103 protein-coding genes (1 of these 103 running past the window's edge) are annotated in these 115,343 nt (G+C 37.0%); 54 read left to right on the forward strand and 49 right to left on the reverse strand.

Going from position 1 to position 115,343, the window contains the following annotated elements; translation table 11 throughout:
- Together AC3WV0_RS00005 and AC3WV0_RS00010 are read left to right on the forward strand one after the other, a co-directional pair.
- A partial coding sequence (locus AC3WV0_RS00005; RefSeq protein WP_488842827.1) for a transposase occupies positions 1-783 on the forward strand: 783 nt, incomplete at its 5' end.
- A gap of 263 nt (positions 784-1,046) precedes the next feature.
- Complete coding sequence (locus AC3WV0_RS00010) at positions 1,047-1,595, forward strand: type 1 glutamine amidotransferase domain-containing protein (protein WP_488842829.1); 549 nt, start codon at positions 1,047-1,049, stop codon at positions 1,593-1,595.
- 359 nt (positions 1,596-1,954) lie between these two features.
- On the opposite strand, the gene tpiA is transcribed toward AC3WV0_RS00010, so the two are convergent.
- The 4 genes from tpiA to AC3WV0_RS00030 all read right to left on the reverse strand — a co-directional run bounded on the left by tpiA (position 1,955) and on the right by AC3WV0_RS00030 (position 4,850).
- Positions 1,955-2,713 carry a triose-phosphate isomerase gene (tpiA, locus tag AC3WV0_RS00015; RefSeq protein WP_488842831.1) on the reverse strand — a complete coding sequence of 253 codons (759 nt, stop codon included), beginning with the start codon at positions 2,711-2,713 and terminating at the stop codon, positions 1,955-1,957.
- A 62-nt stretch (positions 2,714-2,775) separates the two neighbouring features.
- Positions 2,776-3,126, reverse strand: a complete 351-nt coding sequence (locus AC3WV0_RS00020; RefSeq protein ID WP_312902438.1) for a tellurite resistance TerB family protein — start codon at positions 3,124-3,126, stop codon at positions 2,776-2,778.
- A 46-nt stretch (positions 3,127-3,172) separates the two neighbouring features.
- Positions 3,173-4,282 (reverse strand): BT_3928 family protein, encoded by a 1,110-nt coding sequence (locus AC3WV0_RS00025; protein ID WP_488842833.1) that lies wholly within the window; start codon positions 4,280-4,282, stop codon positions 3,173-3,175.
- A gap of 4 nt (positions 4,283-4,286) precedes the next feature.
- Complete coding sequence (locus tag AC3WV0_RS00030) at positions 4,287-4,850, reverse strand: DUF1599 domain-containing protein (protein ID WP_488842835.1); 564 nt, start codon at positions 4,848-4,850, stop codon at positions 4,287-4,289.
- Between the two features lie 307 nt (positions 4,851-5,157).
- On the opposite strand from AC3WV0_RS00030, the gene folP reads away from it, so the two are divergent.
- Positions 5,158-5,931, forward strand: coding sequence for a dihydropteroate synthase (folP, locus tag AC3WV0_RS00035; RefSeq protein ID WP_488844680.1), 774 nt, complete (start codon positions 5,158-5,160; stop codon positions 5,929-5,931).
- 138 nt (positions 5,932-6,069) lie between these two features.
- Here the strand turns inward: folP and AC3WV0_RS00040 are convergent, their stop codons facing one another.
- The 3 genes from AC3WV0_RS00040 to AC3WV0_RS00050 form a co-directional block, all read right to left on the reverse strand.
- The gene (locus AC3WV0_RS00040) at positions 6,070-6,306 is read right to left on the reverse strand and encodes a hypothetical protein (protein ID WP_488842837.1); all 237 of its coding nucleotides are present in this window, start codon (positions 6,304-6,306) and stop codon (positions 6,070-6,072) included.
- 265 nt (positions 6,307-6,571) lie between these two features.
- Positions 6,572-8,833, reverse strand: coding sequence for a hypothetical protein (locus tag AC3WV0_RS00045; RefSeq protein WP_488842839.1), 2,262 nt, complete (start codon positions 8,831-8,833; stop codon positions 6,572-6,574).
- Between the two features lie 162 nt (positions 8,834-8,995).
- Positions 8,996-11,452, reverse strand: coding sequence for a DUF5686 family protein (locus AC3WV0_RS00050; protein ID WP_488842841.1), 2,457 nt, complete (start codon positions 11,450-11,452; stop codon positions 8,996-8,998).
- A 276-nt stretch (positions 11,453-11,728) separates the two neighbouring features.
- Between AC3WV0_RS00050 and AC3WV0_RS00055 the strand changes: the two genes are divergently transcribed.
- The 3 genes from AC3WV0_RS00055 (at position 11,729) to AC3WV0_RS00065 (ending at position 14,781) form a co-directional block, all read left to right on the forward strand.
- Positions 11,729-12,325: a hypothetical protein gene (locus AC3WV0_RS00055; protein ID WP_488842843.1), complete on the forward strand. Its 597-nt coding sequence runs from the start codon at positions 11,729-11,731 to the stop codon at positions 12,323-12,325.
- Between the two features lie 119 nt (positions 12,326-12,444).
- Complete coding sequence (locus AC3WV0_RS00060) at positions 12,445-13,422, forward strand: hypothetical protein (RefSeq protein WP_488842845.1); 978 nt, start codon at positions 12,445-12,447, stop codon at positions 13,420-13,422.
- Between the two features lie 699 nt (positions 13,423-14,121).
- Positions 14,122-14,781, forward strand: a complete 660-nt coding sequence (locus AC3WV0_RS00065) for a hypothetical protein (protein ID WP_488842847.1) — start codon at positions 14,122-14,124, stop codon at positions 14,779-14,781.
- Positions 14,782-15,025: 244 nt separating this feature from the next.
- Here the strand turns inward: AC3WV0_RS00065 and alaS are convergent, their stop codons facing one another.
- Positions 15,026-17,629: an alanine--tRNA ligase gene (alaS, locus tag AC3WV0_RS00070; RefSeq protein ID WP_488842849.1), complete on the reverse strand. Its 2,604-nt coding sequence runs from the start codon at positions 17,627-17,629 to the stop codon at positions 15,026-15,028.
- A 569-nt stretch (positions 17,630-18,198) separates the two neighbouring features.
- On the opposite strand from alaS, the gene msrB reads away from it, so the two are divergent.
- Positions 18,199-19,302, forward strand: a complete 1,104-nt coding sequence (gene msrB, locus AC3WV0_RS00075; RefSeq protein WP_488842851.1) for a peptide-methionine (R)-S-oxide reductase MsrB — start codon at positions 18,199-18,201, stop codon at positions 19,300-19,302.
- A gap of 325 nt (positions 19,303-19,627) precedes the next feature.
- Here msrB and AC3WV0_RS00080 read toward each other — a convergent pair whose 3' ends face one another.
- From AC3WV0_RS00080 to AC3WV0_RS00090, 3 genes are all read right to left on the reverse strand, one after another.
- A complete protein-coding gene (locus AC3WV0_RS00080) occupies positions 19,628-20,275 on the reverse strand; it encodes a hypothetical protein (protein ID WP_488842853.1) in 648 nt (215 codons plus the stop codon).
- Positions 20,276-20,398: 123 nt separating this feature from the next.
- Positions 20,399-21,244 carry an ABC transporter permease gene (locus tag AC3WV0_RS00085; protein ID WP_488842855.1) on the reverse strand — a complete coding sequence of 282 codons (846 nt, stop codon included), beginning with the start codon at positions 21,242-21,244 and terminating at the stop codon, positions 20,399-20,401.
- Positions 21,245-21,246: 2 nt separating this feature from the next.
- Positions 21,247-22,149, reverse strand: a complete 903-nt coding sequence (locus AC3WV0_RS00090) for an ABC transporter ATP-binding protein (RefSeq protein ID WP_488842857.1) — start codon at positions 22,147-22,149, stop codon at positions 21,247-21,249.
- Positions 22,150-22,267: 118 nt separating this feature from the next.
- Here AC3WV0_RS00090 and AC3WV0_RS00095 point away from each other — a divergent pair, with 118 nt between their 5' ends.
- The 3 genes from AC3WV0_RS00095 to AC3WV0_RS00105 all read left to right on the forward strand — a co-directional run bounded on the left by AC3WV0_RS00095 (position 22,268) and on the right by AC3WV0_RS00105 (position 25,581).
- The gene (locus AC3WV0_RS00095; protein ID WP_488842859.1) at positions 22,268-23,638 is read left to right on the forward strand and encodes an AAA family ATPase; all 1,371 of its coding nucleotides are present in this window, start codon (positions 22,268-22,270) and stop codon (positions 23,636-23,638) included.
- 40 nt (positions 23,639-23,678) lie between these two features.
- Positions 23,679-24,791: a peptide chain release factor 2 gene (gene prfB / locus AC3WV0_RS00100; RefSeq protein WP_488842861.1), complete on the forward strand. Its 1,113-nt coding sequence runs from the start codon at positions 23,679-23,681 to the stop codon at positions 24,789-24,791.
- 85 nt (positions 24,792-24,876) lie between these two features.
- Positions 24,877-25,581, forward strand: a complete 705-nt coding sequence (locus AC3WV0_RS00105; RefSeq protein ID WP_488842863.1) for a DedA family protein — start codon at positions 24,877-24,879, stop codon at positions 25,579-25,581.
- A gap of 165 nt (positions 25,582-25,746) precedes the next feature.
- Here AC3WV0_RS00105 and AC3WV0_RS00110 read toward each other — a convergent pair whose 3' ends face one another.
- Positions 25,747-26,619 (reverse strand): alpha/beta hydrolase, encoded by an 873-nt coding sequence (locus AC3WV0_RS00110; protein ID WP_488842865.1) that lies wholly within the window; start codon positions 26,617-26,619, stop codon positions 25,747-25,749.
- 746 nt (positions 26,620-27,365) lie between these two features.
- Between AC3WV0_RS00110 and AC3WV0_RS00115 the strand changes: the two genes are divergently transcribed.
- Positions 27,366-28,253: a DUF808 domain-containing protein gene (locus AC3WV0_RS00115; protein ID WP_488842867.1), complete on the forward strand. Its 888-nt coding sequence runs from the start codon at positions 27,366-27,368 to the stop codon at positions 28,251-28,253.
- Between the two features lie 224 nt (positions 28,254-28,477).
- Positions 28,478-28,780 carry a type II toxin-antitoxin system RelE/ParE family toxin gene (locus AC3WV0_RS00120; protein ID WP_089999332.1) on the forward strand — a complete coding sequence of 101 codons (303 nt, stop codon included), beginning with the start codon at positions 28,478-28,480 and terminating at the stop codon, positions 28,778-28,780.
- Here the strand turns inward: AC3WV0_RS00120 and AC3WV0_RS00125 are convergent.
- From AC3WV0_RS00125 to proS, 6 genes are all read right to left on the reverse strand, one after another.
- Positions 28,760-29,056 carry a hypothetical protein gene (locus tag AC3WV0_RS00125; protein ID WP_488842869.1) on the reverse strand — a complete coding sequence of 99 codons (297 nt, stop codon included), beginning with the start codon at positions 29,054-29,056 and terminating at the stop codon, positions 28,760-28,762. The two genes, AC3WV0_RS00120 and AC3WV0_RS00125, sit on opposite strands and share 21 nt — an antisense overlap.
- Before the next feature lie 247 nt (positions 29,057-29,303).
- On the reverse strand, positions 29,304-30,419 hold the full coding sequence (dnaJ, locus tag AC3WV0_RS00130; RefSeq protein ID WP_488842870.1) for a molecular chaperone DnaJ: 1,116 nt from the start codon (positions 30,417-30,419) through the stop codon (positions 29,304-29,306).
- A 75-nt stretch (positions 30,420-30,494) separates the two neighbouring features.
- Positions 30,495-31,031 (reverse strand): nucleotide exchange factor GrpE, encoded by a 537-nt coding sequence (locus AC3WV0_RS00135; protein WP_488842871.1) that lies wholly within the window; start codon positions 31,029-31,031, stop codon positions 30,495-30,497.
- 427 nt (positions 31,032-31,458) lie between these two features.
- The gene (locus AC3WV0_RS00140) at positions 31,459-32,799 is read right to left on the reverse strand and encodes an Nramp family divalent metal transporter (protein WP_488842873.1); all 1,341 of its coding nucleotides are present in this window, start codon (positions 32,797-32,799) and stop codon (positions 31,459-31,461) included.
- 108 nt (positions 32,800-32,907) lie between these two features.
- Positions 32,908-34,209, reverse strand: coding sequence for an OmpA family protein (locus AC3WV0_RS00145; protein ID WP_488842874.1), 1,302 nt, complete (start codon positions 34,207-34,209; stop codon positions 32,908-32,910).
- Between the two features lie 126 nt (positions 34,210-34,335).
- Positions 34,336-35,811, reverse strand: coding sequence for a proline--tRNA ligase (gene proS / locus AC3WV0_RS00150; RefSeq protein WP_488842876.1), 1,476 nt, complete (start codon positions 35,809-35,811; stop codon positions 34,336-34,338).
- A gap of 181 nt (positions 35,812-35,992) precedes the next feature.
- Between proS and AC3WV0_RS00155 the strand changes: the two genes are divergently transcribed.
- Positions 35,993-37,027 carry a prolyl-tRNA synthetase gene (locus tag AC3WV0_RS00155; RefSeq protein ID WP_488842877.1) on the forward strand — a complete coding sequence of 345 codons (1,035 nt, stop codon included), beginning with the start codon at positions 35,993-35,995 and terminating at the stop codon, positions 37,025-37,027.
- 53 nt (positions 37,028-37,080) lie between these two features.
- Positions 37,081-38,460: an OmpP1/FadL family transporter gene (locus tag AC3WV0_RS00160; protein ID WP_488842879.1), complete on the forward strand. Its 1,380-nt coding sequence runs from the start codon at positions 37,081-37,083 to the stop codon at positions 38,458-38,460.
- A gap of 73 nt (positions 38,461-38,533) precedes the next feature.
- On the opposite strand, the gene AC3WV0_RS00165 is transcribed toward AC3WV0_RS00160, so the two are convergent.
- Together AC3WV0_RS00165 and AC3WV0_RS00170 are read right to left on the reverse strand one after the other, a co-directional pair.
- Entirely contained in the window at positions 38,534-39,265 is a 732-nt protein-coding gene (locus tag AC3WV0_RS00165) for a ZIP family metal transporter (protein ID WP_488842881.1), read from the reverse strand.
- Positions 39,259-39,987, reverse strand: coding sequence for a class I SAM-dependent DNA methyltransferase (locus AC3WV0_RS00170; RefSeq protein ID WP_488842883.1), 729 nt, complete (start codon positions 39,985-39,987; stop codon positions 39,259-39,261). Before AC3WV0_RS00170 ends, AC3WV0_RS00165 begins: the two co-directional genes overlap by 7 nt.
- A 134-nt stretch (positions 39,988-40,121) precedes the next feature.
- On the opposite strand from AC3WV0_RS00170, the gene AC3WV0_RS00175 reads away from it, so the two are divergent.
- Entirely contained in the window at positions 40,122-41,282 is a 1,161-nt protein-coding gene (locus AC3WV0_RS00175) for a THUMP domain-containing class I SAM-dependent RNA methyltransferase (protein ID WP_488842885.1), read from the forward strand.
- Positions 41,283-41,599: 317 nt separating this feature from the next.
- On the opposite strand, the gene rsmA is transcribed toward AC3WV0_RS00175, so the two are convergent.
- On the reverse strand, positions 41,600-42,370 hold the full coding sequence (gene rsmA / locus AC3WV0_RS00180; protein WP_488842886.1) for a 16S rRNA (adenine(1518)-N(6)/adenine(1519)-N(6))-dimethyltransferase RsmA: 771 nt from the start codon (positions 42,368-42,370) through the stop codon (positions 41,600-41,602).
- Between the two features lie 92 nt (positions 42,371-42,462).
- Between rsmA and AC3WV0_RS00185 the strand changes: the two genes are divergently transcribed.
- The 6 genes from AC3WV0_RS00185 to rluF all read left to right on the forward strand — a co-directional run bounded on the left by AC3WV0_RS00185 (position 42,463) and on the right by rluF (position 46,579).
- Positions 42,463-43,362, forward strand: a complete 900-nt coding sequence (locus AC3WV0_RS00185; RefSeq protein ID WP_488842888.1) for a cell division protein FtsX — start codon at positions 42,463-42,465, stop codon at positions 43,360-43,362.
- Position 43,363: 1 nt separating this feature from the next.
- A complete protein-coding gene (locus tag AC3WV0_RS00190) occupies positions 43,364-43,663 on the forward strand; it encodes a DUF3098 domain-containing protein (RefSeq protein ID WP_488842889.1) in 300 nt (99 codons plus the stop codon).
- Between the two features lie 75 nt (positions 43,664-43,738).
- Entirely contained in the window at positions 43,739-44,557 is an 819-nt protein-coding gene (locus tag AC3WV0_RS00195) for an undecaprenyl-diphosphate phosphatase (protein WP_488842891.1), read from the forward strand.
- 32 nt (positions 44,558-44,589) lie between these two features.
- Positions 44,590-45,285, forward strand: coding sequence for a tRNA pseudouridine(55) synthase TruB (gene truB / locus AC3WV0_RS00200; protein ID WP_488842893.1), 696 nt, complete (start codon positions 44,590-44,592; stop codon positions 45,283-45,285).
- Complete coding sequence (locus tag AC3WV0_RS00205; protein WP_488842895.1) at positions 45,285-45,857, forward strand: hypothetical protein; 573 nt, start codon at positions 45,285-45,287, stop codon at positions 45,855-45,857. The genes truB and AC3WV0_RS00205 overlap by 1 nt, the downstream gene beginning before the upstream one ends.
- Positions 45,857-46,579 (forward strand): 23S rRNA pseudouridine(2604) synthase RluF, encoded by a 723-nt coding sequence (gene rluF, locus AC3WV0_RS00210; RefSeq protein ID WP_488842897.1) that lies wholly within the window; start codon positions 45,857-45,859, stop codon positions 46,577-46,579. The genes AC3WV0_RS00205 and rluF overlap by 1 nt, the downstream gene beginning before the upstream one ends.
- A gap of 43 nt (positions 46,580-46,622) precedes the next feature.
- On the opposite strand, the gene AC3WV0_RS00215 is transcribed toward rluF, so the two are convergent.
- Both AC3WV0_RS00215 and AC3WV0_RS00220 read right to left on the reverse strand, forming a co-directional pair.
- Entirely contained in the window at positions 46,623-47,924 is a 1,302-nt protein-coding gene (locus tag AC3WV0_RS00215; RefSeq protein WP_488842899.1) for a helix-hairpin-helix domain-containing protein, read from the reverse strand.
- A gap of 128 nt (positions 47,925-48,052) precedes the next feature.
- A complete protein-coding gene (locus tag AC3WV0_RS00220; protein ID WP_029294276.1) occupies positions 48,053-48,397 on the reverse strand; it encodes a MerR family transcriptional regulator in 345 nt (114 codons plus the stop codon).
- A 160-nt stretch (positions 48,398-48,557) separates the two neighbouring features.
- Here AC3WV0_RS00220 and AC3WV0_RS00225 point away from each other — a divergent pair, with 160 nt between their 5' ends.
- Positions 48,558-49,439: an AraC family transcriptional regulator gene (locus AC3WV0_RS00225; RefSeq protein ID WP_488842901.1), complete on the forward strand. Its 882-nt coding sequence runs from the start codon at positions 48,558-48,560 to the stop codon at positions 49,437-49,439.
- Positions 49,440-49,443: 4 nt separating this feature from the next.
- Here AC3WV0_RS00225 and ccoG read toward each other — a convergent pair whose 3' ends face one another.
- Complete coding sequence (gene ccoG / locus AC3WV0_RS00230; RefSeq protein ID WP_488842903.1) at positions 49,444-50,886, reverse strand: cytochrome c oxidase accessory protein CcoG; 1,443 nt, start codon at positions 50,884-50,886, stop codon at positions 49,444-49,446.
- 209 nt (positions 50,887-51,095) lie between these two features.
- Here ccoG and AC3WV0_RS00235 point away from each other — a divergent pair, with 209 nt between their 5' ends.
- Positions 51,096-51,989 (forward strand): SMP-30/gluconolactonase/LRE family protein, encoded by an 894-nt coding sequence (locus AC3WV0_RS00235; protein ID WP_488842905.1) that lies wholly within the window; start codon positions 51,096-51,098, stop codon positions 51,987-51,989.
- A 67-nt stretch (positions 51,990-52,056) separates the two neighbouring features.
- On the opposite strand, the gene AC3WV0_RS00240 is transcribed toward AC3WV0_RS00235, so the two are convergent.
- The 3 genes from AC3WV0_RS00240 to AC3WV0_RS00250 form a co-directional block, all read right to left on the reverse strand.
- The gene (locus tag AC3WV0_RS00240; RefSeq protein ID WP_488842907.1) at positions 52,057-53,364 is read right to left on the reverse strand and encodes a DEAD/DEAH box helicase; all 1,308 of its coding nucleotides are present in this window, start codon (positions 53,362-53,364) and stop codon (positions 52,057-52,059) included.
- Positions 53,365-53,937: 573 nt separating this feature from the next.
- A complete protein-coding gene (locus AC3WV0_RS00245) occupies positions 53,938-55,047 on the reverse strand; it encodes an acyltransferase family protein (protein WP_488842908.1) in 1,110 nt (369 codons plus the stop codon).
- Positions 55,048-57,234: an alpha-N-acetylglucosaminidase gene (locus tag AC3WV0_RS00250; protein WP_488842910.1), complete on the reverse strand. Its 2,187-nt coding sequence runs from the start codon at positions 57,232-57,234 to the stop codon at positions 55,048-55,050.
- 349 nt (positions 57,235-57,583) lie between these two features.
- On the opposite strand from AC3WV0_RS00250, the gene rpsA reads away from it, so the two are divergent.
- The 6 genes from rpsA (at position 57,584) to AC3WV0_RS00280 (ending at position 65,349) form a co-directional block, all read left to right on the forward strand.
- Positions 57,584-59,380 carry a 30S ribosomal protein S1 gene (gene rpsA / locus AC3WV0_RS00255; RefSeq protein ID WP_488842912.1) on the forward strand — a complete coding sequence of 599 codons (1,797 nt, stop codon included), beginning with the start codon at positions 57,584-57,586 and terminating at the stop codon, positions 59,378-59,380.
- Between the two features lie 281 nt (positions 59,381-59,661).
- The gene (locus tag AC3WV0_RS00260) at positions 59,662-60,213 is read left to right on the forward strand and encodes a hypothetical protein (protein ID WP_488842914.1); all 552 of its coding nucleotides are present in this window, start codon (positions 59,662-59,664) and stop codon (positions 60,211-60,213) included.
- Entirely contained in the window at positions 60,201-60,362 is a 162-nt protein-coding gene (locus AC3WV0_RS00265) for a T9SS type A sorting domain-containing protein (protein WP_488842916.1), read from the forward strand. The genes AC3WV0_RS00260 and AC3WV0_RS00265 overlap by 13 nt, the downstream gene beginning before the upstream one ends.
- Positions 60,363-60,559: 197 nt before the next feature.
- A complete protein-coding gene (locus AC3WV0_RS00270; RefSeq protein WP_488842918.1) occupies positions 60,560-63,172 on the forward strand; it encodes a T9SS-dependent M36 family metallopeptidase in 2,613 nt (870 codons plus the stop codon).
- Between the two features lie 124 nt (positions 63,173-63,296).
- On the forward strand, positions 63,297-64,268 hold the full coding sequence (locus tag AC3WV0_RS00275) for an EamA family transporter (RefSeq protein ID WP_488842920.1): 972 nt from the start codon (positions 63,297-63,299) through the stop codon (positions 64,266-64,268).
- Between the two features lie 88 nt (positions 64,269-64,356).
- Positions 64,357-65,349, forward strand: a complete 993-nt coding sequence (locus AC3WV0_RS00280; protein ID WP_488842921.1) for an alpha/beta fold hydrolase — start codon at positions 64,357-64,359, stop codon at positions 65,347-65,349.
- Positions 65,350-65,409: 60 nt separating this feature from the next.
- Here the strand turns inward: AC3WV0_RS00280 and AC3WV0_RS00285 are convergent, their stop codons facing one another.
- A complete protein-coding gene (locus AC3WV0_RS00285; protein ID WP_089999302.1) occupies positions 65,410-66,372 on the reverse strand; it encodes a Gfo/Idh/MocA family protein in 963 nt (320 codons plus the stop codon).
- A 133-nt stretch (positions 66,373-66,505) separates the two neighbouring features.
- Here AC3WV0_RS00285 and AC3WV0_RS00290 point away from each other — a divergent pair, with 133 nt between their 5' ends.
- The 4 genes from AC3WV0_RS00290 to hutU all read left to right on the forward strand — a co-directional run bounded on the left by AC3WV0_RS00290 (position 66,506) and on the right by hutU (position 70,740).
- Complete coding sequence (locus AC3WV0_RS00290; RefSeq protein WP_488842923.1) at positions 66,506-67,159, forward strand: protein-L-isoaspartate(D-aspartate) O-methyltransferase; 654 nt, start codon at positions 66,506-66,508, stop codon at positions 67,157-67,159.
- A 114-nt stretch (positions 67,160-67,273) separates the two neighbouring features.
- On the forward strand, positions 67,274-68,257 hold the full coding sequence (locus AC3WV0_RS00295; protein WP_488842925.1) for a 2-hydroxyacid dehydrogenase: 984 nt from the start codon (positions 67,274-67,276) through the stop codon (positions 68,255-68,257).
- Between the two features lie 51 nt (positions 68,258-68,308).
- On the forward strand, positions 68,309-68,599 hold the full coding sequence (locus AC3WV0_RS00300) for a hypothetical protein (RefSeq protein ID WP_488842927.1): 291 nt from the start codon (positions 68,309-68,311) through the stop codon (positions 68,597-68,599).
- A 155-nt stretch (positions 68,600-68,754) separates the two neighbouring features.
- Positions 68,755-70,740: a urocanate hydratase gene (hutU, locus tag AC3WV0_RS00305; RefSeq protein WP_488842928.1), complete on the forward strand. Its 1,986-nt coding sequence runs from the start codon at positions 68,755-68,757 to the stop codon at positions 70,738-70,740.
- 111 nt (positions 70,741-70,851) lie between these two features.
- Here the strand turns inward: hutU and AC3WV0_RS00310 are convergent, their stop codons facing one another.
- From AC3WV0_RS00310 to AC3WV0_RS00320, 3 genes are all read right to left on the reverse strand, one after another.
- On the reverse strand, positions 70,852-71,274 hold the full coding sequence (locus tag AC3WV0_RS00310) for an endonuclease domain-containing protein (RefSeq protein ID WP_488842930.1): 423 nt from the start codon (positions 71,272-71,274) through the stop codon (positions 70,852-70,854).
- Positions 71,275-71,523: 249 nt separating this feature from the next.
- Positions 71,524-72,159, reverse strand: coding sequence for a hypothetical protein (locus tag AC3WV0_RS00315; protein ID WP_488842932.1), 636 nt, complete (start codon positions 72,157-72,159; stop codon positions 71,524-71,526).
- 261 nt (positions 72,160-72,420) lie between these two features.
- Positions 72,421-73,734 carry a hypothetical protein gene (locus AC3WV0_RS00320; protein WP_488842934.1) on the reverse strand — a complete coding sequence of 438 codons (1,314 nt, stop codon included), beginning with the start codon at positions 73,732-73,734 and terminating at the stop codon, positions 72,421-72,423.
- A 277-nt stretch (positions 73,735-74,011) separates the two neighbouring features.
- Between AC3WV0_RS00320 and AC3WV0_RS00325 the strand changes: the two genes are divergently transcribed.
- Positions 74,012-74,629, forward strand: coding sequence for a hypothetical protein (locus AC3WV0_RS00325; RefSeq protein WP_488842935.1), 618 nt, complete (start codon positions 74,012-74,014; stop codon positions 74,627-74,629).
- Between the two features lie 994 nt (positions 74,630-75,623).
- Here AC3WV0_RS00325 and AC3WV0_RS00330 read toward each other — a convergent pair.
- From AC3WV0_RS00330 to AC3WV0_RS00340, 3 genes are all read right to left on the reverse strand, one after another.
- Entirely contained in the window at positions 75,624-76,358 is a 735-nt protein-coding gene (locus AC3WV0_RS00330; protein WP_488842937.1) for a DNA-binding domain-containing protein, read from the reverse strand.
- A 27-nt stretch (positions 76,359-76,385) separates the two neighbouring features.
- Positions 76,386-77,813 (reverse strand): hypothetical protein, encoded by a 1,428-nt coding sequence (locus AC3WV0_RS00335; RefSeq protein WP_488842939.1) that lies wholly within the window; start codon positions 77,811-77,813, stop codon positions 76,386-76,388.
- Between the two features lie 291 nt (positions 77,814-78,104).
- Positions 78,105-78,779, reverse strand: a complete 675-nt coding sequence (locus AC3WV0_RS00340; protein ID WP_488842941.1) for a hypothetical protein — start codon at positions 78,777-78,779, stop codon at positions 78,105-78,107.
- A 724-nt stretch (positions 78,780-79,503) separates the two neighbouring features.
- On the opposite strand from AC3WV0_RS00340, the gene AC3WV0_RS00345 reads away from it, so the two are divergent.
- Complete coding sequence (locus AC3WV0_RS00345; RefSeq protein WP_488842942.1) at positions 79,504-81,132, forward strand: NADP-dependent glyceraldehyde-3-phosphate dehydrogenase; 1,629 nt, start codon at positions 79,504-79,506, stop codon at positions 81,130-81,132.
- A gap of 306 nt (positions 81,133-81,438) precedes the next feature.
- On the opposite strand, the gene AC3WV0_RS00350 is transcribed toward AC3WV0_RS00345, so the two are convergent.
- Positions 81,439-82,269 carry an alpha/beta fold hydrolase gene (locus tag AC3WV0_RS00350; RefSeq protein ID WP_488842944.1) on the reverse strand — a complete coding sequence of 277 codons (831 nt, stop codon included), beginning with the start codon at positions 82,267-82,269 and terminating at the stop codon, positions 81,439-81,441.
- A gap of 285 nt (positions 82,270-82,554) precedes the next feature.
- Here AC3WV0_RS00350 and AC3WV0_RS00355 point away from each other — a divergent pair, with 285 nt between their 5' ends.
- Both AC3WV0_RS00355 and AC3WV0_RS00360 read left to right on the forward strand, forming a co-directional pair.
- Positions 82,555-83,055 (forward strand): RNA polymerase sigma factor, encoded by a 501-nt coding sequence (locus AC3WV0_RS00355; protein WP_090002073.1) that lies wholly within the window; start codon positions 82,555-82,557, stop codon positions 83,053-83,055.
- Between the two features lie 17 nt (positions 83,056-83,072).
- Entirely contained in the window at positions 83,073-83,666 is a 594-nt protein-coding gene (locus AC3WV0_RS00360; RefSeq protein WP_488842946.1) for a hypothetical protein, read from the forward strand.
- Between the two features lie 66 nt (positions 83,667-83,732).
- Here AC3WV0_RS00360 and AC3WV0_RS00365 read toward each other — a convergent pair whose 3' ends face one another.
- The gene (locus tag AC3WV0_RS00365) at positions 83,733-85,286 is read right to left on the reverse strand and encodes a S41 family peptidase (protein WP_488842948.1); all 1,554 of its coding nucleotides are present in this window, start codon (positions 85,284-85,286) and stop codon (positions 83,733-83,735) included.
- Positions 85,287-85,423: 137 nt separating this feature from the next.
- On the opposite strand from AC3WV0_RS00365, the gene AC3WV0_RS00370 reads away from it, so the two are divergent.
- Positions 85,424-86,524: an MBL fold metallo-hydrolase gene (locus tag AC3WV0_RS00370; protein ID WP_488842950.1), complete on the forward strand. Its 1,101-nt coding sequence runs from the start codon at positions 85,424-85,426 to the stop codon at positions 86,522-86,524.
- Here the strand turns inward: AC3WV0_RS00370 and AC3WV0_RS00375 are convergent, their stop codons facing one another.
- Positions 86,525-86,812: a GNAT family N-acetyltransferase gene (locus AC3WV0_RS00375; protein ID WP_488842952.1), complete on the reverse strand. Its 288-nt coding sequence runs from the start codon at positions 86,810-86,812 to the stop codon at positions 86,525-86,527.
- Between the two features lie 233 nt (positions 86,813-87,045).
- The gene (locus AC3WV0_RS00380) at positions 87,046-88,329 is read right to left on the reverse strand and encodes an alpha/beta fold hydrolase (protein ID WP_488842954.1); all 1,284 of its coding nucleotides are present in this window, start codon (positions 88,327-88,329) and stop codon (positions 87,046-87,048) included.
- Positions 88,330-88,496: 167 nt separating this feature from the next.
- Between AC3WV0_RS00380 and AC3WV0_RS00385 the strand changes: the two genes are divergently transcribed.
- The 3 genes from AC3WV0_RS00385 (at position 88,497) to AC3WV0_RS00395 (ending at position 91,735) form a co-directional block, all read left to right on the forward strand.
- Positions 88,497-89,390 carry a helix-turn-helix domain-containing protein gene (locus AC3WV0_RS00385; protein ID WP_488842955.1) on the forward strand — a complete coding sequence of 298 codons (894 nt, stop codon included), beginning with the start codon at positions 88,497-88,499 and terminating at the stop codon, positions 89,388-89,390.
- 86 nt (positions 89,391-89,476) lie between these two features.
- Positions 89,477-90,478 carry an aldo/keto reductase gene (locus AC3WV0_RS00390; RefSeq protein ID WP_488842957.1) on the forward strand — a complete coding sequence of 334 codons (1,002 nt, stop codon included), beginning with the start codon at positions 89,477-89,479 and terminating at the stop codon, positions 90,476-90,478.
- Positions 90,479-90,544: 66 nt separating this feature from the next.
- Positions 90,545-91,735 carry an MFS transporter gene (locus AC3WV0_RS00395; protein ID WP_488842959.1) on the forward strand — a complete coding sequence of 397 codons (1,191 nt, stop codon included), beginning with the start codon at positions 90,545-90,547 and terminating at the stop codon, positions 91,733-91,735.
- A gap of 195 nt (positions 91,736-91,930) precedes the next feature.
- Here AC3WV0_RS00395 and AC3WV0_RS00400 read toward each other — a convergent pair whose 3' ends face one another.
- From AC3WV0_RS00400 to AC3WV0_RS00410, 3 genes are all read right to left on the reverse strand, one after another.
- Positions 91,931-94,150: an NADP-dependent isocitrate dehydrogenase gene (locus tag AC3WV0_RS00400; protein WP_488842960.1), complete on the reverse strand. Its 2,220-nt coding sequence runs from the start codon at positions 94,148-94,150 to the stop codon at positions 91,931-91,933.
- A 95-nt stretch (positions 94,151-94,245) separates the two neighbouring features.
- Complete coding sequence (locus AC3WV0_RS00405; protein ID WP_488842962.1) at positions 94,246-95,349, reverse strand: DUF8740 domain-containing protein; 1,104 nt, start codon at positions 95,347-95,349, stop codon at positions 94,246-94,248.
- A 12-nt stretch (positions 95,350-95,361) separates the two neighbouring features.
- A complete protein-coding gene (locus AC3WV0_RS00410) occupies positions 95,362-95,814 on the reverse strand; it encodes a T9SS type A sorting domain-containing protein (protein WP_488842964.1) in 453 nt (150 codons plus the stop codon).
- A gap of 145 nt (positions 95,815-95,959) precedes the next feature.
- Between AC3WV0_RS00410 and tpx the strand changes: the two genes are divergently transcribed.
- Together tpx and AC3WV0_RS00420 are read left to right on the forward strand one after the other, a co-directional pair.
- Positions 95,960-96,463: a thiol peroxidase gene (gene tpx / locus AC3WV0_RS00415; protein ID WP_488842966.1), complete on the forward strand. Its 504-nt coding sequence runs from the start codon at positions 95,960-95,962 to the stop codon at positions 96,461-96,463.
- Positions 96,464-96,632: 169 nt separating this feature from the next.
- Positions 96,633-97,844, forward strand: a complete 1,212-nt coding sequence (locus AC3WV0_RS00420; RefSeq protein WP_488842968.1) for a DUF763 domain-containing protein — start codon at positions 96,633-96,635, stop codon at positions 97,842-97,844.
- 86 nt (positions 97,845-97,930) lie between these two features.
- On the opposite strand, the gene AC3WV0_RS00425 is transcribed toward AC3WV0_RS00420, so the two are convergent.
- The 6 genes from AC3WV0_RS00425 to AC3WV0_RS00450 all read right to left on the reverse strand — a co-directional run bounded on the left by AC3WV0_RS00425 (position 97,931) and on the right by AC3WV0_RS00450 (position 102,099).
- Positions 97,931-98,770, reverse strand: a complete 840-nt coding sequence (locus AC3WV0_RS00425; RefSeq protein ID WP_488842970.1) for an SDR family oxidoreductase — start codon at positions 98,768-98,770, stop codon at positions 97,931-97,933.
- Positions 98,771-98,872: 102 nt separating this feature from the next.
- Entirely contained in the window at positions 98,873-99,643 is a 771-nt protein-coding gene (locus tag AC3WV0_RS00430; RefSeq protein ID WP_488842972.1) for a tetratricopeptide repeat protein, read from the reverse strand.
- A gap of 134 nt (positions 99,644-99,777) precedes the next feature.
- Positions 99,778-100,515: an SDR family oxidoreductase gene (locus AC3WV0_RS00435; RefSeq protein ID WP_488842974.1), complete on the reverse strand. Its 738-nt coding sequence runs from the start codon at positions 100,513-100,515 to the stop codon at positions 99,778-99,780.
- Between the two features lie 163 nt (positions 100,516-100,678).
- Positions 100,679-101,248 (reverse strand): Crp/Fnr family transcriptional regulator, encoded by a 570-nt coding sequence (locus AC3WV0_RS00440; protein WP_488842976.1) that lies wholly within the window; start codon positions 101,246-101,248, stop codon positions 100,679-100,681.
- A gap of 104 nt (positions 101,249-101,352) precedes the next feature.
- The gene (locus AC3WV0_RS00445; RefSeq protein WP_488842978.1) at positions 101,353-101,661 is read right to left on the reverse strand and encodes a hypothetical protein; all 309 of its coding nucleotides are present in this window, start codon (positions 101,659-101,661) and stop codon (positions 101,353-101,355) included.
- A 9-nt stretch (positions 101,662-101,670) separates the two neighbouring features.
- Positions 101,671-102,099, reverse strand: coding sequence for a DUF4268 domain-containing protein (locus AC3WV0_RS00450; protein WP_488842980.1), 429 nt, complete (start codon positions 102,097-102,099; stop codon positions 101,671-101,673).
- A 222-nt stretch (positions 102,100-102,321) separates the two neighbouring features.
- Between AC3WV0_RS00450 and AC3WV0_RS00455 the strand changes: the two genes are divergently transcribed.
- The 6 genes from AC3WV0_RS00455 (at position 102,322) to AC3WV0_RS00480 (ending at position 107,086) form a co-directional block, all read left to right on the forward strand.
- Positions 102,322-102,729, forward strand: a complete 408-nt coding sequence (locus tag AC3WV0_RS00455) for an RrF2 family transcriptional regulator (protein WP_488844682.1) — start codon at positions 102,322-102,324, stop codon at positions 102,727-102,729.
- 88 nt (positions 102,730-102,817) lie between these two features.
- Positions 102,818-103,510 (forward strand): phosphoadenylyl-sulfate reductase, encoded by a 693-nt coding sequence (locus AC3WV0_RS00460; RefSeq protein WP_488842982.1) that lies wholly within the window; start codon positions 102,818-102,820, stop codon positions 103,508-103,510.
- A 22-nt stretch (positions 103,511-103,532) separates the two neighbouring features.
- Positions 103,533-104,441, forward strand: coding sequence for a sulfate adenylyltransferase subunit CysD (gene cysD / locus AC3WV0_RS00465; protein WP_488842984.1), 909 nt, complete (start codon positions 103,533-103,535; stop codon positions 104,439-104,441).
- A 108-nt stretch (positions 104,442-104,549) separates the two neighbouring features.
- The gene (locus tag AC3WV0_RS00470) at positions 104,550-105,791 is read left to right on the forward strand and encodes a sulfate adenylyltransferase subunit 1 (protein WP_488842986.1); all 1,242 of its coding nucleotides are present in this window, start codon (positions 104,550-104,552) and stop codon (positions 105,789-105,791) included.
- Between the two features lie 30 nt (positions 105,792-105,821).
- Complete coding sequence (locus AC3WV0_RS00475; RefSeq protein WP_488842988.1) at positions 105,822-106,706, forward strand: sulfite exporter TauE/SafE family protein; 885 nt, start codon at positions 105,822-105,824, stop codon at positions 106,704-106,706.
- An 89-nt stretch (positions 106,707-106,795) separates the two neighbouring features.
- Positions 106,796-107,086, forward strand: coding sequence for a putative quinol monooxygenase (locus AC3WV0_RS00480; RefSeq protein ID WP_312901245.1), 291 nt, complete (start codon positions 106,796-106,798; stop codon positions 107,084-107,086).
- 148 nt (positions 107,087-107,234) lie between these two features.
- Here the strand turns inward: AC3WV0_RS00480 and AC3WV0_RS00485 are convergent, their stop codons facing one another.
- The gene (locus AC3WV0_RS00485) at positions 107,235-108,542 is read right to left on the reverse strand and encodes a T9SS type A sorting domain-containing protein (RefSeq protein WP_488842990.1); all 1,308 of its coding nucleotides are present in this window, start codon (positions 108,540-108,542) and stop codon (positions 107,235-107,237) included.
- Positions 108,543-108,754: 212 nt separating this feature from the next.
- Positions 108,755-109,561, reverse strand: a complete 807-nt coding sequence (locus AC3WV0_RS00490; RefSeq protein WP_488842992.1) for a choice-of-anchor J domain-containing protein — start codon at positions 109,559-109,561, stop codon at positions 108,755-108,757.
- A 94-nt stretch (positions 109,562-109,655) separates the two neighbouring features.
- Between AC3WV0_RS00490 and AC3WV0_RS00495 the strand changes: the two genes are divergently transcribed.
- The 5 genes in view from AC3WV0_RS00495 to AC3WV0_RS00515 are tightly spaced (at most 26 nt apart) and all read left to right on the forward strand, a layout consistent with a single transcriptional unit that may run on beyond the window.
- A complete protein-coding gene (locus tag AC3WV0_RS00495) occupies positions 109,656-111,776 on the forward strand; it encodes a TonB-dependent receptor plug domain-containing protein (RefSeq protein ID WP_488842994.1) in 2,121 nt (706 codons plus the stop codon).
- Positions 111,777-111,786: 10 nt separating this feature from the next.
- Positions 111,787-112,893 (forward strand): HmuY family protein, encoded by a 1,107-nt coding sequence (locus tag AC3WV0_RS00500; protein WP_488842996.1) that lies wholly within the window; start codon positions 111,787-111,789, stop codon positions 112,891-112,893.
- Between the two features lie 26 nt (positions 112,894-112,919).
- A complete protein-coding gene (locus AC3WV0_RS00505) occupies positions 112,920-113,798 on the forward strand; it encodes a heme/hemin ABC transporter substrate-binding protein (protein ID WP_312901251.1) in 879 nt (292 codons plus the stop codon).
- The gene (locus AC3WV0_RS00510; protein WP_488842998.1) at positions 113,782-114,825 is read left to right on the forward strand and encodes a FecCD family ABC transporter permease; all 1,044 of its coding nucleotides are present in this window, start codon (positions 113,782-113,784) and stop codon (positions 114,823-114,825) included. Before AC3WV0_RS00505 ends, AC3WV0_RS00510 begins: the two co-directional genes overlap by 17 nt.
- A protein-coding gene (locus AC3WV0_RS00515; protein ID WP_488843000.1) for a heme ABC transporter ATP-binding protein crosses the window boundary here: on the forward strand, positions 114,822-115,343 show its 5' portion. Its footprint extends 249 nt past the window's final position; 522 of the gene's 771 nt are visible here — the first part of the coding sequence; its start codon is at positions 114,822-114,824; the stop codon falls past the right edge of the window. Before AC3WV0_RS00510 ends, AC3WV0_RS00515 begins: the two co-directional genes overlap by 4 nt.

The raw sequence follows: 115,343 nt of genomic DNA on the forward strand, positions 1-115,343 counted from the left end.
GAACGTTTACAGGCTCTTGAGCTGTTGGATCATTGTTGCCATAATGATCTGCTGTTGTATGACCGTGGTTTTGCTTCATTCGATTTCTTTCATCAGCATCACAAAAGAAATCTTAACTACCTTATGCACGTAAGGGTAGGTTTAAACCAAACCATAAAAGATTTTGTCAAAAGCGGAAAATCCTGTATGATAACAGACCTTAAACCTTCTCCTACCGTAGATCTGTCAGGAAAAGATTATAGCAAAGACTATACTCTTAAGGTAAGATTACTGCGTGTCGTATTGGATAATGGCACCATCGAAGTTCTTGCAACCTCTCTTTTAGATGAGACCTGCTATCCTTCAGAGATTTTCAAAGCCCTGTATTTTGAACGCTGGGGCGTAGAAACCTATTTTGACGAAATCAAAAACAAACTTCACTTGGAGGAATTCTCCGGTTACTCAAACAACAGCATCCTACAGGATTTTTATTCTACTCTGCTTGTGAGCAATATACAGACCCTTATTGTCAGAGAACTAGAACAGGAGCTTACTGAGGCTGATACAAAAAAGAAGTACCGGTATAAAGTCAACACTTCTCTTTCTTACAGCTTGATGAAAAGCAGAATTTTGAATCTGCTCTTTAGCAATGTGAAAAAAGAGGATATGGTGGCAGAGCTTAAAGTTCTTTTTGCTTCTCATATGATTCCCATCAGGCCCAAAAGATCCTTTAAAAGAAATATTTTAAAATATAGAGTCAGAGCGAAACCAAAGGTGACTAAAAACTATAAAAAAAATCTTTAAGACCTTAACTTAATGACATTGGGCTAAAGCCCGACGCTATTTATATTCTAATGCCTATTACTCTGTTAAAATTTACTGTTACTTTAAGGGGATAGCACTTAGCCTCCTAAGCGTTACCCACTTAGCTACCTAAGTGGCATCACCTTAGCTTCGTTAGTGCCTTCAGCTTAGAGCGGTATATTTTAACAATTTTTATTACTTGAAGAATCCACAACGGCATCATTTTTACACTTAATAGGGCATAACACTTAAATCATAAAATTATGTCAAAGAAAATCGCAATTTTAGCAACACATGGTTTTGAAGAAAGCGAATTGAAATCTCCAAAAGAACATTTGGAACAGCAGGGCTGGACGGCACATATCATCAGTCCGGAATCAGGATCCATAAAGGCGTGGGCAGAAAAGGACTGGGGACAGGAATATCCGGTTGATAAAACATTAGACGAAGCCAATGCTTCTGATTATGATGCTCTGGTTTTGCCGGGAGGTGTGATCAATCCTGATCAACTGAGAACAAATGAAAGTGCTTTGTCTTTCGTTAGAGATTTCTTTGAGCAGCAGAAGCCTGTGGCAGCCATTTGTCATGGTCCGCAGATCCTGATCAATGCTGAGGTCGTAGAAGGTAGAAATATGACTTCGGTTAATTCCATCAGTAAAGATCTTAAAAATGCTGGAGCCCAGTGGGAAGACAGCGAAGTAGTTGTAGATAACGGACTTGTTACAAGCCGCACGCCGAAAGATCTTCCTGCATTCAACGCTAAAATGGTGGAGGAAATTAAGGAAGGAAAACATGAGGAACAGACTTTGTAAACTCAATTGAGTAAAGTATATCTCGAAAATTATCGGCGGCATCAAAGATGCCGCCGATAATTTTTATTCTTCTATTATTATCTTTTTCTTCCTAAAGAAAATAGTATATATCAAAAGTGTTTGTAGCAAAACATTTCCTGTAAATATAAGCAACGACAGATACATTGGAATCGGTGCATAAAAAGGCAAAAGTCTGTTAAAGAAAACTGCCGGAGAGCTCACAAAATACTTTATGAAGACAAAAGGATATTGTAGGAATTCCGGTTGTATGCCGATTAAAAACTGATCATACACAAAAATATATACAATATCAAATAGAAGAATTCCGAAAAATAAAAGAACGAGCTTTTTCACTTATTTTAATTAAAAGCCTCAATAATTTTAGAAAAGTCTTCCAGTTTCAAAGCTGCTCCGCCAATCAATCCTCCGTCGATATCCGGCTGTGAGAAAATTTCTTTCGCATTATCAGGTTTCACAGAGCCTCCGTAAAGAATAGAAACTTCATTTGCAACCTCCTGTCCGTACTTTGCCGCAATAATGCTTCTGATGTGGGCGTGGATTTCCTGTGCCTGCTCAGGAGTTGCCGTTTCACCCGTTCCGATAGCCCAAACCGGCTCGTAAGCGATTACAACTTTCTTGATTTCTTCTGCAGAAAGTGTGAAAAGGGCAACTTCAGTCTGGTTTTTTACCACTTCAAAATGCTGTCCTGCCTTTCTCTGCTCCAATGTTTCACCATTACAGTAAACAGGAATTAAGCCTTTATCTAAAGCCAGTTTTACTTTTTTATTGCAGTGAGAATCTGTTTCACCGTGGTATTGTCTTCTTTCAGAATGCCCGATCAGAGAACCTGCAGCATCGATAGACTCCAGCATATCAGCCGAAATTTCGCCTGTATATGCACCGCTTTCATGTTCGCTCATATCCTGCGCAAAGACCCCGATTTCGTCTTTTTCAAAGATGTCTTTAGCCATCATTAAATACAAAGACGGCGGTGCGATCCACACTTCACAGTTGGTTGTATTGTTATTTTTATAGCTTAGTAACTGAACCATCAGCTGTTGTGCGTCAATTACGTTTTTGTTCATTTTCCAGTTTCCTGCAACTATTTTTCTTCTCATAGTTTCTTATTTATTTTTAGAAGTTGAGGTTAGAATCAGATAAAGCTAATTCTGATTTTCAATTAATTAATATTCCAGATTTTTTTCAAAAGGGTATAGTAAGAATGCTCTTCATCGGTTACCTTATTGTCAGCTTTGATTAAAGTTTTGGCAAATTGGATAAAGTTCTGACGCTCTTCTTCCGTAGAATCATCATAAAAGCAGTTAGCATGAAACTCAAAGTGTCCTTTCCATTCTTCGGGCTTCAGCAGAGCGATGGTTTCAAGCTCATTATCAAGATCCATTTTGAAAGGAAATTCATCTGCCAGATATTGCTGAACCAGCATTCCTTCTTCCGGGGCAAATTCTCCGTCTATCGACGATAATATCATTAATAAATGGTATCCCGCGATCGGTTTATTTGATTTCTGCATGAGTAAATATATAATTAAAGTTTAGTGTTAAATTTTAGCTGAAGAATTATTTAATGTATTCTTTTGCCGGCTGTTTATCTATGATTTTGCCGTTTTGCAAAACAAGAACAAATGGATTGCTTCTTGCGATGGTTTTTATGGCAGTGCCATCCATCATCATGTTTTTAATAGTTTTAAAAGTATTCGGATCCGTGGAAACGCCATACACAACATTGGCTTTTTGTGATTTTACTTTGGATTCCACCTGTTTCAGCAATTCAGGGGAAACTTCTTTCGGATGATAAGAGAATACAAGGATGGCTTTTGGCGCATTGATCACTTCTTCAGTCATATCCATTCCGGTAGGATCTTCAATTTTAAATTTTACAATTTCAGATTTATAGCCTTCTTTTACCAAAACCGATTCATTTTTTCCCTCTTCAATTTTCCATGGTGATCCTTCAGCCCAATATTTTGTTTCTTTAATATAATCATCCTGATTTACTTTCAGTATTTCTCCTGTCTTCTGATTTTTAAGGGAATAGAACGTTTTATATTCGGATGGATTTTTATTGATCTTTTCTTTTTCAGCTTTTAAGTCGGTTCCGATTTTATAATCACGGAAGTCAATAACCGGCTCATACAAAATTCCGTAAGTTCCAATACCGATCATTACGACAGAAAATACAGCCAAAAGAATATATCTTACATTGTTGGATTCTTTTTTTTCACCGTAGCTGTATTCGTTTTTTTTCTTAAAATCTTTTCTGTAAAGAATGAAGAGAACAATTAAAGCAAACAGAAGTATAATATCTTTAATAAAGCTTTGCCACGGAGTAAACTTAATCGCATCCCCAAAGCAACCGCAATCCGTCACTACGTTAAAATACGCAGAATAGAAAGTCAGAAATCCAAAGAAAACACAAAGTGCGATCAGAGCAGACAAAGTAAATTTAAGCTTGAGTTTTAGCAAAAGCATAAATCCGAGCAAAAGTTCCAGAATCACAACAATTACCGAAAACAACAGGGCAAATTTTTCAAAAAAAGGCATATTGAATACCGCAGGAGAGAAGTATTCTTCCATTTTAAAGGAAAAACCGACCAGATCCACTGCTTTTACAAATCCCGAAAGGATAAAAATAACCGCAACAATAAAACGTAATAAACCTTTGATCATATAATTAGTTTTTGGATTCAACTTTGTTTTCCTGTTCAGAGAATTTGATGAGACAGAAAACGGAATAATTCAGCATATCAAAATAATTGGCATCGAGACCTTCAGAGACAACGGTTACTCCCTGATTGTCTTCTATTTGTTTTGTTCTCAACACTTTTTGATAAATCAGATCGGTGATCGACGAAATTCTCATGTCTCTCCAGGCTTCGCCGTAATCATGGTTTTTTCGTTCCATCAATTGTCTGGCTGCGGTAGCATATTGATCATAAAGTTTGAGGATCTCTTCATTATTTTCATTAAAATCATTTGAAAAGCCCTTTTCAAGCTGAATAAGACCAATAATCGAATAATTGATAATGGCGACAAATTCATCCTCCTCACTTTCATCCACCATTTTCTTATCGGTCATCTGCAGGGTACGGATTCTGTTGATTTTAATATAAATCTGATCGGTAATAGAGCTAGGTCTCAAAACCCTCCATGCCGGTCCGTAATCCTGTAGTTTTTTGCTGAAAAGTTCACGGCATTGACTGATAATTTTCTCAAACTGTACTGATGTTTCTGACATAAATTCTCTTAATCTTTCAAATATACGAATTTTTGTGTGTTGCAGGGTTTTGGAACTGGAGAGTTTGAGAGTATAAAGGATAGGTGAGTGTATGAGTTTAGGAGTCGATGTTTTGAATTATAGAATTTTTAAGCAAGAAGGATCTTTTTGTTTTATTTTTGTACCATAAATTTCAGCTTATATCGTCATGTTTCATCATCATTTATCCGGCTTGCAGGTTTCTTCACTTTCGGACACTTTAAACCTCCAAACTTTTAACTCAATCAACTGCAACGGAAGACTGGTGGATCTGTCGGTGCCGAAGATTATGGGAATTCTCAACCTTACACCGGATTCATTTTCTGACGGTGGAAAATTCAATACTGAGAAATCAGCATTAGAACAAACCCATAAAATGCTGACGGAAGGAGCGGAAATTATAGATATCGGTCCGCAATCGACCCGTCCGCATGCTGAATTTCTGAGTGCCGGAGAGGAAATAAAAAGAATCGGAAACATGATCTCTTTAATTAAAAAAGAGTTTCCTGAAGCACTAATTTCCCTGGATACGTTCTACGCTGAAACGGTAAGATTTGGCTTTAATGAAGGAATTGATATCATTAACGATATTTCCGGAGGACATTATGATGATAAAATGTTTGATACCGCTGCTGAAACAAAGCTTCCTTATATTCTGATGCATGTAAATCCTTCGTACGAAACCATGCACGATAAAATAAAATTCGCTGATATTGTTCTTTCGGTTAACCAATATTTTTCTGAAAAAACCAACGAATTATTAGGTAAAGGCGTTAAAGATATTATTCTTGATCCTGGTTTCGGTTTTGGAAAAACGGTGGAAGATCAGATGAAGATGATAGATGAAATAAAATATTTTGGATTTGGTAAATTTCCTTTATTGATCGGAATTTCAAGGAAATCTTTTATTTATAAACCATTAGGAAAATCTGCTCTCGACATCAATGAAGAAACCCAGAAGTTGCATCTGAAAGTCCTACAGCAGGGCGCAAAAATTCTACGCGTTCATGATGTGGCAGAGGCAAAGAAAACAGTTGATCTGTTTATGAGTAAGAGGGTTTGAGAGTGGGAGTGTTTTAGTGTAGAAGCGTTAATCTATTATTTTTAAAAAAAATTATTATAGATACCAAAACTCTCTGACTCTTTTCGTATAAGCTAAATTCTATCACACTAAAACCCTCAAACTCTAAAACTCACACCCTCAATTAAGATTCGCAAGCTTGTCCGCAAACTGCTTCGAAAATTCTTTACGGTCTTCTTCCAGCTTTTCCTGGTTATTCGGAAGAATATAGTTGAAAAGTATTTTGTCTTCGTTATCCAGGAAAATAATTTCCTTTTCATTTCCATCAATCATCTGGGCGAAAATTTCCCACATCGAAGTGTCTTTTAATTTTAATAATTCGAAAAATTGCTCTGCTTTTATTTCGATTTTTTGCATATAGTTTGTATTGTTTTTGATTAAAATATTAATTCTGTTTAAAATTATAATTTATATTTTAACATTAAGGAATTAAGGTCTTTTAGCTTTAAACTTAATAATCAATGTATTGATTCCTTAATTAAAATAAAGTTTAACTCACTGAAATTGACTACGTCGAATCTAAAGATTTCTTAATGTTGAATTAAGTATAAACTAAGTTTATTTAATTCAGAAAATTAAGGAAAACTATAAAAAATTTATTTAGTAAAATTTAAACAGGCTCTTAAAATTCCAAAAGTTTTAATTTAAACTGAACGGCAAAGTTCTGCTTAAAATTCCGGGTGGTATAATAGCCCACTCTGTAAAACAGCCCAAGATTAAAATAAGTGGAAAGGAAATTGTTCCATTCCAGGCCGACTTCCTGATAAAGATGATCCAGCGGTCTAAACTTAAACTGATGATATTCCGGATGCGCCATATTTCCGATAGTTCCCCTCAACACAAAATCAAAACTTGAGATATTTTGCCCAAAACTTTTAAAATACAACGGCAGTTTATGCGTAAAATAATATGCCACAAACCGGTCATTGTAATATTTCCCGCCTTCCAGTGTGGCAAATCCGAGAAATGAAGTCAGGTTAAAATTAAAATCCCTTCTCGGGGAGGCCAGTCCGTTCATGGTAAAGTTTTTCCAGATTGGGGCGTCTCCAAAGACCATTCCTCCATAAAGACGGAAGCCGGTAGTTCCCAGCATGGTTTTAAAATTATGGACAATGAGCGCATCAAATCTCGTATAATTGAAATCTCCGCCAATCAGTTTATAGCTTTGTTCGTAATTAAAATACAATTCAGGATATTTCTGATCGATCAGGGATTTTCCCTGAGGCGTCATGATGTTGGTGGAATTTGGAGAGTATTTTAACGTAAATAAGGTATTGAAATTGCCAAAAGAAGAACCTCTTCCACGGAAAGAATAATCAAACATCGCTTCTTCAAGGTTTTTTCTGGCTGCAAATACCAACGTCAATCCGTTAGTTACGTCATTTAAATACGAAATGGAGCCACCTCTGTAACGGTAATAACGGTCGTTGTTTAAATTATTCCCATAGTTGGCCATTCTCATCTTAAAATTCCAGAGTCTTCTGTAAAATTCACCGGAAGCGGTCACATCATCATAATAATCAATCCTGAAATAGGAATCTTTTTCCAAGGTCGTTTTAATGTCGAGTCCGATCCTGTATTTCCATTTGTCATCTTTAAAACCATAGGCAAAAGTGTAATCAGGAGAAAAATACGGATTGAAGCTTTCATTCAGTTTAGCTTTCAAACCAACCCTGAAGCCTTCATATAAATTATAATTAACAATTTCATCCACGGCAAAATCCACAACGCCTACTTTTATCTGTCCGTTTAATAACAATCCTCCCAATACTCTTGCTTTCCGGTCAATATTGTATATTTTTCCAAGACTGTCGATGGTTTTATAGGTGTTCCTTTCCCTGTCTGTTAAAGGATCTGTTCTGTATTGATCCAATGTTCTTCCGTCAATATTTTTTACGGAAAAAGTATATCCTTTAAATTTATTTTTCTCATTTTCTGCAGGCGACTGATAGTCAAAATACCGTGAAGTCAGAAAGGCATAAGTTCCGAAACTCTGCTTTTTATTTTTCCCATGTTTTTCGTCAGGATCTTCTTTATTATCTTCTTCCATCACCATATTACTCATCTTGAGCTTTACGGTTTCATGGGCGAGGAACCATTTATTATTGAAATAAATCCATGTGCTGGTAATAATGCCGTCGTTTTTATTTTTGCTGAAATTTTCGATCTTCTTGATACCGTACGTATCAGTGTCAATATAAATCGCACCGTTATATTTTCTCTTTTTATCCGGATTTTTGTAGTTGACTTCCCTGAACCGGATGACAAAATTTTTCCTTCCGTCTAGGTCAATAGTGTCGGTCAAAAAGAATCTGTACAAGCCTCTGTTCTCCTGTTTCAACTGAGCAGGAAGCTGGTCGCGGTTACTTTGCTGAAGAGCGATCAGTTCATAGATCGGCTGCTTTAGTCCGGAAATTCTGTTATCGAGAATGTTGATTTTTTCACCGTATTTTTTCGAGTATAAAAATTCCTGAGCCCTTTCCCATAAGAATAATTTACTTTTTGAAAATATCTTTCTGGCAGATACATTGTTCAGAGAATCTTTCTCTCTCTTTTTTCTGAATAAATCGGCATTTTCGAAGAACTGCCGGTATTGCGAAATGCTGTCTTCATCAATATCCAGGGAGATTTTTTCGTATGATTTATAAGAATAGGAATCTAGTGTTTTCGGAGAATTTTCTCTGAACTGCTGATTGACCTTTTTCAGAATTTCCAGCGCTCGGGGATCGCTTTTGTCTTCAATGACTACAGCTTCAATAGAAGTGACTTTTGATTGTGAGAAACCAAAAATACCCATACAGAAACATATAATCAATACAACCCCTTTCATAGAAAACAGGTCAAAATTAATAATATTTATTCTCCTGTAAAAGTTTTTATCCATTGATATTCACTGCCTATTTCATAAGAGTTATCAATCACAAAAAAATCCCGGGATTTCCGGGATCTGGTATTTCATTTTTTTAAATAAACTTGTTTAAACTAATTTCAGAATTAACCGCAAAAGTTAAACAGACTTAATATTAAATTCTTAATGTTACGCAATTTAGTTTAAAAGATTAAACTTGATCTTGATCCCCATATTTTCTTTGAACTCTGAAGTCTGATAATAGCCCAGTCTGTAGGAAAAGCCTACACCTAATCGGGTTCCTAAAAATCTGTTCCACATTAGTCCGGCTTCCTGGTAATAGTGATCCAGTGGGCGGAATTGAAACTGGTGATCTCCTGCATTTTTAAAATCACCGATGGCCGACTGATATTCCAATTCGATATCTGAATATCTTTTCCCCAATGTTTTAAATCGCAAAGGCAGACTTTGTGAAATTTTAAACCCGGCAAATTTATCTGCAAAGAAAGTTCCCGAAGGCATCGTGGCAAATCCGAAATTAGAGGGGGTACTGATGTTGGAATACCAGTGATCGATATTCGCGTCATTCTGTCCGGCGATTTCAAAGTTTTTCCAGATAGGAGCCGTTCCCGAAGAAATTCCACCGAAAAGTTTGATGTTGGTATATCCCAGTTTTGATCTGAACTGATGAATCATCAATGCGTCAAGTCTGTTGTAATCCAAATCTCCGCCTAAGGTTTTAAAGCCTTTTTCATAATTTAAAAATACCTGTGGATAGCCTTTTTCATACGTATATTTTCCCGAAGGCGTCATGATATTCTTGTCATTTGGGGCAAATTTTAAAGATAGAATAGCGTTTGTATTGTCAAAACTGTTTCCCATATTTTTATACTGGTAATCAAAAAGAGCATTCTGTTTCTCTTTGTTCACGGCAATTTTCATGCTTAATGAGTTGGAAATATCATACAGGAAAGAAGCTCCGTACCGCTGATTTCTGTAGAATGTCGAATTATGAAGGTCAAGGTTCATATCCGATATTTTCATCATCATATCCCACATATGGTTGCTGAATCTTCCGGCGGCAAACACATCATCCACATATTCAACACGGAAGATGGAAGTCCTTTTGTCGGACAGCTTTACATCCAGTCCAAGCCCGTATTTCCAGCGGTGATCTTTAAATCCGTATCCGAAATATCCGTCAGGAGAAAACGTTTTACTGAACTTTTCATTGAGCTTTATCCCTGCTCCAAGACGGAATCCCTGGTATTTATCATAGCTGATGAATTTGGTAAGGTCAAAATCGATCATTTTATAGCGAAGATTTCCTCTTAAAAGCTGCGTCAGCGTATTGAGTTTTTTTTCAAAATCATGCTTCTGGACAAAGCTGTCGATCTTGGTATAAGTATTACTTTCCCTGGTGGTCAAACTATCAGTCCTGTATTGCTGCAGCAGACTTCCGTCGGAGTTTTTCATTTCAAGGGAATAGCCTTTGAAGTCAGAAGCTTTTTGTGGCTGATCAATTTCAAAATCAAAGAATCTGTTTTTGACGTACAGGTAATTTCCAAATTTCTTCTGATTGTATTTTGTTTTTTCACCTGCTTTTAGGCTGTCTTTCTTCGAAGTGTCGAAGCTCGTATTTCCCATTTTGAGTTTAATATCTTCATAATCCAGGAACCATTTGTTGTTAATAGGCTTCCAGACCGAAACAATATTACCTTCATTCCTTTTTTTGCTGGTGCTTTCAAATTTTTTCAGGGCATAGCTGTCGGCGTCTACATAGATTTTCCCGTTGAATTTCCGTGGGTTCTGCTTCTTTTTGTCGGTGATCTCTTTAAATTTGATGACGTATGTTTTTCTTCCGTCAAGCTGGATGGTGTCGGTAAGGTAATAATTAAACAGTTTTCTGTTTTCCGGTCTCAGCTGTCTCGGAGTTCTGTCAAGATTAGAAATGTTAATCGCCAGCGCTTCATAGATTGGATTTTTAAAACCTGACATTCGGTTATCAATAATGTTGGTTTTTTCACCAAACTTTTTAGAATATTTGTATTCAGAGGCTTTTTCCCAAAGGAACATCTGGCCTTCCGATGAAGCTTCCACAAAATCTTCTGCGATAAGGGAATCCTTTTTATCACTTTCTTTTTGCTTAAAATCTTTATGATCGACCTTTGAAAGAGAATCTTTTCTTACGGTTAAAAAGTTTTTATAAATATCGATGGAATCCTTGTCGAGGTCGATGGAAAATTTAGAATACGACTTGAAATTATAGGAATCTAAGGATTTAGGAGAATTTTCTTTGGCCCTTTTATTAAGTTCATCAAGAATTTTCAGTGCTCTCGGATCACTTTTGTCATTGATCACTACACGGTCAATATTTCCTCTCTTTTCAGACAAAGGTTGCATGGCGACCTCCATATTTTTCTTTACATCGGCCGTCACATCTTCAAAATTGCTGGCCAGGATTTCAACTTTTTTACATTTCGTTTTAAATGACAACGCTCCATTGAGATCCGTTTTTCCCAACAGGGCATCATCACAATATACGGCTGCATTATAGATCGGTTGCTTGTCGGCTTTATTGAAAACCTTCAACTGAGTCTGTCCGAAAACCAGTGCTGTAAAGAATAAAAACAGCGGCGATAAAAATTTTGTCATTAGTCTTTTTTAATAGTTAGACAAAACTATTGATAAGAAAGTTACAATACCACAGCAGAAAATATAATGTTTTGTTAAAAATTAAATCATCTTATCCCATTTACGGCCTCTGTCCGTTCGAGTAAAAATTATGGAAGATAATTTTGTATCGAGAACATAAGAACTTTAGCTTTTTCATTTAGGGCTGAAATAAGTTGCTTTTATTAAGATATTTAAATAATTTTAGAAGAAATTATTTAATATAAATTTCTAATTTCACGAAAAAATTTATTTCAAATGACCAAAAAAGAACTTTTAACGTGGACTCTTATAACTACATTAATAATGATGTTTCCAATATCATTTTTTCTTTACAATTTTTATGACAGTGAGCTTTCCGATGATATAGGAAAATGGGGAGCTTTCGGAGATTATTTTGGTGGTTTATTAAATTGTATATTCTCTTTACTTAGTGTAATTGTAACTATTTATATTGCATTAAAAATATCGAATATTGAAAAAAATAGAAACAGAGACAATTTGAAATTTGAAAAAGAGAAGCTGCTTCGTGAGTTTAGAGAATCAGAATATAAAAGAATCAATTTTGAACTTCAAAAAGTTTGGTCATGTGTGACTGATTCTGACCGTGAAGATGCAATTAAAACAATTAGTAATATAAATTGGCAATATAGATATTTCATGACTTCGAATTATCATTTATTTCCATTTCTCGCAGATATTGAAATTACAAATCTTCACAAAACTCTTCAGGAAATTGCAAACCTATTTTGGGAACAAAAAAGTCCTGAAGAAAAGGATGAAATTATTAGAAAATTTACAAAGGATTTTGATGCTTTGAATATGAAATTTCAAAAATTCTTATTAAAAAATTGACTATAACAAATCTAATATTAAAAAGTATGTCATCAAAAGTTGAATATAAAAGAACAATATGCTTCTGTAATAAACGAATCAAAAAAAGATTCAAATGTGATTGGTTTCAATTTTATCCATTGGAAGATTATATAAATTTTGAACTCAATACAAATCATTTCCCATTTGTTTTAGAATATAAGATTTTTACTGATGATATTACTCAAATATCTTATGAAGCTATTTTAGAGGAAGGTGAAGAGGAAATTAAACAAGCTGATAGAGAATTTTTCTCAAAGATTAATCATGATTTTAATACTATGACTTACATTCTGCGTCTACTATCTGTAGTTACAAATTATCGCTTTTTTATCTACAATGTAAATGATCAAGGATGGTTTATTAATTTAGATGGGAAGAAGAATGAAGATATTTTCTGCAAATATGGAGCTAAGATTTACATAGATCAAAAATTGAAAGATTTCGGTTTTATAAATAAATTTACTGATGTGGATTTTCAAGATGTCGAAATTGTTCAACATTCAGTATATTATCAAATTCCAGATATTGATAATGAATTAGAGGATGAGTTAAAGATGAGTGAACATACATTACTCTTTTTTGAATCACTTAATAACCTTTCAGAAGTTCAAAAAAAGTATTTTGATTCTTCAGTTGTACTAATAAATAATGGAATCAAGATTCGCAATGAAATGAATAGTTTATCATTTTTAGCGTTTATCTCAAGTATAGAAACCATGACATCTCTAGTAATAAAACTAAATAAAGAAGAAGTTGAACTCGAATGTCATTCTTGCAAATCAATAAAAAATTCTAAATATAACTGCAAAAGTTGTGGCAAGCCTATTTGGGGGGTAGGTCAACAAATAAAATTGTATTTAGAAAAATACTTATCTGCAGATGAAAAACTTAAAACTTCGATTAATAAGTTATACAATTACCGATCAAAAATTGCTCATGCTGGAGGCCTATTAACAGGTGATATTAATTTCGAATGGAATGATCCAAAAAAAAGAGAACAGCATTTTCATACTCTAATTGCTGCAATGCAATATAGCAAAATGAGCATAGTTAATTATGTTCTAATGAACAAGTAGTTTTAATTATAATTATGTTAATAAAGCATTTAAAATGCTAAGAAATTATTTTGATTAATTTAAAAACTATTGAATTTCGACCGCGTTAATGTGGACATCTTTACTTCTTTTAAGACAATATATAAACAACTCGCCTCCCGCGAGGTTTTCTCATTAAAAAAAACAGACTCCCAATCCCATCCTATTCAAAAATATTTTTATATTTGTTGTAAGAACAACGAAAAACAAAATGATGATCTATAAAAATAATCCCGCAGTTCATGCGCGGTCTTCCGATAATATCGATTTCCATAAAAGTCTCAATTGTAACCCATAACATACTGAACTCAAAAGCTGATAAAGTAGTACATTAAATAGATCAAGGAGTTTGAAGACAGCTTCAACCGTTTAGAAACGACATTCAAGCACTCCGTAGAGATCACCAACCACTTTGTTAGGGCGTTCAAGTGTTTTGTAAGGGCAATCAACCGCTCCGTGGATCCTTTCAGGCAGTCAGAAGAGAGAATCAACCAGTCAGAAGAGGCGATCAACCAGACAGAAGAGGCGATCAAGTACAATTTGTTATTTTTCAATGCTTTACAGCCTCTTTAGAAAAATGAATGTATTCAACAATCCATATATATTAGACTTCAATTATATTTTTAATCAAAAAAATCCAATACAATTATGAAAAAAAATCAGGTAAAACGTGACTTCACTATGTCCGATGCTGTACTGAAACAAAAAGCAGATGAATTGATCGCTTTAATCGACAGAGACATCGCCGAATTTACAGACCGAGGCTACAACGCCGCCAAAAAGGCCGAACTGACGGCCGCAAGAAACACGGTAGACAATTTCCCAAAAGATGAACAGCTGGAAGCCATCAAAATGAATCTCACCGAACAAAAAGATGCCGCCAGAAGCGCTCTTGAAAAAACGATGCGCAGTATTTTTAATATGGCTGAAAATGTTTTCGGACTCTACAGTGCCAAATACAAGGAGTTCGGCAACGCGGGGATCAGTCAGCAAAGCGATGCAGAGGTTGTGCGGGTCGCAAAAATCATGAGCCTTACGGCAGATAAATACCTTACTGAACTTTCGGACGAAGGTCTTACCGCAGAGAAAATCGCAACGCTTATCACCCAACGCAATGCTCTGGATGTCGCTATAGACGCACAAGCCCAAGGTGTTTCCGATCGGGATGTCGCCGCAGAAGGTAGGATAGAAGCGCTCAATAAACTTTATCAACTGCTCACAAAATACACCGGCATCGGTAAAGATATTTTCTATGAAACCAACGAAGCCAAATACAACGATTACATTATTTATGATACGCCAAGCGGATTGCCGGAAGTTCCACCGGTAGATCCGGTGTAAATGATGTAGTAATCGTTTTATAATTGTAAAAGTATTTGTTCAATAGGGTCGGGCTTTTAGCCCGACTACAAAAAAATGCAATATTGGCTTTAGCCAAAATGATTTTAAGTTTGGCTAAAGCCAATTACATTATTTAATCTGGTAAATGGGCTGAAGCCCATTTCTATTGATAACAAAAGTTCAGTAAAAATAAAAGCAACTGCCACGACGGCAGTTGCTTTTTTACCTTATATTTTATTACAGTTTAGAGATTCAACGCTTTCTGATAAGCATTTTCCAATCCATCAAGATTTTTTCCTCCTGCTGTGGCAAAGCCCGGATTTCCGCCGCCGCCGCCCTGGATTTCTTTTGCCAAATCTTTAATCAATGCTCCTGCCTGATAAATTCCCGCTAAATCATCAGAAACGCCAACAGTAATCATTGGTTTTCCGTCTGCATCGGACAGAATAACCGTAATGGAAGTCGGGATTTCTTTCTTTAACTGGAAAACAATATCTTTTACCGAACCTGCATCCAGAGAAGTTCTTTTTACCAGAACTAATTTATCGCCTTTTTGCTCGTAAGCTCCTTTCCAGTTACTGATTTCTCCTTTTGCCTTTTCTTTTTTCAAAGCATCAACTTCAGACTTTAAGACAGCATTTTCGTCGATTAATTTCTCTATAGAGCGTACGACATCTTTCGACTTTAAAAGTTGAGAAAGCTCGGCAATCTGCTTTTCAAGATTTTTGAAATATTCTTCAGCTTTATCTCCCGAAATGGCTTCAATTCTCCTGATTCCCGCTGCGGCAGAACTCTCGGAAACGATCTTGAAATGACCGATTTCACTTGTGTTTTTCACATGGGTTCCTCCACAAAGTTCCATAGAAGTTCCAAACTGGATCATCCTTACGCTATCCCCATACTTTTCGCCGAATAAAGCCATTGCCCCTCTGTCCAGCGCTTCCTGAATCGGAATATTTCTGAATTCCTGTAAGGCAATGCTTTCCTTGATCTTGGCATTTACTTTATCTTCCACCAGGGTCAATTCTTCCTCGGTCATTTTATTGAAATGAGAGAAATCAAAACGAAGATAGTCAGGACCAACAAATGAGCCTTTCTGTTCTACGTGAGTTCCTAAAACTTCTCTTAATGCTTCATGCAATAAATGGGTTACTGAGTGATTAGCCTGTGAATTTCTTCTTTCTGCAATATTCACTTTTGCATAAAAAACCGCACCTGCATCTTTCGGAAGACCGTTGATTAAAGAAATGATCAAGCCGTTTTCTTTTTTTGTCTCGAGAACTTCGAAGCTTTCCACTGCGTTTTCAAGGATTCCTTTATCTCCCACCTGGCCACCGCCTTCAGGATAGAAAGGAGATTCGCTTAACACCACCTGGTAAAATTCGCCGTCTTTATTTTCTACTTTTCGGTATCTCGTAATGTAGGTTTCAGATTCAAACTTATCATAACCTACAAAGTTTTCAGGCTTTTCTTCTAAAGTTACCCAGTCATATACCTTTTGTGCTGAATCTGCTTTTGAACGCTGTTTCTGTTCATTTAATGCCTGCTCAAATCCTTTTTCATCGATCGTTAACCCTTTTTCTTCGGCAATAATTCTCGTTAAATCATCCGGGAAACCGTACGTGTCATATAATTCAAAAACTTCTTCAGTCGGCAATACTTTAGCATTGCTGGCAATCGTTTGCTGAATGAGTTTTTCAACTCTGATAAGCCCGTTTTCTATGGTTCTTAAGAATGATTCTTCTTCACTTTTAATTACTTCTGAAACAAGTTTTCCTTGTTTTTCAAGCTCAGGGAAGAATGCTCCCATCTGCTCCTGCAAAACTGCAACTAATTTATAAAGGAAAGGTTCTTTCATCCCTAAGAATCGGTAAGAATAGGAAATTCCTCTTCTTAAAATTCTTCTGATCACATAACCCGCACCTCCGTTGGAAGGCAGCTGTCCGTCAGCAATTGCAAAAGAAACCGCCCTGATATGGTCTACCACCACACGGATGGCAATATCTTTTTCGTCTTCTAAAATTCCGGTGTATTTTTTTCCTGAAAGTTCTTCCACTTTAGCAATTAATGGAGTAAATACATCCGTGTCATAGTTGGATGATTTTCCCTGAAGGGCCATACAAAGACGCTCAAAGCCCATTCCGGTATCCACGTGCTGGGCAGGAAGTTTTTCTAAGGTTCTGTCGGCTTTTCTGTTGAATTCCATGAAAACCAGGTTCCATACTTCCACCACCTGAGGATGATCGTTGTTTACCAATTCAAGTCCTGAAACTTTAGCTTTTTCTTCTGGTGTTCTCAAGTCTACATGGATCTCTGAACACGGTCCGCACGGTCCGCTTTCACCCATCTCCCAGAAGTTGTCTTTTTTGTTTCCGTTGATGATTCTGTCTTCGGAAATATGAGATTTCCAGAAATCATAGGCATCCTGATCTCTTTCAAGATTTTCGGAAGCATCTCCTTCAAAAATCGTTACATATAAGTTTTCTTTAGGAATTCCATAGACTTCCGTCAGCAATTCCCAGGCAAAAGCAATAGCATCTTTTTTAAAATAATCCCCAAAAGACCAGTTTCCCAACATTTCAAACATGGTGTGGTGATAGGTATCGCGGCCTACATCATCGAGGTCATTATGTTTTCCGGATACTCTCAGACACTTTTGCGTATCGGCAATTCTCGGAGCGGTAGGTGTTTTATAGCCAAGGAAAAAATCCTTAAACTGGGTCATTCCTGAATTGGAAAACATTAAGGTGGGATCATCTTTCAGTACGATAGGTGCTGAAGGAACGATGAGGTGCCCTTTGCTTTTGAAATAATCTAAAAATTTTTGACGGATCTCTTGTGATGTCATAATTTATATTGCTTTGCTTTTTACAATTTTGATAAGATGCAAATTTAGTTTTTTTAAGCGATTTTTTTTCTAAAATATGATACAAATCTCTATAAACGCTAAGCTCACAAAAGTTTATTTTAAATACAGATGTGTTTTCGCTCGCAAGGGCGTTCTACTCAGCAAATTTTTGAAACCATGCTTTATAATTTAAAATTACTTTAGCTAAAGCGTCAGTTATGCGCAGTTCATTTATATTACTTTTTAATTTCATACTCATCTGCTGAGTGAAACGTACTTGCGACGAAAAATCCAATTTTACTATTAATAAATTCTTTGCGTATTCTTGCGTTACATCAAATTAATTTGTTAATTCTGTTCGATGATGAATAAGCATGATAAAAATATTTGATTTGCGAAATCCGTTTCCCGATTTTTTTCGTATATCATTATGTAGAAAATCAGATTCGATATCCAATGATTGTTATAGACATTATCACTGATTTACTATTAAAATTAGTCCGAAATTTGTAATTAAGAAGTGGCGGATTTTGAAAGGCAAAATATTTGAAATGAATAAAAAGTTAACAATGAAAAACATATTAATATTTCTCGGAATGATTCTGGGAATAGCAGTATTTGCAACAAGCTGCGGAGATTCAAAAAAGATGAAATCCGCCGAATCAAAAAAAGAAAATGAGACCATTATGGACAATAAAAATGTAAAAGAAGTTTATTTTGCAGGAGGATGTTTTTGGGGAACTGAGCATTTCTTTCAACAAATACGAGGTGTCATAGGAACGGAAGTAGGATATGCCAACGGAAATAAGCAAAATCCTACCTATGAAGAAGTAGTCAGCCACACAACCGGCTTTGCCGAAACGGTGAAAGTAAAATACGATCCTGAAGAAGTTGATCTTAAACTGCTTATCGATCTTTATTTCAAAACGATTGATCCTACGAGTTTAAACAAACAGGGAAATGACAGAGGAGATCAGTACAGAACCGGAATTTATTCAACCGATAAAGAAACCGAAGCTATTGTAAAAGCGGAAGTGGCGAGACTTGCTAAGAATTACAGTAAGCCTGTATTAGTAGAGACGATTCCGCTGAAAAACTTTTATAAAGCAGAAGATTATCACCAGGATTATCTTGACAAAAACCCGGGAGGATATTGTCACATTGAACCGGGATTATTTGAAATGGCGAGAAATGCCAATCCTCCAAAGAAAAAAGAAACAAAATATCAGAAGCAGGATAAAAAAGTTCTTAAGGAAAAACTGACTGCCGAACAATATAATGTAACGCAGGAAAACGGTACGGAAAGAGCGTTTCAGAATGAATACTGGGATGAGACCCGTGAAGGGATTTATGTAGACATTACCACTGGAGAACCATTGTTTATCTCTACCGATAAGTTTGAATCAGGTTGTGGCTGGCCGAGCTTCTCAAAACCAATTACAAAAAAGCTAATTGAAGAAAAGTTGGATCGCTCACACGGAATGACCAGGGTAGAGGTAAGAAGTAAAACCGGAGATGCCCATTTGGGACACGTTTTCAATGACGGCCCTGCGGATAAAGGAGGACTTCGCTACTGTATCAACAGTGCTTCCCTCAAGTTTATTCCGAAAGCGGAAATGAAAGAAAAAGGCTACGGAGAGTATATTGCGCTCCTGGAGAAAGATAAAAAGTAGTATTTTAAGTGAAGTGATTGAGGAGGCTGCCGAAAGGCAGTCTTTTCTTTTATATCTGATTAACTCGTCAATGTCATTTTTGAACGGAATGGAACGAAGCGGAGCATAGTGAAGAATCTAATGGTCTCATATAGATGGATTAGATTTCTTAAATATCCCGCAGATTTCGCGGATTACGCAGATCATAGATTTTATATGCAGTGCAGTTAGAAATAAGCTTAGTCAAATCAACTTGTTGATTGTTCTTTGCTCCCTTTCATATGGATGTACTCTTCATAAAAGCTTTGCGATAAAATTGAATAGGTTTTTTTTAATGCAATTTCAATTATAAAGAATGAAGTTTCTGCATCTGAAACCTTTCTTTAATACTGAACATGGAAATATTTAAAAATACCAAAAAACCGAAAATAATATAATAAGTTTGGTTGGGAACATGATTGATGAAGGTTTCAGGTTTGATGAGATTTAATGCTAATTTTTCTTTATAATACTCGCTATCAACCACGCAAGTGCCGCCACTATTATGATTTCTCTTGGTGGCATTCGGATCTTTGTACATATGGACCGCAAAGAAATGATTCGTTTTCTCCACATCTACTCCGTAGGCTTCCTGTTTGGCCAGCTTCATGGCATCAATTAAGGCAATAAAATCCTGATAATTGTTTTTATCATCAATCACAAATTCAATTCCCGTTTCCTTTTCATTTCTTGCCTGAAGTTTTTTTAATTCCGAAACATAATATGCGCGATTTTGCAGAGCGGTATTAGGCCGTACAATGATTTTCTTATAATTCCAGTTTCTGTAATCCTCGAATGTTTCGAGGGAATCCGTTGCTCCAGCTCTTATTTTTGCGGGCAGTCCCAGATCCATCACCGTGTATGGCGCATGAGTTCTTTGGCTCCCGTAAAACCAAAACAAAACAGGGATCAGCAAAGCACTAATGAGTCCCGGAACGTAATATATTCTCTTCATGCCATTAATTTTTATTAAATATAAAATAAAACTTCAATAAAATAAAAAGTGATCCGAAAACGAATCACTTATTATGTAAAGAATTAAATCTTAAATTTTGAATTTCTGAATCTTGAATTAAAACTACCAGTCTCTTTTTCTTAAAATCCAGTAAGAGCCGAAAATAAAGATGGCACACCAAACCAGACAGGCAATCATACTTTCCGTAGGATAGTGGAATTCGTACTTTCCGCCAAAGATCTGTGCGGCTTTTAAACGCATCATCGGATTCGGAATAAGGCTCGACATACTTTCAAGCGGAAAAAGATGACTTATAAAAAAATCGTCTTTCATAATCTTTAATCTCTCCGCTTCCTGTGTTCCTCTTACTTTTGAGAAAACCTCTATTGTCGACAAAATACTTTCCGCGATCCATAAAACGAAGAATGCGAGAAATACAAAAATAGATTTTCTCAGCAAAACCGAAAGAAACATCAGAAAGCAGAAGAATGTAAACAGCTTGACAAAGTAATTGCCAATAAAGAAAACCTCTTCAAAAACTTTTCCTGAATCTGTAGTATCTGAATATTTATACCCCAGAAACATGGTGATCGCAAAAACAATAATTGTAGAAATAATGGTGAAAATACTGATCGTCAGTAATTTTGAAGAAATGAATTCTTTTCTGCTCAACCCGTCGATGGTATTTTGCTTAAACATCCGGTTGCTGAATTCCTGCGAAATGGAAAAAACAATGATCAGTCCGAGGAAAATTTTAAGCAAAGCCACAATATATGTTGTGAAATTCCAGATTCCGGGGAAATTATAAATGCCCTGTTCTTTCAGGTTAACGGTCCCTCCCAAAAGATCAAAATCCACCAATCCTATAAATAATAATGCAATAAGAATCGCAAAATAAAGGATCGTAAAAATCTTGAATGGCTTATAATTCAGATTTTTGTAATATTCTAGTTTAAATAGTTTTATCATGATTACTTCGTGTTTTTTACAAGTTCAAGGAATTGAGATTCAAGAGAAAGCTTTTTCTTCGTTAAATGAGAAAGGTAAATCCCCTGCTCGGCAAGCTTCTGGTTTAGTGCGGACGCTGAAATCGAGGCATCATCACGGATCTGCGCTTTCAGCATATCGCCGTCCTGATTGACAGCTGTGAACCACTGAAGGTCATTCAATACCTTTAAAAGCAATGTATTGTTGTCTGCTTTCAATTCAAAATAGCCGTTGTTGGCAGTCATTTCATCCACCCTTCCGCAATAAATTGAATTTCCTTCTTTAAGGACAATCACATGGCTGCAAATCTTTTCGATCTCATCCAAAAGATGGCTGGCAATAATAATAGTGATTCCCTGTTTGGCAATATTGCTGATGATCTCGCGAATCTGGATAATTCCTTCCGGATCAAGACCGTTTGTTGGTTCGTCCAAAATCAGAACCTCAGGATTATTCAGCATGGCAGATGCAATGGCAAGACGCTGTTTCATCCCTAAAGAATAGGTTTTGAACGCATCTTTTCTTCTTTCCAGAAGGCCAACGGTCTGAAGAACCTCATCAATTCTCCGGTAAGGAGTGCCTTTAATTTCTGCAACGATTTTAAGATTGGTTTCTGCGCTCAGATAAGGATAAAAATTAGGCTGCTCAATAATAGCGCCGATTCTCTTCAGCGTATCCGGATCGGTTCCTTTTTTGCCAAACCAATACCAGTCTCCGCTTGTAGGATTAATAGTAGAAAGCAGCATTCCGAAAGTCGTTGATTTTCCGCTTCCGTTGGGCCCCAGCAAACCATATACATTCCCTTTTTCGACATCAAAAGAAATATTGTTTACGACAATTCTCTTAAATTTTTTAGTAAGATTCTTTACGGATAAAATTTTTTCCATGTAATTTGTTTTACATAGTAGTAGTCTATGGTAATATTGAATTGTTACAGTTTTTATGTTAAATCAATTTAAAATTTAATTTTAAATACATTATTTTTGATTGTATTAATGGACAGTTATGAAATTAGTTGATTTGGCAAAAGAACTCAATGTTTCTGCGGAAGCATTAAAGCAGTTCATCCAGGATTTTGATCTTGATCTCGTTGATTGTATCAGCACCAATTTTGAAATAAAAAAAGACTTTGAAAAATTCGCCCGGGAAAATATTGAATTTTTAAGGCTTTATGAAAAAGATCTCGACAAAGCAAAAACCCTCGAGCAGATCGCAGAAAAAATAAATCAGCCCAAAGAAAAAATTGAGAAAGTGATTAAAGAATCAGATCCCAATATTTTTGATAATGGTTTCTTCAAATCCTCGATTTCCAGCTATGGAATAGATAACAGGCTGGGTGGCAATTATAAGTTTGTGTACGATTATTTCGGGCATAAAACAAGCCTGCAGAAAAGAGATTTTATCGGATACAGAGATCTGTTTTTTCATATTTCCGGTGTTCTGGAACCTTTCCTGAATCCTCAGCAGATCAAAGATTGGGGAATCAATAAACCTGCAGGAATCATATTATATGGTCCTCCCGGAAGCGGAAAGATTTTCTGGGCTAATAAAATTGCCGAAATTATCGGCTATCAGTTTAAGGAAGTTAAAAAACATTATCTCGGAACTTCTTTCGTAGACGGAAACCAAACCAACTTCAACGATTTTCTGGTAACGATGATGAAAGAAGATAAGGTGTTGCTTTTCATTGAAGATTTTGATAATATCATGATGGCAAGAAAAGCAGAAAATAACGTCGCTTCCTGTAATCTTGAAACACAGGAAATCATTCTTCATTACATTTCAAAGTTTGAGCAGGAAGAGCTTTTAATGGTGGGGTCTGCGAATTCCGTGGCAGAAATTGATGAAGAAATTCTGGCTCCCGGAAGATTTGATGTGATGATTCCCATTTTTCCTCCCAACCTTGCGGAAAGATCAGAAATCATTCTGTATGCCATGACCCGAAATCTCGAAAAAGATTCTCTTTTATTTAAAATTTTAAAAAACAACAAAGCCGATAAAATACCTTTCTGGCACAGTATTTCCGCCCAGATGAAAGTGTTCAGCAATACCATGCTGATTGATTTTACCCAAAGTCTTAAAAAAAGGATCAAAAATCTTTACCAGAAAACAAGAGACGAAAATCTTAAGATCGACCAGAATCTCTTAAAAGCAGCCTTACGAGACGCTGCAGGAAAACTGACGGAAGAGTATCTGGATCAGATCGCCAGATTTTTGAGTGACGTAATTATTAATAATTTCGACCAGTTTCAGAACAGGGTAAAAGATCTTAAAACCGAGCTGGATTCCTACAGGATCGTTGAAGAGCCAAGAAGAGTAATCGGTTTTTCTCACAATGAAGAGGAAGGTAAAACTGGACGTGAAGACAAGGGATAAAAGGAATAAAATTTCTTATTTTTGCAAGAAATAAAAAATCGTGATCAACAACGACCAGATAAAAGAAATTCAGTCAAGAATTGACGATCTCCATAAATATCTTCAGATCGATAAAAAGAAGATAGAAATAGCCAATGACGACGAAAAAACGGCAGCTCCTGAATTCTGGGACAATCCAAAAGAAGCAGAAGCATTCCTGAAGCAGCTCCGTTCCAAGAAAAAGTGGGTGGAAGCCTATGAAGAAATTCATACCCAATTTGAAGATCTGCAGGTTTTGGTAGATTTTGCCAAGGAAGATCCAGATTCTGAAAAAGAGCTTGATGAAACCTTCCCTCAATTGGTAGAAAAGATAGAAGACCTGGAATTTAAAAACATGCTTTCCAATGAGGGCGACGAACTTTCTGCGGTTTTGCAGATCACTGCCGGAGCCGGAGGAACCGAAAGCTGCGACTGGGCTTCCATGCTGATGAGAATGTACACCATGTGGGCCGAAAAGCAGGGCTATAAAATCCGCGAGCTGAATTTCCAGGAAGGCGATGTGGCCGGCGTAAAAACCGTAACACTGGAAATTGAAGGTGAATTTGCATTCGGATATCTTCGTGGCGAAAACGGAGTACACCGACTGGTAAGAATTTCACCTTTCGACTCGAATGCGAAACGCCATACGAGTTTCGTTTCGGTGTATGTTTATCCTTTGGTGGATGATACGATTGAAATCAACATCAATCCTGCTGATATTTCCTTCGAAACGATGAGGTCTTCCGGAGCAGGAGGGCAGAACGTAAACAAAGTGGAAACAGCCGTTCGTCTCCGTCACGCACCGACAGGAATTATTATTGAAAACTCAGAATCCCGTTCACAGCTTCAGAATAAAGAAAAAGCAATGCAATTGCTGCGTTCCAGATTGTATGAAATGGAATTGGAAGAAAGAATGAAAGCCCGAAATGAGATAGAAGCCAACAAAATGAAGATCGAGTGGGGAAGCCAGATCCGAAATTACGTGATGCATCCTTATAAACTGGTAAAAGATGTACGCTCAGGATACGAAACTTCCGATGTGGATTCTGTAATGAACGGAAATCTCACCCCATTCCTGAAAGCATTTCTCATGGCCGATGGAACCGCGGTTTCAGACGATGATATGGACTTATAGAAAGGATGTTTAAATTTCGTTAAAATCTGATAATAAATTTCGGAATGACGTTTATTAATCCTATTTTTGTTACTTATCAAAACGTATGGAAGATTTCAATAATTGGAAAGATTTATTAAATCCTGAGTTTTATATAAAGCTTGGTGGATTTTGGCTTATTTTGTTTATTATTTTTGCTGAAACAGGTCTTTTTGTAGGATTTTTTTTACCGGGAGACTCACTGCTTTTCGTTTCGGGAATTTATTCGATTGACATCATAAGAGAAACTTTCGGATCTACGGGAAGTGACTTCCTGGATACGTTTATTTTAGCTTCTTCTGTGGCATTTGCTGCGATTGTTGGAAATGAGGTAGGATATTATTTCGGAAGAAAAGCAGGTTCTACTTTATACAAAAAGCAGGATACCTGGCTGTTTAAAAAGAAATATCTGTATCAGGCTCACGATTTTTTTGAAAAGAACGGTGCGCTGGCGATCATTATGGCAAGATTCCTACCAGTCGTAAGAACATTTACGCCTATTGTTGCGGGGATTGTGAAAATGGATAAAAAAGATTTCTTAAGAGATAATATCATTGGCGCTGTATTGTGGTCTTTCCTGCTGATCTTTGCAGGACATTACCTTGATAAGCTTTTCATCGACCAGTTCGGAATTGACCTTAAAAAGAAACTGGAACTTATCATCATCGTAATCGTTTTAATAACAACCGTACCGGTAATCCTGAAGTTCTTATTTGGTAAAAAAGAAGACTTTTCAAAATATGAAAACCACAAATTCGACGACGAAGAATAAGAATTTAATTTAAATAATACCCAGCCTGCTTCATGAGCGGGCTTTTTTATGCATAAGATAAAATACAAGTAGAAGAAATTTAAACCAATGGAAACGTTGTTTTTATCAACCAATCATCATTAATCATCAATCATCACTCATCGATTATTCATTACTCATTACCCATTAATCATCATTTATCCACTCCAGAATATTCGGATAAATAATACTGTCTCTTTTTTTCTTATTAAAAAACCTTGCTGCATGTCCGGTATTTTTCATAAATACAAGCTTATGCGGAACATTCTGGGCTGTTAATGCTGAATCTAAAGCTAATCCCTGTTTCTGATTCACCAGAAAATCCTGATTTCCCTGGAATATCAGCGTGGGAACATGAGAAATATTCGAGATCGGACTTGCCTCTCTGAACTCTTCAGATAAATTTTTCCGGTGAAACTTAACTCCCACGACCTTTTGAATCGTCGGGGAAGAATATGTAGAATAGAATGACTGCAGGTACGCCGGGGAATAAAAGTCTGTAGGTGCACTCAAAGCAATAATCTTTCTGATCTGTTCAGGATTCTGATATCCATATAGCAAGGCAAGATGACCGCCGGAGCTTTCGCCCAAAAGAATATAATTGTTGGGCTGAAGCTCTGCTTTTTCCGCCAGTTCGTTGAATTTTTTAATGACCGCATCTATATCTTCCAGCTGTTCACGGTATGTGATCTTCTTTGATTTGGAAACTAAACGGTAATTCATATTAATGCTGGGAATATTGTGCTTAAAAAGCATTTTCTGAATCTGGATCATATGCTCTTTTCGGCCATATTTCCAGGCGCCACCATGAACGATCAATACGACTGGGGAATCTTGAGGATAATCGGACGGAAGAAAAACATCCATTTTTTGTCTTTTATCTTCGCCGTATTTCAGGTTATATATTTTCTGTTCGTTATTCGTTCCTACCCAGACTCTGAATTTTGTATTGCATGAATTTAATACAAAGCTGATCAGTCCCAGAACGAAAAAATGATGCTTAAGAATCAGCTTTTTCATGAAATAAATTTACGGATATTTAAATTAAACGAAAAACCGTCCAAAAACTTTAACAGAAACCTCAGTGGTGAATGTATATGTATGATTTTTTCAGTCTGTGATGACTCTTTTTGTATGAAATTTGAGTCTTTGACACTCAACATCCAGTAAAAAGACTGGTTTTTCACTCTTTGAGACTCATTATTGAATCTTTTTGCCTGGAAAGTGAGCCTTTTAGGTTCATCATCGAGTATAAAAGGGTGGTTTTTCATGCTTTTAGGCTGGTTCATCATGCTTTTTGCCTGGAATTTAAAAACTTTTAAGTTCACAACTCAAGATAAACGGTGGTATTTAATGATTTTAAACGTATCGAATAATTTTTTTATGTGAAAATTGAGTTCCTGTTGTTATTAGGGCAGCACTTTTACTGCTCTGAATAGGTAGAATGAAGAAACAAAAGTTTTTAAAAAATCTTTGATTTTTAATCTCATGTGCTCTAAAAGGCACAATATTATAACTGAAAAATCTAATGTGCCTCATGTGTTAGAGCTTTTGCCTCTTTTGTGGTTAAAATTCAACAGCATTGTAAGTGGCAAATGAGTTTTTAACCGGTAGCCATTCACCGATATGTTTACGCTGGATCAAATTAATAACAATTCGATCGGGATTTCATGTTAATTCTTTTAAAAACCTCGATGAAATCATAGAATGAATCAAATTAAAATAATTATTTTTGCTTAACAATTATTAAAAAAATATTAAAATTTATGGCATCTGGTTTTTTTGCTATTTTAGATGATATCGCAGCGCTGATGGATGATGTAGCAGTTACGAGTAAGATTGCAACGCAAAAAACAGCAGGAATTCTGGGAGATGATCTGGCTGTAAATGCCGAAAAGGCAACGGGTTTTCTTTCATCCCGCGAGCTTCCGGTATTGTGGGCAATTACAAAAGGCTCTTTTATTAATAAACTGATTATCCTGCCCATTGTCTTTTTACTGAACTGGCTGTATGCACCTGCAATCAATTATGTGCTGATTCTCGGTGGATTATATCTGTCATTCGAAGGAATGGAAAAGATTATTGAATATCTGTTTCACCGTGACAAAAAGGGACATGAAGTGGAGGAGGAAATTGAAGACACAAAAGGACAAAGTCCTGAAGAAATAGAAAAGGGCAAAGTAAAATCAGCCATTACCACCGATTTTATTTTATCGATTGAGATCGTAATCATCGCTTTGGGAACGGTACTTGAAGAAAGCCATCCTTTTATCACCCAGATTCTGGTAACGAGTTTAGTCGCATTTATCGCCACAGTAGGCGTCTACGGAATTGTTGCGCTGATCGTCAGAATGGATGATGCAGGTTTTAAGCTGATCAAAAAAAGCAATGATAAAGGGTTTTTTGGACAACTGGGACATTTACTGGTAAAAGCCTTACCTATTGTTATTAAAGCACTAGGTGTTATCGGTACTATCGCTTTAATTTTGGTCGCCGGAGGAATCTTTGCCCACAGAATAGATTATTTCCACCATCTTTTTCCTGAATGGCCAGCCATACTAAAGGAGGCAGTATTCGGAATTGCGGGCGGACTTCTTGCAGTAGGGCTTTTTACAGCAGGGAAAGGAATCTATTCATTAGCGGTAAAAAAATAAGCAGAAGAGAAATAATATTATATAATGAGTCCTGCCGTTTTAGATGGCAGGACTCATTATTTTTTTTAACTTTAAAAATTTGTATTAAAATTTTCAAATATAAAATGGGGACAGATGGTATAAAGTTTACATAAGCTTTAAGCAATATTTAAGCTTTTCCGACTCTGGTGAGCTTATCAAAAATTATATAATCTTTTCATATTTTTGGAAAAATATTGTAAGAAATGTATACCGTTGTTTGGACAGAAACTGCTGAAAAGTCATATGAAAATAATCTGCAATATCTTTCGGAGTATTGGTCAACAAGAGAAATTCGAAACTTTATGGATAAGGTTGATGAAGCAGTTATGAATATATCGCTTAATTCATTAATAGGTAGTGTTTCAGAAGAAAATTATAACTATAGAAAATATTTAGTCGTACCACAAATATATCTTTATTACCGTGTTACTTCTGACAGAATATATCTTGTATCCTTTTGGAACAACTTTCAGGATCCGGATAAGCTACAAAAACTTCTTACGTAATTCTTCACTAACCACCGAATGTTCTCTATAGTTGCCATTCTCAATATCTTTCTCAGATTGCTCTATTTCTAATAATAATGCTTCACGCGGTGACAATATTTTTGCCAAGGCCAACATTTCATCTGGCGTAAATGACTGAGCACTCAACTTCCGGTAAAAGGTAGCTGGTGCAAGTCCTATCTTTGAAATAATATGGCTTTTTTTGTAGGGGCTATTGTTTAATAGTCCTTCAATTTCGCCCATCACTTTCTTATAATTTAAAATTTCTTGTATCATTTTTGATATAATTCATTGTAATTATTGAGACAAATATAATGAAAAATGATGAGAAGAATTAGAAATTGAACCGATCAGTTTTTCTTTTAAAAAGCTATTTATCTCAACTTTCTCCTTCAACATTCTTTCATATAGTGCAGTTTCATGGTAAAGATCAATCATTTTTCAATCAGATTGGACGACAATAAAATAGTATGATTATTAAAATCGTAACAAAAAAGGATTCCGAAGAATCCTTTACGTATATTTAATTGAATAAATCTTTTACCTTATCAAAAAAAGTTTTTTCCTTTCCGGATGGTTCAGCGACCATTTCTCCGCTGCTCATCTGCTTCTCGAAGAAATCCTTCTGTTCTTTTGTCAGTTTTTGCGGTGTCCATACGTTGATATGAATGAACATATCACCCTTACCATAGCTGTCGATACTTGGAAGACCTTTCCCTGCAAGTCTCAGGATTTTCCCAGACTGCGTTCCCGGATCTACCGTGATCTTCACTTTACCACCAACGGTAGGAACTTCTTTTTTCGTTCCCAATGCCGCTTCAGCAAATGAAATATAAAGCTCCTGGTGAAGATTATCTCCTTCTCTTTTGATGGTTTTATCCACTTCCTCTTCAATGATAACCAAAAGGTCTCCCGGAATACCACCGAAAGGTGCATCATTCCCTTTTCCTCTTACATTAAGCTGGATGCCGTCTCTGGCTCCCGCAGGAATATTGATCGTTACTTCTTCTTCATCTTTTATCAGTCCCTGAGCATTGGCGCCTGCCGGAATTTTATCGGCAACTTTACCGATTCCCTGACAGGTTCCACAGGTAGTCTGCGTCTGCATTTGTCCGAACATGGTGTTCATCACTTTAAGCTGAACTCCGGATCCGCCACAGGTAGGACAGGTTTTAGAAGTAGCACCTTCCGCCATCTTCATTTTTTTGACTTTGATGGTTTTCTGCGTTCCGTTCACCATTTCGTCAAGATTCAGCTTGATTCTGATTCTTAAATTAGAACCTTTTACCTGCTGACGGCCACCGCCACCGCCGCCAAATCCTCCGAAACCGCCACCGAAAATATCACCAAACTGGCTGAAGATATCTTCCATATTCATGCCGCCGCCAAAACCGCCACCGAATCCGCCGTTGCCACCAACACCGGCATGACCAAACTGATCGTATCTTGCACGTTTTTGTTCGTCACTCAGCACTTCGTAAGCTTCAGCAGCTTCTTTGAATTTTTCTTCGGCGTTTTTATCTCCCGGATTTTTATCAGGGTGATATTTAATGGCCATTTTGCGGTATGCTTTCTTTATTTCGTCGGCTGATGCAGATTTGCTGATCTCAAGAACCTCGTAATAATCTCTTTTTGACATCTTTTATATAAGTAATTAGTCATCAGCAATGGGTAATAATCAACATTACTTATTACCCATTACTTATTGCTTATGTTAATTTCCTGTTACTACTTTTGCAAAACGGATCACTTTATCTCCAAGTGTGTATCCCGTTTCGATCACATCCACAATTTTTCCTTTAAGATCTTCCGATGGTGCAGGAATCTGGGTGATTGCCTCGTGGAAATCTACGTTGAAACTGTCTCCTGCATTCACTTCCATAGCCTTCAGGCCTTTTTCAGTCAGTTTGCTTTTGAATTTATTGTAGATCAGCTCAACACCCTGAAGATCTGAAGGATTACCATTCTTGGCAATTTCCTTTAATGCTCTTTCGAAGTCATCCAGTACACCCAGCATAGAAACCATCATATCCTGGTTGGCATATTGGAAAAACTCCATTTTTTCTTTGGATGTTCTCTTTTTATAGTTTTCAAATTCTGCGTACAATCTGATGTAACGGTCTTTCTCTTCTGCCAAAAGTTCCTCAGCAGTAGGTTTTGCTGTCACATTGTCTTCTGTTGCAGCTTCATTCTGAATATTTGTATCTTCCTGATTATTGATGCTTTCTTCGTTGATATCCTGATTTTCCATAATTCAATATTTATTTGGGTTATTATTCACAAACATTCTGCCAAAGGAAAAAGGGTGACATTTAGTCAGATTGACAAGTCGCTACATCAAATAATTCACTCATTAACAATTTACCATTCACCATTATTACTGACCATTCACTATTCACCATTAACCATTAACCATTAACCACTCACATAATGTATAGGAGCTTTATCGCGCTATCCACTCATACTCCTCGCGCAGCCGCATTCTCCAACGCATGCTGTGGGGTATCCGTTACTATCGCGGCTAGGATAGCAGGACAGCTTTGTGATCCTTCATTAAGGTGAAATCCCAGGCTTGCCAGGTATTCGATATGTAGTGATAAGATTCCTCTGGAGGGTGGCGAAAGTTCAAAGAATTTTTGACGGGGTGGTTTAGAGTTTAATCAAAAAAATGAATCCTATTAAACTCCCTCTCCGAAAAACGTCTGATACAGAAGATAAAGATTTAAAACAATAATAATAAATGAAATAATCCATACACAGACTTTTAAAAAAGGCTTATTGACAAATTCTCCCATTTTAGCCTTGTCACTCGTGAACATCACCAACGGAACAACCGCAAAGCTCAGCTGCATGGACAAGATTACCTGACTTAAAACCAATAGTTCAGTAGTCCCTTCTTCACCATACAGAATGGCTACAATCAAAGCGGGAATTACAGCGATCAGCCTTGTGATCAGGCGTCGCAGCCAGGGTTTTAATCTGATATTTAAAAAGCCTTCCATGACGATCTGCCCGGCAAGAGTGCCTGTTAGGGTAGAATTCTGTCCGGAAGCCAATAAAGCGACAGCAAAAACAATACTTGCCATGGAAGCTCCTAAAATCGGAGTGAGTAATTTATAAGCATCATGTATATCCGCCACATCATGATTCCCCGAAACATGGAAAGTGGCAGCTGCCAGAATAAGGATGGCTCCATTGATGAAAAAAGCCAGCATTAAAGAAAAAGTACTGTCCAGCGTTGCAAATTTTATGGCTTCTTTCTTTCCTTTGGTATTTCTAGGATAATCCCTGGTCTGGACAATACTGCTGTGTAAGTATAGATTATGCGGCATTACCGTTGCTCCTAAAATTCCTATCGCAATATACAGCATCGCCGGATTCTGAATGATTTCTGCTTTAGGAACAAGTCCTCCGAGAAGTTCGTTTATGGCAGGCTCGGAAATGACCAGTTCATAAATAAAGCACGCAAGAATAATGAAAATTAACCCTCCCACAATACTTTCGATCCATCGGAATCCTTTAGACTGAAGCAAAAGAATAATCAGTACATCCACTGTTGTTATAACGATTCCCCAGGTTAATGGAATATGAAATAGAAGATTCAGAGCAATGGCAGATCCTATAACTTCTGCAAGGTCACAGGCTGCGATGGCAATTTCACAGAATATCCACAGTATAAAATTGGTTGTCGGACTAAAATGATCCCTGCAAGCCTGGGCAAGGTCTCTTTCAGCAACAACTCCCAGTTTCACAGAAAGATGCTGCAAAACCATAGCAAAAATATTAGAGATGAGTATCACCGAAAGAAGCGTATATCCGAATTGTGCCCCTCCTGCAATATCGGTAGCCCAGTTTCCCGGATCCATATATCCTACGGCAACCATCAGTCCCGGACCTGCAAAAGCAAGGTACTTCCTCCAGAAACTACCATTCTGGGGAACTTTTACAGATGAATATACTTCCGATAAGGAATTGGATGTTTTATCTCTTCGCCAGGCGTTCTTTAAATTCAGATTCATAAATGTTAGAAATGACTAACAAATGTAATTAAATAAATGAAAAATTCAAAATCACAAATAAAGATCCCGAAAGAATATTCCGGGATCTTTATAATTATTTACTAAAGATTATTTTGAAAATCTTACTGCCATTTTACGGTCAACAGCTCTTTCTGCATCAGAAGCAGAAGCATCAACTGTTGCAAACTGACTTCCATAGCCATCAGCTCCTGTAATCTGGGACCCTACGCCCTGCTTATCCAGCCATGATCTGATGAAACTGGCTCTGTCAGCAGATAATTTCTGATTCTTAGCCTCGTCTCCGGTTTTATCTGTATACCCTCCGATTTTCACTTTGACATCAGGATAGGCTTTCAGAATTGCTACTAAATTTTGCAGCTGGCCTTCAGAACCTGCTTCAAGTTCAGTAGCGCTTCCCATTTTAAAATTAACGTGGTCAAAGTTGTACCATGTATCCTTTAAAGCATTATCATCTTTGGCATTTTTATAACCATCAGATTTAAGGAAAGTAATCATGCGGTCTTCCATACCTCCTTTATATCCTTTTAAGGCAGTTCCGTTCAGATCAATATCTTCATCTACCTGCATTGCTGACATTCCTGTCACCGTATCAGTAGTTGATGTAGTATTTACCGTATCGGTAACGACTTCACCTGAATCATTCATGGTGGTAGTAACGGTTGTTTCTTTTTGCTCGCATTGCCTCCAGATAAAATATGCAGCAGCAATCAGGAGCAGTAATGGCAGGAGCCATTTCCATATAGAGCCTTTATCTGACGTTGTGGGCCTGTTAGGAAAAGTTCCATCCATAGCAGTGCTTCTGGTAACTTCAACCTTCGGTTCTTCCTGAGCCGGCATTTTGATGGCATCTTTATCATTGTCGAATTTATATCTTGCATCCCAGTCTCCCATGCTTAAAGAAGCAAAAGAAAGACCCGCAGGTAAAAGGGAAGACACAATTCCTTGCTGATCATTAAGAAGATTTGAAATTCCTGCTTTATCAAGGTTGTTGTCGGCTGCATATCTACCGATTGAGCCTACCGTAGCACCTGTAACCAGGTTTAAAAGAGCGCTTGAAGAGTTATTGCTGATTCCGGCGTAAGTAGCAATAGAATTGACCAATCCACTGAGTTTGTCACCGAAAATTTGTGTTAGTACGCTGGCAATAGAAGAGTTGCCTGCAGAGTTACTCATAAGGTTTCCTAGTATTCCACTTGAAGAAGAATTCATGATAGCATCCAAAACAAGAGGATTGTCGGAATTATTGGCAAGCCCTCCTACCACAGCAGGTAGCAATCCGTCAATTGCTTTTGAAATACCGGATTCACTTTCTCCGTACTGTGAGGCTGCCTGTGATACCAACGCAGTACCCAATTGTCCTTTAATGAGATCAATAATGTTTAGAGACATAATAATTTATTTTGAGATTAATGTTCTCTTATGCAATCAAAAATTTGTCCAAACCCTTATATCTCAAAAAAAATCTGCAAAAATCATTACGATTTTGCAGATCTGATAATCTTTTCTATTATTAATTTAATATGCTTTTGCAAACAAAACTCTTCGTTGTGAAGGTTTTCCGGAAATAAGCGAAACACCTTCTTCAATATCATCATCTAATGGAATACATCTGATCGTTGCTTTGGTCTCTTCTTTTATTTGCTCTTCTTCTTCAGCGGTTCCGTCCCAGTGCGCATAAATAAATCCTCCTTTCTCTTCCAGTACTTTCTTAAATTCATCATAAGAATCAACTTTAGTGATATTATCTTTTCTGAAGTTGGCCGCTTTAGTATAAAGATCTTTTTGAATGGTTTTTAATAATTCTTCGATATAAGAATCCAAACCTTCAATAGAACGAACTTCTTTTGTCAGGTTATCTCTTCTTGCGATTTCCACCGATTTATTTTCCAGGTCTCTAGGTCCCATAGCAATTCTTACAGGAACTCCTTTCAATTCATATTCTGCAAATTTCCAGCCCGGCTTATTTTGGGTATCATTGTCAAATTTCACGGAAATTCCTTTCGCTCTCAGTTTAGCCTGGATATCCAAAGCCACTTCACTGATCTGCTCCAGCTGCTCTTCTCCTTTAAATATTGGAACAATAACCACCTGGATAGGGGCTAGTGTAGGAGGCAGAACCAATCCAAAATCATCGGAGTGGGTCATAATTAAAGCTCCCATCAAACGGGTTGAAGTTCCCCATGAAGTTGCCCACGCATGCTCAATTTTCCCTTCCTTATTGGTGAATTTTACATCAAAAGCTTTGGCAAAATTCTGTCCTAAAAAGTGAGATGTTCCTGCCTGAAGGGCTTTCCCATCCTGCATTAGTGCCTCGATACAATAGGTTTCATCGGCTCCCGCAAATCTTTCTGAAGGAGTTTTTAACCCTTGAATTACCGGCATTGCCATAAAGTTTTCTGCAAAATCCGCATATACTTTATTCATTTTTTCAGCCTCTTCAATGGCTTCATCTTTTGTGGCATGTGCCGTATGCCCTTCCTGCCAAAGGAATTCAGCAGTTCTCAGGAAAAGACGTGTTCTCATTTCCCAGCGTACAACATTTGCCCATTGGTTAATCAATATCGGTAAATCCCTGTAGGATTGAATCCAGTTTTTATAGGTATTCCAGATGATCGCTTCTGAAGTGGGACGTACGATCAGTTCTTCCTCAAGCTTGGCGTCAGGATCCACAATAAGTTTGGAAGGATTGTCCGGATCTGTCTTTAAACGGTAATGGGTAACAACAGCACATTCTTTAGCAAAACCTTCTGCATTTTTTTCTTCAGCCTCAAACAAGCTCTTGGGCACAAAAAGCGGGAAATATGCGTTTACGTGACCTGTTTCCTTGAATTTTTTATCCATTTCGTCACGCATTTTCTCCCAGATTGCATAGCCATATGGTTTGATCACCATGCATCCTCTTACTCCTGAGTTTTCAGCTAAGTCGGCTTTTACCACCAACTCGTTATACCATTTGCTGTAATCTTCGCTTCTTGAGGTTAATTTTGCCATTAATTTTTTTTTAATTTTTTTAACTTTTCGCTATTATTGTTATCTAAAAATAAAAATCTATTTTTGATAGATTTTTTGTACCACGGGTAATGGTACATTTTTGGTACATTTTGCAAATATAATTTAAATAAAAAATTTTTACGTTATCATGAAAAGAAATATACATAAAAATTTGCTTGGTATGTTAAAATCCAAAGGGATTCTGGCTGTGGCAGGCGGATTGTTACTTGTGTCCTGCGGCGCCCAAATGGGTGGATACAGCGAGACAGATGGCGTTTATTACGACCCTAATAAAGATACCCTTCCGGAAGGAGTGATTATCAATGACAGAGGGAACAGAGTAGGAGAAGATTACGACTATTATCAAGATGATTCTAATCTTATTCAGAATGCTGAAGCAAATTCGAGAGAGGGACGTTACAATGATTGGAATAATTATAACTGGAATAGCACTGCTACCGATTCCGATTGGGGAATGTATGCCGGAAGCCAGACCAATTACTACGATAATTCGTGGGGCTGGGGCTGGGGTTATCCATGGGGCTGGGGAGGCGGCTGGTATGGAGGATATAATCCATATTGGGGCTACGGCGGCGGCTGGGGCATCGGTCTTTCATGGGGAGGCTCATGGGGCTGGGGCGGCGGCTGGAATATGGGCTGGGGATACTCACCATACTGGGGCTATAACCCTTATTGGGGCTGGGGAGGATATTACGGATATCCTTACTGGGGCTACGGCGGATACTGGGGAGGAGGTTATTACGCTCCTTACAGAAGAAGCGGTGCAAATGGCAGAGGATTTAACAGCTATAACGGCAGTTTTGCCAATAAATATGGTGTAACTTCAAATTCAGGTGGTTTCAGAAGAAGCACTACAGATTCCGGAAGCTTCAGAAATAATGGCAATTCCGGAGGTTTCAGAAATTCTGGTAACAGTGGTGGCTTCAGACAGGGAAGTACCAACGGCGGTTTCAGAAATCAAAATGGTGTAAGACCACAAGGAGGTTTTCGTAATCAGAGTCAGCCAAGACCAAATTACAATTATCAGCAGCAATCTCAGCCACGAAATGATGGTGGTTTCAGAAATAATAACGGTGGCTTTAACAATTCCAACAGCGGAGGCGGCTTCAGATCAGGAGGCGGAGGCTTCGGTGGAGGCGGCGGCGGATTCAGATCCGGCGGCGGTGGAGGCGGTGGCTTCCGAGGTGGCAGATAATTTTAAATTAATAACTATTCAAAAAAATAATGTTAAAAAAATCTTTAGCAATAATGAGTATTTCTGCAGCATTTTTTGCGCAGGCTCAGGACGTTTCTGTAATAAGAAATACAGTGGATGTTTATTCAAATGCCCCTAATGTAGGTTCAGCTAAATTTAATGCGATGGCCGGATCAAACGGTGCTTTGGGAGGTGACGCAAATTCTTTGCTTACCAACCCTGCCGGTTTAGGGGTTGCCATTTCAGGGGAAGTTTCAGGAACGCTTTCTATCACAAGTAATAAAAATACATCTGCTTTTGCAGGATCTTCTTACGGATATAATATTAATAAAGGGGATCTTGGAAATATTGGAGCGGTAATGACGTTTCAGCTGATGACTGAAAGTGCTTGGAAATTTGTTAATATCGGTGTAAATTATTCAAATCAATCGATCGAAAATTATGTTGAAACTCCGGGTAATACCAATTTGATTTATGATTTTCCGGATGCTACCAGCTCTTCTTTCGCAAGACATGCATATGACCGATATGGGTATGTTTCGAAAACGAGTGTTGGGGTAGGAGCAAATTATAATAATAATTTTTATCTTGGAGCTGGGCTTAATTTCTTTAATTCATCTATTGATCAGTCTGATACGGCAATTTTCAACTCTTTGTCAAACGGAAGTTCGGAATATTTCAGTAAGCAAAATACTCCTTTTTCTGAAAGAGGAAACGGTTTCTCGGCTTCTTTAGGGGTGATCGGAAAATTAAGTCCAAACTTTAGAGTAGGTGCTGCATTAGAAACTCCGACTTTCTGGAACATTACCAGAGGTTACAGTTTCTATAACGATCCTATCTACGGTGATGATTATGCTTCTGAAGACCGAAAATTAACCTCTCCTCTAAAGGCAACGGTTAGTGCTGCATTTATTGCGAGTAAAAGCTTTGCTTTAAATGTTGACTATACATTGGGATTAACAAAACCAAAATATAAAGTATACGGAGGTGCAGAAACAGAACTGAATGATTTCTTTAAAGATAATTACAAAAATCTTTCAGAGTTAAAAATAGGAGCAGAATACCGTCTTAAACAGTTTAGACTAAGAGGAGGATATGCCTACGCTTCTAGTCCGTTTGATGCACTGACGATTGACAGATACACTGACAATGGTGGTGTAGCAGAAGGTCAATCTTACGGAAATCTGATTTTAAATGACAGAAATGCACTTTCCGTTGGTTTAGGATATGATTTCAAATCTTTTTATATTGACGCCTCATATCAGAATGTGACTTCTAAATATGCTAACCCGTTTTTATATGGTGTAGTTGACAACAATTATGAAGCAGGTTATTATTCTCCAACCCGTCTGATTTCAAGTGATGCTTACGCTGTATCAGATGTAAAAAATGTAAGAAACAATTTCTTTATCACATTTGGCTGGAAGTTTTAAATCATATAAAATATTCTATAAAAAAAATCTCCGAAGCAAATTCGGAGATTTTTATTTATAAGTATAACTTGTTTTAATGATGATGCTCCAGATGAGAATGATTATGGAATAAATGCATGATTAACGCCAGTGAAACACCCAGAATCACAAGTCCGATCTTTACCCAGTCAATATTGTGACTTTTATTGCTTTCAAATATAATCACAGAAGAGATATGCAAGAATATACCTCCTACAATAGCAAGGAAATAAGGCTGCAAATCAGGATTAAAATAATTCCCCAACAACATTCCCATTGGTGAAGCCAGAGCAAATAATGCAACAATCAGTAAAGATGGGTAAGATGGTGCACGCTTAGATTCATCTTTCCTGTTGAATAAAAAAGCCCCGAGAATAAATGAAATCGGCAGGTTATGAAAGACAATTCCCCAAAGATAAGGTGAAAGCTGATGTTCTTCATTTGCCAAAGGAATTCCTTCGATAAAAGCATGGATGAAAAGTCCCACCATTAAAGCTAAAGGAAGGATGTTATGATCGCTGTGATGATGGAAATGTCCATGTTCAAAGCCTTTGGTAAGCGCTTCCAGAACCATTTGTAAAAGAACTCCAATGATTACGAAGATCCCCAGACTTTTTCCCGGAGTAGTGGTATAGACTTGCGGGAAAACTTCGTTAAGACAGATGGTAATCAGAAATCCTGCGCTTAAAATCAGCAAATTTTTAGCCAGCTTTTCTTTTTTACCGAAATGCTTCCCGAGAAAAACTCCTGAAATAACACTTAAAATCAGTAAAACAACTGTTACCATTTTTTCTTAAATAAATTGATGCAACGGGGCGAGCTTTCTTTATCAAATTCATTCAGCTGATAGTCTCCCCAGATTTTAATTCTTTCAAATCCACATTCTTCGGCATATGAATTAATGGCTTGTAAAGTGTGAAGTTTTACTTTTTCAAAAAAATGGTATGGTTTACCATTGTCTTCGAATCTGATATCTTTGATGATATGTCTTCCCTCTATTTTTTTAGTAATTTTAAACTCAATATCTCCTCTGATTACCGTAGATTCAGGGATTATGTTTTTTCGTACAAATTCTTCATTCAGATAATCAAGAACAAAAAATCCTCGGGGTTTTAAAGCATTATAAACTGAATTAAAAACTTTCTTATCATCACTTTCCTGATCAAAATATCCGAAACTTGTAAAAAGATTGAAAACGGCATCCATAGGTTCAGCTTCAATCGGATTCCTCATATCATGGACTTTGAAAACTAATGTCTCATTCTCAAACTGTTTATCAAATTCTATACTTTGTCTGGAAAGATCAAGTCCCAAAACATTATATCCTAATTTATTAAGAAAAACAGAGTGTCTTCCTTTTCCACAGGCAAGGTCAATGATCTTAGAATTTGGCGCCAGCTGAAGATCTGCTGTAAGCTTTGTGATAAAATTTTCTGCTTCCGTATAATTTCTGTTGTTGTAAAGCAAATGATAATAAGGGGTATCAAACCAAGATTCAAACCATTCCATAATGCAAAAATAACTAAATTTGTGCGGTAAAAGGAAAAAGTATTTAATATTGAAAGATCGAAACATTCAATGAACCAATAATTGTAATACCTAATCTTTTAATTCTTAAATATTTAAACTTTTAATAATTACTTATGGATACAGAAAATATACAGATTCAGATAAAAACTTTCTTCGGCCTTGAACAGATTCTGGCAGAAGAGATCAAAAAATTGGGAGGGAGAAAAGTTGAAGTTAAAAACAGAGCAGTTAATTGCGAAGGCGATTTAGGTTTTTTATATAAAATCAATTATTCTGCGAGAACGGCCCTGAAAATCCTGGTACCTGTTCATGAATTTAAAGCTTTTAATCAGCATCAGTTTTATGACAGGCTTTTTAAATTCAACTGGGAAGAATTTATGGATGTTGAACAGTCATTTGCGATCGATGCGACGGTAAATTCAGAGACTTTTAAACATTCTCAATTTGTAACCCTGAAGATGAAAGACGCCATTGTTGATTATTTTCAGGAAAAATTCAAAAGACGTCCGAATGTTGAAACAAGAAATCCGGATATTAAATTCCACCTTCATATTGACCGTGAGCTCATCACGATTTCTCTTGATTCTTCCGGTGATGCCTTGTTTAAAAGAGGGTACAGAAGAGAACAGGGAGAAGCACCTATTAATGAAGTGCTGGCAAGCGGAATGCTTCAGCTGGCCGGCTGGGATGGAAAAGGCAATTTCCTGGATCCTATGTGTGGTTCCGGAACATTATTGATCGAAGCGGCCATGATTGCGATGGACCTTCCGGCACAGATTTTCAGAAAAAGATTTGCTTTCCAGAACTGGAAAAACTATGACGCCGATCTTTTTGCAAAAATAAAAGAATTCAGAATCAACAGGATTAAAGAGTTCACCGGTAAGATTGTTGGTTATGATATCGATGCCAGAATGCTTAACGCTGCGAGAATCAATATTGAAGCTGCAGAAATGGAAGATGTGATTGAAGTTAAAAAACAGAATTTCTTTGATTCCAAGAAAGAGCTTTTCCCGTTGTTAATGGTTTTCAATCCGCCTTATGACGAGAGAATTTCGATTAATGATGATGATTTTTACAAGAAAATCGGAGATACTTTCAAGACAAATTATCCTAATACGTTGGCATGGCTGATCTCATCGGATCTTGAAGCGGTAAAGAAAATAGGATTGCGTCCTTCCAGAAAAATCAAACTTTTCAACGGAAAGCTGGAAACACGATTCCTGCAGTACGAAATGTATGAAGGAACTAAAAAAGTTCATAAATTAGAAAATTAATTTACTTTTAAATTATAAAAACCTCCAGGAATATCGATTTCCCGGAGGTTTTTTTATAGAATAAATTAAACTTAAAGTCTTTTTAAATTTCACTAAATAAATTTTATAGTTTTTTCTTAATTTTCTAAATTAAATAAACTTTGTTTATTCTTTAATTTACATTAAGAAATCTTTAGATTCGACGTAGTCAATTTTAGTGAGTTAGACTTTATTCAAGTTAAGGAATCAATAAATTGATTTTTATTAATTTTTTTAAGCTAAGGTGCTTCTTAATTCCTTAATGTTAAAATACATTATAAATTTAAACAGGGCTTTTGTTATTGATTGTTTTTCCAGAGTTGTGTGAAAGTAATAAAATCTGCCACACTTAACTCTTCAGCTCTTTTATCCATAAATTCGTGGGTTTTTAAAGCTTCGGGAATATTGAGGACTTTCAGGGCATTGGAAAGTTTTTTTCTTCTCTGGTTAAATCCTGCTTTTACGATCTGTTTAAACAAAACTTCGTTTCCTGCCAGCCCTTCTTTCGGATTTCGTGTTATTCTGATGACGCCTGATTTTACTTTCGGTGGCGGATTGAATACATTTTCATGAACCGTAAACAGATAAGAGGTGTCATAGTAGGCCTGAATCAAAACAGAAAGGATTCCGTAATCCTTTGTTCGCGGAACGGCTGCTGTTCTTTCGGCAACTTCTTTCTGAAACATACCGACCATTTCAGGAATCAGCTCATAATGATCAATGATCTGAAACAAAATCTGTGAAGAAATATTGTAAGGAAAATTACCGATGATTGCAATCTGCTCTCCGTTTGTAAACTGAAAATCCTGTTTCAGGAAATCACCGACAAATGTTTCTTCGGTTACTTTTGAATAGTTATTTTTAAGATATTCTATGGATTCATTATCAATTTCCGCGAGGTAAATTTTCTGATCTTTTTCCAGCAGATATTTGGTGAGAACACCCATTCCAGGCCCTACTTCCATAACGTTTTTGTAGCCCTCAAAACTCAGCCCTTCCACGATTTTTCTTGCGATGTTTTCATCCGTCAGAAAGTGCTGACCAAGATGCTTTTTTGCTTTTACACTCAATGTTTTTTATGATTTTATTAACAGTGATTTTCTCTTTTTCGTTCCCAAATTTCGGAAGATTTTTTCTATTTTAGCCAAAAATTTTAATATTAATGGCTAAATCTGTAGATGAATTTAATAAGAAAAGGCTTAGGTCTAGCAATATTACAGTGGTGATAAGTATTGCCTTAGTGTTATTTTTGTTGGGATTAATGGGACTTATTTTAATCAATGCCCAGAAATATTCCGATTATATCAAAGAGCAGCTCGTAGTAAATGCTTATTTCGCTGAAAATTATAATGCTAAAGATTCTGCTAAAGTTGCAAAAATGGAGGCTGAAGTTTTTAAGGAAATTCAGACATTGGCTCCCGTGAAAAAGGCAACCTACATTAGCAGGGAAATGGCGTCTCAGGAAGCTAAGAAAAGCATGGGAATCGATACCGACGCTCTTTTCGAAGAAAATATCTTTCCTTCATCTATAGAAATTGCCCTAAAGCCGGAATATGTTGATCCTGCCAAAATTGATCAGGCATTAAAGGTCATCAAGGCTGTTCCGGGAATCGCTGAAGTGAAAAACGACAGCACTTTGATGGTAGATGTTTACAATAATCTTAGCAGAATTCTTAAATGGATTTTAGGGTTTTCCATACTGTTTTTAATATTGGCGGTCGTATTGATCAACAATTCGATCCGTCTGAAAATATTCTCTAAAAGATTTATCATTAAAACCATGCAGCTGGTAGGGGCAAAAAGAAGATTTATTCTTAAGCCTTTCATTATCGAAGCTGTAGTGTTGGGTGCGATAGGCTCTTTAATCGGGCTTTTGGCATTGTGCGGAATCTGGTACTACTTTACGAGTCAGATAGGCTCGGCCTTTGTACAGGACAACAACCAATATTTCTGGCTGGTATTACTGGTATTTGGAGTAGGGATTTTTATTACGGTCTTGAGTACGGTGGTAGCCACCTGGAGATTCTTAAGATCAAACGTAGACGATTTATATTATTCTTAAAATGAGCAAAAAAACAAATAAATTTTCCGCAGACAGCTTTGGAAAAGAAACCACTGAAGCACCTCAGGAAAATACATTCTATTTCGGAAAGCAGAACTTCAAGTGGATGCTTATCGGTCTTGCATTTATCGTAATAGGCTTTCTGCTGATGATGGGACACGATGCCAACACCGTAGACGGAAAATTTGATCCGAATTCATGGAATGAAGATATTTTTTCCATTCGCAGAATCAGAATTGCACCCTTATTCGTTGTAATCGGTTTTGTGATCGAAGTTTACGCGATTCTGAAAAGAAAATAAATATACTTTACGCATTAAAACTTTGTCAGGGTTCTGAACTTTGACAAAGTTTTTTTTGATAAATACAAAATTTTTATGGATTTAATCAAAGCAATAATCATTGCTATCATTGAGGGGTTAACAGAATATCTTCCAATTTCCTCAACCGCGCACATGGGATTTACAGCAAGCCTGATGGGGCTGCCGGAAGACGAATTTTTAAAAATGTTTCAGGTTTCCATTCAGTTTGGGGCAATTCTTTCTGTTGTCGTGGCATACTGGAAAAAATTTTTTGATCTCAAAAATTTGCAGTTTTATTTCAAACTTGCTTTCGCAGTAATTCCAGCTTTGGTATTAGGATATCTTTTTGATGATAAAATAGAAGCTGTGCTGGGCAATCAGATTGCTATATCATCGGTTTTGGTGCTGGGTGGTGTGATTTTATTATTTGCGGATGAATGGTTTAAAAATCCCAAAATAGACGACGAAAAAGGAATTACCATAAAAAAAGCGGTTACCATTGGCTTTTGGCAATGTCTGGCGATGATGCCCGGAACCAGCAGAAGTGCAGCATCCATTATTGGCGGAATGACTCAGGGATTAACGAGAAAAGCTGCGGCAGAGTTTTCTTTCTTTCTGGCAGTTCCCACGATGTTAGCCGTTACCGTTTATTCTATTTTTGTTAAAACATGGGGCAAAGAAACGGCAAATCCGCAAAAAGGCTATGAGATGATCATGTCTTCACAGGATCATATTACTATTTTTATTGTAGGGAATATAGTTGCTTTTATTGTTGCATTAATTGCCATTAAAGCTTTCATCGGAGTTTTAAATAGGTATGGTTTTAAACCTTGGGGCTGGTACCGTATTTTTGTGGGAATCGCTTTGCTGATTTATTTTTATTTCTTTAAATAAATCGATACTTATTACCATTACCTATATATAAAATGACTGCTGAAGACTTACAATCAGGACATATATTTTTACTTGACAAACCTTTGGATTGGACCTCTTTTCAGGCTGTCAATAAAATGAAATATAAGCTCAAAAAAGAGTTTAATCTGCCTAAAAAATTCAAAATCGGTCATGCGGGGACTTTGGATCCGAGAGCAACCGGACTTCTGATCGTCTGTTGTGGAAAATTCACGAAAAAAATTCCTGAAATTCAGGATGCACCGAAAGAATACTGGACAGAAATAAAAATTGGAGTTCAGACCGAATCTTACGATACAGAAAAACCTGAAATTCTTCATCAGGATATTTCGCACGTTACGGAAGATCAGATCAGAGATACTTTGTTAAAATTTATTGGTGAAATAGATCAGACGCCACCGGTATTTTCTGCCATAAAAATTGATGGAAAAAGAGCTTACGATCTGGCCAGGGCAGGAGAAGAAGTGGAAATGAAATCCAGGAAAACAACCATTTTTTATATAAATGATATTAACATTAATCTTCCGTTGGTAAGTTTTACGGTAGGATGTTCAAAAGGAACCTATATCCGAAGTCTCGCTCATGATATCGGCCAGGAACTTGGAGTTGGAGCGTATCTTACACAGTTGAGAAGAACCAAAATAGGGGATTACAAGATTGAGGATGCAACTTCTGATTTTCTGACAAATGATTTTAAATTTGGTGAATAATGAAGAAGAATTTACTGTTATCATGGGCTTTAGTTTCTTTTTCAATCGTTTCTGCTCAGGAAACTAAGATTTCCAAGACGATGGGATTTTATTTTAATCCGTCACTGAATCTTGGATTTAAATTAAATAAAGAAAAAGAAGTTCCTAACAATACGCAATACATTAATTCAGAGCCCCCAAGGAAATTCACATATGGAATTACGGCCATTGGCGGTTATAATTTTCTTCCTAATTTTGCTTTAGGAGCAGGATTCAGATATAGTTTTATTCAGGATAATTATCATCTGATCTACCTGATGGTACAGCCTAAATTTATTTTGGATCCGGGTGACCGACCTTTCTATATCGAATTAAATTATGGCAAACAGCTAAACAATGCTGTCGTTTCCGACGCTGAATTCTGGGGCGGAAGACTGGGAATACAGGTTTCTTATTCCAAAAGAATAAGCCAGGAAGGAGGGATCTTTCTGGAAAATCATAAACTGGGAAATTCCAATCCGTTTTTCGTTGGAGTGAGCTATGGAGTGACCATTTTCAGCAATAAAAATTATACAGGCTACGGAGAAGACTAATGGAAAAAACACGTATCAACAAATATCTGTCGGAAGTTGGCTACTGCTCAAGAAGAGCGGCAGATAAGCTTTTGGAGGAGGGTAGAATTAAGATCAACGGAAAAATTCCCGAAATGGGAACTAAAGTTTCCGATGAAGATGTGATTGAGGTCGACGGTAAACCCATCCGTGAGCCGGAAGAAGATCATGTTTATATCGCATTTAATAAGCCTGTTGGGATCGTTTGTACAACGGACACCAAAAGGGAAAAAAATAACATTATCGACTACATCAACCATCCAAAAAGGATTTTTCCGATCGGGCGTCTGGATAAGCCAAGTGAAGGACTGATTCTACTGACCAGTGATGGTGATATTGTGAATAAAATCTTACGGTCAAGGAATAATCATGGCAAAGAATATATTGTACGGGTTGATAAACCGATTACTCCAAAATTCCTCGATAAAATGCGAAACGGAGTGCCAATTTTAGATACGGTCACCAAGAAGTGTGAGGTAGAAAAAATTGACGAAATGAATTTCCGGATCGTTTTAACACAAGGGTTAAACCGCCAGATCCGCAGAATGTGTGAGTATCTTGGCTATGAAGTAAAAAAGCTCAAACGCATCAGGGTTCTGAATATTAAACTGGATCTGCCGATCGGAAAATGGAGAGATCTGACTAACGATGAGCTTTCTACCTTACAAAAGCTTGTAGAAGATTCCAGCAAAACTTTTGATTAATTTACAGTAATTGTTATCATCATTATTTCAATAGATTATTTTATTATTTAAGGTACAGTTTCATTCTCACTTCATACTCGGGCTTTGTTTTCAATAGTTTCCAGATTTTCTTCTCATCTTTTTCGGTAAGTCTGTAAAAGATAATTTTATCTGCAGAATATTTGAAGTACGGATGATTTTTCAGCCATTCTTCAGGAGCATCCAGTAAGGTGTACTTAGGAACATTTGAAGTGTTTAGTTGTGCTACGGAAAGCAGTTTTTTCGTTAATTCAGGATCAATATTATACGTGGTTAAAATCTGTTCTTTATTGACGAACCCTCCTAATTTTTTCCTGAAACCAAGCATAGAACCAGCCGCTTTTTCATCGAAACCAAATTCAAGAAGCTGTTTAAAAGTAATAGCATTTAAATCAATTTTTGAAAAATCTGTTTTCTCCTGTTGCTTAGTTTCGATTTTTGAGGTTCCGTTATTTGCCATGGTAGCCGTATTTAATCTGATAAAAGGTTTTATCTCATTAAATTTTTCAGTGGAAATCACAAAACATTTTTGAATGTCTTCCATGCTTTTAAAGCTTCCTCTTAAATTTCTATCGCGGTAATTAACAATCGTTTGTGCCTGTTTATCGGAAAAGCCAAGAGATTTCCAGTCTTCAAGGGTTAAAATGTTCGGATCAAAAGGATGGTATTGAATCTTATCTTTATCGGCACTTAATTTTTTAGCATATTTATTATAATTTGACGGCGTTTTCTCAGGTAAGATCAGATACGGATTGATCTTTTCAAAGTTTTCTTCACTGATAATAAAACATTCTTTGAATTTTTTTTTACTTACAAAACTTCCTCCCAGATAGCTTTTATATTTTATGATGGCTTCCGCCTGACGCTCAGAAAATCCCATTTTCATCCAGTCATTTGCTGTATAAAGATCAGGATTAAATTTACCTGAAACCGTAATTGATTTTTTCTCGAAATTTTTGAAATGAGTGAATTTCGTTTCATGACCACTTTCCGGTAAAAGAATATACGGCGCAAGTTCTGTAAACTTTTCACTGGAAATAGCAAAGCACTTTTTAAATTGTTCTTTGGATGAAAATTTTCCTCCAACTACTTTCTTGTAATTAAGAATCGTGGCAATCTGTCTTTCGGTAAAGCCTAAATTATGCCATTGCTTTTCATCCAGCTCATTGGGATCAAATTCTGCTAATTGTAATGCATCGGAATTGTTGGTGATAAAATACACATCAGAAAAATCTTCTTTTTCCTTGCTTCTGTATTTTTGAAAAGCAAATAAGATGATGAGGAGCATTCCAATGCCTGCCAGCCTTTGGTAATAACTTTTTTTCATTGCCGTAAACTTAATAATTCTTTTAGTTATTAGCAATAAGCAGGTTATAAATGGTGAATTTCAGTATATAACTTCAGATAAATGGTTGAAAAAATAAATTGAGGTAAAGAATAACCTTAAAATTTTCCTTACTCGCTGTCCTTTTCAACAAGAGAATCTTTAAGTTTCAATAATTCCGCTTTTACAAATTCAAGTCTGTCGATCAGCGTAATGGTTTCTGAGATTTTGCTGTTTGTCGTAAGCGCAATTTTGGCTCCGTCAAGGGTGTAACCTTTTTCTTTTACCAAATGATAGATAATCTGAAGGTTTTTGATGTCTTCCGGAGTGAAATATCGGTTGCCTTTTTTATTTTTTTTAGGCTTAATGATAGGGAATTCCTGTTCCCAATAGCGTATCAATGAAGTGTTTACATCAAATGCTTTCGCAACTTCTCCTATGGAATAATACAGCTTATCTGGTAAATTTATCTTCATTTTTGGAATCGTAATTTTCAAAGATAAAAATTTTTTAATTTTCTTCAGCAATACTGCGCCTTAAAAGTTGATCTTTACGTGATATTACGGTATAAAGTCATTTTCTGATCTGACGAAATGATTATTGTTTTTATTATTTTTGGACTAAATTAAAACCAGCGTGGAATCTATTTCAGTACTCAATATTAATTTGTTTCAGGGAGGCAGAAATACCTCTGATTTTTATTTTAGTACTTTGAAAAAGCACCTGATCGTCGGTCACCGGCATCTGGAAAAACCTCATCGTCACGATTTTTATGCTACCATTCTTTTTACACAGGGAAAAGGCGTGCACGAAATAGATTTTCAGAAATATGACGCTTCTCCGGGAAGTCTGTTTTTCATGTCTCCCGGACAGATCCACAGCTGGGAGCTTTCTTCCGATATCGATGGGTATATCTTCTTTTGCTCTCAGGATTTTTATGAAATGCATTATGTGAATCAGAAGCTCAGAAGTTTTCCTTTCTTCGGATCGGTGCATTTTCCCAGGAAACTTCAGCTTGAGGATAAGCATTTACAAGAATTTATTTCGATTATTCATCATCTCGAAAATGAATATCATTATCAAAACCTGATGAAAAATGGGTTGGTATTGTCATTGCTGTCGCAGGTTTTTATTTATTCTACAAGGTTGTTTTCAAAAGATTTTGACCATCTTTCCTCTTCAGCGGGGCTTTCTTACTTTAAGCATTATCAGGATTTTGAAGATTTGCTGGAAGAAAATTTTACCAAAGAAAAATCTGTTGCATTTTACGCATCCGCTATGAATATTTCCCCAAAGCATTTAAACAGGATCATTCAAACTGTTGTTCAGAAAACGGCGACGGATCTGATTACTGAAAGAGTAATCCTGGAAGCCAAAAGAATGCTGATCTACCTTGATGAAAGTCTTGTAGAAATCGCTTTCCGTCTTGGATATGAAGAATATTCTTATTTTGTGAGAGTTTTTAGAAAATCTTCCGGGATGACTCCGACTCAGTTTATTAAAATGTATAAATCATAAAGCATTACAATACCAGCTGGAAAGGCCCTTCAAAAATAGTATCGAAAGAATCGACAAGATTTCCTTTTTCATCAAAAACTCCGATCGTCATATTTTGTTTTGAAAATTTAATCTCTTTTTCAGGGAAAGAAATGTTGATATTTCCTTTTAAGATCTGATCTCCTTTTAATATAATCTTTTCATTACCAAAGTACTGTATCTCTGCATTTTCAGGATTTAACACTTTTATGGTTAATGTTTTCTTTTCGTTGGATTTATTTAAGAGGGTATAGATAAAAGTATTCGTTATTTTTCCGTTTTTAACGAAAAATGTTGATCCTGCTGGCTTAATGAATTTGGCTTCCATTGAACCTCTGTCATACATCAGAAATCCTAAAAATCCGATCAGTAAAACCAAAAAAACAGCCGTTGCTTTCATTCTGGAAGTGAATGTGAATTTTTCCTGATTTTCGATCTCAGCCTCTGTGGCATAGCGGATAAGACCTTTCGGAAGACCTACTTTCTCCATAACTTCATCACACGCATCAATACAGGCGGTACAATTGACACATTCCAGTTGCTGGCCGTTTCGTATATCGATTCCTGTAGGGCAGACGATTACGCATTGGTTACAGTCGATGCAGTCTCCTTTTGCGGCTGCTTTTCGGTCTTCGTTATTTTTCCATTTTGAACGGTTTTCACCTCTCTTGAAATCATAATATACGTTGATGGTGTTTTTGTCGATCAGTACGCCCTGCAGCCTTCCGTATGGGCAAACCAATGTGCAAACCTGCTCACGGAGCCATGTGAAAACAAAATAGAAAATCAAGGTAAAAGCAACCATTGCAATAAATTTGAAAGGATTTTCTGCGGGTCCCTGAGAAATGATCCTGAAAACTTCTTCATAGCCAACGATATACATAAACATAAAGTTGGTAATAACAACAGAAATTACTGCGAAAACAGACCATTTTAACAGCCTTTTTCTGATCTTTTCAGCATTCCATTCCTGGCGGTCAAGTTTTATCTGTTTGTTCCGGTCGCCTTCGATCCAAAATTCAATTTTTCTGAAAACGCTTTCCATAAAGATGGTTTGCGGACAAAGCCAGCCACAGAAAATCCTTCCGAAAACCACTGTAAATAACATGACAAAAATGACTGAAGTTACGGCCCCTAAAGCAAGAATAAAAAAATCCTGGAGATAAAATGGCTGCCCGAAGATGAAGAATTTCCGGTCAATCACATTCAACAACAAAAAAGGATTGTGATTAATTTTCACAAATGGCAAAACAAAGAAAAGGGCAAGCAGAAAAAAGCTTGCATACTTTCTGTAATTGGTAAATTTCCCTTTAGGCTTTCTCGGATATACCCATTTTCTCTTTCCGGTTTCATCCATCGTGCCTACTGAGTTTCTGAAATTTTCATCATTTTTTTCCAGTGCCTGAAAGCTGTTGGATTGTGTATTCATTGCTCTATTGTTAATTTAATCCCGAAGTCAAATACTTATTCGGGTTATGCAAAGCTCATTAATAATGCATTTCTTTCCTAATATGATCTGCTCTTTAAATAGGATTATTCGGACATTTTCAGAATAGTTGTTATTGTTCAGAAATGAGAAAATAATCTTTGAATCTGTGTCAACAAATCGTAAATTGTGCGCTTAAAATTTAATGTTGTATGAAAAATATCCTGCGGCTTGCTCCGGTTGGTTTGGTTTTAGTATTACTAAACTGCAAATCAGTAAATACTAATAATATGTTTTATGAAGACGTAAAACCGGAAAGAATTTCGGATCAGTTTAAATTTACGGAAGGTCCTTCTTCGGACAAGGAAGGAAATGTTTATTTTACAGATCAGCCCAATGATAAGATTTATTACTGGGACTGGCAAACAAATAAAATTGTAGAGTTTTTAGATGATACCGGCAGAGCCAACGGGACACATTTTGATAAAGATGATAATCTCATCACCTGCTCTGATAACAATGGCGAAATCTGGAAAATTTCTAAAGACAAAAAAGTTCAGGTTTTGCTGAAAGGTTTTGAAGGGAAAAGACTGAACGGTCCGAACGACATCTGGAATGATCAATTTGGCGGAATGTATTTTACAGATCCTTTATACGAAAGAGATTATTGGGTTGATTTTAAACAGGAACTTCCTCATAAAAGTCTTTATTACAGAAGCAAAGACGGGAATGTTACAAAAATTGAAACCTTTACACAGCCTAATGGAATTATTGGAAGTGAAAAGTTTAAAAAACTGTATGTTTCTGATATAGATGCCGGAAAAACATATGTTTATGATCTATTAGGAGAGGGGAAATTGTCTGAAAAGAAGCTGTTCTGCGAAATGGGTTCAGACGGAATGACAATAGATAATCATGGAAATGTGTATCTCACAGGAAACGGCGTGCATGTTTTCAATCATGAAGGAAAAAAAATCTACCATATCCCTATTGACGAGGATTGGACCGGGAATATCACATTCGGCGGAAAAGACAATAATGTATTGTTTATAACGGCCAGCAAATCTGTGTATACCTTACCGACAAAAGTAAAAGGGGTGAAATAGGAAAAAGCTGAGGCTAAGGTTAAAAGTAAAATTCAGATAACACTTTACCTTAGCCTCAATCTCAACCTCAATAAGCCACTTCCATTTTCACTTTTTTGCCTTTGAGCTTTTCATTGGCAAGCTTTCTTAAAACGGAATTTACTTTATTTCTTGAAACGGCAACATAAGAAGTCGAATCTTTTACTTCTATCAATCCTACATCTTCTTTCTGGAGTTCTCCTTTTTTTAGTAGGTAACCCACAATATCTACTTTGTTGACTTTGTCTTTTTTTCCGGCGCTGATGTAGATGGTCTGAAAAGGCGTTTTTTCAGGAACTTTATTAAATCCGGCAACGCTTTCTTCGGGAGTATTGTTTTTAATGAAAGGGAAATTTTCATCTTCTGTCATGATCAGATAAGCAAAACCTTTGGCATTCATCCTTGCGGTACGGCCGTTCCTGTGAATAAAGGCATCTTCCTTCGGAGGCAGCTGATAATGCACGATCGACTCAACTTCAGGGATATCTAAACCTCTTGCAGCCAGATCAGTCGTGATTAAAATTCTTGCAGAATCATTCCTGAATTTTAAAAGTGCGCGTTCTCTTTCATCCTGTTCCATACCGCCATGAAAGGTTTCCCTATCAATACCTTTTTGTCGGAGAAGCTCTGAAATACGGTCAACAGCTTCACGGTGATTGCAGAAAATCAGGGTTCTTTTATTTCCGATTTTACAGATTAAATTGAATAAAGTATCCAGTTTTTCTTCTGGTGTTGTCATCACCTTTTTAAATTGAATATCCGGTTTTGCATCACCCAGTTTTAGAAAATCAATAATCTTCTCATTTTTCAGTCCGGTAAAGGCTGGAATTTCGTCCATTGCTGTCGCCGATGTTAAAATCCTTTGTGAAAGTCCTTTCAAAGCATTAGCAATAAATTCCATATCTTCATGGAAACCCAGTTCCAGCGCTTTGTCAAACTCATCCAACACCAATGTCTGAATTGTTTTCGGATCAAAATTATTGTTTCTTAAATGGTATACAACCCTTCCCGGTGTTCCTATTAATACGGCAGGAGCTTCAATTAAATTATTAACTTCAATCTTTTTATCATGACCGCCATAGCACACAGAAACTTTAAAATCTGTTCCCATCGCCTTGAAAACCTGTTCGATCTGTAGCGCCAGTTCCCTTGCCGGAACCAGAATCAAAATCTGAATTCCTGATGTATTTTTCTTTAGATTTCGTAGAACGGGAAACAAAAAAGCCAATGTTTTTCCTGAGCCGGTAGGAGAGAGTAACACAACGTCCTGGTTATTTTCAGTAGCTTTATAGGTAGATTTCTGCATCTGATTCATCTCCTGAATCTGCAGTTTTTGGTAAATCGATTCTAATTCCATGCTGCAAAGGTAGTGAATTTGGTACTGCTTGCCGTTGAAGGGTTTGTTTTGAAATTTAAACATTAATAAGTTCAGCGTTAATTCTGTTTGGTACTTAACCTTAAATGTTTAGGTTCATTGATGATCCGTTTAAGTCCTTTTACGTTCTGATTAGGTGTTTTGGCTAAAATTTTAAGTCTGTTGGCTAAAGTTTTAGGTTTTTCGGTTAAAATTTTAGATGATCTGGCCAAAATTTTACGAAAAACCACATCAGACAGTTGTATTGACTGTCTGATTCTTTTAATATAATTCTAAAACTTATTTTATCTAATAATTTTTTAAACCTAAATTCCTTAATGTTAAAGATGTATTTAGAATTTAAACAGAAAACTTGTTTAAATTAATTTCAGAATTAACCGCAAAAAGTTACAAAAGATAATCACAATGAAATTTAAAGTTTTCAAAAGAATAAAAATCGAAGATTTTTTAAGCTATTGTAACATTTTTTCATTTGTAATTATCAACTTTAAATAAAAGTTGAGCTCGCCTTTTGCAACTTTTGCGGTTATATAAAAGTTTAAACAGCCATAGACTCTAAATTTTAATATAAATTCTTTTTTTGTCGAGCCAATATCCTACGGCCCAGCAAATCATCATCACAGAAAAAGCAAATAAAAATGCCCCGGAATAATCGCCGAATTTTGCAAAAATATGCTGATAAATCCATGAGTAACTGTTAATTTTACCAATCGGAATATGGTACATGATGATAGGAAGTATTTCTGAGAACAGATAGATGGCTAACGTATTTTTCCCGAAAACTTCAAAGAAATAAACACCATTTGATTTTTTAAGAAAATCAGAATAATAGATAACTATTCCCAGAATCATTAAGTCTAAACCAACAGTTAGCAGCACATAAGAGCTGGACCAAACCTTCTTATTGATCGGAAATCCATAATTCCACATAAATCCTGCTGCCAGAAGAACAAAACCTGTTAAGAACAATTTGAAAAGCATTTCATAATTAAATCCTTTTTCCCGAATATATTTCCCCGTAAAATATCCTGCAAAAACATTCACCAATGCAGGAAAGGTACTTAACAGACCTTCAGGATCAAATGCAAATCCTTCCCCTTTGTATAGATGATTTTCTCCGAAAATTCTTAAATCCAGATCAAGAACAGGATTTTGATGAATGTCATATGGACCATAGAATGCAAAGATTATCCAATAAATAATCAGAATTCCGGCACTAATATATAAGGAAATTTTTGGTTTAAAATAATATAACAAGAGGGAAGCGATTCCATAGCAAATAGCGATACGCTGCAAAACCCCGAAAATTCTTGTTTCAGAAAAGGGAAAAGGCAGTTTGTTGAAATCTGCATCCAATTTATAAAAAGGAAACCAATACATCAGAAACCCTAAAAGGAAAATAATGAGAGTTCTCTTAAAAATTTTGTACAGCACTTCACGCTGGGGCATCATTTTCCATTTATCCATCGCAAAACTCATTGAGTTTCCCACCGCAAAAAGGAATGACGGAAAAACCAGATCGGTGGGTGTGAATCCGTTCCAGTTAGCGTGCAGAAGCGGTGCGTAAGTGGTTGCCCAGTTTCCTGACGTATTGACGATAATCATAAAACATACGGTCATCCCACGGAAAATATCAAGTGAAAGAGAGCGTTTACTTTTTTCCATCTATTTGGTATTTAAAATTAAAGGTGCGTATTTCTGGTATAATAACCTGCTGATTTTTTTTGTATCACCATGAGGCTGGTCCGGATAAATATTTTGTTTTTCGCTCCATTCCCAGGAGAAATCATCTACTTTTTTCAGGATTTCTTTTTCATCGACAGGAATTCCCTGTTCAACACTTTTGATTGAAGCCTCAATAAAGATTCGCCATCTTTCACCGTAATAATCTTTCATAAGTCCGGCAATAGAACGGTTGCCGTAGTCATTCAATCCTTTCCCTTTTTCTCCCCAGACGGTAATGATTTTCCTTGCATCCTTTTCATAATAAGCTTTTTCGCCGGGAATATCTGTCATCGCCTTCGCGTCATTAATCCATTTTCCAACCAGAAAATTCTTGTTGGCAGATAACAACAGGTCTATATCATTAATAAGATCCAGCATTTTTTTTCCTGAATTTTTCATTCCGGCAATATCTTTCTGACGATATGCTTGTGTGAAAGTATCTCTCAGCACCGGAAAATAATTTCCCAGCACCTGTTTTCCCACGACTGCGAGATCATCCTTATAGTTGTCAGTATTTGATTTGCTGTCAATCAAAAGTTTCCAGGCTTGCAGAAGATCTTTATTGTTGTAATTGATAGTGAAGTTGGTCGTCCAGCTGCCCGCTTTTTCAAAAACCGGTTTGGAATTGGTGAGATCTGCATTTCCCAAATCTGCGGATTCGGTATAGATTTTTTCTGATAAAATCTTCCAGGCTTCGGATATTTTAGGATCTGTATTCCCTGATCTGGCCGAAGCGTAGCGGGAAATAAAATCTTCTTTTGACTTTGAATGGGTCCAGGCTTTATTTAAAACAAATTCATACATCATCGGATTATTGCCAAAGCCTTCCAGTGTAGCGCCTAGTCCCCAGAGATTTTTACCTCCATTTTGATAAGTGTTTTCAATTCTTGTATCAATTTCAGCCAGATTTCCTTTAATGGAAGTATTTCCGCCGAAATTTCCGAGATAACACCAGATGTAAGGCTGACCAAAAAAAGAATCAGTTGTTTTCCATATTTCAGTTTTATCACAATAATAATCCAGAAGAATCATTTTATCTTGCGGAACTGCCTGTAGAAATGCCTTTATTCTGTCGTTGGTCCATTTATCTTTCTGAAAATAAAATATCCATCCCATCTGCAGCCATTGTGCTTTTTCATCTACCTTAGCCATTGATTGGTAAATATGTCCGGATACGTTTGCCAGGTCTTTTGGCTCCCAGCTGGGTGGTGTCACTTCATTAAAAGGATCCGTTCCATAAATATGATCTGTTCCGAATAATTCAGTCTGTTCTTTAAGAAATTCTTCCTGAATTTTTTCAAAAAGCGGATCAAAGGAATCTAGAAAATAGCTTTCGTATTTCCGGTCAAAATCTCCCCATTCTCCCAGTGAAGTAATTTTTGCATTCGGAAATTTATCTTTGAGAATCTTTGGTACATGTCCTGCAAAAGCTGGCAAGACCGGTTTCATATTCAGTTCACGCTCTCTTTTTAGAATCTTTTGCTGCAGTTCGGCCTGTCCGTCAATCCATGACATCGGCAATGGCCCTTCCCAGTGATCAATATTGGCCATTCTGTGCCAGGGAAGATATGCCGGACCGGTGAAGTAATTTCTTATCTCAACCTCCGAAAATCCGAATTTTTTCCAGACATTCAGCCATATTTTTTCCTGTCCGGTAATGGCAAGAGGAAGATTGACACCATTTAATGCCATCCAGTCGATGAAGCGTTCCCAGTCTTTCCATTTCCACCAGGGCATTGTGTAACCGAATGTGCAGTAATTCAGAAAGAAACGGTTATTTACCCGGGATTCGTTTTTTACAGTCTCTGAGAGCTTAGGAAATGTTGCGGGAACTTCTATTCGGTTATCAGCGTACCAGGAAACGGAGGTTTTGCAATATGTTGTAAGGAAAAAATTTAATCCTACCGCCATAGAATTTGCGGAATTTGCCGTAATAATAAGGTGATCTTTTTTATATTCAAGCTGGTAGAAATCCTTTCCGGAACCTGTTTCTTGTCTGAATACTATTTTGTCTTTATAGGTCGGAGCTATTCGCAGAAGAAGTGCCTTGGCAGCTTCGGTGGCATCTTGTGCATAAAATAAATGAGTAATCAGAATTAGCAGTAAAAAAGCGAGCTTTTTCATCATTCAAAAATTTAAAAGCTAAAGTTAAAAAAAAATATTGTCTCATTTTGATATTTTAATGATTAGCTATTAAGTTATTACTCATCCATTGAAAGGCAGAGTGAAATTCTTGAATTGCGTAAGTCGAAATCTACTTAATTGTTGTTTTAATAAATCTGAAAATCAATCAATTAAACATAAAAAATCAAAATTGCAAATTCTTGTTTATCTCAAATAAAATTACTATCTTTGCACCCACTTTTGTGGTGAAAGGTTTGAAAAGTAAATAACTAAAAATTAATTACTTCCGTATTTTTCAATTCACATTTATTCAAACCGTTGAAAGAGAAGGAATACAAATTTTATTAGAATTATGTCAAAAGAGACAAATTCAGCAGAATTATTATTAAACCAAAACGTAGCACCTGAACAATTTGACTGGGATTCTTTCGAATCTGGTCTTGATGCTGATGCTAGAAAAGAGAAAAGCGATCTTGAGGAAATCTACAACGGATCTTTAAACAACCTTGACGATAATGACGTATTGGTTGGAAAAGTTGTAAGATTAACTGACAAAGAAGCTATCGTAGACATCAACTTCAAATCTGAGGGTGTTATTTCTCTTAACGAATTCCGTTACAACCAAGGCCTTAAAGTAGGTGATGAGGTAGAAGTAATGGTTGACAGAAGAGAAGACAAAACTGGTCAGTTACAGTTATCTCACAGAAAAGCTAGAACGCTTAAAGCTTGGGATAAAGTAAACGAACTTCACGAAACAGGTGAAATCGTAAACGGTTTTGTTAAGTCTAGAACTAAAGGAGGTATGATCGTTGACGTACACGGAATCGAAGCATTCTTACCTGGTTCTCAAATTGACGTTAAGCCAATCAAAGATTACGATCAGTTCGTAGGTAAAACTATGGAGTTCAAAGTTGTGAAAATCAACCCTGAGTTCAAAAACGTAGTAGTATCTCACAAAGCATTGATCGAAGCAGATATCGAAGGTCAGAAAAAAGAAATCATCGCTCAGCTTGAAAAAGGACAAGTTCTTGAAGGTACTGTTAAGAATATTACTTCTTACGGTGTATTCATTGACCTTGGAGGTGTTGATGGATTGATCCACATTACAGATCTTTCTTGGTCTAGAGTGAACCACCCATCTGAAATCCTTGAGGACGGACAAACTGTAAAAGTTGTAATCCTTGACTTTGATGATGAGAAAACAAGAATCCAATTGGGTATGAAGCAATTAGAAGCTCACCCTTGGGATGCTCTTTCTGCTGACTTAAAAGTTGGAGATAAAGTAAAAGGAAAAGTAGTTGTTCTTGCTGACTATGGTGCATTCGTAGAAATCGCTCCTGGTGTTGAAGGATTAATCCACGTTTCTGAAATGTCTTGGTCAACTCACTTGAGATCTGCTGGTGACTTCGTGAAAGTAGGTGATGAAGTTGAAGCTGAAGTATTAACTTTAGATAGAGAAGACAGAAAAATTTCTTTAGGTATCAAGCAGTTAAGCAAAGATCCATGGGAAAATATCGAAGCTAAATATCCTGTAGGATCTAAGCATGTAGGAACTGTAAGAAACTTCACTAACTTTGGTGTATTCGTAGAGTTGGAAGAAGGTATCGACGGATTAATCTACATTTCTGATCTTTCTTGGACTAAGAAAATCAAGCACCCATCTGAGTTCTGTGCAGTTGGTGATAAGTTAGATGTTGTAGTTCTTGAACTTGACATCCAGGCTAGAAGATTATCTTTAGGTCACAAGCAATTGACTGAGAACCCTTGGGATGCATTCGAAACTAAATATGCTGAAGGAACAATCCACGCTGGTAAAGCAGTAGAAGTTCACGATAAAGGTGCTTCTGTACAGTTCGAAGATGCTGAAGTTGAAGCTTTCTGCCCATCAAGATTATTAGAGAAGGAAGACGGATCTAAAATCAAGAAAGGTGAAGAAGCTGATTTCAAAGTAATTGAATTCAACAAAGAATTCAAAAGAGTAGTAGTTTCTCACACAGGAATCTTCAGAGACGAGGAGAAGAAAAATGTAAGAGAAAACTCTAATAACAGATCTAATAATACATCTTCTTCAAACAATGAAGAGAGATCTACTCTTGGAGATATCGATGCATTAGCAGAATTAAAAAGAAAAATGGAAGAAGGTAAATAATCTTTAACCCATTTTAAAATATGAGCCACTCAATTTGAGTGGCTTTTTTTATTATTAAATTTTTGAAAAAATATTAAATAACTCACTTATTAAAGAATAATTAATATCTTTAGCCGAACCTAAATAAACTTTTTTAACTATGAAAAAATATTCTTGCAACAGCTGCTGCGGCATCTATAGCAAGCGAAGGCGGATCTTATAACGGACCAGCAGAAACAAATGTTGATGATCCTGATTATGGAGTACCTTAGAGGTCTTATTATCAGAGAACCGATTTTGGAATGTCTTCTTATGAAGCGGATTACTGGTCACATTTAGTTTCTGAAATTTGCGATAACTCAGGATGGGCAAATGTTAATTTTAAATATGAGCCCAATGGATGCGGAACTTCAACGGTGCAGATAATTAATGAAAATTATACATTGCCGGCCGGCGGTACATTTTCTCAGTTTAAATTAGTAGCAAGAGATCTTGTAACAGGACAGGATTATTCGGTTACCTTCGCGCCGGTGATGACTTCTGCTACAAGTTTTAATTATCCGCTTCAGCCTTCGGATTTTACTTTTCCATTGGGAACCGTAGGGAAATTTGTATTTTTTCTTTCTATGCAGTATGAATATCAGGGCGGAACATATGATGTAATATCTTGGAACGGATACCCGTATTTTGATTATGATCTTTATCTTACTACGGCACCAAATTGCGGAGTGACAAGAATGCCTCCTTCTCCAATTGTTTTGAAAGAAAACGATCTTAAGATAACTCCTAATCCTACAAACGGAGTATTTAAGGTTATTCTGTATAAAGAGCAAATGGTTCAATGCAGATTGTAGATTTAAATGGAAATGTGGTTTATAATAAAGTATTCAGAAATTCAAAAGAATTAAATGTTGATACAAGCACTCAAAGACAAGGGGTTTATTTAATAAAGATAATTTCTGACAATAATAAAATAATGACTGAAAAGATTATTAAGAAATAAGAATTAACAGTCTTTCATTACACTGCCCCGGAAAGTTTGAACTTTTTGGGGCAGTTTGTTTATATATTCACTTTCAAATAAAATTTAATTTTAAAATTCTTTTTTAGTTAACAATATAATATTACTCGTAAAATAATTTTAATTATATCATTGTTTTTATGCTAATAATTTGTAGATTAGCGCCTTTATTGATTTATATGAAAAAAGTAGTTTTACCCCTTTTATTTTCCGTTTCTACAATATTACCTTCTGTTTTGTCAGCACAGGACAATGAAAGGTTGATCAAAGATTATATTTCTCAAAATACATTGAAGGAATATAAAAAATCAGATCTGATTGATTTTATTATTGATGTGAAAGACCATTCTGAAAGTATGAATGGAGATATTGTAAAGTTGCAGCAATTGTATAAAGGTATACCTATTAATAGATCTATAAGTACGGCCTTAATAAAGAATAATAAGGTAGCAGCTTACAATGACGGTTTTGAGAAGGATTACAAAAGTGTTGATGCAAATGTTCCTTCTATAACTAAGGAAGCAGCCTTCAAATTTGCTTCAGCAGGAACTAAATTAGACCCAGCAAGAGTTACAATCTTAAACTTTAATGATGCAGATATTAAAGAAGATTTTGCAAAGTATAGGTTAATATATACTAAAGAAAATGATAACTTGATTTTATGTTACGAATTTACTTTTCCTGAAAGAAAGACATCAAATTACTGGAATATTCTGGTGAATGCAAACACTGGTGAAATCATAGAGAAGAATAATTTAAATCTTAGCTGTAATTTCATCGATCATCCCTATCAGCACTCACATGAAAATAATATAGTTTCTTATCCTTTGAACAAAAAAGATTATCCGAATAATCCTAATTCAAGCTTATTACTTTCTCCTGATAATGCATCTTATAATGTATTTCCTTTTCCTATAGAAGCTCCTACTTTTGGATCGAGATCAGTGGTTACAAATCCTTGGAATCTTACGGCATCTCCGGAAGGATGGCATTCTGACGGAACTAATCATTATACAACTGCTGAAGGTAATAATGTTTTAGCTTACCAGGATTTATACGATGATGATTTATTTTCAGGAGTTACAGTAGATGGTGGGGCAACAAGAAATTTCAATTTTCCTTATACAGCAGGAGCACTTGCCTTAACAAATCAGGATGCCGCTATTACCAATCTATTCTATGCAAATAACATGGTACATGACATTTTTTACAAATTTGGTTTCACCCCGGCTGCAAGAAATTTTCAAAAAAACAATTTTAATCTTGGAGGAGCAGGAAACGATTATGTTCTGGCAGAGGCTCAGGATGGAGCGGGTACTCCGGTTGATACATCTGTTAATCCTCCTATATCTAATTATAATAATGCAAATTTTGCAACACCGCAAGATGGTGGAAATGGAAAAATGCAAATGTATGTATGGGTAAATGATTCTCAAAGATTATTTTATAATGCACCGGCTACAGCTGTTAGTAGAACTCCGGTTTCATACTTGGCACAATTTGGACAGCAGATTACCGGAGTTCCGGTAACAGGAAATGTGAAATTATCACCTGTATTAAATGCATGCACGGCTCTTCCGGCTGGTTCATTGACTGGATTTATTGGTTTGGCAGAAAGAGGAACATGTGACTTTTCAGTAAAAGTTGAGAATATGCAAAATGCTGGTGCTATAGGTGCTATTATTTATAATGCCATAAATTCTAACCCACCGGGGAATATGGGAGGTAATAACGCCAATGTCTTTATCATGTCTGAACTGATTGATAATGAAGAAGGAGAATATATAAAATCACAATTGGCAAATAACATTCCTGTAAATGTATCGATGAGCTACAGTACAAGACACGATGGAAGCTTTGATAATGGAATCATGATCCATGAATACGGTCATGGAATCTCTAATAGACTGACAGGCAATGGTTATACATGTCTGCAGACTTCCCAAAGCAGAGAGCAAATGGGAGAAGGATGGTCAGATTTCTTTGCTTTAATGCTTACCAATAAACCTGGTGATAATGCATCTGTACCAAGAGGAATGGCTACGTATGCTCTTGGTGAAGGAATAACTGGTGAAGGTCTCAGACCGGCTAAGTATTCTCCTGATTTCGCCATAAATGACTATACTTACGGAGATACCAATGGAATGGCATTCTCGAATGGAGCAACAGATGTTCACTCGGTTGGTTTTGTATGGGCTAGTATGTTATGGGATCTACACTGGCAGTATGTTGCTAAATATGGTTATTCATCTGATGTTACAGCCAATACCACTAACGGAAGCTCAAGAGTTCTTCAGCTGATTACAGACGCATTGAAACTTCAGCCTTGCAGCCCTACGTTTATTAATGGCAGAGATGCAATTTTATTGGCTGAAATGCAGACTACACAAGGTGCAGACAGATGTATGATCTGGAGAACTTTTGCAAAAAGAGGTTTAGGGATAAATGCTTCAGCAGGTTCAAAACTTAATATTAATGATCAGGTAGAGAGTTTTGATGTGCCTGCAGATTGTGTATTAGCTACTGATGAAGTACAAGCTGTTAAAAATACAATTTCAATTTATCCGAATCCTGCTAAAAATGAATTCTTCATCAATTTCCCAAGCAAAACCTTAGGAAAAGTGAGCGTTGAAATTTATGATATGTCCGGTAAATTGGTATCATCTGAAGATAAAGTTTCTCCGGATGCTAAAAAAGCTATTTCTACCGACAGATTAATCAACGGAACCTATCTGGTAAAAGTAAAAGGTATCGGTATTGATGCGACTTCAAAAGTGATCGTTAAAAAATAAAATACCAAAAATATTTAATCAGCCCGGCGCAAGCGAAGCTTGCGCCGGGCTTTTTATTCATCATCAGCATATAAAGATTAATTAATTTAATAACCGTAACTTTGCAGGCTTTAAAAAATGAATCATGCAGAAGAAAAATGTACTGAAAGGAGTACTGTTTGTAGGAATTGGCGCAAGTATATACGGAATGCTGGCAACCTTTGTAAAACTCGCCTATCAGGACGGTTATACAACCTCAGAAGTTACTACTTCACAATTCATCTTAGGCTTAATCGGTCTTTTGATACTTAATTTTATTCAAACCATTACTTCTAAAAAAACACTTTCGTCACCAGGTTATGGGGAAGTCAGAAATCTTTTGTTGGCAGGGACATCTTTAGGATGCACCAGTTTGTTTTATTATATTGCAGTTCAGTATATTAATGTGTCTATTGCTATTGTATTGCTGATGCAGTCCGTTTGGTTTAGTGTGGTTGTTGAAAGTTTCATAACTAAAAAGCTTCCGAATGTAAGAAAAATCATTTCAGTTCTGATCGTTTTATTAGGAACAGTCTTGGCTACAGATCTTATTAATGCAGATATCGAACTTGATATAAAAGGAATTTTCTGGGGATTGATGGCGGCCGGTTCTTATACACTGACGATGTTTTCATCAAATAAAATTGCCACTCATCTTCCGGTGCTCAGAAAAAGCATTATTATGCTTGCAGGCGGCTCGCTAGTGGTTTTTTTATTTTTAATTTTCGCTCAGATAGGACCATTATATTCGGAAAGCTTAAAAGCTTTTTACCTTAATTTTACGGAGAACACCCATCATATTCATGCGTTCAGGTATTCAATTTTATGGAAGTATGGTTTTGTGTTGGCGTTGTTTGGAACTATCATTCCGCCGATCTTATTTAATATAGGTTTTCCCAATGCGGGATTGGGTTTGGGAAGCATTGTATCATCACTTGAATTACCGGTTTCCGTGACCATGGCTTTTGTACTGTTAGGGGAAAAAGTGATTTTGATGCAATGGGTCGGAATTGCCTTGATTCTTTTCGCTATCGTTTTAATGAATCTTCCTTCAAAGAAAGAAGTTGCTGTGGTGTAATATTTGAACTTACATTACATCAAAATAAAACAATGGAACTGTTTCTTTTGAGACAGTTTTTTTAATTTTAATATCAAAATAAATCTTTATGAAGTATTTTAAAAATATTGTGAATGTAATACTATTGACAATATCCGGTATGCTTTTTTCTCAGGTTAAACCTCTTGATGCCGAACTAACCAATTATCAATATCCATTTGAAGTGCAATTTCTGAATTTTAAATCTCAGAATAATGATCTGAAAATGGCTTATATGGATGTAAAGCCTGAAAAACCGAATAGCAAGGTCATCATGCTGTTACATGGCAAAAATTTCAACGGAGCATATTGGGAAAGAACCGCAAAAGATCTTTCTGCAAAAGGTTTCAGAGTGATTATTCCTGATCAGATCGGATTCGGAAAATCATCAAAACCACAACATTACCAATTCTCCTTTTCGCAGTTGGCTGAAAATACTAAAGCAATTTTGGATAAACTGAATATTGACAAAACAATAGTTTTAGGACATTCAATGGGTGGAATGGTAGCGACCAGATTCACACTTTTATATCCGGAAAAAGTAGAGAAATTAATTCTGGAGAACCCCATCGGATTGGAGGATTATAAAATATTTGCAGCGTATCAGACCATTGATCAGGCTTATCAGTCGGAACTGAAGAATACAGCACAATCATATAAAAATTATCAGCTTAAATTTTATTACGATAATAAGTGGAAGCCTGAATATCAGCAATGGCTTGATTTAATAGCAGGATGGACACTTCATCCGGATTATCCAAAAGTGGCCTGGGATGCAGCCCTGACATCGGATATGATATACAATCAGCCAGTCTGTTATGAGTTCAAAAATATCAAAGTTCCCACGCTTTTGATTATCGGAACCAGAGACCGAACAGCTATAGGAAAAGACAGAGCTCCGAAAGAGCTTCAGCCTAAAATGGGGCAGTACCAGCTGTTAGGCAAGAAAACGCAGCAGGAAATTAAAGGTTCTCAATTAATTGAGATTGAGAACGTAGGCCATCTTCCGCATATTGAAGTTTATGATAAATTCTGGAATGCACTATATGATTTCATTAAATGATCAAAAAATTACCGGCTGCCAAGAATTGGCAGCCGGTAATTTTATTTTAATGTTTAAAAATCAGGAAATAAGCTCCATGATCCGTAAAGCAACCTTGAGGGCTTCCGTTCCGTCTTCGATGGAAACTTCAACGTTTTTATTTTCAGTAATAGAATTTGCAAAAGAATTCAGTTCGTCCAGAATTGCATTATTAGGTTGAATGTCAGGGTATTCAAACAAAATCTGATTCTTTTCGCCTTCCGCATTCTCAATAATCATATCAAACGGAGTCGGCGTTTCCGGAGCATCTTTCATTCGGATAACTTCAGCTTTTTTCTCCAGGAAATCAACAGAAATGTACGCATCCTTCTGGAAAAAACGGCTTTTTCTCATCGCTTTCATAGAGATTCTTGAAGTGGTAAGATTGGCCACACATCCGTTTTCAAATTCGATTCTTGCATTGGCAATATCCGGGGTTTTACTCACTACGCAGACACCGCTGGCATGGATGTTTTTCACTTTAGATTTCACAATACTCAGCAAAATATCAAGATCATGAATCATTAAATCCAGCACAACAGAAACATCTGTTCCCCGCGGATTAAATTCAGCAAGTCTGTGGATCTCAATGAACATGGGGTTCTTAATATATTCTTTCGTAGCGATAAAAGCGGGATTGTACCTTTCTACGTGTCCCACCTGTGCTTTAATTCCTTTTTCAAGGCATTGTCTGAGAATCTCTTCAGCCTGTTCAAGCGTTTGTGTTACTGGCTTTTCAATGAAAAAATGAAGCCCTTTATCTATCGCTTTTAAAGCATAATCGTAATGATAAACCGTCGGCGTTACAATATCGAGCATATCGATCTGTTCAAGCAATTCATCAAAATTTTCAAAATATTTGTATCCGAATTCCGCTTCCAGTTTCCTGCCGTTTTCAATGTCTTTATCGTGAAAACCAACAAATTCATATTGATCTGACTGATTAAGGAGTCTTAAGTGTATTTTCCCCAAATGTCCGGCGCCTACCAAACCTGCTTTTAACATAGCTGTATTAAATTTCGGTAAAGATAAGAATTTTAAAGAACGGTTGACAGATGATAGGTTTTAGGTTGATAAATACTGAATGTTTTTTTACTTTTGTAAAAAATTACTACCTGAAATTTTAAACTGAATTTAAATGGCGCAAGACTCGTTTGTACACAAAGGAAAAAGAAAGATTTTGGTTGATTATCTCAGGAACAGGATCGGAATATCAGATGAAAATGTACTTTCGGCAATGAATGAAGTTCCGAGACATCTTTTTATAGAAAGCATTTTTGAGGATTTTGCTTATGAAGATAGAGCTTTTCCTATTCTCGCTCATCAGACGATTTCCCATCCTTCCACAGTGGCAGAACAGTCTGAGCTGCTACAGATAAAAGAAGGCGAAAAAGTGCTGGAAATTGGTACCGGCTGTGGATATCAGACGGCCGTTTTACTTGCCATGAAAGCGTTGGTATATACGGTAGAGAGACAAAAAGATCTTTTCGATTTTTCTAAAAAGAAATTTCGTGAAATGGGGCTTTATCCGAAATTTCAGAGTTTTGGGGATGGTTTCGCAGGACTTCCTACCTTTGCGCCTTTTGATAAGATTATTGTGACTTGTGGTGCTTCGGTTTTGCCGACAGAATTACTAAAGCAGCTGAAAGTAGGCGGGAAAATGGTGATTCCTTTGGGTCCTACGGATGAACAGGTTTTATACAGATTCACAAAAGTATCTCCGACTGAATTTGAAAAGGAAGAATTCGGGGCCTATAAATTTGTGCCGATGCTTGGAAATACGAATTTATAACTCTTTTCGTTTTAGCATAGAAATAAAGTCTCATCATGCATTGGTGAGGCTTTTTCTTTGGTGGTTTGCTTTTTGATGAAATATAAGCATCCAAAAATTTCAAATAATTAAACAATGAAAGTATTTATCAATAAAAGAATTCCGGAAATAGGAATCAATATGCTGAAAGAATGCGGTCTGGAAGTTTTTATCCCGGATCATGATAATTTGTCTCGCGAAGAATGGATTAGCTACTGCAAAAGTCACGACATGATTTTGAGTGTAGGAACGGAGTTTAAATATGATAAAGATTTCTTTAATGAATGCCCGGATGTTAAAGCCATTGCTTTGTATTCCGTAGGCTTTGATCATGTGGATATTCAGGAAGCCAATAGTAGAAAAATTCCGGTGGGGAATACGCCGGATGTCCTCAGCAAAGCTACTTCGGATGTTGCTTTTCTGCTGATGCAGTCGGTTGCAAGAAGAGCCAGCTACAATTTTGAGAAAGTAAAATCGGGTAACTGGGGAGATTTTGATCCGCTTCATGCGTTAGGGCAGGAACTTTACGGAAAGACATTAGGAATTTTCGGGCTTGGAAGAATAGGTTTTGAAATGGCGAAGAAATCAAAGGCGGCTTTTGATATGGAGATTATCTATCACAATCGTCACCGAAACGAGGAAGCTGAAAAAGAGTTGGGAGCAAAATATGTTTCTTTTGACGAATTAATTTCAATGTCCGATGTTTTGAGTATTCATGCAAATTACAAGCCCGAACAGAAAGAATTTTTTAATGCTTCTGTTTTTGAAAAGATGAAAGAAAATGCAATATTTATCAATACGGCGAGGGGAGGTTTTCATAATCAGAAAGATCTGTACGATGCACTTGCTGAGCATAAGATCTGGGGTGCCGGACTGGATGTAACCAATCCTGAGCCGATTTATAAAGATGATCCTATCTTAGAACTCTCAAATGTCTGTGTTCTTCCGCATATCGGTTCGGCAACAGTAGAAGCCAGAAACGGAATGGCAAAAATCGCTGCGGAAAATCTTATTGCTTTCTCAAAAGGAGTGAGGATGCCGGCTTGCGCAAATCCTGAAGTATATTCTGACAATTCGTAAAAACTTGGAATTATTTTTGTTTACTGTAAATCAACACTAAATAATTATTATATGATACCCGAAAACAGCGAGCAGGAACAGGAAAGAAGACTGGAACAGAGAGATTATCAGCCCAGTGAAGATATATTTAGCCAGGAAGAGCATATTTCTTTGGACGGAGATGGGAAGCCAATTTTTAACGAGAATACCGACGATGATACCTTAGACAAGGGGCTCGATATTCCCGGAGTTGATAAAGAAGCAGGAACCGATGATATCGGAGAAGATGAAGAAAACAGCTATTGGGGACTAAGTGACAATGATGATGACCACGAAGAGCAGAACGACGACTTGATAAGATAGCCTTACCTTAACCGGTAAGGTTTTTTTTATTCTGAAAATTTACCGATCTGTGAATTTTCACACATTAGTTGCAGGAATTTTTGAATTTGAATATCTTTAAAACTTCGAATTTTCGATCAACTGTAAACATTAAACATAGAACTTTAAACTGTAATATGACTTTCCAGGAACAGATACAGCAGGGTATTCCCACCACGTTACCACAGCCGAAACCTTACGAGACCAATATCAATCACGCTCCGAAACGAAAAGAGATTTTAGGGGAAGAAGAGAAAAGGCTTGCCTTAAAGAATGCTTTGCGTTATTTCGAACCTCAGTTTCATGCAGAATTATTGCCTGAATTCAGAGAAGAGCTTGAAAAATACGGGAGAATCTATATGTACCGTTTTCGTCCGGATTACGAGATGAAGGCAAGACCCATCTCAGAATATCCCGGAAAATCGGAGCAGGCTAAAGCCATCATGCTGATGATCCAGAACAACCTCGATTATGCCGTAGCCCAGCATCCTCATGAGCTTATCACTTATGGAGGAAACGGCGCTGTTTTCAGTAACTGGGCACAGTACCTGCTGACAATGAAATATCTTTCCGAAATGACCGATGAACAGACACTGGTCATGTATTCGGGACATCCGATGGGATTATTCCCTTCGCATAAAGATGCACCGAGAGTAGTGGTAACCAACGGGATGATGATCCCCAACTATTCCAAGCCGGATGACTGGGAAAAATTTAATGCATTGGGCGTAACACAGTACGGACAGATGACCGCGGGAAGTTACATGTACATCGGTCCGCAGGGAATCGTTCACGGAACGACGATCACGGTGCTGAATGCTTTCAGAAAGATCAATAAAGAACCAAAAGGCGGATTGTTCGTGACTTCAGGATTAGGCGGAATGAGTGGTGCTCAGCCTAAAGCAGGAAATATCGCAGGTTGTGTGACGGTTTGTGCAGAAGTCAACCCAAAGATTACCAAGATCCGTCACGACCAGAAATGGGTAAATGAAATTCACGAAAGTCTTGATGAACTGGTAAAAAGAGTAAAGAAAGCACAGGAAAATAAAGAAACCGTTTCTTTAGCTTACCTGGGAAATATTGTTGAGGTTTGGGAAAAATTCGATCAGGAAAATTTAAGGATCGATATCGGTTCCGATCAGACTTCCCTTCATAATCCATGGGCGGGGGGCTATTATCCGGTCGGACAAAGCTTTGAGGAATCCAACCGTATGATGGCAGAAGCCCCTGAACAGTTTAAAGATAAAGTACAGGAAAGCTTGAGAAGACATGCCGAAGCAATCAATAAGCATACAGCCAAAGGAACCTACTTCTTTGATTACGGAAATGCTTTCTTATTGGAAGCCTCCAGAGCCGGAGCTGATGTCATGGCTGAAAACCCAACACTGGGAAGAGAATTTAAATTCCCTTCATACGTTCAGGATATCATGGGGCCGATGTGTTTCGATTATGGTTTCGGACCGTTCCGTTGGGTATGCACCAGCGGAAAACCGGAAGATCTGCAGAAAACCGATGATATTGCCTGTGCGGTATTGGAAGAGATTCAGCAGAATTCTCCTGAAGAGATTCAGCAGCAGATGAAAGATAACATCCAGTGGATCAAAGGGGCACAGGAAAATAAACTGGTAGTCGGTTCACAGGCGAGAATTTTATATGCTGACGCCGAAGGAAGGATGAAAATCGCTGAAGCATTCAACAAGGCCATCCGGAACGGGGAGATAGGACCTGTCGTGCTGGGACGTGATCATCACGATGTTTCGGGAACCGATTCGCCGTACCGCGAGACTTCCAATATCTATGACGGTTCAAGATTTACCGCAGACATGGCGATCCATAATGTGATCGGCGACAGTTTCCGTGGAGCAACCTGGGTCAGCATCCACAATGGTGGAGGTGTAGGCTGGGGCGAAGTGATCAACGGAGGTTTCGGAATGTTGTTGGATGGCAGCGATGATGCCGACCGAAGATTAAAAAGCATGCTCTTCTGGGATGTGAACAATGGAATTTCCCGACGCAGCTGGGCCAGAAATGAAGGCGCGGTTTTCGCCATCAAAAGAGCCATGGAAGCCGAACCAAAACTGAAAGTGACACTCCCTAATTTTGTGGATGAAAGTTTGTTTTAATAAAATTCCCCTCCTCTGGAGGGGTGGCAAAATTTGAAAAATTTTGACGGGGTGGTTATAAAGCATTATACAGGTTTTATCAGATCACCCCTTCCAAAAGGAAACTAATTACTATGAACTATAATGTTCAATAATAAAGTTCTCAAGATCATTCATTGCTACTGAGAGATTTTGCTTCACATCAAAATCGGTAATTCTAAAAATTTTCAGACCTAGACTTTCCAAAAACTTTGTCCTCTCCAAATCATAGTCCTGCTTAAAATCATGACTTATACCATCAATTTCAACCACCAGGCCTAATGTTTTTACATAAAAATCAACAATATAATTACCAATAATTCTTTGTCTGTCAAAATCAATATTGTGAAAGTTTTTGTTTCGGACCTGTTTCCAAAACAAGACTTCTGATAAAATACCTAATTTTCTCTTTTCTTTTATTAAGGGCTTAAGATGGGAATTGTAAGGTAGATTCTCGACAAAATTGCGGTAAATAATGACACCGTCTATTTGAGTGAGTATCTGTTTTTCCAACATTTGTGTTTAAATTTGAACTAATTTAAGTTTTTTTGGGAAAGTAGAAAAGTATAAGACCACCCCGTCAAAAATTCTTTGAATTTTTGCCACCCCTCCAAAGGAGGGGAATTCTCGCACTTGGTATGCTTATGCAGAATATCCCGACAATGCCAGTCAAGCATGGGCGTGCCGTTTTGCCGTCAAAAGAACCAAAACCTGCCATCGGGCAGGTTTTATTGTTTACGATCTCACAAATCCTTAATCATGGTTTTATTTAGGTCCGTTGAAAGTGATGCCCAAAGACACAACAGGTTTGGTCAGTTGCGTTCCATTGGTAATATCTCCATTTCCCAGTACAAACTGATAACCGACCCGTGAAGTAAGGTAGATTCCTACTTTTTCTTTGGTGATAGTTCCCAGTTTATAGGAAAGGTCGAGGCCGGGTTGTATATTGTAAAACAGGTTACGGCTTAATCTTCTCGGTACTTCCTGTTGATGAACAAACCATACGTCCTCAACTTGATTGTACGTAGTTTGGGTGTACGTCTCATCAGGATTCACCAGGCTCAAAAAATACATCCCTGTAGAAATATAAATGCCTAATGAGAATTTTTCCTTTTGTATAAGATCGTTTTGGGCAAGTAGGTTGAATGTCGTATGATAAGATCTCGTTCGATCAGCCAGATACCCGAAATTATCTGAATGATTCTGCTGGGTATAGGCCAGTGCGCCACCCAATGAAATACGGTCGTTCACATACAACCTGCCATTCATTTGGAAGGCAGGTGCGTATCCGTTTAACGCCGGTTGTAATTCTAATCCTGCATAAAATGCAATATGATCCCTTTGTGCAAAAAACAGATTGCAACTCACGAAGAACCCTAACATATAGATTGCTTTTTTCATACTCAATATTTACTGTTAAGTAGGTAATAACTCTTTCTATAGTAAGGACGGCTAAAACGGAAGATGGTTGCCTGTGGAATTTTTTTAAATAGTAAAACCTACTGCAAGGCAGTTTTCAAATTATTTATCTTATATACGTTTCTCAAGCTACTCGATCATTTCTTTTTGCTATAGTCTCAATTGATGCTGAACATTTTGTTTAGATCGAAATTAATTAAATGTACGGATGCTGAAGCTACTAATGGCTGGTTGGTCAGAGTGTTAAAATTTATATTCAGCACTATTAATAAAAGAATAATTAAACAAATATAAATAAATCAATATAGTAGTCAAAATTAAGTAAGTTATTAAAATACTATAGCTTTCAGTAACTATGAGTGCCAAAGTAGAGCTAATTAACATAATGACATTAAATAAATGTATTCTCTTGAAATGATTTGGAAGGACTGATTGCATTCCTCTAGAGTACTCATTAATGATATTAAAGTCATCTTGAATAAATAATATTGCAAAGTTAAGTAAGCTTAGATAGACAGCTTTAAATTCAATTATTACGAAATATTCTGCAATTGCAATATTTAATATATAAAATGCTACTTGAGAAAAGTACAAAGTTTCTCTATTTTCAATTTTAATTGATAAATGATAATTTTCTATATGTCTTATTGGAAAAAGAGCTAAGACTAAAAATAGTATTAATTTCCTTTCTAATGTTTCATTATAAATGTATTTAAAGAGATTATATAATATAGATATTGAAGCTAACCTAATTGGTAATAATCCTATAACATTCTCCTTATTAAACCATGCGGTTAAAGATGTAACACGGATATTATAAATAGCATTAAATATTGAAAAAAAACCAAAAAATACTCCTATGCAAATAATTATAGTAATAAAAAAATATGCAAAAAATGAAATTTCGATTGTACGATAATTAAAAAAATTGCTATTAATTTTTAAAAAAGCATTATTGAAAAGAAAAAATACCACAAGAGTTAGTATTAAAGAGAAATATACACCTGAATTATAGTTGTGATTTAGATTTTCAGAAAGGTAATACCAATCAAAAACTCGCAAGTTTCTATCTGAAAAGTTAGTATCTAATTTTATAAAAAGATAAAAAATTACCGCAAAAAGTAGATAAGTGTAACAAAAAGCAATAATTCTGTAAATAATGAATGATAAAAATGATACTAGTTGAATAACTCTACTTTTATTAAATTTATCAAATGAAAATTGATCTAAAATATTGATTGAGTTTGAAAGAATTATAAAAAAACTATAAATTATTACAGGAAGAAGATAAATATGGATTTTTTCAGTTTTAATTTTAAATATATTTTCTTTAAAATATTCATGATTTAATTCTGGAAAATTGAATAGCTTGCAAATGATAATATATATTAAGAATAAGAATGCTGTCAGCTTAACAATTTTGAATATCATTTTCAAACTGAATAAATGTCTAATTCGCTCCCCAAAACTCCCATAATTCATTAGGAAAGTTTCATTGTATATTTCAATTAATAAAATAATTGCACAAATAAAAAATAATAAATCTATACCGAACATTGATGGTTATTGTTTTTATAATATCACAACTAAAATCTAAATTTATTAATAGCTTTGATTTTCATTGTGATTATCAAATATAAAAAAAGCAACTTAATTATAATTATAAATAATCCTACAAATTTTAAATTTTAAGAACATCTCAGTCTAGATTATCGCACCCGCAGAACCTTACAAACAACCTTAACAAACCTCCTGCAATTGCAGGAAGTCTCCAGCAAGTTGTGGGGAACTTCATACAATTGTATTTTATTTCCCACAAAATGTTTTAAACTAAATGCAGAATTCCTATATGGAATACGATAAGGTGTACACAAGCATATCCAGCGGGAAAGGAACAATGTTGCCCAACACACTGCTGAGTTTTTATACTCGTACGGAAGAATTATTAGAAAATAAATTTCATCATTTCCAACCCTTACTGTCAAAACTGCATCTTTATAAGAAAAGAGATATTATGAAACTAATCATACCAACACCCTGTCATGAAAACTGGGATGCCATGTCGCCGGATGAGCAGGGAAGATTCTGTTCCGTATGCACCAAAACAGTGAGAGATTTTAGCGGTTCTTCGGATGAAGAAATTGTTGAGGCCTTTTCGGGAAATCCTGAGAATGTATGTGGGCATTTTAAAGCATCGCAGCTTAATCGTGATCTGAGCTTTTCTTACATTAATTCCCTGCTTACGAAGTTTGCTATTGGCTTTATCGTAACAGCGGGAGGGTTCGTTTCCGCTCAGGCACAGCAGTGTGAACCGAAGCCGGATACCCTCAAACAGCCCAGACTCAAAGGAAAAGTGGTTTCACCTGCCGTGCAGGACAGTGTAAGAAGGCAGAATATGGTTTTAGGAGGGATGCATGCACAAATGCTAAGGAGCAACCGCCTCTGTATGTAATGGATGGGAAAATAATCAGTGAAGAACAACTTAAAAAAATTGATTCACATCTAATAAAAAGTGTTCAGGTTCTTAAAGGAGAGGCTGCCACTGAAAAGTACGGCGATAAAGGGAAAAATGGCGTCATTGTGATGACGAGAAAGAGGAATCGATAATTTGATGAAGTATATTAGCGGCTATATGGTGAGAATACGGGGATCGAAACTGTTATATTTAGACTGTAAGTCTAGAGATCTAGTGTCGGGTTTTGGGTCCTGTATTCACATTATTCCACGGTTTTTGTCATCCCGGTAGGAATCTCGGCATCGTTGTAATATTGATGGAAAGATTTGTGCTTAGATCCTTTCCGGATGACTAGGGGTACGTGGTGGCTGCAGTTGAGTGGTGGCAGAGGTTCTCGAAGCCACCAGTCTTTCTAGTACATGCGGGCCTTCGACTCCGCTCAGGCGCCGCCATTCGACTACTTTTCGTCGTTCCGTAGAATATCCATACACCCTAATACGCTAGAACACTCATACTCTAAAACTCTCCAACCCCTCATACACTACCACACACTTTTGTCATTGACTACGTCGAATCTGTGATTTCCGTAGGAATCTCGGCATCGCTTTTAAAGTTAGCATGGAAAGATTCGTGCTTAGATCCTACGGGATGACAAGCTGGAATGATAAACGCTTAGACCCCACAACTCTCAAACCCTCCAACCCAATGGTGGCTAAGGTTCTCGAAGCCACCAGTCCTTACTCAAACACTCCCACTCAAAGTTTGCCGAGCGGAACCAAAGCCACAAAAAACTCCGGCCAGGAAATTCCCTAAGCCGGAGTACCATTATACTAAAAAAAATTACCCTGTTAAAAGGTTTCGGGTTTCGAGAGGTGTTCTTATCGACCGATGAGAACACCTTATCTCGCTCGAGATAACCCTCTTATCACGCCCGATGAGAGATGCTATCATCGGGCGACATGATCGTCTCTCGAAAAACAAGTGCTGTAAGCTATGCCACCGTCAGTATTTTATCGAGAGTAGCGGCTCTTGGATCTTTTAATAAAGCTCCACTACTATATTGAGTTACCACTTCAAGATTATAAGTTCCCGCTGCTAATGCAGGAATCACCACAATAAGTTCCGAAGGATTATTAGTAACGATATCACTTTGCTCTACTTTGGTTCTTCCTTGTGTAGCTGTGTCTACAAAATAGACTCCCACTGAAGAATCTTCGCCTGCAACTTTGATTTTACTTCCGACAATCTTCAGGTTTCTTCCCGGAGTCAGAAGGTCATTCACTGAACCACTCTTCACATCCGTTACCTGTAAGATCACTGCAGAAGATTCTGCTACACCCAAAATATTGACTTCAATATTCGGAATCTCTGCCCTAAGCTTTTCTCCCTGGTTGAACTGGAAAATAATGCTGTGCTTGTCTTTATTAAAGGTCTCTGAAGGACTGTCGAATACCCCACGAATGGTGGTGCTTGCAGTAAAGTAGCCGGTGTTTACCGAAAAGCCATCGCACAACTGATACGCCATTTCCTTAAGGAAGAGCTCGGTCGCATGTTCCATTGCCGAAGCGGAAACATCTGCACCACCACGGCTGGCGGCGGCTTCACAGATCTGTTTTACAGAAAGGGAACGTTCGCTTGCCGTACGGGCAATGAAATCATTGGGATTGTCTTTGGTTAAGGTGTTATCGTAGAGATACGCTTTGATTTTGTGTAAGATTGTTAACATTGTTGTTGATTTTTAAATGGTTGTTTATTATAATTTCTCAATAAAAAAAGTGATATTACTTGCTACGGTAGGGCTGGTCATATCACCATTACAAAGGATGTTAATACGATATATTTCTCCAGTAGCGTGAAGAGATACTAAAATTCTTCCCATATCTTTATTTGGAGGGTAAAAACTCAATCCCCATCCTGTCCAGTTATTAGCGTTTACTGTTACAGATGTGTTCTGAGTAGATGTACCAGCAGCACCTCCTCCTGTACGTTCCGCCCAAATACTCATCTGTGTGGTTATGGCAGGACTTAGCTGAACTGAATTAACAGTAAGTCCATAATTAGCAACAAGCCCCCCAAATCTTACTGACAGATTTCCAAAAGTCGTCTTAGTAGCATTCTGAACAGCAGCATCTGATGTAGTAGGAATTGGACTGATTACTTTTTTTAAGGATTGAATTGGATTTACACTTACATTTTCTCCAACAGTAGCATTACAGTTTTGCCCCAAAAAACTTAGCGGAACTGAAATGGTATTGGGAGAAGTAAAGTTGGGTGTTCCTGATATGGAATAGGATATTGAGCCATTCCCATAATTAAGTGTACCTGGATTTAATGTAAACGTCAGCCCGTTTTGGGAGAATGATGTAGAAGTATAGCTTCCTCCATTACCTCCGGTATAAGGAACGGTGAGTGTGCCATTATAAGCAGTGCCAGAAGTAAAGGTTGCCGGGAAAGTAGAGGAATCGGTACAATTAAGAGATACAATGGCAGGAGATATTGTAGGGTTATTATTCACAGATCTCCATTCTGTACCATTCCAGAATACGAAACCTTTGAAAGTTAAACCTGCCGCCCCTGTGTTATACGCCATTAATCCGGTAGCAGGAGAAGGTATCGTGGTTTGGTCGGTAGAACCTGTCAACGCTACTCTTGGAATTAACATTCCTTTGTTGGTAGAAGCCACTTCTAACGCCGCACTGGCATCTGGAGTAGAAGTTCCTATTCCGATCTGACCATTATCTTTGGCTACGAAGTCTGTCCCTGCTGCTCTGGCTGTACCGTCAGCTTTTGTTCCCAATTTTACAAGACTGTTGGTGGTATCGTTGATCCAGGCATCATTGGTAGTATCTCCTGCTGAGGTACCACTCATTTTCTGCCAATTGGTTCCATCAAAATAATAATATCCTGCAGTAGTAATATTAGCCGTTGCCCCGGTAGGATTAGTGTCGGCTGAAGAAGCATAAACAATAAGTCCTTTCTGTGCTGCTCCATAGACGGCGGCGGCTGTTGCGGTATGAATATTATCACCGGATAATTGCGGGATAATGAGTCCTTCGGGTTTGGTTCCGCTTGTTTTGGCGGTAATATCGAGGGTTGCTTTTGGGGAATTGTTGTTAATCCCCACTTGTGCGAACGCGGTCATGCTGAAGAGCACGGCGGCGGTTGTAAATAAATGTTTCATTGTTTGTATTTAGGTTGTTGTTATATTTTTTGTTTTAACACGAATGGCACTAATGGTTAGGCACTAATTTCACAAATGTTGTATGAAAATCTTTGCTGAGATCCCTACGGGATGACAAACGGAGTGGGAAGTGTCTTGTTGTATTAAAGCATTGTGTTATTTGTGCATAGCTATTTGTGCTTATTAGTGTTTAATTAGTTAAGTTAGATAGCTGTTCTTTAACACGAATGGCACTAATGGATTGAACACTAATTTCACAAATGTTGTGTGAAAATCTTTGCTTAGATCCTTTCAGGATGACAAACGGAGTGGGAAGTTTCCTGCTGCATTAAAAGCATTTGTGCTATTTGTGCGTAGATATTTGTGCACATTTGTGCTTAAATAATTCGTGTCGCTTGTGTTTGATAAAAAAGTAAGTATGGGAGGAGGTCGGCTGAAGTGATTGGTTATAATTTTTAAGATATTGAAATGGTTAATAAGAGGATATAAAAGCTTCTTTTTAGCATGGTTTTCGACCAGGAAAACTCTCAGAACGGAATCCATCATTTTCTGCTGTTGTTTTACCTGAGAGGAATTTCCTAGAATAGCTATTGATAGAGGGTTACTTGCGTTTCCAATATAATGCGAGCTCTTTGGAATTGTAAAGAAGGCTTGATTTATTTGGTTAATATCATTTTTGCTAATGGACGCCGATTTTAGCTTGAAGAAAACTTTGCGCTTATTTGCATTAAGCTGTTTTGATGATACTTGATTTTTTCCTGACAAAGATGTTGCATGGGAGATATCAACCGGTGATTCAACATACAAATAAGAATCTTCAGAGATAAAAAGTGTTGAATCGGAGTAGGAAAAAGGAGTCTGAGAACTGATGAAAACAACAATGACAAATACCTGCAGACACAGCATCCTTACGCTAAAACGCAGGAAATGAGGGAGCTGGGAAAGGGTCATCATTTGTAGTTTCATTTTGTGTAAAAAAGTAGTCCCACTTAGACTACGTTTAGCACCAATGATCTAAGAATCAATATGGTTCTCTTTTTTTAGGGTAAAAACGAAGGCAGTTTCTTTTCATCTTAAACGCCCAATTTTTAAATGAATCTACTGTTTCAAATTAATTAACATATTAAAAAACAAATAATTATTATTTGGCAGTAATGATAATTTGTTTACATTTGTCACAGAAAAAGTAGTCTAAGTGGGACTAGTTTTTTAAATTCAATAGGTAATATTTTTCTCTTTGCGGTTTTGCCGGATTTCCAGTTTATTCATCTTTATATCTTTAAAAATAATCTGTTACCGATGAAAACTTTTGCCGGTTCTCGGCTTTAATCTTTATGTTATCTTGTCCTTATGACATGATCATGAAAATGATATGAAAGATATTTGAGATTCTTCCTTCGTCAGAATGACAGGTCTAATTTAATATTAGGATTGCGCAAATACATAACATAATACTGTTGCTGAGTGATAGCTCATGCTGAGCCTGCCGAAGTAACTTTGCGAACGTAAAATATATATTACCATTTAACAAATTCTTTGCTGTGCTTTGCCATAAAAACAAAAACTATATATTAATTTTTATTCCAAATAGAACAAATCTATTACTCCGCTCTTTTTAAAATCAAATTTTAGGTCTACCTTTATTCTATTCAAATACTAACACTACAATATTAATACAATAAAAAGATCTATGGAATCAGTAAACAACCCATCATTTCACGAAATCTTCAAACCAGAAAATGAAATTCCCCAGGAATATAAAGTTCCCGAAATCCATCAGCGCGAATACCTTCTCAACGGCGAACTGGTCGTGTGGAGCGGTGAGGTTCAGGAGATTTACTCACCCGTATGCATTCCGACAGAAAACGGACTGCAACGTAAACTGCTGGGCAGCGTCCCGAATATCGGCCCAAAAGAAGCGATGGAAGTTCTCGATGCCTGTGTAAAAGCATATGACAACGGGCTGGGAGAGTGGCCTACCATGTCTGTGGAAGGAAGAATCAAATGTATGCAGAAATTTGTCTACCTGATGATTAAGGAGCGCGATGTGATTATCAGGCTGCTGATGTGGGAGATCGGAAAAACACTCGCTGATTCTACCAAAGAATTTGACAGAACCGTAGACTATATCAACCAGACGATTGATGCGCTGAAGGATCTCGACCGTGAGTCATCCCGTTTCCAGCAGGCGGAAGGTACCATTGCACAGATCAGAAGGGCACCATTGGGCGTAGTTCTCAGCATGGGCCCATTCAATTATCCTTTAAATGAAATATTTACCACGCTTATTCCGGCGCTCATTATGGGAAATACCATTCTTTTTAAACTTCCCAAACATGGTGTTCTTGCCCATTACCCATTGTTAAAAGCATTTAAAGAAGCCTTCCCGAAAGGAACAGTGAATACCTTATACGGTAAAGGATCCGAGATCATCACCCCAATCATGGAAAGCGGAAAGGTGAATGTGCTGGCATTTATCGGTTCCAGTAAAGTGGCCAACGGTTTGAAAAAGCTTCATCCTAAGGTTAATCGTTTACGTGCGATTTTAAGCCTTGATGCTAAAAATGCAGCGATTGTTACCAAAAATGCTAATCTCGATGTGGCGGTGAGCGAATGTATTTTAGGATCCCTGTCATTCAACGGTCAGCGTTGTACGGCACTGAAGCTGATCTTCGTTCAGAAAGAAGTGGCCGAAGAATTTACCCAAAAGCTGACGGCTGCCGTTGCTGCTATGAAACCCGGACTTCCGTGGGAAAAAGATGTGAAGATCACGCCGCTTCCGGAAGTCAACAAACCTCCTTACTTAAAGGAATGTTTAGAAGATGCTAAAGCAAAAGGCGCAACAGTGCTGAACGAAAACGGAGGATTTACCGAAGGATCTTTCTTCTTCCCGGCCGTTGTATATCCTGTGAATAGCGATATGAAGCTGTATCATGAAGAGCAGTTTGGTCCAGTGATTCCAGTAGTTCCGTTTGAAGATATTGAGGAACCGATCGAATATCAGGTAAATGCCGATCATGGGATGCAGGTGAGTATTTTCAGTGAAGATCCGCTGGAAGTTTCTAAGCTGATTGATCCTTTTGTGAATCTTGTGAGCCGTGTGAACATCAACTGCCAGGCACAGAGAGGTCCGGATGTATTTCCATTTACCGGAAGAAAAGACAGTGCGGAAGGTACGTTATCGGTTTTTGATGCGCTTCGTTCGTTCTCGATCCGCTCGCTCGTGGCTGCGAAGGTGACGGAATCCAATAAGGATCTTCTGAACACGATCGTAAGGGATCATGATTCTAATTTCCTGAGCACGGATTATATCTTTTAGATTATATTGGAATTCTGCTATTTAACCACAAAAGATTTAGAAAGTTAGTTCAACTTTTATTAAGTTTATGTCTACAAATGAAAAAGATCACACTAGCTTTAAAAAATCTCTGATTTTTATCTTTTGAGAACCATGATTATTCTAATCATTGCGTTAAGATTATCTTTTGTGGCTTTTGTGGTTTAATTTTGAATTTAGTTTAAACAGTTTTAAAATTCAATAGTTTAAATAATATAATAAATCCGCAGTACAAAGTTGTATTGCGGATTTTCATTGATGAAATCAAAACGTATATATTGAAGAAAGTTATTGCGATGTCAGGAACCTGCTGATGATACCGTTCAGTTCCTCAGCATGGGTCACATTCAGTCCATGAGGTGCTCCTTCAATGATCATAAAATCATTGTTTAAGATTCCCTGCGCTGCCTGCTTTCCGGCTGTGTCAATAGGTACAATATTATCGGAGTCTCCGTGTACGATCAGTGTTTTCACCGTTACATTCTTTAATTCCGGACGGAAATCGGTATTGGCCCAGCTTTCTGCACATTTTATCGTTGCGATAGGATTGGCAAATGAAGCAATGGCCCAGTCGTAATCCAATTGTTTCTGGCTCACAGTTTTTGAAAGGAGTCCGACATTATAAAAGTCTTTGTGGAAGGATTCAAGAAAAGTAATTCTGTCTGTTTTTAATGCCTGCATGATCTCATCAAGCTTTTCCTGGGGAACGCCATCCGGATTATCTTCTTTCTGCTTCACCAATGGAATAATGGATGAGATCAAAGCAACTTTATCTACATTCTGGGTTCCGTAATTGGTAAGATAGCGTACGACTTCACCGCCACCCATTGAGAACCCGAAAAGGATAACATTTTGAAGATTGAGTTGGGTAATAATTTCGTGAAGGTCTTTGGCAAGCCCGTCATAATCGTATCCGTCTGCTGAAGGAGATGATTTTCCGAAACCTTTTCTGTCATAAGTAATGACACGGTATCCGAGATTGAGAAGTACGGGAATCTGCATTTCCCATGATTTGCCGCTAAGTGGCCATCCGTGAATTAAAATAATTGGCTGACCTGATCCGAAATCTTCATAATAAAGCTGGACATTTTCATTGTCCTGTTTTGTAATAAAAGGCATATTGATATTTATTTGGTGTTAGTCTTTGGATCACAAATATTAAGCCACAATACCATAGCAATCTTCAGAAAGACTTTTTGCAAATGAGCAAGGGTGCTATTGATTATAACTTTTTGTGGAAGATAATTTAAAAATTTAAAAAGCTTTATTCATTAAGAAGAAGCAGGTTATTATAAATCCTATTCTTATTGATATTATTCTTACATTCAATTTCTATAAAATATTTTATCATCTGCTGTAACATTTTTGCAAGAAGATTACTAACCTCATAGAGAGTAAGAAATTATGGCCTCAACAGAACAGGAATTTTTAGATAAAATTGAAAAGCATAAAGGAATCATTTTCAAGATTTCTAAAATGTACATGGATGATAAAGATGACCGTGATGATCTTTTTCAGGAAATTACGTATCAGGTCTGGAAAGCATATCCTAGTTTCAAAGGACAAAGTGAATTCTCTACCTGGCTCTACCGAATCGCCCTGAATACAGCAATCATTTTCCTCAAAAACGAGAAAAAAAGAAGCTTCATTACCGGCGGAGCATATGAAGAATATAAGATTGCTCACGAAGAATTTGATCATGAAAAAGAAGATAAACTGAATGCGATGTATAAAGCCATACATCAGCTGAACCCGATCGACAAAGCTTTTATCTTCTATTACCTCGAAGATTTTTCAGGAAAAGAGATTGCCGAACAGATGGGGATCTCCGAAGGAAATGTAAGGGTGAAAATGAACCGCGCCAAAAATAAACTTAAAGATATCTTAAGCTCAAATAAATCTTAACTTTTAAATCAATTGTCATGAATATAGATGAACTGAAAAATACCTGGAATCAGGATGATTCCTTTGAAGAAACCCCGGAAATAAGTATGGAGCAGAAGGATAAAATCAATCTTCCGCTGGAGAAAATCCGCAGCAATATGCGTATGGAATTCTGGTCTACGGTAGGTATTTTTGTTTTTGCTTTCGGTGTGATCGCTTTATCTCCCGGTCCGTTCAAGTTTAAATTTTACATTACCATTCTCATTGCTTCCATGGTTTTTGTGACTTTCTTTTTCTTCAGTCATTTTTTTAAACTGTATAAAAACATGAGCAGTCCGATGATGAAGACGTACGACAGCCTGAAAGACCTGCTTCACCAGTTTGAGCTCAATAAGCAGTATTATTCATCATTTTATCTTTCTTTTGTCCCGTTTTTAGTTTGCGAAATTATCATTGTCCTTGAGTTTATTCCGCGGCCGGTTCCTTTGTCAAATCTCACGATTGCAGGAATTCTTATCGGCAGTATCGTAGTTGTAATGCCATTGCTTTTTCTGATGGGAAATTGGTGGTTTAAAAAGTTTTACGGGAAATTCATAAGGCAGATTGAGGATCTTGTTAATGAGCTTAAATAGGGTTTCGGCGGCTGAAAGCCGCCGAAACTATTGTATAACAATCGATGCAAGCAAAAACTTTCAACATCATTTCATTAGGTATTTTTGAGCTTTTGCCTTTTCGTTTTTAATATCGGTCATGATCCATTCCAGTTGGGGATCTCTGTTGTGAATGATGTCATCCATGGTTTCCTTTATGGAAATATCAGGTACAACTCCCTTTTGGGTTTGAGTAAAGCTGATATCCGGCTGCACGAGCACAAGACCGATCGGAAGATCTATCTTGGAATTGGGCAGCACTTGGTAAGAATAAAATCCGGCAACTGTACCATCGTTAGCCCCACCTGTTTCTTCTCCAACGAGAACAGCCCTATTATCATTTTTAAGCTTGGAAGTAAGAATGGAGGAAGCCGAAAAGCTTGACCCGTTGATCAGCGCGAAAATCTTTCCGTTGAAAGCGTTCTTATCCGGTTTTGATGGTTTGTCGGCTTTTATTTTGTAATAAAACTTTCCGTCTTTTTTATAGGTGCTGAAGGTTTGAGCAAAGAAAAAGGCAGGATAGGTAAGTGTCCTGAAAGTATACTGCAAGGCATTGCTCTTCCGGAAATAGTTGGTTTTTAAAGGGGTCGTGGCAGAATTTACCTGAGAAGGTTTGATCAGAACATACGGCTCCGGAGAAAGATAAGAGTACAACTTATGAATTTCTTCCAGTGAACCTCCGTAGTTGTTTCTTACATCCAGAATAAGGTATGACGCACCGGCTTTTTTAATCTGTTCAAAAGTATTTTTGTAAAATTTGGCGGAATAATCTCCTGAAAAGCTTTTCACTTTAATATACGCTATAGTGCTGTCCTGATCGAGAAATTTGAAATTTCTGTTATAAGAATCACTGAAAACCACGTAATCATTGATCTTTTTGTCCTCGGTTCTTTTTTTATTTTCTTTTTCTTTTTTGAGGTCATCCTCAGATTTTGATTCTCTTGTCAGCCGGTAAGTTTTTTTCTCCCCGTTGAATACCGTCTCTATCGTTGCATGATTTTGATATCCTTTTTCTGCAACATAATAACTGAAGAACAGATCTTTCAGGAAGTATGGTTTGAAAGTCGTGTTGAATCCATCGGTACTGATAAGCCTTCTGTACTTTTTTATGTAATAGGAAACCGGCGTGTGATCAATAGAAAGAATCTCGGTTCCTGGCTTTATGTTTTCAATGGAATCTTTATTTCTGGTGATAAAAAGCCTGTCATCTTTGATATAATATTCAAAACGGCTGAACATTCCTTTTTTATTCTCAAGATCTTTGATTTCTCTTTTGGTGATTCTTTTAGAAGGGATCCGTAGCGAGAGATGGCCTTCACGGATGTCAGAAATCACCGGCTGCAGCTTAAAATAAAACTGGAGCGGGGTAAGAGGGGTGTTGATGGTATTTTTCACACTGTCAAATTTCCTGTCCAGTTCATCTTTTGAGATGTACATGTAAAGGCCGGGATGCATTTCCTTAATTTTAGCATAAGCGAAATCCACATCTTCTTTCAGCTTTTCGGGCGGAATACAGAGTTTCTGCCGTTCGTTGTATTTACGTACAGATCCGCAGGCGGTTAACAGCAAAAGGATGAGCAGGAAGAAATAATTTTTCTGCACTTTTGTTTTTTATTTCAAAAATAAAACTTTAGAGAATAAGTTTTGAAAAAAGGCGTAATATTTTCATATTAATGTAAAGGTTTTTATCCTGATCAATCGTCATACCTATAATCTCACTCATTAACCTATAAATAAAAATGATTTACGGACTTATTATTTTAGCTGTCATCATAATTTTACTATACTTTGTCATTACCGGTCAGGAAGTTTTCGGATCGGAAGCAAAAGGAGAGCGGCTTCAGAAAATGCAACGTTCTAAACATTATAAAAACAAGCAATTTCAGAATCTTACGTACACACCTGCATTGGCAGAAGGGTATTCGATGCCGAAAGTGATGTTTAATTTTCTGTTTGATAAAAAGGATCCTCACCTTAAGCCTTTACGTAATATCCCGTCAGTGCATACAGATTTGAAGAATCTTCCTAAAGATCAGGATGTTTTTATATGGTTGGGACATTCGTCGTATTACATTCTGACCGACGGTGTTTCCTTTTTGATTGATCCTGTTCTCAGTTCGTACGGTTCGCCTTTCAGGTTTTTTAATAAAGCTTTTGCCGGAGCCGATATTTTTAGACCGGAAGATATACCCGCAATTGATTATCTCGTGATTACGCATGATCATTATGATCATTTGGATTATCCGACCATAAAGGCTATTAAAAGCAAGATTGGCAAAGTTATTCTGCCTTTGGGAGTTGGTGCGCATCTTGAAAGATGGGGCTACGAGACAAGTCAGCTGATCGAAGAAGAGTGGGGAACTGAAGTTGATTTACGTAATAATATCAAAATCATATTTACTCCTGCAAGACATTTTTCCGGACGCAAGATGAAAAGAAATGTTACATTGTGGACGTCTTATGTACTGTTAACACCTACCAAAAAACTATTTCTGGGTGGCGACAGTGGCTACGATACACACTTTAAAATGATTGGTGAGCAATACGGACCTTTCGATTTTGCCATCATAGAAAACGGGCAGTATAACGAGGCCTGGAAGTACATTCATGCCTTGCCGGAAGATGTTATTCAGGCGAGTATTGATGTGAAGGCTAAAAATATTATTCCTGTTCATTCTTCGAAGTTTGCTCTTGCGCTCCATCCGTGGAATGAACCTTTACGAAAAGTAACGAGTCTTGCCGGAAGCAAAAATTTATCAGTTTTAACACCAATGATCGGCGAACCTGTAGACTTAAATGCGCACGACAATCATTTTGAAAAATGGTGGGATACTGAATAATTAAGAATGCCAGATATTTCTGTACCGCATAGGATGACTTTCAAACTGCTGTCTTACAAAGCTGCACTCAGGATCCACCAAAAGATCTTTTTCTTCGGCGTAGCGTACAAGCTCATCCAATAACATTTTAGCATAGCCGTGGCCTTCATGCTCTTCGTTAAGTTTCGTGTAATAAACAATAAGCTGTCTACCATCTACCTTGATAGACATATAGCCGGCTTTGTGTCCGTCTATTAATATCTGCAACTCATCCTGGTACGGACTGATTTCAAATTTTACAGTTTCCATAATACTGAGATTTTAGGTGTTACAAAATTATTTTGAGAGTTTTCCTCTTTTAAAATTACAAATTAAAATTGATATGAATGTTTTTTAGAATATCTAATATCTGCATCAAAGGAATGGTATGATATTGAAAATAGAAGCAGGAGCTTACCAGCAATGTTGTATTGCGAAGTATCTCAAGGCATATTTCAGCAATGCCGGCTGAATAAATTTAAAAGATCTGTTATTTCGGATAGTTATTTTTTAAAAAATTCAATCACGGTATTATTAAACTCTTGTGGAATTTCTTTTGGAGTTTCATGCCCTGAATTTTTAAATATTTTTAATATGGAATGATTTATATTTTTTGCAATCAGTTCTGTGTGAGACAGCTTAATGAAGTCGTTTTCTCCCGTCATAACGAGTACCGGAATCGTAATTTTTTTGAGATCATTAATGGTGAGGTGAGGTTCAGTAATTAATAAATTGGTTAGTTTATAATCTATATTATCTTTTCCGATATTCTGTTTTTTAAAATCGGCCATTTTTATCTTCAGAAGATCATTTATTTTTTTGTCGACAGAGTCATCATTATTATACAAAACGGCAGACATGACTGCAAGCTTGGAAACTTTCGAAGGGTATTTTTCAGCCATTATCAAACCGGTATTGGCTCCATCGCTCCATCCCAAGATATATGCCTTTTCTATTTTGAGTTTTTCCATTAAAATACCTGTATCTTTAGCAAAGAGTTCATAAGTAAGGTTTTCCTCATTACATGAAGATTTTCCCTGGCATCGTGTATCTACAGCTATTACATGAAAATGTTTTGCAAATTCTTCCACCTGTTTGTTAAAAGAGAAAATGGATCCGTTATTCCCATGAAGCAAAATAAGGTCAGGACCTGAGCCATAGCTCTCGTAATAAAGTTTTACTCCGTTGATATCTTCATATTTTCCTTTACTTGGATTGTCGCCAAGTATATATTCCTGACTTACACTACTGTTATCAATAAGAAATGAGGAATTTCCCTGATACTTTTTATCCGGTGATATACTAATTTTTGTAGGCAGATTTTGTTCGCTAAAATACCAGTTTCCTAAAGATCCATTATTGAAATCCGAATGATAAACAGATGCTGAAGTCTTGCCATTTTTTATGCTGAGATCAATATTGTTAAAGTAAAACTTTCCTTTCCCGGAAAAGTAAAATCCTATAGCCAGAAAATCTGCATTTTTATCAATAGTTCCTGAAATTGTATAATCAAACCACTCTCCATTATTGTAAGAGTCAGACATTTGCTGCAAATCCAGAACAGGTTTGCCGACCATCTTTCCTTCTTTTAAATTAAAAGCAGCCAGCACGGCGCCGGTATTGGTATTGGCTCTTTCAATAAATGTCTTTGAAGAATAAATGAACTTTTGACCTTTATAATTTTTTACATCTATGATTTGATACACAATGGATGCTTCATTTTTTGCCAGAATAAAGATCGGTAGGGTGAGTAATAAGTAATTAATTAATCTGATTACTGTTTTCATGTTAATCGTTTATGAAAGCAAATTACAAAAAAATGGGTTACGTTTTATTTAATTCTTTATATAGGGAATTTTATTATCTACTATAATTAATTTTTTCAATCATTTTAAATATAAATTTGATAATAAAAGTAAGTTTTAATATTGTTTGAATTTTATAATTTTGATCCATGGAATCAAATGAAACAATAAAAGGTTTTTACCGGCGGGTCGGCCTCGAGTGTGTAAAAACACCCGGATTAGGACATTTTAATGTCTTTTCAAGGGAAAACTGCTCTCTTGTTACTCCTTACAGCAGAAGAGATTATTACAAAATATGCCTGATCATAGGAAAAGGGAAGCTTCATTATGCTGATAAATGGATTTTAGTAGATAGACCTGTATTGTTATTTTCAAATCCGCTTATTCCTTATTCATGGGAAGCTGAAAATAAAGACCAGAAGGGATTTTTCTGTCTCTTTACCGACCAGTTCCTTCACGACGGAAGCCGCCTGGGAAATTTACAGGATTCGCCGCTGTTCAGGATCGGAGGAACTCCGGTATTCTTTATTGATGAAGAACAGCAGAAAACAGTTGCGGATATTTTCATTAAAATGATGAATGAAATTCAGTCGGATTATCTGCACAAATACGATATGTTGAGAGCTTATCTGCATCTTCTGATTCATGAAACGATGAAAATGCACCCGGCGGAAAATTTTGAACCTTATCAGAATGCTTCACAGAGAGTGGCATCTCTTTTTATGGAATTGCTGGAAAGGCAGTTTCCTATTGACAGTCCTGGAAGATCTTTACGGCTGAAAAGCCCGGTAGATTATGCTGAAAATTTATCCATTCATGTAAATTCTCTCAACCGTTCTGTGAAAGAGATCACCGGAAAGACGACCAGCCAGCAAATTGCCGCAAGAATTATCCAGGAAGCAAATGCTTTATTAAAACATACTGACTGGAATATCTCTGAGATTGCTTACGGTCTGGGCTTCGAAGAACCGGCTTATTTTACCAACTATTTTAAAAAGCAGACAGGAATGTCACCCAATGCAGTAAGAATTGCTGTTGTTTGAATTTTATAATTCTTCGTTTGAATTCTATATTGAAATCAATGAATGGCTGTTATAATTTTGTCTTGTTAATTTAAATCACAATTATCATGAAATTTAGAAAATTAGGAAACACAGGAGAGCAGCTGTCTGCAATTGGTTTGGGATGTATGGGGATGAGCTTTGCATATGGTCCTACAGACGAGCAGGAAAGCATTAATACATTGCATAAGGCTTTGGATCTGGGAGTGAATTTCTGGGATACCGCAGATATGTATGCCAATGGTGATAATGAAAAACTGATTTCAAAAGTTTTGGTTCCGAACCGCAATAAGATTTTTATCGCTACTAAATTCGGATTTCGTTTTAAAGATGGACAGGCAGGCCACAGCGGATCTCCCGGAACTTATTTCGACGGCTCTCCGGAATGGATCAGAAAAGCCGTTGATCTGAGTCTTCAACGGCTGAAAATTGATGAGATCGATCTGTATTATGCTCACAGAATTGATCCGAATATTCCGGTTGAAGAAACAGTAGGCGCAATGGCTGAACTGGTAAAAGCAGGAAAAGTAAAATATTTGGGTTTGTCGGAAGCATCTGCAGAATCCATCAGGAAAGCTCATCAAATTCATCCGATTACCGCTTTACAGTCGGAATATTCTCTGCTTACAAAAGACGTTGAGAAAGAAATCTTGCCAACCATCAGGGAGTTGGGAATCACTTTAGTTCCATATTCTCCGCTGGCCAGAGGTCTTTTCTCCAATATTAATGATGCAGTAAATTTCGGGAATGATGATTTCAGGAAATCTTTGCCACGATATCAGAACGAATTTCTCGAAAATAACAAAAACCTGGCAAAAGAGATTAATGATTTTGCTCAGTCTAAAGGAGTTAAAGGTACACAGCTGGCACTAGCCTGGGTTTTGAATCAGGGAGAAGATATTATTCCGATTCCGGGAACCAAGCGTATTCAATATTTAGAAGAAAACATTGCCGCCACCAATCTCGAACTTTCCCAGGAAGACCTTGAAACGATAGATTCCATTCTTAAAAAATATCCGAATGTCGGAGAAAGATACGGCGAGGGCGCTATGAAATTAGTCAACAACTAGAATATATTCAAATCAGGTTAATGGCGTAATACCGGGAATCTGATTTATGAAACGTTTTATAACAGCATGATTACACTTAAAGAAAAAAATAAATTTGTTGCTACAGTTTTAGCATTTGCTGTCATTCCTATGTCAGGTCTGGCAACCGACATTTACCTGCCTTCAATGCCGAGTATGGCTACAGAACTTCATCAGCCGGAAAGCAATATTCAGCTTACATTATCGATATTTTTGATCAGCTACGGTCTGACCCAGTTCTTTGCCGGAAGTATTATAGATTCTTTTGGGAGATATAAGATTACGATGCTTGCGCTTGGTTTGTTTGTCGCTTCTTTCTTAATTACTGCGACTACTCATAATATCTTTGTCATCTATGCCATGCGTGTTTTGCAGGGCATACTTTCAGGATTTGCGGTAGTTGCCAAAAGGGCATTTTTTGTGGATGTTTATGAAGGTGAGGAGCGGAAGCATTATCTCAGTATTATGACGATCGTCTGGTCGGTAGGACCTATTATTGCGCCGTTTATCGGTGGATATTTACAGAAAAATTTCGGATGGCAGTCAAATTTTTATGTGCTGGCAGGATATAGTTTACTGCTTTTACTCTTAGAATTTATATTTTCCGGGGAGACACTGAAGAAAAGAAATCCTTTCCACATTGAGTTTCTCATTAAAGAATATAATGCGATGTTTAAAGCTAAAGATTTCTTTTACGGAATGATCATGTGTGGACTGAGCTATTCGATGATTATGTTTTTTAATCTCTGTGGATCATTTATCATTGAACATAAAATGGGATATTCTGAAGTGGTCGCAGGCTACGTTTCCCTGATTTTAGGATTTGCCTGGATGGCTGGTGGCTTTTTAGGTAAGGCTTTGATCAATAAAGCATTTCTGCCAAAAATACGTTACGCCAACTTTATCCAGTTACTTTTAATTGTTTTAATGTTTGCTGCTTCCTATTTCTCCAATAATATTTACAGTCTGGTAGCTTTTGCATTTTTGATACATGTGACTGCAGGATTTATCTTTAACAATTATTTTTCTTACTGTATCGGAAGATTTCCGAATTCGGCCGGAATTGCAGGGGGCTTAACCGGTGGAGTGGTATTTATCATTACATCTGCCATCAGTTATGGAATTGTAGCTGTAATCAGGCCTCAGATACAGCTGGAAGTTGCAGAAGGATACTTTGTGCTGGGTGTTTTAGGATTATTTGTTTTGAGTATGATTAAAATGAGAAAGGCACACGCTTAGATTGTTATCTTGAAAAATATTTAATTTCAACAATTTGTCTGATTAGTATATCCTCTCCTTACGAGAGGATTTATTATATTTTTCATCAATAGGAACGGCTTTAGCCCGTTTACAGGTTATTGTATTCAAAATTGGCTTTAGCCAAAAAAAGCCCCTTAAAAAAAAGGAGCTTTCAATTTATATATCAATCCGAAATTAAATTCCGTCAATGATTTCATTTAAAACCGTGCTTGGTCTCATAGAAGTGTACGTTTTGTACGTATCTGTTTTATAGTATCCTCCGATATCCTGAGGCTTACCCTGAGCACCAATCAATTCAGCATTGATTACTTCTTCATTTTCTTTCATGGCGTCTGCAACCGGAGCAAATTCAGCAGCCAGTTCTGCATCGGCGGTCTGATTTGCCAACGCTTCAGCCCAATACATGGCAAGATAGAAATGAGAGCCTCTGTTGTCGATCTGTCCTACTTTTCTTGCAGGAGACTTATCAGTCGCTAAGAATTTAGCATTTGCCTCATCTAATGCATCAGCCAATACCTGAGATTTTGTATTCCCCTGAGTCTGTGCTAAATGTTCTAAAGAAGCCTGTAATGCCAGGAATTCACCTAAAGAATCCCATCTTAAATAGCCTTCTTCCACAAACTGTTCCACGTGTTTCGGAGCAGAACCTCCGGCTCCTGTTTCAAATAAACCACCACCATTCATTAACGGAACAATAGAAAGCATTTTTGCAGAAGTTCCAAGCTCAAGAATAGGGAAGAGGTCAGTTAAATAATCTCTTAATACATTTCCTGAAACAGAAATCGTATCTTTTCCTTCTCTTGCTCTTTTTAATGTCTCAGTCATGGCATCTTTTACATCCATAATTCTGATGTCAAGACCGTTGGTATCGTGATCTTTAAGATATTTTTCAACTTTTTTGATGATTTCTCTGTCGTGTGCTCTTCCTTTATCCAGCCAGAAAATAGCAGGAGTATCTGATAATCTGGCTCTGTTTACGGCCAGTTTTACCCAATCCTGAATCGGAGCATCTTTTGTCTGACACATTCTGAAAATGTCACCTTTTTCTACTTTTTGAGAAAGAATAACATTTCCGTTTTCGTCCTGAACTTCGATGGTTCCGTCTGCTGCAGCCTGGAAAGTTTTATCGTGAGAACCATATTCTTCAGCTTTCTGAGCCATCAAACCAACGTTCGGAACAGAACCCATAGTCGTAGGATCAAGTTTTCCGTGTGTTTTCATATCATCAATTACAGATTGATAAAAACCTGCATAAGAACGGTCTGGAATAATACAAACGGTGTCTTCTTCTTTTCCTTCTTTATTCCACATTTTACCTCCGCCTCTTACCAAAGCTGCCATAGAAGCATCTACAATAATGTCAGAAGGAACGTGGAAATTAGTAATCCCCTTATCAGAATTTACCATTGCTACTCTCGGTCCGTTGGCCAAAGCAGCTTCAATATCGGCTTTAATTTCGGCTTCCTGGGCATTTCCTTTGATTTTATCAAAAAGATCAGCAAGACCGTTATTTGGGTTTACATCTAAAGACTTGAACGTTTCAGCATATTTAGCGAAAACATCTTTAAAGAAAGTTTCTACGATAGCCCCGAAAATAATAGGATCGGAGATTTTCATCATCGTTGCTTTCAAATGTGCTGACAATAATACGTTTCTATCTTTAGCTTCCTGAATTGCTTTTTCTACAAAAGCTTTCAATGCATTTAAATTCATTACAGAAGAATCAATAACCTCTCCCGCCTGAAGATTGGCAAAATCTTTCAACTGAGTTTCAGAACCGTCATTTCCTTTAAAAACGATTCTGTATTTTGTTGCATTTTCTAACGTTGTTGAAGTTTCTGTTCCGTAAAAATCTCCGCTTTCCATGTGGGCAACATCTGTTTTGCTGTCAGAAGCCCAGTCGCCCATTCTGTGAGGGTTTGCTTTGGCGTAGTTTTTAACAGCTTTAGGAGCACGTCTGTCAGAATTTCCTTCTCTTAGCACAGGGTTTACAGCACTTCCTAGAACCTTGGCATATTTAGCTTTAATGGCTTTTTCCTCATCATTCTTCGGTTCTGCAGGGTAGTTCGGAACCGCAAAACCTTTAGCCTGCAGTTCAGCGATGGCAGCATCAAGCTGAGGTACTGATGCAGATATATTAGGTAACTTGATAATATTTGCGTCAGGTTGTGTAGCCAATTGGCCCAATTCAGCTAAAGCATCACCGATTTTCTGATCATCTTTCAAAAATTCCGGGAAGTTTGCTAAAATCCTTCCTGCCAAAGAAATATCCGGAACCGCAATCTCAATGTTTGCTGATTTTGTAAAAGCTTTTACAATCGGTAAAAACGAGTGTGTAGCCAACATTGGAGCCTCATCCGTTAATGTGTAATAGATTTTTGATTTGTCTGACATTATACTGTTATTTATTATTTGATTTTTTAAGACTCACAAATTTAGTAATTATGATTGTTTTATTTGCATAAAAAAAGAGGCATTTGCCTCTTTAATCATATTTGGGTGATTGTGTACGTTCCTGTTCCATTAAAATTAATGCTGAATTCGATTTTGTAATTTTTCGGAGAATTAGAAAGGTTTGGAAGCATTATGAGATCTCCTCCCACATCAAAGTTTCCGTCACTTAAATTATCTCCCAAAGTTTCAGAATTACTATTTGTAGTTGGTAAATGTATTCTCATGCCAGTAAAGTTCCCTGTTGAAGCTGAAGATATAGTAATCGAAAACTTATTGGTTGCAGAATTGTAAGCAGTTGATGATGTTGTAAGTGATGGAGAATTAAAAATTAATTTTGGAACAAAATTATCTATCTGTATTACTGCAGACATACCATAATCAAAGACATTAATCTTATAAAAGCCATTTGAAAAAAGAGTAGTGTTATTTCCATTAGCAACCAATACTGATTGGCTGTTTACACCATAGCTCTGTGCAGAGGAATTAGGCGCTGTTAAAAACTTTATCTGAGAGTTGGCTGCAAAATATTTGTATCCGATTTTTGAATTACTTACATTTCTTAATAATTCTGCTGAGTTTGCATCAAAATTATTATAAGAACCATACAAATATAGGTTTGCTGGTGTAGCCGTACTAGAATTTGAATTTGTAGGCAAGCTTAAAGCACCATTGTCATTTACTCCTAAAGTATAGCTTGTTCCATTTGGAGAGGTGAGTGTAATTCCTTGTCCCGCACCGGTCACAACTGTTTTACTAACTTGTGCATAAGGCACACTCATTAATTGATTCACACCTACATTAGTATAATTGTTTCCTCCGGCAGGATCCATTTCCACTTTTACAAATTTGGTGTTAGTTCCCCAGTTGATTCCTCCAAAGCTTCCTGAGATAGCCGTTCCCTGACCAATATTCAAGTTAACTAAACCTTTTGAGTTCGTTGTTTTATTATGGGTTTCAGTATATAAAACTGTACCTGTAGCGGAGTTTTCTAAAATGCTTATTCTTAAAGAGACATTTCCATTGGCAATAGGAGCGCCGGAAGCATTGAAAGCAATTGTCTGATAACTAAAAGCCTGCGGAACCTGTGCGCTTAATAATGTTGCTAAGAATAATCCCAAAGTTGTTAGTGATTTTTTCATCTTTAATGTGTTTTAAGGTTTTTTAATAATTTTAATTGGTTTAATATCAGAATTTTTGAAAACGATCATGTACGTTCCTTGTTGAAGCGGTCTTAGATCCAGTTGTTCAGAGTCTAATTTTGTTCTGAAAACAAGCTTTCCGGAAAGATCGTAAATTTCCGCTTCTTCGATTTTTGATTTTGAATTCAGTTTGACAAAAATAAAGTCAGCTGTAGGATTAGGATAGATTTTTACATCGTCTTTTTCAAGTTCGGAAATACCTAAAACCTGCAGAACGGTTTGGTAAAGCAATCCCATTGTTCCGGAATTTGCCTGCTCAGGATCGGTTGGAATTACATAGATTTCTCCTACCGAGTGAGTAAAGTTATCTGTAGAAACAGCTCCTGAATTAATACCTCCAATCGCAGACTGGGCAAAGCCAAAAAACGGAACTCCACATAAAAATAGGGTTATTTTTTTTCTCATAAGTTGTTTTTCTAGAGTGCGAATATATTAAAAAAAATCATATTCATGTGTAGAACTATGTAATATTAGTTTTAAGATTAATTTAACCTTCATATGAATGAATCGCTTCTTATTTTAATTAAATTTGAAAAACTAAAAAAAGAATATGTCAACAACAATTACTTTAAAAGGAAATGAAGTTCACACTATAGGAACGCTTCCTGCCGTGGGAACGACGATCAGAGACTTTGCACTGGTAGATTCGGGATTACACGTAAAAACACTTGAAAATTTTAAAGGGAAAAAAAAAGTATTCAACATCTTTCCGAGTATTGATACACCCACCTGTGCATCTTCAGCAAGAAAGTTCAATGAGCAGGCTTCTGAACTGAAAAATACGGTAGTTATTAATGTTTCTAAAGACTTGCCCTTTGCTCTTGGAAGATTTTGTGCTGCCGAGGGGCTTGATAATGTGGAAACTCTTTCGGATTTCAGAAGCAGTTTTGGTGATGATTACGAAGTGACCATAACCGATTCCCCGATGAAAGGACTTCTGAGCCGTGCCGTAATTGTTACCGATGAAAACAATAAAGTGGTATACACGGAGCAGGTTGGAGAAATTGCAGATGAGCCTAATTATGAAGCAGCATTAGCCGCATTAAATAAATAAAAAGAATAACTCTACCAAGTAAAGCCCTGCAGGAAATCCCCGCAGGGTTTTTAGTTTGCTTTCCACTTAGCCTCAATCTCAATCTCAACCTTAGCCTTAGCCTTAACCTTAACCTCAACCATACCTTTTACCATTTGAACCTTACACTATAAAATCGTACCTTTAGAAAATGAAACGTTCCGGAACAGCAGATCTTCCCCTTCACTATGGCAAAGTACCGCCGTGGCTGTATGAGCGTATGTCGTTGCTCGGACTTTCAATCATTGAAGTTATCCTGGCCGACTACGGAAAAGATGAAGTGTTGAGAAGACTGGCAGATCCTTTCTGGTTTCAGAGTTTTGGAGCGGTTATGGGAATGGACTGGCATTCATCGGGGATTACTACTTCGGTGATGGGTGCTTTAAAGCGTTCGATCAATCCAAATTCCCAGGCACTTGGACTCTATATTTGCGGAGGTAAAGGAAAATTTTCAAGAGATACCCCTTCTGAGTTAATTCAAATCGCAGATAAAACAGGACTGAACGGAAATGAACTCGTAAGAGCCAGCAAACTTTCAGCAAAAGTTGATAATACGGCTATTCAGGATGGATATCAGTTGTATCTTCATAATTTTATCCTGGCTGATAACGGAAACTGGAGTGTTGTTCAGCAAGGGATGCATGAATCCGACAGTACGGCAAGGCGCTACCACTGGCATTCTGAAAATATTAAATCGTTTGTGGAAGAGCCTCACACCGGAATCAACGGAGTATCAAGAGGGAAAATTTTAAATCTTACTGATGCTGAAGCCTCCGGTAACAGAAAAGGAATTCTTGAAATTTCCCACACGGATTCTGCGGAAATCATGAGTGATTTTGCCAGGCTGATTCTTCCCGCACATCACGACGTGCAGGCTTCCGACGTAGACCTGAAACGTCTGGGCGCACTTCTATACGTCACCCGTGAACAGCAGCCTCAGAACTTTGAAGATTTGCTGATGCTGGAAGGTGTCGGGCCCAGAACGATGCAGTCGCTTGCGCTGGTAAGTGAAGTTATTCATGGGGCGCCGTCAAGGTTTACGGATCCTGCCAGATTTTCTTTTGCTCATGGCGGAAAAGACGGTCATCCGTTTCCCGTACCTACGAAAGTTTATGATGAAAGCATCAGCCTTATCAGAAAGGGAATTGAAAAATCAAGGCTTGGAAATTCCGATAAATTAAGGACCATTAACAAACTTCATGATATTGTTGTAAAAACCGAAAAGGACTTTACCCCGGATTTTGATATTCAGCAAGTCATTGAAGAAGAACGCCAGAATTCATGGAGGTTTGGCGGAAAAACTGTTTTTGGTGATGCACAGAAACCCTCACCTCCAAAGCCAATCCAGCTTTCTCTGTTCTGATATACAATAAAAAGGCTTTATACTTTTAGCTGATTTAAAAAAGTATAAAGCCTGAGATTATATTCTTTTACTGAATTCCTGATTGGTTAAATGGCTGTTGACAACGTCAGAGCTTCCCAATCTTTTGCATCTTTTGTAATAGCGTTTATCTTATTATCCAAAAATTCAGGGGTGCCTACACCAAGTAACAGATGTACCGGCGGATGCGCTTCTTTACTGATCTGTATCAGCACATCAGCCGCTTTCTTAGGATCATTCGGCTGATTTCCATTGATCTCATCAAGATGGGTTTTTTCAGAATTTCTTGCGGCTTCATAAGCCTCAATAGAGTGGGCGGGCGTTCTTAAAGAATCCTTTGTAAGGAATTCTGTACGGAAATAGCCAGGATAAACAACGGTGGCATGAACTCCAAAGTCTCGCGCTTCTTCAGCCAGAGCTTCAGTGAATCCTGCTACGGCAAATTTTGTTGAACAATAAACACCCCAACCCGGGAAACCTCCGTAATAGCCACCGACAGACGAAATATTGAAGATATTTCCTGATTTCTGCTCACGAAGGTAAGGCATTACATTTCTGATTACATTTAACGTTCCGAAAACATTGACATCAAAATTTGCTCTCGCTTCTTCATCACTCAGCTCTTCCAGCGTACCCAGCTGTCCGTAGCCGGCGTTGTTGACGATTACATCTATTTTTCCGAAATGTTCAACCGTTCTTGCTATGACAGATTTTACATCGTTATTGTCGGTAATATTCATGCTCAACGGGAGAAAATTTTCCGAAACATCTCCGAATGTTGCTGTTAATGATTCTACGGTACGACTTGTTGCCGCTACTTTAAATCCCTGAGATAATAATTTTTTTACCAGCTCAAATCCAAGACCCTTTGACGCTCCTGTTACGAACCATACTTTTTTTGTTTCCATTTTTAATATTTTTTTTGTTTTAAATGATGGTACAAAGATGGAAAGAAGATGGTTTTTAAAAGTAGCCTGATCCACGAATGATGTATCCAAATCGTGAATGATTTATAAAATCGGGTCATATTCAAGATCCGTGATGATATCATCCTTAAGACTCAGGCAAAATCCTGAATTGTGATTGTAATAATCCTGTATAAACAAATCGGTTTCCATAATGCCTTCTTCGGTGATCACGATGAAGACCTCCCAGATGTCAAGTCCGTCAAACCATTTGGTGCCATTAAGTTCAATCTTAAAATCGCTTTCGGTTTTTTCATAAAACGCAGTCAGGTCCTTTTTTACTGCTGCCAGCCATTCGAAATGATAAATAAGCTTTAAAATTAAGAGCTCATCAAGTTTTTTTTTCGAGAATATATTGATGGATTTTGCTTTTACATATTTATTGAATATCACGATGTCTTTTACATTTTCTGATAAAGAAGTGATAAATTCTTCGTGGTCCTGCCTGGTCACAAAATCATCAAAGGACAGTACCGGTGCTGTCTTTATTTTTTCGGCATCCCGCAGGTCCCGGTATATACGATCTTTACGGGGAAAGTTTTTATTTTCATGGATGATCTCCTGAAGCAGTTTCTGGGGTCTTTCCTTTTGCCTGCATTCACATGATTCCAATACTTCTTCAAGGATTTTTTCTGCTTCATGGCGGTTGCCTAAAAGCCTGTGGGTGCTGGCAAGAATATAATTTTCCTCCAGATTCCGGTTCCTGCCATTTAATTCATAAACCAAATCATAAAGCTTGTTGATGCTTTCTTTGGAGGCATTAGATTTTTTAAACTTCTGGGAAAGGATATTGAAATCCCTAGTTAAATCTGTCATGGTTGAGAATTGATTCAAATTTAAAAAAATAAAAGCAAGTGAGGCTTTTCTAAAAATTATTTTTATAACATAAAAAGTAGATTAAACGAAGAAGAGAAACCCGAAAGCTTCTCTTTAATCATCATATGGAATAATTACCAAGGGCTGATGCCGGTTTCATCCTCAATATCATTACTGAAATATTGTCCGGTCGGTCCGTTTTCATCCGTTAAGGTATGCTTAATGATAAATGATGCCGCACTTTCAACAGAACCCGGACCACTATGGGCGTTAAAATCTGTTGCAGTATAACCCGGATCAATTACGTTTACTTTGAATGGTTGATCTTTTAATTCATAAGCCAGCGTAATGGTGTAAGCATTTAAGGCTGACTTTGAAGGACCATAGGCGGCAGTTTTCACATGATAATATTTCCATTCCGGATCGCTGTGTAAGGAGAGTGAACCTAATCCCGAAGTAATATTGCTGATACGTGGGCTGTCCGACTTTTTAAGCAGATCTAAAAAAGCCTGTGTAACATTAATCACGCCAAAGAAATTAGTGTCAAACACTTCGCGGATATCGTTTACTGGTGTTTCTGCTGCCGTCTGAGGATTTACTCCAAGAATTCCGGCATTATTAATCAGGATATCCAGTTTTCCCTGCTCTGCTTCAATGCTGTTTTTTGCATTTTTAATCGATTCAGAATTGGTAACGTCAATTTCAACCGCTTTGATATTCTGATATCCATTTTCCGTTAATTGTTTTACGGTTTCTTCTCCTTTTTGAAGGTTTCTGCTTCCAAGGTAAACAAATAATCCTTTTTCTGAAAGTTGTTTTGCGGTTTCAAGACCGATGCTTCTGTTAGCTCCTGTAATTAATACTGTTTTCATTTTTTATATTTAAATTGATGGTGTAAAATTGCAGTAATTAAAGAGCATAACATTTGCCATTTGACAAAAAGAGAAATTTTTTGGTTGGATGCTTAAATGGTGGAGTAATAAAATGTATATTTTATTCGGTAATAAACTTCCAGCCTCCATCTTCCATCAAATATTACCTTATATTCTTCCTGATTCTACTCAGAGAAGATTGGGTAACGCCCAGATAAGAAGCAACATATGACAAGGGAATTCTATTGACCGCTGTAGGATAGATCTCCATAAATTTCAGGTATCGGGTAGTGGCATCTTCGGAAACAAGCGGACTTCTTCTTTCCACTTTTTGCATCAGCGCTCTTGAAATAATTTTATGAACGATAGCATCAAAACCTACAATGGTCTGCAGCAGTTCCAGCCAATCTTTTCTCTGAAAAACAATAAGTTTGCAGTCAGTCACCGCCTGAACATAAGCACTTGAACTGATTTGATTGTCAAAGCTTTCAAGATCTACAACCAGGTTATTTTCTTCTATGAAATATTTGGTGATCTCTTCACTTTTATTATTGTAATAGCACACACGAAGGATTCCGTCTACTATAAACCCAACTTGTTTGGCGATCTTTCCGGCTTCTGAAAAGTATTCTTCTTTGGAAAGGCTGATCTCTGAAGCTTTTTGCGCAATAAAATCCATCTGCTGCTGGTTGAGATTTCCGAATCTCAGGATAAAATCAAATAATTCTTTCATGAATGCAATTTAGGAAAATGAATCTGCCTGAAATTTGTCATTTGGCAAATAAAAAAAATAGGAGCCTGTAGTAGTTTTTATTTCACGCATCTTTTATTAGGCTTCTACAATTTTCTTTTATTACCACATTTCGGACAAAATGTAGCTTTTTCTGTTCTATATGGCTTTCCACATTTTTCACAATCAGGGCCGTACATTTCTGCAAAATGATGCATGATAGCATTAGGATTGGTTTCCTCAAAACCTGTTAGGTCATTATAAGAGTCCAACAATTTCTTAAAATTCTGTTTAAGTGGAGCTTTCAGTGAATTTTTTATTTCCTGAAATCCTTCGGCAAATAACTTTGATGCAATTTCGGCTTCCTCTTTATCAAGCATGGGAACATTCGCTCTGCATCTCCAGCAATATCTCATTTTCATGCTTTAAACATCTTTTATAAAATCTTCATATTCATAATAAAACCTTTCAAATCCATCCATCTTATCGACAAAAAACTGAAACGTTTCCTGCCAGGTATTTTTATTGAAAATCGAAACGCCATGCTTTTCTACCCAGATTCTGGCCAGTACTTTTCCGTTTTCCAGGGTGTAATACTCATCTTTTTGAAAATCGCCAATGAACTCTTTTAGTATATCTTCCAAAGACCAGATTTTTTCATAATAAGCATTCCTGAACATCTCATCTTTCATTTCAATATCCAGAGAGACTTCAGCCTTTTTATTATCTGCATAAAACTTAAACGACATGTCTTTGATCTTGGTATCATACAAAATCCATTTTCTCGGGAAGGACTTTCCAAAAGCCGTCCAGAATTCTTTCTTTAACTGTTGTGCTTCCTGTTTACTAAACATAGATACAAAGGTATACAAAAATTAAGAGTCAGGTAAAAGTGATCAAGAACCAAGTAAAAAGAGCCAAGGTAAAAGTGAAGAAGAACTAAGGGAGAGGATGTAAGTAAAATAAAAGTAAAAAGAGTCTATATGATTCCTTCATTAAAAACTTTTGCCTTTTACTTTTTACCTGGCTCTTTCCATTCTTTCTGCTATTTCAGAATTTTTCCTATTTTTGCTGTAATGCTGTCTAAAAAATCTCAATATGCTTTTAAGGCGCTGTCGTACCTGGTTGAAAAGAGGAACGATGGCCCTGTTCTGATTTCCGAAATTGCAGCACATAAGAAAATCCCTTTGAAGTTTCTGGAAAATATCCTTCTCGAACTGAAAAAAGCGGACATTCTTGATAGCAAAAAAGGAAAAGGAGGAGGATATTTCTTTAAAGAAAATCCTGAAAACGTAAAGCTGGCAAAAATCATCCGGCTGGTAAACGGGCCAATTGCCCTGCTTCCATGCGTAAGCCTGAATTTTTACGAGAAATGTGAAGATTGCAATGAAGACCACTGTAGTCTTCACGACGTACTGATCGAAGTTCGGGATGCGTCGCTCAATATTCTGGAAAGAAAAACATTAATGGATCTGATCGATTGATCGGATCCCTTTTTTTGAATTATTAGTCTACTTTTTTGGTGGGATAATAATTTTATTAGATATTTGCATTACTTCAAATGGATAATTTATGATTTCAAAAGAAGATGCAGAAACCCTGAAACAGCTTTCAGCAGAGGAGGGATTGAAATTTATTTCATCAAAATTTCCGGATGCCGCCGTTTTTTCAACATCACTTGGTCAGGAAGATCAGGTTATCACCGATATCATTTTTAAAAACAAGCTACCGATCAAGGTTTTTACGCTGGATACGGGCAGGCTGTTTTACGAGCATTACGATTTGCTTTCACAAAATAATTCAAGATATAAAACGAAAACGGAAGTTTATTTTCCGGATCCTTCCGATGTAGAAAAGTTTGTTAATGAAAAAGGGATTAATGCCTTTTATCATTCCGTAGAAAACAGAAAAGAATGCTGCTTTATCAGGAAGGTTAAACCTTTAAACCGTGCACTCGAAAATGCAGAAATATGGATAACCGGCTTACGGGCGGAACAATCGGAAAACCGCGAGAATATGCCGGTTATTGAGTGGGATGAAGAACGCAGTCTTTATAAATATAACCCATTGATCAACTGGAATTATCAGCAGGTTTTGGTATACCTTCAGCAAAATAATGTCCAGGAATTGCCATTACACAAGAAAGGATATATCAGTGTAGGCTGCCAACCGTGCACCCGACCCATTGTTGAAGGGGAAAACCCACGTGCAGGACGTTGGTGGTGGGAAAATTCACAAAAAGAATGTGGCCTTCATACGCATTAATTCAAATCTCTTTACATTCAAAATGATTACACATAAACTAGACTATCTGGAACAGCTGGAAGCTGAAAGTATTTATATCATGCGCGAAATCGCGGCTCAGTTTGAAAAACCGGCCCTGCTTTTCAGCGGTGGGAAAGATTCCATTACATTGGTGCATCTTGCTATAAAGGCTTTTGCACCCATGAATATTCCTTTTCCTTTGGTGCATATTGATACCGGACATAATTTTACGGAAGCACTTCAATTCAGGGATTATCTGGCAAGAAATATCGGAGCAGAGCTGATCGTAAGAAAAGTGGAAGATACCATTAAATCTAAAAATTTAACTGAACCCAAAGGGAAATTTGCCTCCAGAAACTGGCTTCAGACGCATACTTTACTCGATACCATAGAAGAATTTGGTTTTGATGCCTGCATTGGCGGTGCGAGAAGAGATGAGGAAAAAGCAAGAGCAAAAGAACGTTTTTTCTCTGTTCGTGACGAATTCGGGCAATGGGATCCAAAGCTGCAGCGTCCTGAACTATGGAATATTTACAATGGAAGAATCAACAAAGGTGAAAACGTAAGAGTATTCCCGATTTCCAACTGGACCGAACTGGATGTGTGGAATTATATTAAAAAAGAAAATATCCAGCTGCCTTCTATTTATTTTGCCCATAACCGTGATGTGATTGAGTATGACGGACAATTGATTGCGGTTTCAGATTTTATTCAGATTGATGAAAATGATACCATTGTTAATAAACAGGTAAGATATAGAACGGTAGGTGATATGACATGTACTGCTGCGGTAGAAAGCACTGCCGAAACGCTTGATGAGGTCGTAAACGAAATTACCGCTTCAAGAATCTCCGAACGTGGCGAAACCCGTATCGATGACAAAGTAACGGAAGCCGCTATGGAAGACCGGAAAAAAGGAGGATATTTTTAAGCTGGAGCATGGTTTTAGCTAAGTATCAATCTTATCCTCAACCTCAACCTTAGCCTTGAACTTTATTAAAATTACTCATTACCAATTATTTATTACCCATAAAAAAACATGGACATACTAAGATTTATCACTGCCGGAAGCGTAGATGACGGAAAAAGTACCCTCATCGGAAGACTTCTCTATGACAGTAAAAATATATTGATCGATCAGCTGGAAGCACTTGAAAAACAGTCGAAGAACAAAAACGAAAACGGAGTAGACCTTGCGATTCTAACAGACGGTTTAAGAGCCGAGAGAGAACAGGGAATTACCATTGATGTGGCCTACCGGTATTTTTCAACACCGAAAAGAAAGTTCATTATTGCCGATGCGCCGGGACATATTCAGTATACAAGAAATATGATTACCGGAGCTTCTAATTCCCAGCTGATTATTATTCTGATTGATGCAAGGCAAGGCGTGATCGAGCAGACCAGAAGACATTCAATTATTGCTTCCTTGCTGAAGATGAAAAATGTGGTGGTAGCCATTAATAAAATGGACCTTGTAGAATATTCTCAAGAGGTTTTTAATGACATTAAAACGCAGTATGAACTGGTCGCAAAGAAACTAGGTTTGGATAATGTGAATTATTTTCCCATTTCGGCATTCCACGGGGATAATATCGTTTCCGAATCTGAAAATATGGTCTGGTATCAGGGACCAACGTTACTGGATTTTCTGGAGAATGTAGAAGTTGATCATAAAAAAGATTTTGAAAGTCCGAGATTTCAGGTGCAGTATGTGATTCGCCCTCAAACCGATGAGCTGCACGATTACAGAGGATATGCCGGAGAAGTAATTTCCGGAGCGTATAAGAAAGGAGATGAAATTACGGTACTGCCTCAAAATATTCAAACAAGGATCTCCAAATTGGAAACCGGCGGTAAAGAAGTGAATGTTGTTTTTGCCAATCAGCCAGCTGTTATTCATGTTGAAGACGATATTGATATCAGCCGCGGCGATTTTCTGGTAAAATCTGAAGATCTTCCGAAAGTTGAAAATGAAATAGAAGCAGTTATCTGCTGGCTTGATAAAAAGGAACTGAATGAGGGAAATAAATATTTTATTCAGCATAAGAGCAAGTTACTAAAAGCGCTTGTGAAGGAAATTGAATATAAAATTGATGTCAACACCTTAGAAAAAATCCCTGTGACGGAAAGCATCAGGCTTAATGAAGTGGTAAAAGTACGTCTGAAAACCGCTTCTCCTTTGGTGTTTGACAGTTTTGAAGAAAGTAAAGCTACGGGTAATGCAATCTTGGTTGACGAAACAAGCAATTCAACGGTGGGAGCTGTCATGATCCTGTAATCATTTATAATTTAGAATAAAAAAGCAGCCATGATCATTTCAAGGAAAGTTCAGTTCAGACTCAATATTTTTTTTATAACACTGGCAATATTATCAGTTATTGTCTTTTCAATGTATGAACTGGGTTATCTTGATGAGCTTTTTACAATCTTAGCCAAAGACAATTACATTTTTTACTGGATGATGCTCGTCGGGATTTTAGCGGAGATCGTGGCAGGTTCTATGGGAATGGGGTATGGCGTGATCTGCACAACAACGTTGTTATTTCTGGGAATTCCTCCTCATGCGGTGAGTGCAAGTATTCATTCGGCGGAGAGTTTTACGACGGCGGCAGGAAGCATTAGTCATATCAGGCTCAAGAATGTTAGTAAAAGTCTGGTGAGGAGACTGGCTGTTCCTGCGGTTATCGGTGCGATTATTGGAGCCGTTTCATTGACGTATCTCGGAGAATATTATTCTAAAATTACCAAAACCATCATCTCATTTTATACGTTGTACTTGGGAATTCAGATTTTATCCAATGCATTTAAGAAAAAACAGGATAAAAAATTAAAAAGAAAAACCAATCTTACAAGGCTGGGACTTGTAGGAGGTTTTATTGATTCTTTTGCCGGTGGGGGATGGGGGCCGCTGGTAACGGGGACATTGATTAAAAATTCTTTTACACCCAGATTTGCTGTCGGAAGCTCTACGGTAACTAAGTTTATTTTAACCCTTACAGCAGCAATTACTTTTATTTTCACGTTGGGAATTCAACATTGGAATATTATTCTTGGTCTTCTGATCGGCGGAATTTTTACCGCACCTTTTTCTGCCATGCTGACGGCAAAGTTGCCTGTAAAAAGTATGTTTGTCGTTATCGGACTTTTAGTTATCATAATGAGTTCTATAACGATCTATAAATCTGTTTTTTAGGGAAAATTTACTTAGTGTGGAAAAATAAAAGGGTTAAAAATATCTTCCGTTTTGAAAATATTTTACTTTTACATCATTAAAAAAATATTATGAATATACACGTTGTTGCCGTATTTAAGTTTAATGAAAACTACCTGATGGAGGCCGTTGAACTTTTTCAGGCATTGGTAAAAGAAACCCGAAAAGAGGAAGGCTGCCTGAAGTATGACCTCATCGAGGATAAAAATAATAAAGGAACATTTTTCATGATCGAGCTTTGGGAAACCGAAGACCATCTTAATCGCCACAGTGGCCAGGATCATTTGCTGAATTTCAGAAAAGATGTTGCTAAAATGCTGGAAAGCTCAACAGAAGTTTACAAAGGATATAAAACATTGTAAAAATTTATCATTCAATTAAATACAAAAGGCTGTTCACTAATGCGAGCAGCCTTTCTTTAGAAAAAATAGAAAGTATTATTTTGAAAGTGAATGGTGAATAGTGAGTGGTCAATTTTAAATTCACTACTGGCAATTCACCATTGACTTTTTATTTTACCATTAACTTTTTCGTTTCTATACTTCCTCCGAAAGTAATTTTTACCAGGTAATTTCCTGAAGAAAGATGAGAAAGATTCAGATCCTGTTTATAAAAACCTGCCTGATTGGTCAGTTCAGCAGAATATACTTTTTTGCCTGACAGATCATAAACTTCTATATTTCCCTTGCTGCTGAGCTTTTCTTTAATATCAAATAAAACCGTTACCTGTCTGTCTGCGGTAGTCGGGTTCGGATAAATTCCGAAAGATGCTTTTTTACCGGCAATTTCCGTGGTTCCCAACGTTGACGTGATATTTTTATATTTAAAATACATGTTTCCTGTCTGAGAACCTTCATTGGAAATAAAATACATTCTGTAATATTCAGATCCCTGTTTTATGTAATACACCACATCGCTGTATACGCCCGTCGTTGGTTTCCAGCTATGTCCGATCGCTGTAATATTGCTTGAAAAAGCATTTGAAGCAGGAATAGTGGCATTAGAAGTAGCCTGTGTTTCAGGCTGAACTTTTGCTACGGTGATATTTGTATTCTGAATCACACCCGACATTCTGTACTTCATGGTAGCCGGTTGCCCTGTATTGGGATCAATGTACGGATAATCTGTCCAGTATCTGGTGAACATAAAGTCCCAATTGGTTTTTGAAGGTTCAAGATTGGCTACTTTATCACCGGTTGCAAATGAAAAGTAGTTGAAATAAGCATCATCGGTACCGTTCGCAATTGTTTTGGAAACGGTAGCATCCCACGATGAATTTGCTGCATTCCACTTAGCATATTTGAAAGTATAACCTCCGAAATAATCGTCGATCATAAACTTGTAATAGGTGTTTGTGGAAAGATATTTCAGGATGAAAATCACTTTTCCTTCGATGTGATGGTTTCCGGGATTGTATTCTCCCCAGCCATAAGTCGCGGGACCCTGTTCAAAAGCGCCCTCCTGTATAGCAGTAGTATTGTCAAGATTGTATAAAGGAGATCCGTAAGTACTCACACTGTTTGTTGTGATGGTAGTCCAGTCATTAGGATTATTGGAAGCCTGATACACTTCGATGTTTTGTGCATCATTAATTCTTGTTCCGAAATTCATACTGGAATTCCTGTAGAAAGCAATATCCCATGTATTGGCCGGTTGAGAAACCATATTGTTGGCACTCAGATCAAAAAATACACGATTCTGATAACTTGCTCCCATAGTCATATTAACCGTTGTATAACCGTTTGCATCAACTTGAGACAAGACAGTTTGCTGTACCCCTAAAGAAATCATTGCCGCAAAAAGTAATTTTGTTTTCATAATATCTGATGTTAATTATTATTTAGAATTATTCTACAAAACTATATAAATTATTTTTAATTATTCTAAATAAAATATGATTTTTATCGTGTTTTATATTAAATTTTGTTTGTAAAAAGAGTTAGATGTAAGACTATAATGATGGTAACATAAAAAAAGACCGATCTATGAAATCATAAATCAGTCTTAATAATTATGAGGTCTAATAAATCTTACTTTTTAATAAACTTTGATTTTATTGCAGAACCTTCTGCTGTTTCGATAAGGATATAATACACGCCAGTCTGGAGTCTGCTGATATCAAAAGATCTTCCTGACAATTTACCCTCCGCAACTTTTTTTCCTGCTGCAGAATACACGTGAATATTTTTTGGATCTTTTTTAGCAATAAAATTTAAAGCTGTGTGGTCTGCATTCACAGCAAATCGAACTTCTTCTTTGGATTTTACCTGATCGGAAACTGCAAGACTTGAAGCCTGATCGTAAACAACATCGTCAATTTCTAGTACCGTGTGCGGAGCGAATGCTCCTACAAATTTAAACACGATATATTGTGAAGTTGAAGCCGTTACAGGTATACTAATGGTCTGGAAGGTGTCACTTGTTAAAGTCGTTGCATTTGCAAGAGCTACAAATGTACTCATATCGGTAGGGTTTGAAGCCAGTCCTACCTGTATCGATCCTGGTGAAGAGCCTGTATTTCTCCTTGCTTTAAATGTTAATGTTTTGTCTCCCGCGGGAGCTACAATTTGTGGTGAAATCAAATATTCCGGACTATTTTGATTGGCTCCTGAATAGGCCTGTACAAAATTGTCTGTGGCGTTATTCACTACTATATTCATCATAGGAGGTGGATTCCCGGCAGGTGCAGGGTAAATAGCTGTCCATTGATTCTGCGGGAATACAGATTGTCCCTGACCTGGAGTAAAGCTGTTGAAATTCTCATTAATTGTCGCTACTTGTGCTTGGGAGGTAACCGCTGCAAACATCAAAGCCCCTAAAAGTAGTTTTAATTTCATAATGTTATTTTTATTTAGAATTATTCCACTAAATTAATAATTTATTTTTAACTGTTCTAAATAAAGTTATATATTTGTCGAAAATTTTCCACCTATGAAGAAGAAAGTGCTTTCCATTCTATCATTATCCACTATTTTATGGGTGAATGCACAGGAAAAAGATTCTTTAAAGCAGAAAGCCATTGATGAGGTTGTCATCACAGGACAATATACTCAGCAATCTATTAATAAATCCATCTATAAAGTAGAGGTGATTGATGCGCAGCAGATTAAAAATATGGCAGCTACCAATGTGGCTGATGTTTTGAATCAAAGTTTAAATATTCTTATTACTTCAGACCGTAATTCCGGAAACTCTACAGCAAGCCTTCTGGGGCTTGGAGGAGAATACACGAAAATTTTAGTAGATAATATTCCGGTAGTAGGAGATATTGGTTTAGGGAATAATATCGATCTTACTAAATTAAATATCAACAACGTAGAGCGTATCGAAGTTGTAAGAGGTTCAATGGGCGTAGATTATGGAAGCAATGCTGTTGCAGGAGTAATTAATATTATTACTAAAAAAAATACTCAGAAAAAACTTACATTAAATGCTTCTGTGCAGGAAGAAACAGTTGGCAAAGAATACGATTGGTATAAGAAAGGAGAGGGAAGGCATATTCAGACACTGAATGTAGGATACAACATTAATGAAAACTGGTATGTAGGAGCTAATTTTAATCGTAACGATTTCCAAGGATTTAAAGGGACTCAGGAAGGTTATAAATACTTCGAGCAGGACGAAAAAAGAGGATATCTCTGGCAGCCTAAAGATGTTGTAAACGTTGACGGGATTATACGTTATAACAAAAATAAAACATCTGTTTTCTACAAATTCGGATTTCTAAATGAAAAGCTGAATTATTACAATCCAATTGTAAATGAATATTTTTATGATGTTGATGACAGAACATATGCTGCAACAGACAGAGACTATCTTACCACAAGATATCTGAACCAGCTCAATATTCAGACAAAACTAGGAGCCATCAATTATACAGGCGATTTTTCTTATCAGACTCAGGATAGAAAATACAGAGATTTTAAATATGATATACCAAATAGAAAGCTAGTTGATGGAAAAGATGAATATCAATCTTATAATAAATCAGATGTTTTTTATTCAAGAGGTGTTTTTAGTAATTTTTTAGACAGTAAGACAATAGATTTCCAGATAGGATATGAATTGGATCATACTTCAGGATTTGCCGGGAATATTGCCGGTGATTTTGAAGGCACGGATAATGTAAAAAGAAAAATTTTCAATTATGCCAATTTTATGTCCATTGAATGGAATGCCACAGATTGGTTGTCCATACGCCCGGGATATCGTTTAGCTTTGAGTGATAAGTTTGATACACAGCATAATTATTCATTAACTGCAAGGGCTAAAATTACAGAAAATGACAATGTAAGACTGGTAATCGGAAGTGCAAACAGATTCCCGAATTTTGATGAATTGTATACCTATATGGTAGACAGCAATCATGATATTCGTGGGAATGCTGATTTGAAGCCGGAAGAAGGGATGACCGCTTCTTTAAATGCCGAAAAGAAAATCATTTCAAATTCAGGTTGGGATTTTAGAATCGGAGCCAGCGCAACATACCTTAAAGTAAAAGACAGAATCGAGCTGGCAATGGTGAACAGACAACCGTTGCAATATAAATATATTAACATAGATAATTTCCGCTCATATATTTTTGAAGCAAATTTTAAAGCTCAGAAAGGGCAGCTTGCTTTAGCCGCAAACGCTACTTATTACGGGATTTCCAAAGAATTGAACGAAGGTGGATTTGTTTCTCCTGATGATTTCTTCAATACTTTTGAAGCAAATTTGTCTGCAAACTATACCATTCCGAAGATCAATACTACACTTTCACTTTATTACAAGTATACCGGTAAAACGCAGATGTTTGTTTTAGTTTCTCCGGATGTTGCCACTTCTTTTTATGATATAGGTGAAAGAAAAGACTTCAGCATGATGAATTTTATTGTTACTCAGCCATTCTTTAAAAATCATTTTGAAGTTAGCGCCGGTGTTAAGAATATTTTTGATGTATCATCTGTGAGAGATACTACCATTGCAGGAAATGCACATGAAGCGTCAGCCTCTGTGTCTAATCTTTTCTATGGCAGAAGCTATTTTGCCAGATTAAGCTATAATTTTTAAAATTCTAAAAATGAAAAAAATACTATTTTATCTCATATTAGGAGTATCATTCATTTCTCAATCATGTATCAACGATAATGAAGATCCTGTAGCGGTAATTCCCTCAGAGGGAAGATTGGTCGATGCAAAAGTTGGCGGTCCTACACAACCTAATCAGATTTGGGTGGATTTGAGCGATGTAGATCAGGATGGGAATCCAAGAAAATATACGAATGTGAGAACAGATTGGGATCTTGCTTTCTATTCGGGAAACGAATTCAAAGTAATGCTTAATTCATCAATCATGATGGGAGCAGCAAAAATTCCCAATGCTACAGATATTTCAGCAGTGAAGGAATCTGATGTTGCAACATTAACGACGCAGGTTCAGGTGGCGAATTTTAATCCTTCCAATACGGTTTATATTGATGATGTTAACGGAAATTTCCCTACAGGATATACTGCGATTGGTGAAGTAAAAGCAGATGCTTCAGAAAGTGGGGTTTATCTTATCAATATGGGAAAAGAGCTTTATACGGGTAGTGTGGCAATTGGTTCAGTGGCTACCGGAGGAACCAGCAGAGGATGGATGAAGCTTCAGGTAACGAAAGAAGGAAGCGGTTATAGAGTAAAATATGGAAGTCTTGATGCAACTGGTGATCAGATTAAAAATGTTTTGATCAACAAAAATACGGCATACAATTATACTTTCTTTAGCTTAAAAAACAACAAGCAGGTTACAATTCAGCCTGAAAAAAATAAATGGGACATCTGTTTCACGGTATTTACCAACATTATTGAAGGTGCGGGAAGTTATGTTTATGCAGATTTTGTAACAACGAATAATATCGGAAATGTAGGAGCATATGAAGTAAAAGTAGCATCTGCAGGGTCGATGATTGAAACATTCAATAATTTCAAAAAATCTGATGTTGATGATTCCAAGCTTATCTATAAAGATCAAAGAGTGATTGGTGCCAACTGGAGAGAAGTGGGACCATCCGGCTATCAGGTAAAAGGTGATGTTTTCTACATTATTAAAGATTCGGAAGGAACTTATTTTAAATTAAGATTTTCATCGCTTACAGATAATGTAGGAGAAAGAGGCCATGCCATGTTTAAATACAAAGCACTTTAAAAAATAAATCAAATAATAAGTATATCATGAAAAAATTCATTCTTGCCGCTTCTGTGCTGGTAGCCGTGTATTCTTGTAAAAAAGAAGATGGTTCAAAAACAGAAAACAAAACAGAAGTAAACGCTGAAACACCAAAATCTAACAATAAAATTGTAACGCTTAATGGAGGAATAACAGAAATTGTTGCTGCGTTAGGTCACGAAAAAGAAATCGTAGGAACCGATGTTACCAGTACGTATCCCGAGTCTTTGAAAGCTACCGCAAAAGATTTAGGTCACGTACGATCAATGACGATCGAGCCGATCATGGCCGTTTCTCCGACGTTGATTTTAGCTTCTGATAAAGATATAAACCCTGAATTAATGGGAAAAATAAAGTCTTCCGGAATCAAAACTGAAATTTTCAAACAAGAGTTTACCGTAGACGGAACCAAAAAATTAATCGCCGACGTAGCAAAAGCAATCGGAAGTACAGATTATCAGAAACTGAATGATAAAATAGATGCGGACTTAAAGCAGATCCAACCTATTGCCAAAAAACCTAAAGTCCTGTTCATCTACGCAAGAGGAAATATGCTAATGGTTTCAGGTAAAAATACCCCAATGGCTTCTTTAATAGAATTGGCAGGCGGTGAAAATGCAGTCAATGATTTTGAAGATTTCAAACCTTTAACTCCGGAAGCAGTAGTAAAAGCAAATCCTGACGTTTTATTTTTCTTCACAAGCGGATTACAGGGAGCAGGAGGCAATGAAGGCGCATTGAAAATGCCTGGTGTATCACAGACCAACGCCGGTAAAAACAAAAAAATTATCGCCATGGATGGAGGCCTTGTTTCAGGATTCGGACCACGATTGGGAGAAGCTGCTGTAGGATTAAACAAACTTTTAGTTGAAAGCACAAAGTAAATTATACGTTTATGTAACAATAAGTACCATACTGCTGGCTATTATAGCAGTATGGTCTCTTAATAACGGAGTTTATGATTTCGGCGGTCAGTCTGCGTTTGAAGTCTTAGGAAAAATGCTTAACGGGAATTCGACGTTATCAATGAGCGATAAATATGTGGTCTGGGATGTGCGGGCAGCCAGAATTATAATGGCTATTCTGATCGGCAGCATGCTTGCTGTTTCAGGAACAAGCCTGCAGGGATTATTTAAAAATCCTTTAGCAACAGGAGATTTAATAGGACTTACATCGGGAGCAACTTTACTCGCTGCCATTACGATTGTTTTAGGAGGACATTTCAAGCAATATCTTCCTGAAGCAGTACAGTTTTCACTGGTCGGTATTGCTGCTTTCATCGGTTCTTTATTATCCATGCTGCTGGTCTACAGGATTTCGACAAACGGAGGAAAAACAAATGTAGTCATGATGCTGCTAAGTGGTGTTGCCATTACTGCCATCGGATTCTCTATCACCGGATTTTTAATTTATATCTCAAAAGATGATCAGCTGAGAGATCTGACGTTTTGGAATTTAGGAAGCTTAGCCGCCGCCACATGGACCAAGAATATCATTTTAGCAATCGTTTTAATTATTTCCTATATCATTTTATTACCGAAAGGAAAAGCATTAAATGCGATGATGTTAGGTGAAAAAGATGCCCAGCATTTAGGAATTAATGTAGAAAGATTAAAAAAGCAGATCATCATCATTACAGCACTGATGATCGGAAGTTGCGTGGCGTTTTCAGGAACCATTGGTTTTGTAGGTCTTATTGTACCCTACATTTTAAGGCTGTTATTTAAATCCAATTATGCTTTCATTTTACCGTTATCAGCGGTTTGTGGGAGCATTTTATTACTGACGGCAGACACTTTCAGCAGAAGTATCGCAGCGCCTTCAGAACTGCCGATCGGGATTCTGACAGCCCTCATGGGAGGTCCTATCTTCATCGCGATTTTAGTTAAATTTAAAAAATCACTGTCATGATTACGGCACATCAGATCAGTTATAAACATAAAGAATTCCATATCCTGGATGCTGTGGATGTTCACCTGCAATACGGAGAATTTCTGGCGATTGTCGGCCCGAACGGAGCCGGAAAGTCCAGTCTCCTGAGTGTTTTGGCGAATGAAGTAAAATCGAAACAGCAGATTTTATTTAAAGATAAAAACATCAGCGATTGGAAAGTCACGGAGCTTTCAAAACATAAAGCCAAATTTTCCCAGCACAACAGCAACGATATTCCGCTGGAGGTGAAAGATGTCGTGATGATGGGACGGTATCCGTATTTTGATGCCCAACCCAGGAAGGAAGACTTTGAAGCGATGAACAGCATGATGTATGAAACCGATGTTTATCATCTTAAAGACAGGGAATACAATACCTTATCAGGAGGCGAAAAACAACGCGTACACCTCTCAAGAGTGATGGCGCAGCTCCAGAATGAGATCGCCCACAAACTCCTTTTCCTGGATGAACCTTTGAACAATCTTGATGTAAAGCAT

It is taken from the genome of Chryseobacterium sp. 27AL, from assembly GCF_057815395.1.

Bases quoted from the DNA above. Each gene is read 5' to 3' on its own strand.
- AC3WV0_RS00010 (WP_488842829.1), top strand. From the start codon at position 1,047: ATGTCAAAGAAAATCGCAATTTTAGCAACACATGGTTTTGAAGAAAGC.
- tpiA (WP_488842831.1), bottom strand. From the start codon at position 2,713: ATGAGAAGAAAAATAGTTGCAGGAAACTGGAAAATGAACAAAAACGTA.
- AC3WV0_RS00020 (WP_312902438.1), bottom strand. From the start codon at position 3,126: ATGCAGAAATCAAATAAACCGATCGCGGGATACCATTTATTAATGATA.
- AC3WV0_RS00025 (WP_488842833.1), bottom strand. From the start codon at position 4,282: ATGATCAAAGGTTTATTACGTTTTATTGTTGCGGTTATTTTTATCCTT.
- AC3WV0_RS00030 (WP_488842835.1), bottom strand. From the start codon at position 4,850: ATGTCAGAAACATCAGTACAGTTTGAGAAAATTATCAGTCAATGCCGT.
- folP (WP_488844680.1), top strand. From the start codon at position 5,158: ATGGGAATTCTCAACCTTACACCGGATTCATTTTCTGACGGTGGAAAA.
- AC3WV0_RS00040 (WP_488842837.1), bottom strand. From the start codon at position 6,306: ATGCAAAAAATCGAAATAAAAGCAGAGCAATTTTTCGAATTATTAAAA.
- AC3WV0_RS00045 (WP_488842839.1), bottom strand. From the start codon at position 8,833: ATGGATAAAAACTTTTACAGGAGAATAAATATTATTAATTTTGACCTG.
- AC3WV0_RS00050 (WP_488842841.1), bottom strand. From the start codon at position 11,452: ATGACAAAATTTTTATCGCCGCTGTTTTTATTCTTTACAGCACTGGTT.
- AC3WV0_RS00055 (WP_488842843.1), top strand. From the start codon at position 11,729: ATGACCAAAAAAGAACTTTTAACGTGGACTCTTATAACTACATTAATA.
- AC3WV0_RS00065 (WP_488842847.1), top strand. From the start codon at position 14,122: ATGTCCGATGCTGTACTGAAACAAAAAGCAGATGAATTGATCGCTTTA.
- alaS (WP_488842849.1), bottom strand. From the start codon at position 17,629: ATGACATCACAAGAGATCCGTCAAAAATTTTTAGATTATTTCAAAAGC.
- msrB (WP_488842851.1), top strand. From the start codon at position 18,199: ATGAAAAACATATTAATATTTCTCGGAATGATTCTGGGAATAGCAGTA.
- AC3WV0_RS00080 (WP_488842853.1), bottom strand. From the start codon at position 20,275: ATGAAGAGAATATATTACGTTCCGGGACTCATTAGTGCTTTGCTGATC.
- AC3WV0_RS00085 (WP_488842855.1), bottom strand. From the start codon at position 21,244: ATGATAAAACTATTTAAACTAGAATATTACAAAAATCTGAATTATAAG.
- AC3WV0_RS00090 (WP_488842857.1), bottom strand. From the start codon at position 22,149: ATGGAAAAAATTTTATCCGTAAAGAATCTTACTAAAAAATTTAAGAGA.
- AC3WV0_RS00095 (WP_488842859.1), top strand. From the start codon at position 22,268: ATGAAATTAGTTGATTTGGCAAAAGAACTCAATGTTTCTGCGGAAGCA.
- AC3WV0_RS00105 (WP_488842863.1), top strand. From the start codon at position 24,877: ATGGAAGATTTCAATAATTGGAAAGATTTATTAAATCCTGAGTTTTAT.
- AC3WV0_RS00110 (WP_488842865.1), bottom strand. From the start codon at position 26,619: ATGAAAAAGCTGATTCTTAAGCATCATTTTTTCGTTCTGGGACTGATC.
- AC3WV0_RS00115 (WP_488842867.1), top strand. From the start codon at position 27,366: ATGGCATCTGGTTTTTTTGCTATTTTAGATGATATCGCAGCGCTGATG.
- AC3WV0_RS00120 (WP_089999332.1), top strand. From the start codon at position 28,478: ATGTATACCGTTGTTTGGACAGAAACTGCTGAAAAGTCATATGAAAAT.
- AC3WV0_RS00125 (WP_488842869.1), bottom strand. From the start codon at position 29,056: ATGATACAAGAAATTTTAAATTATAAGAAAGTGATGGGCGAAATTGAA.
- dnaJ (WP_488842870.1), bottom strand. From the start codon at position 30,419: ATGTCAAAAAGAGATTATTACGAGGTTCTTGAGATCAGCAAATCTGCA.
- AC3WV0_RS00135 (WP_488842871.1), bottom strand. From the start codon at position 31,031: ATGGAAAATCAGGATATCAACGAAGAAAGCATCAATAATCAGGAAGAT.
- AC3WV0_RS00140 (WP_488842873.1), bottom strand. From the start codon at position 32,799: ATGAATCTGAATTTAAAGAACGCCTGGCGAAGAGATAAAACATCCAAT.
- AC3WV0_RS00145 (WP_488842874.1), bottom strand. From the start codon at position 34,209: ATGTCTCTAAACATTATTGATCTCATTAAAGGACAATTGGGTACTGCG.
- proS (WP_488842876.1), bottom strand. From the start codon at position 35,811: ATGGCAAAATTAACCTCAAGAAGCGAAGATTACAGCAAATGGTATAAC.
- AC3WV0_RS00155 (WP_488842877.1), top strand. From the start codon at position 35,993: ATGTTAAAATCCAAAGGGATTCTGGCTGTGGCAGGCGGATTGTTACTT.
- AC3WV0_RS00160 (WP_488842879.1), top strand. From the start codon at position 37,081: ATGAGTATTTCTGCAGCATTTTTTGCGCAGGCTCAGGACGTTTCTGTA.
- AC3WV0_RS00165 (WP_488842881.1), bottom strand. From the start codon at position 39,265: ATGGTAACAGTTGTTTTACTGATTTTAAGTGTTATTTCAGGAGTTTTT.
- AC3WV0_RS00170 (WP_488842883.1), bottom strand. From the start codon at position 39,987: ATGGAATGGTTTGAATCTTGGTTTGATACCCCTTATTATCATTTGCTT.
- AC3WV0_RS00175 (WP_488842885.1), top strand. From the start codon at position 40,122: ATGGATACAGAAAATATACAGATTCAGATAAAAACTTTCTTCGGCCTT.
- AC3WV0_RS00185 (WP_488842888.1), top strand. From the start codon at position 42,463: ATGGCTAAATCTGTAGATGAATTTAATAAGAAAAGGCTTAGGTCTAGC.
- AC3WV0_RS00190 (WP_488842889.1), top strand. From the start codon at position 43,364: ATGAGCAAAAAAACAAATAAATTTTCCGCAGACAGCTTTGGAAAAGAA.
- AC3WV0_RS00195 (WP_488842891.1), top strand. From the start codon at position 43,739: ATGGATTTAATCAAAGCAATAATCATTGCTATCATTGAGGGGTTAACA.
- truB (WP_488842893.1), top strand. From the start codon at position 44,590: ATGACTGCTGAAGACTTACAATCAGGACATATATTTTTACTTGACAAA.
- AC3WV0_RS00205 (WP_488842895.1), top strand. From the start codon at position 45,285: ATGAAGAAGAATTTACTGTTATCATGGGCTTTAGTTTCTTTTTCAATC.
- rluF (WP_488842897.1), top strand. From the start codon at position 45,857: ATGGAAAAAACACGTATCAACAAATATCTGTCGGAAGTTGGCTACTGC.
- AC3WV0_RS00215 (WP_488842899.1), bottom strand. From the start codon at position 47,924: ATGAAAAAAAGTTATTACCAAAGGCTGGCAGGCATTGGAATGCTCCTC.
- AC3WV0_RS00220 (WP_029294276.1), bottom strand. From the start codon at position 48,397: ATGAAGATAAATTTACCAGATAAGCTGTATTATTCCATAGGAGAAGTT.
- ccoG (WP_488842903.1), bottom strand. From the start codon at position 50,886: ATGAATACACAATCCAACAGCTTTCAGGCACTGGAAAAAAATGATGAA.
- AC3WV0_RS00235 (WP_488842905.1), top strand. From the start codon at position 51,096: ATGAAAAATATCCTGCGGCTTGCTCCGGTTGGTTTGGTTTTAGTATTA.
- AC3WV0_RS00240 (WP_488842907.1), bottom strand. From the start codon at position 53,364: ATGGAATTAGAATCGATTTACCAAAAACTGCAGATTCAGGAGATGAAT.
- AC3WV0_RS00245 (WP_488842908.1), bottom strand. From the start codon at position 55,047: ATGGAAAAAAGTAAACGCTCTCTTTCACTTGATATTTTCCGTGGGATG.
- AC3WV0_RS00250 (WP_488842910.1), bottom strand. From the start codon at position 57,234: ATGATGAAAAAGCTCGCTTTTTTACTGCTAATTCTGATTACTCATTTA.
- rpsA (WP_488842912.1), top strand. From the start codon at position 57,584: ATGTCAAAAGAGACAAATTCAGCAGAATTATTATTAAACCAAAACGTA.
- AC3WV0_RS00260 (WP_488842914.1), top strand. From the start codon at position 59,662: ATGTCTTCTTATGAAGCGGATTACTGGTCACATTTAGTTTCTGAAATT.
- AC3WV0_RS00265 (WP_488842916.1), top strand. From the start codon at position 60,201: ATGCAGATTGTAGATTTAAATGGAAATGTGGTTTATAATAAAGTATTC.
- AC3WV0_RS00270 (WP_488842918.1), top strand. From the start codon at position 60,560: ATGAAAAAAGTAGTTTTACCCCTTTTATTTTCCGTTTCTACAATATTA.
- AC3WV0_RS00275 (WP_488842920.1), top strand. From the start codon at position 63,297: ATGCAGAAGAAAAATGTACTGAAAGGAGTACTGTTTGTAGGAATTGGC.
- AC3WV0_RS00280 (WP_488842921.1), top strand. From the start codon at position 64,357: ATGAAGTATTTTAAAAATATTGTGAATGTAATACTATTGACAATATCC.
- AC3WV0_RS00285 (WP_089999302.1), bottom strand. From the start codon at position 66,372: ATGTTAAAAGCAGGTTTGGTAGGCGCCGGACATTTGGGGAAAATACAC.
- AC3WV0_RS00290 (WP_488842923.1), top strand. From the start codon at position 66,506: ATGGCGCAAGACTCGTTTGTACACAAAGGAAAAAGAAAGATTTTGGTT.
- AC3WV0_RS00295 (WP_488842925.1), top strand. From the start codon at position 67,274: ATGAAAGTATTTATCAATAAAAGAATTCCGGAAATAGGAATCAATATG.
- AC3WV0_RS00300 (WP_488842927.1), top strand. From the start codon at position 68,309: ATGATACCCGAAAACAGCGAGCAGGAACAGGAAAGAAGACTGGAACAG.
- hutU (WP_488842928.1), top strand. From the start codon at position 68,755: ATGACTTTCCAGGAACAGATACAGCAGGGTATTCCCACCACGTTACCA.
- AC3WV0_RS00310 (WP_488842930.1), bottom strand. From the start codon at position 71,274: ATGTTGGAAAAACAGATACTCACTCAAATAGACGGTGTCATTATTTAC.
- AC3WV0_RS00315 (WP_488842932.1), bottom strand. From the start codon at position 72,159: ATGAAAAAAGCAATCTATATGTTAGGGTTCTTCGTGAGTTGCAATCTG.
- AC3WV0_RS00320 (WP_488842934.1), bottom strand. From the start codon at position 73,734: ATGTTCGGTATAGATTTATTATTTTTTATTTGTGCAATTATTTTATTA.
- AC3WV0_RS00325 (WP_488842935.1), top strand. From the start codon at position 74,012: ATGCAGAATTCCTATATGGAATACGATAAGGTGTACACAAGCATATCC.
- AC3WV0_RS00330 (WP_488842937.1), bottom strand. From the start codon at position 76,358: ATGTTAACAATCTTACACAAAATCAAAGCGTATCTCTACGATAACACC.
- AC3WV0_RS00335 (WP_488842939.1), bottom strand. From the start codon at position 77,813: ATGAAACATTTATTTACAACCGCCGCCGTGCTCTTCAGCATGACCGCG.
- AC3WV0_RS00340 (WP_488842941.1), bottom strand. From the start codon at position 78,779: ATGAAACTACAAATGATGACCCTTTCCCAGCTCCCTCATTTCCTGCGT.
- AC3WV0_RS00345 (WP_488842942.1), top strand. From the start codon at position 79,504: ATGGAATCAGTAAACAACCCATCATTTCACGAAATCTTCAAACCAGAA.
- AC3WV0_RS00350 (WP_488842944.1), bottom strand. From the start codon at position 82,269: ATGCCTTTTATTACAAAACAGGACAATGAAAATGTCCAGCTTTATTAT.
- AC3WV0_RS00355 (WP_090002073.1), top strand. From the start codon at position 82,555: ATGGCCTCAACAGAACAGGAATTTTTAGATAAAATTGAAAAGCATAAA.
- AC3WV0_RS00360 (WP_488842946.1), top strand. From the start codon at position 83,073: ATGAATATAGATGAACTGAAAAATACCTGGAATCAGGATGATTCCTTT.
- AC3WV0_RS00370 (WP_488842950.1), top strand. From the start codon at position 85,424: ATGATTTACGGACTTATTATTTTAGCTGTCATCATAATTTTACTATAC.
- AC3WV0_RS00375 (WP_488842952.1), bottom strand. From the start codon at position 86,812: ATGGAAACTGTAAAATTTGAAATCAGTCCGTACCAGGATGAGTTGCAG.
- AC3WV0_RS00380 (WP_488842954.1), bottom strand. From the start codon at position 88,329: ATGAAAACAGTAATCAGATTAATTAATTACTTATTACTCACCCTACCG.
- AC3WV0_RS00385 (WP_488842955.1), top strand. From the start codon at position 88,497: ATGGAATCAAATGAAACAATAAAAGGTTTTTACCGGCGGGTCGGCCTC.
- AC3WV0_RS00390 (WP_488842957.1), top strand. From the start codon at position 89,477: ATGAAATTTAGAAAATTAGGAAACACAGGAGAGCAGCTGTCTGCAATT.
- AC3WV0_RS00395 (WP_488842959.1), top strand. From the start codon at position 90,545: ATGATTACACTTAAAGAAAAAAATAAATTTGTTGCTACAGTTTTAGCA.
- AC3WV0_RS00400 (WP_488842960.1), bottom strand. From the start codon at position 94,150: ATGTCAGACAAATCAAAAATCTATTACACATTAACGGATGAGGCTCCA.
- AC3WV0_RS00405 (WP_488842962.1), bottom strand. From the start codon at position 95,349: ATGAAAAAATCACTAACAACTTTGGGATTATTCTTAGCAACATTATTA.
- AC3WV0_RS00410 (WP_488842964.1), bottom strand. From the start codon at position 95,814: ATGAGAAAAAAAATAACCCTATTTTTATGTGGAGTTCCGTTTTTTGGC.
- tpx (WP_488842966.1), top strand. From the start codon at position 95,960: ATGTCAACAACAATTACTTTAAAAGGAAATGAAGTTCACACTATAGGA.
- AC3WV0_RS00420 (WP_488842968.1), top strand. From the start codon at position 96,633: ATGAAACGTTCCGGAACAGCAGATCTTCCCCTTCACTATGGCAAAGTA.
- AC3WV0_RS00425 (WP_488842970.1), bottom strand. From the start codon at position 98,770: ATGGAAACAAAAAAAGTATGGTTCGTAACAGGAGCGTCAAAGGGTCTT.
- AC3WV0_RS00430 (WP_488842972.1), bottom strand. From the start codon at position 99,643: ATGACAGATTTAACTAGGGATTTCAATATCCTTTCCCAGAAGTTTAAA.
- AC3WV0_RS00435 (WP_488842974.1), bottom strand. From the start codon at position 100,515: ATGAAAACAGTATTAATTACAGGAGCTAACAGAAGCATCGGTCTTGAA.
- AC3WV0_RS00440 (WP_488842976.1), bottom strand. From the start codon at position 101,248: ATGAAAGAATTATTTGATTTTATCCTGAGATTCGGAAATCTCAACCAG.
- AC3WV0_RS00445 (WP_488842978.1), bottom strand. From the start codon at position 101,661: ATGAGATATTGCTGGAGATGCAGAGCGAATGTTCCCATGCTTGATAAA.
- AC3WV0_RS00450 (WP_488842980.1), bottom strand. From the start codon at position 102,099: ATGTTTAGTAAACAGGAAGCACAACAGTTAAAGAAAGAATTCTGGACG.
- AC3WV0_RS00455 (WP_488844682.1), top strand. From the start codon at position 102,322: ATGCTGTCTAAAAAATCTCAATATGCTTTTAAGGCGCTGTCGTACCTG.
- AC3WV0_RS00460 (WP_488842982.1), top strand. From the start codon at position 102,818: ATGATTTCAAAAGAAGATGCAGAAACCCTGAAACAGCTTTCAGCAGAG.
- cysD (WP_488842984.1), top strand. From the start codon at position 103,533: ATGATTACACATAAACTAGACTATCTGGAACAGCTGGAAGCTGAAAGT.
- AC3WV0_RS00470 (WP_488842986.1), top strand. From the start codon at position 104,550: ATGGACATACTAAGATTTATCACTGCCGGAAGCGTAGATGACGGAAAA.
- AC3WV0_RS00475 (WP_488842988.1), top strand. From the start codon at position 105,822: ATGATCATTTCAAGGAAAGTTCAGTTCAGACTCAATATTTTTTTTATA.
- AC3WV0_RS00480 (WP_312901245.1), top strand. From the start codon at position 106,796: ATGAATATACACGTTGTTGCCGTATTTAAGTTTAATGAAAACTACCTG.
- AC3WV0_RS00485 (WP_488842990.1), bottom strand. From the start codon at position 108,542: ATGAAAACAAAATTACTTTTTGCGGCAATGATTTCTTTAGGGGTACAG.
- AC3WV0_RS00490 (WP_488842992.1), bottom strand. From the start codon at position 109,561: ATGAAATTAAAACTACTTTTAGGGGCTTTGATGTTTGCAGCGGTTACC.
- AC3WV0_RS00495 (WP_488842994.1), top strand. From the start codon at position 109,656: ATGAAGAAGAAAGTGCTTTCCATTCTATCATTATCCACTATTTTATGG.
- AC3WV0_RS00500 (WP_488842996.1), top strand. From the start codon at position 111,787: ATGAAAAAAATACTATTTTATCTCATATTAGGAGTATCATTCATTTCT.
- AC3WV0_RS00505 (WP_312901251.1), top strand. From the start codon at position 112,920: ATGAAAAAATTCATTCTTGCCGCTTCTGTGCTGGTAGCCGTGTATTCT.